Origin of the sequence: Burkholderia lata (genome assembly GCF_902499025.1) — a bacterium.
GTDB lineage: Bacteria > Pseudomonadota > Gammaproteobacteria > Burkholderiales > Burkholderiaceae > Burkholderia > Burkholderia lata_C.
Genome location: NZ_CABVPW010000040.1, coordinates 1 through 82,190, shown reverse-complemented (window position 1 = coordinate 82,190; position 82,190 = coordinate 1). Strand labels below are relative to the sequence as shown.

Annotated in this window: 74 protein-coding genes; 28 read left to right on the top strand and 46 right to left on the bottom strand. The window is 68.3% G+C overall.

The window, feature by feature from the left end; translation table 11 throughout:
- Positions 1-600: SDR family oxidoreductase (locus tag BDI24065_RS32185; protein ID WP_175034606.1), on the bottom strand; the 600-nt coding region annotated here is incomplete at its 3' end.
- Positions 601-613: 13 nt separating this feature from the next.
- On the opposite strand from BDI24065_RS32185, the gene BDI24065_RS32180 reads away from it, so the two are divergent.
- Positions 614-1,807, top strand: coding sequence for a class I SAM-dependent methyltransferase (locus BDI24065_RS32180; protein ID WP_175034605.1), 1,194 nt, complete (start codon positions 614-616; stop codon positions 1,805-1,807).
- 11 nt (positions 1,808-1,818) lie between these two features.
- Positions 1,819-2,013: a DUF2905 domain-containing protein gene (locus BDI24065_RS32175; protein WP_011353425.1), complete on the top strand. Its 195-nt coding sequence runs from the start codon at positions 1,819-1,821 to the stop codon at positions 2,011-2,013.
- Between the two features lie 22 nt (positions 2,014-2,035).
- Here the strand turns inward: BDI24065_RS32175 and BDI24065_RS32170 are convergent, their stop codons facing one another.
- From BDI24065_RS32170 to BDI24065_RS32145, 6 genes are all read right to left on the bottom strand, one after another.
- Positions 2,036-2,257 carry a hypothetical protein gene (locus BDI24065_RS32170; protein ID WP_011353424.1) on the bottom strand — a complete coding sequence of 74 codons (222 nt, stop codon included), beginning with the start codon at positions 2,255-2,257 and terminating at the stop codon, positions 2,036-2,038.
- Between the two features lie 109 nt (positions 2,258-2,366).
- Positions 2,367-3,275 (bottom strand): carbohydrate kinase family protein, encoded by a 909-nt coding sequence (locus BDI24065_RS32165; RefSeq protein ID WP_175034604.1) that lies wholly within the window; start codon positions 3,273-3,275, stop codon positions 2,367-2,369.
- Positions 3,272-4,552 carry an AGE family epimerase/isomerase gene (locus tag BDI24065_RS32160; RefSeq protein ID WP_175034603.1) on the bottom strand — a complete coding sequence of 427 codons (1,281 nt, stop codon included), beginning with the start codon at positions 4,550-4,552 and terminating at the stop codon, positions 3,272-3,274. Before BDI24065_RS32160 ends, BDI24065_RS32165 begins: the two co-directional genes overlap by 4 nt.
- Positions 4,549-5,571, bottom strand: a complete 1,023-nt coding sequence (locus BDI24065_RS32155; protein ID WP_175034602.1) for a LacI family DNA-binding transcriptional regulator — start codon at positions 5,569-5,571, stop codon at positions 4,549-4,551. Before BDI24065_RS32155 ends, BDI24065_RS32160 begins: the two co-directional genes overlap by 4 nt.
- Positions 5,572-5,934: 363 nt before the next feature.
- On the bottom strand, positions 5,935-7,773 hold the full coding sequence (locus BDI24065_RS32150) for an EAL domain-containing protein (RefSeq protein WP_175034601.1): 1,839 nt from the start codon (positions 7,771-7,773) through the stop codon (positions 5,935-5,937).
- A 275-nt stretch (positions 7,774-8,048) separates the two neighbouring features.
- Positions 8,049-9,080, bottom strand: coding sequence for a bile acid:sodium symporter family protein (locus BDI24065_RS32145; protein ID WP_175034600.1), 1,032 nt, complete (start codon positions 9,078-9,080; stop codon positions 8,049-8,051).
- 346 nt (positions 9,081-9,426) lie between these two features.
- Here BDI24065_RS32145 and BDI24065_RS32140 point away from each other — a divergent pair, with 346 nt between their 5' ends.
- The 3 genes from BDI24065_RS32140 to BDI24065_RS32130 all read left to right on the top strand — a co-directional run bounded on the left by BDI24065_RS32140 (position 9,427) and on the right by BDI24065_RS32130 (position 12,475).
- Positions 9,427-9,909 (top strand): peptide-binding protein, encoded by a 483-nt coding sequence (locus tag BDI24065_RS32140; RefSeq protein ID WP_175034599.1) that lies wholly within the window; start codon positions 9,427-9,429, stop codon positions 9,907-9,909.
- A gap of 345 nt (positions 9,910-10,254) precedes the next feature.
- A complete protein-coding gene (locus tag BDI24065_RS32135) occupies positions 10,255-11,331 on the top strand; it encodes a porin (RefSeq protein WP_011353417.1) in 1,077 nt (358 codons plus the stop codon).
- A gap of 181 nt (positions 11,332-11,512) precedes the next feature.
- The gene (locus BDI24065_RS32130; RefSeq protein ID WP_175015726.1) at positions 11,513-12,475 is read left to right on the top strand and encodes a LysR family transcriptional regulator; all 963 of its coding nucleotides are present in this window, start codon (positions 11,513-11,515) and stop codon (positions 12,473-12,475) included.
- Between the two features lie 115 nt (positions 12,476-12,590).
- On the opposite strand, the gene BDI24065_RS32125 is transcribed toward BDI24065_RS32130, so the two are convergent.
- Complete coding sequence (locus tag BDI24065_RS32125) at positions 12,591-13,550, bottom strand: NAD(P)H-dependent flavin oxidoreductase (RefSeq protein ID WP_043187018.1); 960 nt, start codon at positions 13,548-13,550, stop codon at positions 12,591-12,593.
- Between the two features lie 266 nt (positions 13,551-13,816).
- On the opposite strand from BDI24065_RS32125, the gene BDI24065_RS32120 reads away from it, so the two are divergent.
- Positions 13,817-14,713 (top strand): alpha/beta fold hydrolase, encoded by an 897-nt coding sequence (locus tag BDI24065_RS32120; protein WP_175034598.1) that lies wholly within the window; start codon positions 13,817-13,819, stop codon positions 14,711-14,713.
- A gap of 35 nt (positions 14,714-14,748) precedes the next feature.
- On the opposite strand, the gene BDI24065_RS32115 is transcribed toward BDI24065_RS32120, so the two are convergent.
- Complete coding sequence (locus BDI24065_RS32115) at positions 14,749-15,240, bottom strand: Lrp/AsnC family transcriptional regulator (RefSeq protein ID WP_175034597.1); 492 nt, start codon at positions 15,238-15,240, stop codon at positions 14,749-14,751.
- Between the two features lie 112 nt (positions 15,241-15,352).
- Between BDI24065_RS32115 and BDI24065_RS32110 the strand changes: the two genes are divergently transcribed.
- Positions 15,353-16,255 carry a DMT family transporter gene (locus tag BDI24065_RS32110; protein ID WP_175034596.1) on the top strand — a complete coding sequence of 301 codons (903 nt, stop codon included), beginning with the start codon at positions 15,353-15,355 and terminating at the stop codon, positions 16,253-16,255.
- A 264-nt stretch (positions 16,256-16,519) separates the two neighbouring features.
- Here BDI24065_RS32110 and BDI24065_RS32105 read toward each other — a convergent pair whose 3' ends face one another.
- Genes BDI24065_RS32105 through BDI24065_RS32090 form a run of 4 tightly spaced genes read right to left on the bottom strand, consistent with a single transcriptional unit; the run spans position 16,520 to position 19,156 of the window.
- Complete coding sequence (locus BDI24065_RS32105; RefSeq protein ID WP_175034595.1) at positions 16,520-16,726, bottom strand: DUF1289 domain-containing protein; 207 nt, start codon at positions 16,724-16,726, stop codon at positions 16,520-16,522.
- On the bottom strand, positions 16,723-17,229 hold the full coding sequence (locus tag BDI24065_RS32100; RefSeq protein ID WP_174917165.1) for a YbaK/EbsC family protein: 507 nt from the start codon (positions 17,227-17,229) through the stop codon (positions 16,723-16,725). Before BDI24065_RS32100 ends, BDI24065_RS32105 begins: the two co-directional genes overlap by 4 nt.
- A 26-nt stretch (positions 17,230-17,255) precedes the next feature.
- The gene (locus tag BDI24065_RS32095) at positions 17,256-18,188 is read right to left on the bottom strand and encodes a hydroxymethylglutaryl-CoA lyase (protein ID WP_175034594.1); all 933 of its coding nucleotides are present in this window, start codon (positions 18,186-18,188) and stop codon (positions 17,256-17,258) included.
- A 26-nt stretch (positions 18,189-18,214) separates the two neighbouring features.
- Complete coding sequence (locus BDI24065_RS32090) at positions 18,215-19,156, bottom strand: 2-hydroxyacid dehydrogenase (RefSeq protein ID WP_175034593.1); 942 nt, start codon at positions 19,154-19,156, stop codon at positions 18,215-18,217.
- Positions 19,157-19,476: 320 nt separating this feature from the next.
- Here BDI24065_RS32090 and BDI24065_RS32085 point away from each other — a divergent pair, with 320 nt between their 5' ends.
- Positions 19,477-20,100: an RBBP9/YdeN family alpha/beta hydrolase gene (locus BDI24065_RS32085; protein ID WP_175034592.1), complete on the top strand. Its 624-nt coding sequence runs from the start codon at positions 19,477-19,479 to the stop codon at positions 20,098-20,100.
- Between the two features lie 60 nt (positions 20,101-20,160).
- Here the strand turns inward: BDI24065_RS32085 and BDI24065_RS32080 are convergent, their stop codons facing one another.
- From BDI24065_RS32080 to BDI24065_RS32070, 3 genes are all read right to left on the bottom strand, one after another.
- Positions 20,161-22,281: a phosphocholine-specific phospholipase C gene (locus tag BDI24065_RS32080; protein WP_175034591.1), complete on the bottom strand. Its 2,121-nt coding sequence runs from the start codon at positions 22,279-22,281 to the stop codon at positions 20,161-20,163.
- Between the two features lie 47 nt (positions 22,282-22,328).
- The gene (locus BDI24065_RS32075; protein ID WP_175034590.1) at positions 22,329-22,622 is read right to left on the bottom strand and encodes a hypothetical protein; all 294 of its coding nucleotides are present in this window, start codon (positions 22,620-22,622) and stop codon (positions 22,329-22,331) included.
- Positions 22,623-22,871: 249 nt separating this feature from the next.
- A complete protein-coding gene (locus BDI24065_RS32070; protein WP_175034589.1) occupies positions 22,872-23,792 on the bottom strand; it encodes a LysR substrate-binding domain-containing protein in 921 nt (306 codons plus the stop codon).
- Positions 23,793-23,904: 112 nt separating this feature from the next.
- Here BDI24065_RS32070 and BDI24065_RS32065 point away from each other — a divergent pair, with 112 nt between their 5' ends.
- Entirely contained in the window at positions 23,905-24,543 is a 639-nt protein-coding gene (locus tag BDI24065_RS32065) for a glutathione S-transferase family protein (protein ID WP_175034588.1), read from the top strand.
- A 55-nt stretch (positions 24,544-24,598) separates the two neighbouring features.
- On the opposite strand, the gene BDI24065_RS32060 is transcribed toward BDI24065_RS32065, so the two are convergent.
- The gene (locus tag BDI24065_RS32060) at positions 24,599-25,873 is read right to left on the bottom strand and encodes an MFS transporter (RefSeq protein WP_175034587.1); all 1,275 of its coding nucleotides are present in this window, start codon (positions 25,871-25,873) and stop codon (positions 24,599-24,601) included.
- A gap of 107 nt (positions 25,874-25,980) precedes the next feature.
- On the opposite strand from BDI24065_RS32060, the gene BDI24065_RS32055 reads away from it, so the two are divergent.
- The 3 genes from BDI24065_RS32055 to BDI24065_RS32045 all read left to right on the top strand — a co-directional run bounded on the left by BDI24065_RS32055 (position 25,981) and on the right by BDI24065_RS32045 (position 27,738).
- Positions 25,981-27,033 carry a LysR substrate-binding domain-containing protein gene (locus BDI24065_RS32055; protein ID WP_175034586.1) on the top strand — a complete coding sequence of 351 codons (1,053 nt, stop codon included), beginning with the start codon at positions 25,981-25,983 and terminating at the stop codon, positions 27,031-27,033.
- Positions 27,034-27,148: 115 nt separating this feature from the next.
- Positions 27,149-27,358 carry a hypothetical protein gene (locus BDI24065_RS32050; RefSeq protein ID WP_175034585.1) on the top strand — a complete coding sequence of 70 codons (210 nt, stop codon included), beginning with the start codon at positions 27,149-27,151 and terminating at the stop codon, positions 27,356-27,358.
- Positions 27,358-27,738, top strand: a complete 381-nt coding sequence (locus tag BDI24065_RS32045; protein ID WP_175034584.1) for a type II toxin-antitoxin system VapC family toxin — start codon at positions 27,358-27,360, stop codon at positions 27,736-27,738. Before BDI24065_RS32050 ends, BDI24065_RS32045 begins: the two co-directional genes overlap by 1 nt.
- A gap of 56 nt (positions 27,739-27,794) precedes the next feature.
- Here BDI24065_RS32045 and dapA read toward each other — a convergent pair whose 3' ends face one another.
- A complete protein-coding gene (dapA, locus tag BDI24065_RS32040) occupies positions 27,795-28,688 on the bottom strand; it encodes a 4-hydroxy-tetrahydrodipicolinate synthase (protein ID WP_175034583.1) in 894 nt (297 codons plus the stop codon).
- A 452-nt stretch (positions 28,689-29,140) separates the two neighbouring features.
- On the opposite strand from dapA, the gene BDI24065_RS32035 reads away from it, so the two are divergent.
- Positions 29,141-30,160 carry a sulfate ABC transporter substrate-binding protein gene (locus tag BDI24065_RS32035; protein ID WP_175034582.1) on the top strand — a complete coding sequence of 340 codons (1,020 nt, stop codon included), beginning with the start codon at positions 29,141-29,143 and terminating at the stop codon, positions 30,158-30,160.
- 178 nt (positions 30,161-30,338) lie between these two features.
- A complete protein-coding gene (locus BDI24065_RS32030; RefSeq protein WP_175034581.1) occupies positions 30,339-31,301 on the top strand; it encodes an ion channel in 963 nt (320 codons plus the stop codon).
- Between the two features lie 51 nt (positions 31,302-31,352).
- Here BDI24065_RS32030 and BDI24065_RS32025 read toward each other — a convergent pair whose 3' ends face one another.
- On the bottom strand, positions 31,353-31,967 hold the full coding sequence (locus BDI24065_RS32025) for a glutathione S-transferase family protein (RefSeq protein ID WP_175034580.1): 615 nt from the start codon (positions 31,965-31,967) through the stop codon (positions 31,353-31,355).
- Between the two features lie 400 nt (positions 31,968-32,367).
- Between BDI24065_RS32025 and BDI24065_RS32020 the strand changes: the two genes are divergently transcribed.
- The 3 genes from BDI24065_RS32020 (at position 32,368) to BDI24065_RS32010 (ending at position 38,587) form a co-directional block, all read left to right on the top strand.
- Positions 32,368-32,925, top strand: a complete 558-nt coding sequence (locus BDI24065_RS32020; protein WP_175034579.1) for a sugar O-acetyltransferase — start codon at positions 32,368-32,370, stop codon at positions 32,923-32,925.
- Positions 32,926-33,216: 291 nt separating this feature from the next.
- Positions 33,217-33,546: a hypothetical protein gene (locus BDI24065_RS32015; RefSeq protein ID WP_175034578.1), complete on the top strand. Its 330-nt coding sequence runs from the start codon at positions 33,217-33,219 to the stop codon at positions 33,544-33,546.
- 1,468 nt (positions 33,547-35,014) lie between these two features.
- A complete protein-coding gene (locus BDI24065_RS32010; RefSeq protein WP_175034577.1) occupies positions 35,015-38,587 on the top strand; it encodes an indolepyruvate ferredoxin oxidoreductase family protein in 3,573 nt (1,190 codons plus the stop codon).
- 89 nt (positions 38,588-38,676) lie between these two features.
- On the opposite strand, the gene BDI24065_RS32005 is transcribed toward BDI24065_RS32010, so the two are convergent.
- Positions 38,677-40,344, bottom strand: a complete 1,668-nt coding sequence (locus BDI24065_RS32005; protein WP_175034576.1) for a Na+/H+ antiporter — start codon at positions 40,342-40,344, stop codon at positions 38,677-38,679.
- 297 nt (positions 40,345-40,641) lie between these two features.
- Here BDI24065_RS32005 and BDI24065_RS32000 point away from each other — a divergent pair, with 297 nt between their 5' ends.
- The 5 genes from BDI24065_RS32000 (at position 40,642) to BDI24065_RS31980 (ending at position 44,872) form a co-directional block, all read left to right on the top strand.
- A complete protein-coding gene (locus BDI24065_RS32000) occupies positions 40,642-41,928 on the top strand; it encodes a sensor domain-containing phosphodiesterase (RefSeq protein WP_175034575.1) in 1,287 nt (428 codons plus the stop codon).
- A gap of 159 nt (positions 41,929-42,087) precedes the next feature.
- Entirely contained in the window at positions 42,088-42,471 is a 384-nt protein-coding gene (locus BDI24065_RS31995; protein ID WP_175034574.1) for a hypothetical protein, read from the top strand.
- Positions 42,468-42,872, top strand: coding sequence for a hypothetical protein (locus BDI24065_RS31990; RefSeq protein WP_175034573.1), 405 nt, complete (start codon positions 42,468-42,470; stop codon positions 42,870-42,872). The genes BDI24065_RS31995 and BDI24065_RS31990 overlap by 4 nt, the downstream gene beginning before the upstream one ends.
- Before the next feature lie 108 nt (positions 42,873-42,980).
- Positions 42,981-43,706 (top strand): copper homeostasis protein CutC, encoded by a 726-nt coding sequence (locus tag BDI24065_RS31985; RefSeq protein WP_089446531.1) that lies wholly within the window; start codon positions 42,981-42,983, stop codon positions 43,704-43,706.
- Positions 43,707-43,783: 77 nt separating this feature from the next.
- Positions 43,784-44,872 (top strand): suppressor of fused domain protein, encoded by a 1,089-nt coding sequence (locus tag BDI24065_RS31980; protein ID WP_175034572.1) that lies wholly within the window; start codon positions 43,784-43,786, stop codon positions 44,870-44,872.
- Between the two features lie 25 nt (positions 44,873-44,897).
- Here BDI24065_RS31980 and BDI24065_RS31975 read toward each other — a convergent pair whose 3' ends face one another.
- The 6 genes from BDI24065_RS31975 to BDI24065_RS31950 all read right to left on the bottom strand — a co-directional run bounded on the left by BDI24065_RS31975 (position 44,898) and on the right by BDI24065_RS31950 (position 50,842).
- A complete protein-coding gene (locus BDI24065_RS31975) occupies positions 44,898-46,253 on the bottom strand; it encodes a purine-cytosine permease family protein (RefSeq protein ID WP_175034571.1) in 1,356 nt (451 codons plus the stop codon).
- Between the two features lie 222 nt (positions 46,254-46,475).
- Positions 46,476-47,471 (bottom strand): biotin-dependent carboxyltransferase family protein, encoded by a 996-nt coding sequence (locus BDI24065_RS31970; protein ID WP_175034570.1) that lies wholly within the window; start codon positions 47,469-47,471, stop codon positions 46,476-46,478.
- A complete protein-coding gene (locus BDI24065_RS31965) occupies positions 47,461-48,336 on the bottom strand; it encodes a 5-oxoprolinase subunit B family protein (protein ID WP_175034569.1) in 876 nt (291 codons plus the stop codon). Before BDI24065_RS31965 ends, BDI24065_RS31970 begins: the two co-directional genes overlap by 11 nt.
- Positions 48,333-49,796, bottom strand: coding sequence for an acetyl-CoA carboxylase biotin carboxylase subunit (locus tag BDI24065_RS31960; RefSeq protein ID WP_175034568.1), 1,464 nt, complete (start codon positions 49,794-49,796; stop codon positions 48,333-48,335). The genes BDI24065_RS31965 and BDI24065_RS31960 overlap by 4 nt, the downstream gene beginning before the upstream one ends.
- Before the next feature lie 4 nt (positions 49,797-49,800).
- Positions 49,801-50,043 carry an acetyl-CoA carboxylase gene (locus BDI24065_RS31955; protein ID WP_175015696.1) on the bottom strand — a complete coding sequence of 81 codons (243 nt, stop codon included), beginning with the start codon at positions 50,041-50,043 and terminating at the stop codon, positions 49,801-49,803.
- Between the two features lie 16 nt (positions 50,044-50,059).
- Positions 50,060-50,842, bottom strand: a complete 783-nt coding sequence (locus BDI24065_RS31950) for a 5-oxoprolinase subunit PxpA (protein ID WP_175034567.1) — start codon at positions 50,840-50,842, stop codon at positions 50,060-50,062.
- A gap of 259 nt (positions 50,843-51,101) precedes the next feature.
- On the opposite strand from BDI24065_RS31950, the gene BDI24065_RS31945 reads away from it, so the two are divergent.
- Positions 51,102-52,019 carry a LysR family transcriptional regulator gene (locus BDI24065_RS31945; protein ID WP_069249003.1) on the top strand — a complete coding sequence of 306 codons (918 nt, stop codon included), beginning with the start codon at positions 51,102-51,104 and terminating at the stop codon, positions 52,017-52,019.
- An 80-nt stretch (positions 52,020-52,099) separates the two neighbouring features.
- On the opposite strand, the gene bioB is transcribed toward BDI24065_RS31945, so the two are convergent.
- The 9 genes from bioB to aceK all read right to left on the bottom strand — a co-directional run bounded on the left by bioB (position 52,100) and on the right by aceK (position 62,325).
- Positions 52,100-53,122, bottom strand: coding sequence for a biotin synthase BioB (bioB, locus tag BDI24065_RS31940; RefSeq protein WP_175034566.1), 1,023 nt, complete (start codon positions 53,120-53,122; stop codon positions 52,100-52,102).
- Between the two features lie 55 nt (positions 53,123-53,177).
- The gene (bioD, locus tag BDI24065_RS31935; RefSeq protein ID WP_175034565.1) at positions 53,178-53,897 is read right to left on the bottom strand and encodes a dethiobiotin synthase; all 720 of its coding nucleotides are present in this window, start codon (positions 53,895-53,897) and stop codon (positions 53,178-53,180) included.
- Positions 53,894-55,186, bottom strand: coding sequence for an 8-amino-7-oxononanoate synthase (gene bioF / locus BDI24065_RS31930; protein ID WP_254609895.1), 1,293 nt, complete (start codon positions 55,184-55,186; stop codon positions 53,894-53,896). Before bioF ends, bioD begins: the two co-directional genes overlap by 4 nt.
- Positions 55,183-56,529 (bottom strand): adenosylmethionine--8-amino-7-oxononanoate transaminase, encoded by a 1,347-nt coding sequence (bioA, locus tag BDI24065_RS31925; protein WP_175034564.1) that lies wholly within the window; start codon positions 56,527-56,529, stop codon positions 55,183-55,185. The genes bioF and bioA overlap by 4 nt, the downstream gene beginning before the upstream one ends.
- Before the next feature lie 515 nt (positions 56,530-57,044).
- Positions 57,045-58,316 carry a dienelactone hydrolase family protein gene (locus tag BDI24065_RS31920; RefSeq protein WP_175034563.1) on the bottom strand — a complete coding sequence of 424 codons (1,272 nt, stop codon included), beginning with the start codon at positions 58,314-58,316 and terminating at the stop codon, positions 57,045-57,047.
- 106 nt (positions 58,317-58,422) lie between these two features.
- Positions 58,423-58,860, bottom strand: coding sequence for a YchJ family protein (locus tag BDI24065_RS31915; protein WP_043187089.1), 438 nt, complete (start codon positions 58,858-58,860; stop codon positions 58,423-58,425).
- A 37-nt stretch (positions 58,861-58,897) separates the two neighbouring features.
- Positions 58,898-59,575 carry an SDR family oxidoreductase gene (locus BDI24065_RS31910; protein ID WP_122946386.1) on the bottom strand — a complete coding sequence of 226 codons (678 nt, stop codon included), beginning with the start codon at positions 59,573-59,575 and terminating at the stop codon, positions 58,898-58,900.
- Between the two features lie 109 nt (positions 59,576-59,684).
- The gene (gene can / locus BDI24065_RS31905; protein WP_175034562.1) at positions 59,685-60,452 is read right to left on the bottom strand and encodes a carbonate dehydratase; all 768 of its coding nucleotides are present in this window, start codon (positions 60,450-60,452) and stop codon (positions 59,685-59,687) included.
- Between the two features lie 55 nt (positions 60,453-60,507).
- Positions 60,508-62,325 (bottom strand): bifunctional isocitrate dehydrogenase kinase/phosphatase, encoded by a 1,818-nt coding sequence (aceK, locus tag BDI24065_RS31900; protein ID WP_175034561.1) that lies wholly within the window; start codon positions 62,323-62,325, stop codon positions 60,508-60,510.
- Positions 62,326-62,629: 304 nt separating this feature from the next.
- Between aceK and BDI24065_RS31895 the strand changes: the two genes are divergently transcribed.
- The gene (locus tag BDI24065_RS31895) at positions 62,630-63,709 is read left to right on the top strand and encodes an MBL fold metallo-hydrolase (RefSeq protein WP_175034560.1); all 1,080 of its coding nucleotides are present in this window, start codon (positions 62,630-62,632) and stop codon (positions 63,707-63,709) included.
- 16 nt (positions 63,710-63,725) lie between these two features.
- Here BDI24065_RS31895 and BDI24065_RS31890 read toward each other — a convergent pair whose 3' ends face one another.
- From BDI24065_RS31890 to argS, 6 genes are all read right to left on the bottom strand, one after another.
- Positions 63,726-65,372: an ABC-F family ATP-binding cassette domain-containing protein gene (locus tag BDI24065_RS31890; protein WP_175034559.1), complete on the bottom strand. Its 1,647-nt coding sequence runs from the start codon at positions 65,370-65,372 to the stop codon at positions 63,726-63,728.
- A 199-nt stretch (positions 65,373-65,571) separates the two neighbouring features.
- A complete protein-coding gene (locus BDI24065_RS31885) occupies positions 65,572-67,167 on the bottom strand; it encodes an ABC transporter substrate-binding protein (protein ID WP_175034558.1) in 1,596 nt (531 codons plus the stop codon).
- Positions 67,168-67,587: 420 nt separating this feature from the next.
- Positions 67,588-68,361, bottom strand: coding sequence for an SDR family oxidoreductase (locus tag BDI24065_RS31880; protein ID WP_175034557.1), 774 nt, complete (start codon positions 68,359-68,361; stop codon positions 67,588-67,590).
- 19 nt (positions 68,362-68,380) lie between these two features.
- Positions 68,381-69,019, bottom strand: coding sequence for a thiol:disulfide interchange protein DsbA/DsbL (locus BDI24065_RS31875; protein ID WP_011353364.1), 639 nt, complete (start codon positions 69,017-69,019; stop codon positions 68,381-68,383).
- Between the two features lie 69 nt (positions 69,020-69,088).
- Complete coding sequence (locus BDI24065_RS31870) at positions 69,089-70,000, bottom strand: SPOR domain-containing protein (protein ID WP_175034556.1); 912 nt, start codon at positions 69,998-70,000, stop codon at positions 69,089-69,091.
- Positions 70,001-70,105: 105 nt separating this feature from the next.
- Positions 70,106-71,887, bottom strand: a complete 1,782-nt coding sequence (gene argS / locus BDI24065_RS31865) for an arginine--tRNA ligase (RefSeq protein ID WP_175034555.1) — start codon at positions 71,885-71,887, stop codon at positions 70,106-70,108.
- 200 nt (positions 71,888-72,087) lie between these two features.
- Between argS and BDI24065_RS31860 the strand changes: the two genes are divergently transcribed.
- Positions 72,088-72,411, top strand: coding sequence for a DUF1840 domain-containing protein (locus BDI24065_RS31860; protein ID WP_011353361.1), 324 nt, complete (start codon positions 72,088-72,090; stop codon positions 72,409-72,411).
- Between the two features lie 115 nt (positions 72,412-72,526).
- On the opposite strand, the gene metH is transcribed toward BDI24065_RS31860, so the two are convergent.
- The 5 genes from metH to BDI24065_RS31835 all read right to left on the bottom strand — a co-directional run bounded on the left by metH (position 72,527) and on the right by BDI24065_RS31835 (position 79,371).
- Positions 72,527-75,244 carry a methionine synthase gene (gene metH, locus BDI24065_RS31855; RefSeq protein ID WP_175034554.1) on the bottom strand — a complete coding sequence of 906 codons (2,718 nt, stop codon included), beginning with the start codon at positions 75,242-75,244 and terminating at the stop codon, positions 72,527-72,529.
- A gap of 41 nt (positions 75,245-75,285) precedes the next feature.
- The gene (locus BDI24065_RS31850; protein ID WP_089446708.1) at positions 75,286-76,353 is read right to left on the bottom strand and encodes a homocysteine S-methyltransferase family protein; all 1,068 of its coding nucleotides are present in this window, start codon (positions 76,351-76,353) and stop codon (positions 75,286-75,288) included.
- A gap of 202 nt (positions 76,354-76,555) precedes the next feature.
- On the bottom strand, positions 76,556-76,813 hold the full coding sequence (locus BDI24065_RS31845) for a BTH_I0359 family protein (protein ID WP_006477667.1): 258 nt from the start codon (positions 76,811-76,813) through the stop codon (positions 76,556-76,558).
- A 254-nt stretch (positions 76,814-77,067) separates the two neighbouring features.
- Positions 77,068-78,366 carry a DUF3108 domain-containing protein gene (locus BDI24065_RS31840; protein WP_175034553.1) on the bottom strand — a complete coding sequence of 433 codons (1,299 nt, stop codon included), beginning with the start codon at positions 78,364-78,366 and terminating at the stop codon, positions 77,068-77,070.
- A 138-nt stretch (positions 78,367-78,504) separates the two neighbouring features.
- Positions 78,505-79,371, bottom strand: a complete 867-nt coding sequence (locus BDI24065_RS31835) for an IclR family transcriptional regulator (protein WP_164462630.1) — start codon at positions 79,369-79,371, stop codon at positions 78,505-78,507.
- A gap of 141 nt (positions 79,372-79,512) precedes the next feature.
- Between BDI24065_RS31835 and BDI24065_RS31830 the strand changes: the two genes are divergently transcribed.
- The 3 genes from BDI24065_RS31830 to BDI24065_RS31820 all read left to right on the top strand — a co-directional run.
- Complete coding sequence (locus BDI24065_RS31830) at positions 79,513-80,505, top strand: fumarylacetoacetate hydrolase family protein (RefSeq protein ID WP_122946375.1); 993 nt, start codon at positions 79,513-79,515, stop codon at positions 80,503-80,505.
- Positions 80,506-80,642: 137 nt separating this feature from the next.
- Positions 80,643-81,470 (top strand): enoyl-CoA hydratase/isomerase family protein, encoded by an 828-nt coding sequence (locus BDI24065_RS31825; RefSeq protein ID WP_069248977.1) that lies wholly within the window; start codon positions 80,643-80,645, stop codon positions 81,468-81,470.
- Between the two features lie 88 nt (positions 81,471-81,558).
- Positions 81,559-82,190: PhaM family polyhydroxyalkanoate granule multifunctional regulatory protein (locus tag BDI24065_RS31820; RefSeq protein ID WP_175034552.1), on the top strand; the 632-nt coding region annotated here is incomplete at its 3' end.

Here is an 82,190-nt window from a genome sequence, read left to right as displayed (position 1 = left end):
CGCCGCGACCCGCACCTTCGGCGCGAGCGCCAGCGCCAGCGCCGACGTCGCGCGGTTCAGCGCGGCCTGCATCAGCGCGTGCGACATCTGGGCCGGCGCAGGGTGAAACAGCGCCTGGTCGAGCACGTGGATCGCGCAGGCGCGCAGCGCTTCGTGCTCGCGCGCGGCGTCGGGCGTCGCATCGGCCAGCGCGCGCGCCAGCGCGAGCGGTGCCGTCACGTTGCGCGCGAGTGCGCCGGCGAGCGACGCACCGTCTACCGAGTGCGCGTCGTCGGCGCCTGCGCTCGCGCTCACGAACACCGCGCACGCGGGCCGGCCGATTGCCGCGCCGCACGCGGCGACGAGTGCGGCGGCTTCGGTTTCCAGGGTCAGATCGGCGTCGAGCACGACCGCGCGGCGGCCGAGCGCCGCGACTTCGGCGACGAGCGCGTCGGCGGCCGCGTGCGGCGCGCCGTGGCTGCGCTGCAGCGCGACGTCCCAGCCGTGCCGCGCGAATCCGGTCGCGAGCGCACGGCCGATCGATGCGGCGTCGGCCGCGCTGCCCAGGGCACCGGTGACGAGCGCCACGCGCTGGGTCGACGTATCGGCTGAAACGGTCATTTACAATGCCGGGATGAACCCGAAAGCTCACGAACCCGCTAGTTTACCTGCTCCCGGCCCTGACGCGCTCGCGCAGTCCGAAACCCTTGCCGCGCAACTGCGCGACGAGATCGCGGCGGCCGGCGGCTGGCTGCCGTTCGATCGCTTCATGGAGCGCGCGCTGTATGCGCCCGGCCTCGGCTATTACAGCGGCGGTGCACGCAAGTTCGGGCGCCGCGCCGACGACGGCAGCGACTTCGTCACCGCGCCCGAGCTGTCGCCGCTGTTCGCGCAGACGCTCGCGCAACCGGTCGCGGAAGCGCTCGCGGCGAGCGGCACGCGTAGCGTGATGGAATTCGGCGCCGGCACGGGCAAGCTCGCAGCCGGGCTGCTCGCGGCGCTCGACGCGCTGGAGGCCGGGCTCGACGAATACCTGATCGTTGATCTCTCGGGCGAGCTGCGCGAACGGCAGCGCGACACGATTACGGCCGCCGCACCGGCGCTCGCCGCGAAGGTGCGCTGGCTCGATGCGCTGCCCGAGCGGTTCGACGGCGTCGTGGTCGGCAACGAGGTGCTCGATGCGATGCCCGTGCGCCTGTTCGCGAAGGCGGGCGACGCATGGCACGAGCGCGGCGTCGCGCTCGACGCGCAGCGGGCGTTCGTGTTCGAAGACCGTCCGGCTGCGCCGGCCGGCCTGCCGTCGGTACTCGCGGGCCTTGACGATGCGAATGACGGCTACGTGACCGAGACGCACGAGGCCGCGCTGGCGTTCACGCGCACCGTCTGCACGATGCTCGGGCGCGGCGCGGTGCTGCTGGTCGACTACGGCTTTCCCGCGCACGAGTACTACCACCCGCAGCGCGACCGCGGCACGCTGATGTGCCACTACCGCCACCATGCGCACGACGATCCGTTCCTGTATCCGGGGCTGCAGGACATCACCGCGCACGTCGAATTCACCGGCATCTACGACGCGGCCGTCGCGACCGGTGCCGACCTGCTCGGTTACACGTCGCAGGCGCGCTTCCTGTTGAACGCGGGTATCACGGACGCGCTGTCCGCGATCGATCCGTCGGACATCCACGCGTTCCTGCCGGCCGCGAACGCGGTGCAGAAGCTGATTTCCGAAGCCGAGATGGGCGAGCTGTTCAAGGTGATCGCGTTCTCGCGCGGCATCGACGGCACGCTCGACGCGTTCGCGCGCGGCGACCGCTCGCACGCGCTCTGACGGGAGCCGACATGCTGCGCTGGCTGATGACGACGTTCGTCGCGGTGATGATCCTGACGCGCTGCTGGCCGTGGCTCGGCAAGCTCGGCATCGGGCGGATGCCGGGCGACGTCACGCTGACGCTCGGCGGGCGGCGCTACCCGTTCCCGTTCATGTCGACGCTGGTGCTGACGATGCTGCTATCGATGGTGGCGCGGCTGCTCTGAGCCGCGCCTGAATGGCGGCGCGTTACAACTCGATTTCGCCGAGGATCCGGTGCGCGAGCGCCTTCGCCTCGTCGAACGCTTCTTCCTCGCTGGGGCTCGTCGAGTGGACGTCGTAGCGCGTGTTTTCGGTGTCGTCACCGTCGTCGCGCGCGAGGATCACGTAACCCTGGAACTGCCCGTTGCCCGCATGCTGGGTATGCGCCTTGGCCGTGTAGATGCCTTTCGTGAACGTGTTGGTGTCCATGATGCCTCTCCCGCAATAGGACACTTCATCCTAGCACTGCGGCGCAACATGTACAGTGCCGCATATCGGTGACTGATCAGGACCCTGTCACCGTTCATTTACCGCTCCGTCACCGTTCGATCAGTGCGACGACCTCGTCGAGCGTCGGCGCGTGCGCGCCCGTATGCCGGCACGCCGCGGCGCCCGCCGCCAGCGCGAACACGAGATGCTCGCGCCACGCGCGCTGCGGCGCCGCCATCAGGCTGAACAGCATGCCGCCGATCGACGCGTCGCCCGCGCCGACGGTGTCGGCCACCTCGACGCGCGGCGGGCTGGCTTCATGCACGTCGCCGTCCGCGTAGAGCGTTGCCGCCTGCGCACCGCGCGTGACGAGCACGGCCGCACGCGGGTTCAGCGCGCGCACCGCGCCGATCGCGTCGGGGCCGTCGCCGCCGAACAGGTGCCGCAGGTCTTCGTCGGATACCTTGATCAGGTCGGCGAGCGCGGCCATCTTCTCCAGTGTCGGCCGGAACGCAGCCGTCATCAGGTTCCGGACGTTCGGGTCGAAGCTGATCTTCACGCCGCGCGCGTGCAGGTCGGCCGCGAGCGCGGCCAGCGTGCCGGCGAGCGGTTCGCGCACGAGGCTGATGCAGCCGAAATGCGCCCACTTCACGTGGTCGGTCCAGCCGGCCGGCAGCCGCGCCGGATCGAACGCGAGGTCGGCGCTCGCTTCGCCGATGAAGAAGTACGCGGGCGGGCGGGTCTCGTGGACGATCGCGAGCAGCGGCGGCCGCGCGACGCGCTGCAGGAAGCGCAGGTCGAGGCCGGCCGCTTCGCTCGTGCGCCACAGCACGTCGGAGAAGCAGTCCTCGCCGATCGAGCCCGCGAGCGCGCTCGGCACGCCGAGCCGCGCGACCGCGCGCGCGACGTTCCAGCCGGCGCCACCCGGCACCGACGTCCATTGCGTGTCGCCCGCGCGCACCATGTCGGTCAGGATGTCGCCCGCGGACACGAAAGCCGGAAACGTGCCGCCGCTCATTGGGTCGGCTCGCTGCGCTGCGCGCGGGCGAGGGTGGCGAGCACGTCGTAGCACGCGCCCATCGTGTGATAGTCGGTCTTGCCGGCCGGGCTCTTCTCGTCGCTGTACTTGCGGTTGTCGCAGGTGAGGATGCGGTACCACGCGCCGTAGCGGTGATCGACGAAGTGCGTCCAGCTATAGCGCCAGATCTCGTCGTACCAGTCCCAGAAGCGCTCGCTGCCGGTGCGCGCGCCGAGCATCGCGGCGGCCGCGAAGGTTTCCGCTTGCACCCAGAAATACTTGTTGTGGTCGCAGATCGTGAAGTCGGGGCCGAAGCCGTAGTACAGGCCGCCGTGATCGGCGTCCCACGCGTGCGTGAGCGCGGCGTCGAACAGCTCGGCTGCGCGCGGCACGAGCCAGTCGAGCGGGCGGTGCCGCTCGAGGATCAGCAGCAGCTTCGCCCATTCGGTCTGGTGCCCGGGCTGGAAGCCCCACGGCCGGAAGATGTTCGAGCTGTCTTCCTTGTTGTAATCCCAGTCGACCGACCAGTCCGCATGGTAGTGCTCCCACACGAGCCCGCCCGACAGCGCTGCCTGGCGCTGCGTGATGTGGGACGCGAGCTTTTCCGCGCGATCGAGGTACGTGAGGTGGCCGGTCGCCTCGTAGGCCGCGAGCAGTGCCTCCGTCATGTGCATGTTGGCGTTCTGGCCGCGGTACGTCGACACGATCCAGTTCGGCGTCGCGTCGTCCGCATAGAGGCCCGCGGCTGCATCCCAGAAGCGGTGCTCGGCGAGTTCGTAGGTGGCCGCGATCAGCGGGCGTGCCTCGTCGATGCCGGCCATCGTCGCGTGCGCGGCCGCGAGCAGCACGAACGCGAGCCCGTAGCAGTGGCGCGTGCCGTCGAGCGTCGCGCGCTTCGCGCCGTCGCGCCAGTCGAGTTCCCAGTCGTAGCCCTGCAGTTCGTCGTCCCAGTGCGCGTCGCGCAGGAAGCGCAGCCCGTGGCGCGCGTATTCCAGGTGGCGCGGATCGCCGAAATGCCGGTATGCCATCGCGTAGTTGAAGACGAACCGGCAACTGCTGACGAGGTGGCGCGACGTGCGGTTGTAGATGCTGCCGTCATCGCGGAAGTAGTGGTAGAAGCCGCCCGTCGGGTCGAACGCGTTCGTTGCGTAGAAGCGCAGCGTGTCCTCGATGTGCGACAGCAGGAACGACGGGTCGCGGAAACTCGCGACGAACGGCGCGGCTTGCGTGTGGGCGGCCGGCGCGGCCGTGCAGGGTTGGACCGGGGGCATGTTCATGATGATTCGGTGACCGTGGCGGTATCGAGTGCCGGGGAGCCGGCGGGCTGGCTGCTGGCCCGCACGATCAGCTCGACGGGCAGGGAAATCTCGGTGCGCTCGGGCGAGTCGGCGAGCAGCAGCTCGACGCCGCGGCGGCCGAGCGCCTCCTTGTCGACCGCAAGCGTCGTGAGCGGCGGGCTCGCGTGCGCGGCAGCCGGGATGTTGTCGAAGCCGACGACCGCGATGTCGTCGGGAATGCGCAGCCCGCGCGCGGTGCACACGCGCTGCGCGGCGAGCGCGGCCGCGTCGTTGTACGCGAAGACGGCTTCCGGGCGCGGGCCCGGCGCGTCGAGCAGTTGCTCCATCGCACGCGCGGCGCCCGTGTCGGGATCGAGCCCCGCGTCGATCGTCACTTCGTAAGCGGGATCGAACAGCCGTCCGGCCTCGAAGAACGCGCGCCGGTAGCCGATCGCGCGCTGCGCGATGCTGTAGTGCGCGGGCGAGCCGCCGATGAAAGCGATCCGCGTGCGGCCGGTGGCGAGCAGGTGGCGCATCGCGAGCGCCGCGCCCGTCGCGTTGTCGATGTTCACCGAGCGCAGCCCGGGCGCCCACAGGTCGATCAGCACGAGCGGCCGGCCGGTCGCGGCGAGCGCCTCGATCGTCTCCGGCTCGATGAAGCCGGCCACCGCGATCGCGTCGGGCGCGTGCGGGCGCATCTGGCGCAGCACGTCGTCGTTCGGCCCGACCGTGAGCAGCGTCGGCACGATGCCGCGCTCGCGACACGCATCCTCGACGCCGTGCAGCACGTGCGAGAAGAACGGGCTGGCCGGAAAGCGGTTGTGCTGGCGGTGAAGCAGGAAGGTGAGCCGGCGGATGCGCGGTCGCAACTGCGCGGGATCGTAGCCGAGCTGCTGCGCGATCTCGACGATGCGCGCACGCGTGGCTTCGGACAGGCCTGGCTGGTTTTTCAGCGCACGGGAGACGGTGCCGATCGAGACCTCTGCCGCCCGCGCCACATCGCGAATGGTCGTACCCATCGTTCGGGGTCCGGTTTGTTTAGGGTGAAAGCGATTGTATAGTAAAACGTATTGCGGAATTCGGGCCGGATAGCCGGGGAATACCCGCGAATTCCGGGTTTTTAAGCGCTAATCTGCGAAAACGCCGTTACTAAAAATACTAAACAAAACGCGAAAAAGGCAAGGTGGGCGTGCGTGAGTATGGCGAGCAGAAAACGGGCGGCAAGCGGGCCGGCTTCACGCATTCGCACGAGCAGTGCCCGACTGCCTCTACGGGCCGCCGGGAAGGTGGTGTGCAACTAACGGTCTAGTTGATTGACGGACGAATGCGCGCCACCGCCGCGCCGGGCGCCGCCGTGTCCGCACATGACGGCCGCCCACCGTTCAGCGTATCGCGACGGCCGGCGGTTCGCCGCGATGGCGCAGCGCGGCGCGGCCCGCATCGAGGTCGACGACCGCGAGCCCGTCCGGTTGCTGTTTCGCGCGCCGCTTCGCGAGCGCCGCGACCGATGCGATCTCGTCGCTGCCGTAGCGTTTCGCGCCGTGCGCGCCGGCCGGCACGCCGACCGCGCCGATCGCCATCGTCACGAAGCCGAAGAACGCCGGGTTGCCGTGGCGGTCCTCGCCGTGCAGCCCGCCCGCTTGCCGGTCGGCCTGCGTGTAGAAGAGCTGCGCGCCTTCGTTGAAGCGCGCGATCGCGTCGGCGGCGCGTTCGCGCCAGTCGGCGCGCTGGAACAGCACGAGGAAATCGTCGCCGCCGACGTGCCCGAGAAAGTCGCGCTGCGGATCGCACACGCCGGCCAGCACCGTCGCCGCGAACTTCAGCACCTCGTCGCCCTGCCAGTAGCCGTACTGGTCGTTGAACGGCTTGAACTGGTTCAGGTCGACGTAGCACGCATGAAAGCCGGCGTCGCGCTGGAGCAGGCGGTCGATGTGCGCGCTGATCGGGATGTTGCCGGGCAGGAACGTCAGCGGATTCGCGTAGCGCGCGGCCTCGATGCGCATCTCGGTCACCGCGCGCACGAGGCTCTCGCCGGTGCCGAGCCCGACGTAGCGACCGTGTTCGGTGATCACGAAGCCGTCCGCGAGATAGCGCTGGTCGTGGCTCGCGAGCAGCATCGCGAGCTGCTCGAACGTCGTCGCGTTGTCGATCATCAGCGGTGCGTCGTTCGCGAACTGCAGGCACGGCTTCTTCCCGAATACCTCGCGGTGGTACGGCAGCGCGAAGCGGTCGATGAAGCCGCGGCGATTCACGAGCGCGACGGGCCGCCCGCGTTCGACGAGCGCGACCGCGTGCAGGTCGGGCATCCGGTTGAACAGGTCGAGCACGTCGTTGCTGGTTGCGTCGCGTGGCAGCGCCGGCGCCGGCACCAGCATCTTCCCGGCGATCGTACCGGCCGGCCGCACCGAGCGCGTCGCGCCGGGAAACACCGCGATGTGCGGCGCGCGGATCGCGTCGCGCGCGGCCGGCGCGACGACCCGCGACGGCTGCGCGTTCGGCCGGCCGAGCAGGAAGCCCTGCACGCAGCAGATACCCATGTCGCGCACGACGATCAGGTCGCATTCGTTCTCGATGCCTTCCGCGATCAGTTGCGCGCCGCTTGCCTGCGCGAAGTGCTGCATCGCCTTCACGGCCTCGAACTTCAGCGGGTCGCGCGCGATGTCGTGGATGAAGAAGCGGTCGATCTTCACGACGTCCGGATGCAGGCGCAGCCACAGGTTCATGCTCGCGTTCGCGGTGCCGTAGTCGTCGAGCGCGAACTGGATGCCGGCGTCGCGCAGCGACGCGACGGCCGGCCCGATGTGGGCGACATCGGTAATCGCGTTCTGCTCGGTCAGCTCGATCACGATGCGCTCGGCGCCGATCCGCGCGCGGACGAGGAGCTGCCGTATGCGCTCGCGTTCGCTGGCGAGCGTCAGGATCGTCCCGGCGCTGAAATTGACGAACAGCTTGCCGTCGCAGCCGAGCGCCGCGAACGCGTCGAGGCAGGTGAGCGCGGCCGCCTGTTCGAGCGCGATCGTTTCGCCTTCGCGCGCGGCCTGCGCGAACAGCGCGACGGGCGGCTCGAGTTCGGTGCCGCGCGGGCCGCGTATCAGGCCCTCGTATCCGACGACCGTCCCCGACCCGAGATCGACGATCGGCTGGAAGACGGCGGCGAGCGCGCGATCCGCGATCAGGCGCGTGATGCTGGCGGCAGCGGAGTCGGAGTGGGGCGCGGGCATGGGCGAGGGCAGCCGAATCGACAGGACGCCCGACTTAACGGCACCGCGCGCGGAGAATTGAATGAAGATTTCGTGACGCGATGGGCGTTGCTGGTGCATCGCGTCGGGTGTGCAGCTGGAAGGTCGGTGCTGCGGTTCGATGGGAAGGCGGTACGGCGGGAAGGCGGGAAGGCGGGAAGGCGGGAGGGCGGAAAGGCGGAAAGGCGGAAAGGCGGAAAGGCGGAAAGGCGGAAAGGCGGGACAGCCCCCCCGGTGCCGTCCCGCCGCCCTGATCGTCAGCGCTTGCCCGCGCTCAGCGCGCCGGGCGCCGGTGCCGCATCGCCCTCATCGTGCTCGCCGCTCATGTCGCGCGCGCCCCAGCGCTGCGCGAGCGCCGCGCACGCCATCAACTGGATCTGGTGGAACAGCATCAGCGGCAGCACGATCGCGCCGACCGCGTTCGCCGAGAAGATCACCTTGGCCATCGGCACGCCGGCCGCGAGGCTCTTCTTCGACCCGCAGAAGATGATCGTGATCTGGTCGGCGCGGTTGAAGCCGAGCCGCTTGCTGACGAACGCGGTCAGCAACAGCGCGATCGCGAGCAGCACGAGGTTGACGACGAGCAGGCCGCCGAGCGCGCGCGGCGGGATCTGGTGCCACAGGCCCTCGTTGACGGCCTCGCTGAATGCGACGTAGACGACGAGCAGGATCGAGCCCTGGTCGACGAAGCGCAGCACGCCGCGGTTGCGGTCGATCCAGCCGCCGATCACGGGCCGCAGCAGCTGGCCGGCGATGAACGGCACGAGCAGCTGCATCACGATGCTGCCGACGGTGCTCCACGGCGACGCGGCGGCCGCCGATTGCGACGTGATCATCAGCCCGACGAGCGCCGGCGTGACGAAGATCCCGAGCAGGCTCGACGCGGATGCCGCACACACGGCGGCCGGCACGTTGCCCTTCGCGATCGACGTGAACGCGATCGACGACTGGACCGTCGAAGGCAGCGTGCACAGGAACAGCACGCCCGCATACAGCGTCGGCGTGACGAGCGGCTGCAGCACGGGTTTCAGCGCGAGCCCGAGCAGCGGGAACAGCGCGAACGTACTGAGCAGCACGACCGCATGCAGCCGCCAGTGGGTCGCGCCCGCGACGACGGCCTCGCGCGACAGCTTCGCGCCGTGCAGGAAGAACAGCAGGCCGACGGCGATGTTGGTCGCCCAGTTGAACGCGTGGGCAGCCGGGCCGCGGCAGGGCAGGAGGCTCGCAAGCACGACGGTGCCGACGAGCGCGAGCGTGAAGTTGTCGGGAATAAAACGGGGGCGGGCCATCGGGAACTCGATTCGGAAACGACGGAGGGGCGCGTCGCGCGCGCGGATGGCGCCATTGTCCGGGTTGGCGATTCACTACACAAATTCATTGTGCGAATCGATTGATGAATCGATCTCATGCGGCAACGCTCACGGCGCCGGGCCGGGCATGCGCAAAACGGCAGAAGAATGTTCTGTCCCGGTCGCGCCCTGAAGTGAAAAAACCTAGCAGTAACATGGTGTTACACCGATGCCGGCGACATAACACTTTTTGGCTCGACACGCTTTCGGCCCGCTCATAAATTACTGCTGAAAGCCTTGGGTCGGCCGAAAGGAGCCGGCGGCGGGCGTGGACAGGCACTGAACGATGACGGAACGGGTGAAACGGAAGATCGGACGATGGGTGGCAGGCGTGCTTTGCGCGCTGCTGATGCCGCTCGCGCTCGCGCAGCCGCCCCACGGCGGTCATGGGTTCGGCGGCCACGGCTTCGGTGGCGGCGACATGCGCGCGTACGGTCAGCCGGCTGGCGGTGCCCCCGTCTGGCGCCGCGTGGCGCCCCCGGCCGGTGCACGCGCCGGCGGCGTGAGCGGCTACGGTTCCCGCTGGGGGCTGCGGCCGACGCCGTCGTACGGCCATTACGCCGCGCAAAGCCCGTATCGCCCGATCAGCGCCGACGCGCGCCAGATGCCGCGCCCGCCGGGTGGCGGCAACGTGCCGCTGCGCGCCGGTTCGATCCGCGCCGATGTCGCGCGCTACAACGAGGAGCGCGGTGGCCGCCCGATGCCGCCGCCCCGCTCGCAGGAAGAACCTGCACACTCGCCGTTTTTCTCCCCGTTCTACCGAAACTGAGCGCCCGCGCGCTCGTCCCTTCGCCGGCTGATGCGAATTCGCCACAGTCGCGCACAGATTTCCGCTGATTTTCCCGTCGCATTGCGCTATCTTTCGCGCCCGGCTCGCGTGCGCCACGCCGCCGTCCCGCCGCGCGACCGCGTTCATGCGGGGCCGCCGACGGGTGCCGGGCCATGTATCAATTCCGCGAAGTTAATGCTGCCGCTATACCAGCAATAAGTGTGCGCAATTTTGACCGGACGAATGATCCGTAAAGATGGCTGCGCCCCATACGACGCAAGCACTCGGCTCCAAAAAACAACGCTCGCGCCACTTATCGACAATTCGACAAAATCTGGAGATCCAATGAAAGCATTCGCTCGCCGTGCGTCGCGCACGTCCGTCAAGCTGATCGCCGCGGCCGCCTGCGTGGCGGCGACCGCTCCCGTCCATGCACAGTCGAGCGTGTCGCTCTACGGTCAGGTCGACGAATGGGTCGGCGCAACCAAGTTCCCGGGCGGCGACCGCGCATGGAACGTGAGCGGCGGCGGGATGTCGACGTCGTACTGGGGCTTGCACGGCGCCGAGGATCTCGGCAACGGCTACAAGGCGATCTTCACGCTGGAAAGCTTCTTCCGCGCGCAGAACGGCCAGTTCGGCCGCTTCCAGGGTGACACGTTCTTCGCACGCAACGCCTACGTCGGCATCGATTCGCCGTACGGCACGGTGACGGCCGGGCGCCTGACGACGCACCTGTTCCTGTCGACGATCCTGTTCAACCCGTTCTACGACTCGTACACCTTCTCGCCGATGGTGTACCACGTGTTCCTCGGCCTCGGCACGTTCCCGACCTACCCGAGCGACCAGGGTGCCGTCGGCGATTCGGGCTGGAACAACGCGCTGTCGTACACGTCGCCGTCGTTCGGTGGCCTGAATTTCGGCGCGATGTACGCACTCGGCAACCAGGCCGGCGACAACGGCTCGAAGAAGTGGAGCGCGCAGTTCAACTACGCGAACGGCCCGTTCGCGGCGACCGCGGTCTACCAGTACGTGAACTTCAACAACGGCCCGCGTGACCTGAGCGCGCTGGTGGCCGGCATGAAGAGCCAGGGCATCGCGCAAGTCGGCGCGACCTACGACCTGAAGTACGTGAAGCTGTTCGGCCAGTACATGTATACGAAGAATGACCAGGTCGCGGGCAGCTGGCACGTGAATACCGCGCAGGGCGGCGTGTCGGTGCCGCTCGGCGTCGGCAACGCGATGGCGTCGTACGCGTACTCGCGCGACTCGGGCGGCCTCGACCAGACGCGCCAGACCTGGGCCGTCGGCTACGACTATCCGCTGTCCAAGCGCACGGACGTCTACGCTGCGTACATGAACGATCACATCAGCGGCCTGTCGACCGGCAACACGTTCGGCGCCGGCATCCGCGCGAAGTTCTGACGCGTACGCACGACCGGTGCGCCGGACGCGCGCGAAAAGTGCGTCCGAACTGCATGTTTTTTACGCCAGAACGGCGCCGCCACTCGCGGCGCCGTTTTGCCTTTGTTGACCTTTCTGTTTCCTCGCCTTTGTTACCCTATCTCGTAATTGGACCATTCCCCCGTCATTACGAGCTAGTTCGATGGATACCCTCGTCAGCATGAATGTGTTTCGCTACGTCGTCGAAGTGGGCAGCTTCGTCGGCGCGGCTGAGCGCATGCAGATGTCGGCTGCGATGGCGAGCAAGCACGTGATGCATCTCGAGCAGCAGCTCGGTGCGCGGCTGCTGCATCGCACGACACGACGCGTTGCGCCCACCGAGGCAGGACGCGAATACTATGAGCGCCTCGTGCAGGCGCTGTCCGAACTCGACGAAGCCGGGCAGGCCGTCGGCGCCGCGAGCGTGGTGCCGCAAGGCAGGCTGCGCGTCACGTCGCTATCGGCGTTCGGGCTGCGGCACGTGATGCAGGCCGTCACCGATTATGCGGGCCGGTTCCCGGACGTGACCGTCGACATGACGCTGTCCGATCGCGTGGTCGACCTGATCGAGGAAGGCTATGACGTCGCGGTGCGCGCGGCGCCGAACGGATTGAAATCGTCGTCGCTGGTCGCGCGGCAGATCGCGACCGCGCACATCCTGCTGGTCGCGTCGCCCGAGTATCTCGAGAAGCACGGCACGCCTGCGACGATCTCCGACCTGGCGCACCACAACTACCTGCGTCGCGACTCGAATTCGACGATGCTCGACTCGCTGGTGATCGACGCGGCCGCTGCGTCGCGTGTGAACCTCAACGGCAACCTGATCGTGAATCATCTCGAAGGGCTGCGCGCGGCCGTGCTCGCGGGCGCGGGCATCGCGTTGCTCGGCACCGAGGTGGTCGGCGACGACATCGAGTCCGGCCGGCTCGTGCCGGTGCTGCTCGATGCGGTGCCGCCGCACGAGGCACCGATCTACGCGGTCTATGCGAGCCGTCGTCACGTGTCCGCGAAGGTGCGTTCGTTTGTCGACTTCCTCGCGGCGCGCTTCGAAGGGCAGTCGCTGTGCCCGTCGATCGAATCGCGCCTGCGCGTGCTGCCGATGACGCGGATGAAGCGCGCGGTCTGAACCGGCTTTCCCGCTGCGGCGGGGCAATGAAAAAGCGCGAACCGCTGCGGTTCGCGCTTTTTGTTTTGTCCGACGGAATTCGCGCCGGTGGCGGCCGCGATGGCCGCCGCCTCCGTCAGCGCGGAATGCCGAGCCGCGCCTTCGCGTCGTCGTACTCGCGCTTCAGGCGCTCGACGAGCGCGCCCACGCTCGGCAGGTCGTCCATCAGGCCGACACCCTGGCCGGCACCCCAGATGTCCTTCCACGCCTTGGTCTTGTCGCTGCCGAAATTCATCTTGGTCTTGTCGGATTCCGGCAGTGCATCCGGATCGAGGCCGGCCTTCTCGATGCTCTCGCGGATGTAGTTGCCGTGCACGCCCGTGAAGAGGTTCGTGTAGATGATGTCCGACGATTTCGCGTTCACGATCGCGTGCTTGTAGTCGTCGATCGCGTGCGCTTCCTGCGTCGCGATGAAGCGCGTGCCCATGTACGCGAAATCGGCACCCATCGCCTGTGCGGCGAGGATCGAGCCGCCGTTCGCGATCGAGCCGGACAGCACGATCGGGCCGTCGAAGATCTTGCGGACTTCACCGACGAGCGCGAACGGCGACGTCGTGCCCGCGTGGCCGCCTGCGCCGGCCGCGACGAGGATCAGCCCGTCGACGCCGGCTTCGAGCGCCTTCTGCGCGTGACGCAGGTTGATCACGTCGTGCAGCACGATGCCGCCGTAGCTATGCACGGCATCGACGATCTCGCGCGCCGGTGCGCGCAGGCTCGTGATGAAGATCGGCACCTTGTGCTCGACGCACACGCGCACGTCGTGCTCGAGCCGCGCATTCGACTGGTGGACGATCTGGTTGACCGCGATGGGCCCGATCACCGCGTCGGGATTTTTTGCCTGGTGGTCGGCGAGCTCGGACTGGATCTGCGTGAGCCACTCGTCGAGCAGTTCGGCCGGACGGGCGTTGAGCGCGGGGAACGAACCGACGATGCCCGCCTTGCACTGCGCGAGCACGAGTTCGGGGTAGCTGACGATGAACATCGGCGACGCGATGACGGGCAGCGTCAGGTTCTGCAGGACGGTGGGCAATGCCATGTGATGTCTCCAGTCTCTAGGGGCGGCCGCGCGGTCGCGCCGGCGCCATGCTTTGCGGTCGAACGGTAATTCGAGTGTAGCGGCGAAACGATGTCGTCCTTATTAATACGAACGATCGTGCGATTCTACGCGAGCTTAACAAAATGCGCGGTGTGCCGGCAATCGAGTGAGTGTTCTCTTTCTACGGATTCTGGCTGTTGTCCCGCTGTGCAGAGGCGCAAGCGCTCCTAAAATAGCCGCCATAACAAACCAACGAGAAACAAACCATGTCGTTTGAGGCGTTTGCACCGTTTCGCGTGACGGTGCAGGACACCGACATCTTCGGTGTCAAAGGAGGCGCGGGTCCGCCGCTCCTGTTGCTGCACGGACATCCGCAAACCCACATGATCTGGCATCGCGTTGCCGCGACGCTCGCGAATCATTTCACGGTGATCGCGACCGACCTGCGCGGGTACGGCGCATCGGGCAAGCCGCCGAGCGACGCGCAGCACGCGCCGTATTCGAAACGTGCGATGGCGGCCGACCAGGTCGCCGTGATGCGGCATTTCGGCTTCGAGCACTTCCACGTGTGCGCGCACGATCGCGGCGCGCGGGTCGCGCACCGGCTCGCGCTCGATCATCCGGACGCCGTCGAGCGGATGATGCTGCTCGACATCGCACCGACGCTCGCGATGTACGAGAAAACCGATCGCGCGTTCGCGACCGCGTATTTCCACTGGTTCTTCCTGATCCAGCCGGAGCCGCTGCCCGAGATGCTGGTCGGCGCGCATACCGATGCGTACATCGAGCGCGTGATGGGCAACCGGTCCGCCGGGCTCGCGCCGTTCGCGCCCGAGGCACTCGCCGCGTACCGGGCCGCGCTCGCGCAGCCGGGCGCCGTGCATGCGATGTGCGAGGACTACCGCGCATCGGCGACGATCGATCTCGAGCACGACCGTGCGGATCTCGAGCGCGGCAACAAGGTCGCGTGCCCGCTGCGCGTGCTGTGGGGCGAGAACGGGATCGTCGGCCGCTGCTTCGATCCGCTCGACGAGTGGCGCCGCGTCGCGCGCGACGTCAGCGGCCGCGCGCTCGAATGCGGGCACTACATTCCGGAAGAGGCGCCCGTCGCGCTGATCGACGAACTGCTCGCGTTCTTCGAGGCGCGCGACGCGGCCGCCTGACGGCACGCGGGCGGCGCGGCCGCGTACCGGCTCGTTCAGCGGTGCGCGCCGTCGTCCTCGACGAGCGGCGGCAGCCGGCGCGGCACCGGCGTCGATTTCACGATCGCGGTGCTCGTCTCGGCGCGCTCCGTCACTTTCGACAGGATGTCGTCGAGGTGCTCGATCGTGCGCAGGTAGAGCCGGCAGATGAAGCAGTCGTCGCCGGTCACCTTGTCGCACTCCACGAATTCGGGAATCCGCCGCAGCAACTCTTCGACGAGATGCAACTGGCCGGGCAGCGGTTTCACGCGGACGATCGCCTGCAGCGTGTAGCCGAGCGCGCGCGGGTCGAGCTCGACGGTGAATGCGGCGATCACGCCTTGCGCTTCGAGCCGTCGCACACGGTCGGCGGTCGCGGGCGCCGACAGCCCGATCTGCCGGGCGAGTTCGCTGGTTGCGAGGCGCGCGTCGTCGGCCAGCGCCGCGAGGATCGCGCGGTCGGTCGCGTCGAGTGACGCGACGGCGGGCGGGGAAAGGCGTTTCGGCATGATCGCTTTGCTTTCGAAGGTAAATCGGTCGATTCACTTCAGTTTAGCCGTGGCTGCCGCGAAAGCAAGTTTCTAGAATCGAAGTCATCCACTCTTCTGAACGGAGTTCACGATGGCTTCGAATGAAATTCGCCGCGGCGCCGCCGAGATGGTCGTCGCGATGATGATGTCCGGCACGATCGGCTGGCTCGTGATGTCGTCGCAGCAGCCGCTGACGAACGTCGTGTTCTTCCGCTGCCTGTTCGGCGCCGCGACGCTCGCGATCGTCTGCGCGGCGTTCGGCTTCCTTCGCCGCGCGCTGTTCTCGCCGCGGATGCTCGCGTTTGCGACGCTCGGCAGCGTCGCGATCGTCGCGAACTGGCTGCTGCTGTTCGCCGCCTATTCGCGCGCGTCGATCTCGATGGCGACCGCCGTCTACAACACGCAACCGTTCATGCTCGTCGCGCTCGGCGCGATCGTGTTCCGCGAGCGGCTCACCGCGTCGACGGTTGCGTGGCTTTCGCTCGCATTCGTCGGGCTCGTCGCCGTGGTGCGCGTCGAGCCGGCCGTGCTTGCGGTGCCGGGCGAATATCTGGAAGGCGTCGCGCTGTCGCTCGGCGCGGCCTTCCTGTATGCGATCTCGTCGATCGTCACGAAGCATCTGAAGGGCACGCCGCCGCATCTGCTCGCGCTGCTGCAGGCCGGCCTCGGTGTCCTGCTGCTCGCGCCGTTCGCACACTTCGGCACGTTGCCGGCGACCGCCGGGCAGTGGCTCGACCTTGTCGTGCTCGGCGTCGTGAACACTGGTCTGATGTATGTGCTGCTGTACGGCGCGATCCAGAAGTTGCCGACCGCGATGACCGGTGCGCTGTCGTTCGTCTATCCGGTCGTTGCGATCGTTGTCGATCACGTCGCGTTCGGGCAGACGCTCGCGTGGACGCAGGTGTTCGGCGCGCTGCTGATCCTGCTCGCGGCCGCCGGCGTGAACCTCGGCTGGCGCATCGTGCCTGCGCGTCGTGCGGCCGTCGGCAACTGAAACGGTCGTGCGATTCGGCGCCGCGGCGCGGCATTGCAGCGGCTCGTCGAATGCGAGTTTCTGGAACGAGTATTGCGGGTCGATGGCGCGCGGATGGCGAGCGCAAGCGGTGCGCGCGCACGCGCGAAAGACGCTGTAAGAAGTTGTAGGGAAACACCCGATGCGATGCGGCCGCGTCGCTCGTATGATGCGGGCTGTGACGTTGATCACGTTCACAGGATTCCGATCTCATGCCGTTCGCCCGTCAGGCTGAACGGCTTTTTTTTATGCGCCGCTCCCCGCAATCAGCCGCCGCCGCGCATCGAGCCGTGCGAGCAACGCGCGCCTCGCGTCGTCGTCCGACGCACGCCATCCCTTGATCTCTTCACGCGTGCGCAGGCAACCCGCGCACCAGTCGGTGCGCGGATCGATCCGGCATACGTCGGTGCACGGCGATGCGACCGTGCCGACTTGAACCGGCACGTCGCTCATGCGGGCTCCCGCAACGCGACGTCCGCAACCGGCGCGCCCGTCAGCGACACGAGTTCGTTCGGCGACAGGTTGAACACCGCGTGCGGATGGCCGGCGGCCGCCCACAGGCTGTCGAGCTCGAGCAGGTCGGCGTCGATCAGCGTGACGGGGTCGACGAGATGGCCGATCGGGCAGACGCCGCCGATCGCATAGCCGGTGTTGTCGCGCACGAACTTCGCGTCCGCGCGGCCGACCGCGCCGACCTGCGCGGCGACCTTCTTCTCGTCGACGCGATTGACGCCGCTCGCGACCACGAGCACCGGCGCGCCGTCCGACTGGCGGCGAAACAGGATCGACTTCGCGATCTGCGCGACCGAGCAGCCGAGCCCGGCCGCGGCTTCGGCCGACGTCTTGCCGGTTTCGGCGAGCATCACGATGCCTTTCGCATGGCCGCGCTCGCGCAGCAGCAGCGCGACGCGTCGCGCGGAATCGGGGAGGGAATCGAATGAAGCGGGTGTCGTCATGTTGAGGAATCCGTCGAATACCGGGGTCATACGCAGTTCGCAGAGTCGGCCGCGCTCTGCGCCTTCGCGAGCAATGCGCGACCGGCGCGCGACACGTTCGCGCGGCCGATCGCGTTCGAGATGAAGTCGCCGGCGGCGACGACCTGTGCGAGGTCGATGCCGGTGTCGATGCCGAGGCCCTGCATCAGGTACAGCACGTCCTCGGTCGCGACGTTGCCGGTCGCGCCCTTCGCGTACGGGCAGCCGCCGAGGCCCGCGACCGACGCGTGGAAGATCTCGATCCCTTCGAACAGCGCCGCATAGATGTTCGCGAGCGCCTGGCCGTAGGTGTCGTGGAAGTGGCCCGACAGGCGTTCGCGCGGGAACACGCGCGTGACGGCCGAGAGCACTTCGCGCGTGCGCTTCGGCGTGCCGACGCCGATCGTGTCGGCGATGTCGATCTCGTCGCAGCCGAGCGCCGCGAAACGCTCGACGACGTCGACGACCGATGCAACCGGCACTTCGCCCTGGTACGGGCAGCCGAGCGTGCACGACACGCTGCCGCGCAGCCGCAGGCCCGCATCCTTCGCGGCCTTCGCGACGGGCTCGAAGCGCGCGATGCTCTCGGCGATGCTGCAGTTGATGTTCCGCTGCGAGAACGCCTCGCTCGCCGCGCCGAAGATCACGACTTCGTCGGCGCGTGCGGCGACCGCATTCTCGAAGCCCTTCAGGTTCGGCGTGAGCACCGAGTACACGGTGCCCGCGCGGCGCTCGATACCGGCCATCACGTCGGCGCCGTCGGCCATCTGCGGCACCCATTTCGGCGACACGAACGACGCGGCCTCGATGTTGCGGAAGCCGGCATGCGACAGCCGGTCGACGAGCGCGATCTTCACGTCGGTCGGCACGAAGGTCTTCTCGTTCTGCAGCCCGTCGCGCGGGCCGACTTCGACGATCTTGACGGCGGTGGGGAACGTCATGGTTGTCTCCTGGTTTGCTTGTAGGTTCAGTAGCCGCGTGCGTAGTCGACGATGCCGCCGACGCGCTCGCCGCGCTCGAGTGCGCGGATCTTGCCGGCGATCTGGGCGATGGCCTCGTCGCGCAGCGTCTCGGCCGAGCTGTGCGGCGTGATCGTGATGCGCGGCGCGTGCCAGAACGGATGGTCTTCCGGCAGCGGCTCGCGATGGAACACGTCGAGCGTCGCGGCGGCCACCTGGCCGCTCGAGAGCGCGTCGAGCAGGTCGGCCTCGACGAGGTGCGCGCCGCGCGCGACGTTGACGACATACGCGCCGGGCGCAAGCCGCGCGAACGTGCGCGACGACAGGATGCCGTCGGTGTCGGGCGTGCTCGGCAGCAGGTTGACGAGCACCTTCGCACCGTCGATGCACGCATCGAACGCGCCGTCGCCGGCGAAGGTCGTGACGCCGTCGAGCTGCTTCGCGCTGCGGCTGTAGCCGCGCACGGGCAGGCCGAGCGCGGCGAGCGCGCGCGCGACCTGCGCGCCGAGCACGCCGAGGCCGAGCACGGCGACGGTGAAGCGGGCGCGCGCATGCGGTTCGAGCGGCTGCCAGCGGCGCTCGCGCTGCAGCGCTTCGTATTCGTCGAAGCGGCGCAGGTAGCGCAGCACCGCGTGCGTCACGTATTCGACCATCTGTTGCGCCATGCCCGAATCTTCGAGCCGCACGAGCGGCACGTGCTGCGGCAGCGTGCCCGGATGCGCGTGCTCGAGCGCGAGCAGCGCGTCCACGCCGGCGCCGAGGTTGAAGATCGCGCGCAGGCCGTCGCGCGGGGCGAAGAATTCGCGCGGCGCGCGCCAGACGAGCGCGTAATCGGCGGGGGCCGTGTCGCCCGGCTGCCACGCGCGCAGTTGGGCTTCCGGCAGCGCCTGCGCGAACGCGTCGCGCCACGCGCCTGCTTCCTGGTGCGGGGAATGGAACAGGATCTTCATTGGATGAGGGCACGCGCGCCGGCGAGGCGCGTCACGGGAACGGCGAGAGGAGCCGGGCGCAGCGCGCCGGCGGGCGTAGCGGACATCGGGCGTCTCCTGACGACCGGGCGCCCGGCGCGTCGGCGCCTGGCCCCGGTTCCGTGTGAAGCTGACGGGAAGCCCACATTCTACGGTCTCGCGGCGCATCGCGCGCCGGTGCGCGGGGCGGGCGGACGCCCCGGATGGCCTGCCCAAGCAAATGCAAAGCACAAAATATTGGTTCGGCCGCCGGGGACGCCGCGCCACAATCGAATCCCGTCTTCAAGCAAGCGAGGGCAATCATGCGCGCATGCAGCAAATCGGCGTGGCCGCCGCGGCTCGTCACCGTTCCGGGCCTGCACGGCAGCGAAGGCGCTCACTGGCAGACCTGGCTCGAACGGCAGTTCCCGCGCTCGCTGCGCGTCGAGCAGGCCGACTGGGACGCGCCCGATCTCGCACGCTGGGCGCAATCGGTGCGCGCGTTGCTCGACCGGGAACGCGGCCCGTTCGTGCTGGCCGCGCACAGCTTCGGCTGCCTCGCGGCCGCGCATGCGCTCGCGCAATGGCCGCATACGGGCGATGTCGCGGGCGTGCTGCTCGTCGCGCCCGCCAGTCCGAAGAAATTCACGTTTGCCGGGCCGTTCGACGCGCGCCGGCTTGCCGTGCCGTCGATCGTGATCGGCAGCGAGACCGATCCGTGGATGCCGCTCGGCGACGCGCGCACGCTCGCGCAGCACCTGGGCAGCGCGTTCGTGAACCTCGGCGACGCCGGGCACATCAACACCGCGGCCGGCTTCGGGCCGTGGCCGCGCGCGAAGTACTTCATCGACACCCTCGTCCACTGCGCGGCACCGCTGCGCTTTCGCGACGCGGACGACGGCTTCGAAGCCGCGCTAGTCGACCGCGCGCTCGCGCACGCGGTCTGACGAGCCGGGCGGGCGGCGCGCGCGGCACGGCAGGTGCCGTGCCACACTGCGCCGTCGCGCTTACGCCGCGGAGACGGGCTGCACCGCGGCCGGATCCGAATAGCTCGGCCGGCCGTTCTCGACGTGACCCGCGAAACGGCGCGAGAAGGTGCCGGCCGTGCCGTCGCTCACCGTCACGTCATACCATTGGTGGCTCGACGCGAGTGTCCACTGCTCGACGCGCTCGTCACCGCCATGCAGCGTCACCTGCCGCGACGGCGCGCCGTACGCGTTGTCGGTCAGCGTCAGCGTGACGTGGGCCCCGCCATGGTTGCGCAGCTTCAGGTACAGGTTCCCGTTCGCGACGTCGTAGCCGGCCTTCACTTCCGGCTGCGCAGGGTGGCGATGCGGCGCGGCCGGCGCCGATACGTTGCCCGAGAACACGCGCACGAAGCCGTTCGGCCCGTACACCGCGAACGTGTACACCCCGTTCGTCACCGTCAGGTCGAAGTCCGCATGCAGCACGCGGCGCGCACCGACCGTGTAGCGCCACGGGCCGTCGGTGCGGTTCGTCGCATACACGTGGAAGTGCGCGCCCTGGTTGCCGCGGTTCGCGAACTCGATGCGCAGCTTGGTCCCGCCGTAGATGCTCGCGTTCACATGCAGCTCGTACGGCAGCGCGCGTGCCGGCCGCACACCGGGCTCCTGCGGGTCGACCGGCGACGGCGTCGCGGGCACGGTCGGTGCGGGCTGCGACGTGCATTGCTGGTCGGCGATCGTGCGGTACTGGCTCGTGTCGGGCAGCGGCGGGAACGACGCGTCGGACGAGCGGAAGTCGAAGGCGGCGGTGAGGTCGCCGCACACCGTGCGGCGCCACGGCGTGATGTTCGGTTCGTCGATGCCGAAGCGCTCGCCGATGAAGCGGATCACCGACGTGTGGTCGAACACCTGCGAGCACACGAAGCCGCCTTTCGTCCACGGCGACACGACCGTCATCGGCACGCGCGGCCCGAGGCCGTACGGCAGGCCGTCGGCCGTGTAGCTGCCGCCGCGGCCGGGATTCACGACCGTGTGCAGTTCGCCGTCGGTCGTCACGGTCGACGCGCCCTGCGCGGCCGACGTCGGCGGCTGGGGCGGCACGATGTGGTCGAAGAAGCCGTCGTTCTCGTCGTACATGATGAACAGCACGGTCTTGCGCCACACGTCCGGGTTCGACGTGAGCGCGTCGAGGATCTGCGACGTGTAGTTCGCGCCGTACGCGGGCGTGTATTTCGGATGCTCGGAGAACGCGGCGGGCGGACACAGCCACGACACCTGCGGCAGCCGGTCGTTGATCACGTCGTCCTTCAGGTTGTCGAGCGTGCGCACCGTCTGCGCGCGCTGGTACAGCGACGAGCCGGGCTTCGCGTTGATGAAGTTCGCGAAGTTCTGCAGCACGTTCGTGCCGTAGTTGCCGTTGTACGGATCGTTGCCCGTCGTGCCCTGCTGGTAGATCTGCCACGACACGCCGTGCGCTTCGAGCCGCTCGGGAAAGGTCGTCCACGACAGCAGCTGGTACGCGGGCGGCCCGTCGCCGTCGACGTAGTCGCTGTTGTCGAGCAGCGGGCCGCCGAACTTGCCGGTCGGGTCGACGGTGCCCGTCATCAGGTACGAGCGGTTCGGGTGCGTCGGCCCCGGCAGCGAGCAGAAGTAGTTGTCGCACACGGTGAACGCATCGGCGAGCGCGTAGTGGAACGGGATGTCCTCGCGCACGTGATAGCCCATCGTCATGTCGGTCTTGTTCGCGGGCCACTGGTCGTAGCGGCCGCCGTCGATCGCCGCGTGCGTCTTGTACCACGAGTGGTCGAGGTCGCCGACGCACTGCGCGCTCGTCGTCAGCGTGTTCAGCCGGAACGGCAGCACCGGCTTGCCCGGGTCGGCCTTCGACGGCTGGTACCACACCGGCTTGCCGTTCGGCAGCGGGATCGGGAAGCGGTCGTTGTAGCCGCGCACGCCGCGCAGGTGTCCGAAGTAATGATCGAACGAGCGGTTTTCCTGCATGAACACGACGATGTGCTCGACATCGCGGATCGTGCCGGTGCCGCGCGCGGCGGGAATCGCGAGCGCGCGGCGGATCGATTCGGGGAACGTGTTGAGCGCGACGGCGGCGCCCGCGGATTGTGCGACGGTATGCAGGAAACGGCGGCGGCTCGATGACGTCATGTTGTTCACCTCGGTTCTGCTGCGGTCGGGGGACGGAAGCGACGGGATCAGCCGGGTGACGACGCGGCAACACTCGACGCGGCCGCGTTCGCTGCATTCGCCGCGGGCTTCGCGTCGTCGTCGTCATCGGGCGGGTAGTGCACGACGGGCGGCGCGAGCGGCGCGGCATCGGACGCGGCGGCGTTCGCGGCCGCATCGTTGTTGAATGCGCTGGCGGAGCCGGACGATGCGCCGGCCTGCTGCGAGGCGTCGGCCGCGTGTGCGTCGTGCGGCGCGTCGTCACTGCAGGCGGCGACGAAAGCGGCGGCACAAAGAACGACGACGACGGAAACGCGACGCATGACTTCTCTCCTGGCAGGCTGATCGGGAAATGTTTTCGAGTATGCCGACGCGATGCGACGTTTCGGTGAATCGTTTGCGACCGGCGCGTGATCGCGGAATGCTTTCGATATCCTGACCAGTCACTTGCATGGGGTTGCGAGGGTGCAAAATTTCCCGGCGAGCGATGCGGGTCGGGCACTTTTACGTGGGCATGCCGTGCGCGACAGCATCGCCGTTCATGATGAACGCGTACAGCCGATCGCGTGGCGTCAGCGCCGCGGCGTGCGCCGCCGCACCTCGCTGCGCAACCAGTCGAGCCACGTGCGGATCGCCGCTTCGTGCGGATGACCTGGGCGCCATACGACGTAGTGCGCATACACGTCGGTCACGCGCACCGTCGATACGCGCACGAGCCTGCCGTCCGCGAGCTCGGGCTCGATCAGCGAGCGGCGCGCGAGTGCGACGCCGCGCCCTTTCAGCGTCGCGTCGATCAGCGCATTCGCATCGGTGAAGCGCGGTGCGCGCGCGGATTCGGTGAGGTCGAGTTGCGCGGCCTGGAGCCACGGTTCCCACGGCTGCGCGGGATGGCGCAGCAGCGTCGCGTGCACGAGATCGGCCGGCGCGCGCGGCGCGATGCCGTCGCGATTGCGGTACGCGGGGCTCGCGACCGGAAAGATCGTTTCGTTCATCAGCTTCTCGGCGACGACGCCCGGCCACGTGCCGGGCCCGTAGCGCAGCGCGACGTCGATGCGGTCGCGCTTGCGCAGCGGCGCGAGCGCCACGTCCGGGTGCAGCGCGATCGCGATATGCGGATGCGCGGCCGAGAAGCGCGGCAGGCGCGGCGCAAGCCAGCGCTCGGCGACGCTCGGCAGCACGCTGACGTTCAGCGTGACGTCGCAGGTGCGCGGGCGGCTGCGCGTAGCGAGCGCCGGCTCGAATGCACGCTCGAGCACGCTGAGGCCCTGGCGTACCTGCAGCGCGAGCGCATGCGCGGCGTGCGTCGGCGTCGCGCCGTTGCGCTCGCGCGTGAAGAGCGGATAGCCGAGTTGCGCCTCGAGCGCGCGGATGTGCTGGCTGACGGCGCCTTGCGTGAGCGCGAGTGCGTCGGCCGCGCGCGTGAAGCTCTGCAGCCGCACGGCGGTCTCGAACGCGCGCAGCGTCTGCAGCGGAGGAAGGTGGATGCGTCGCATGCGGGTATTAGTAACACTAATGTCCGAGCACGACAATTCATCGTTTGCGGCGGGCGGGCACGCGTTCCTACACTCGGTTCCGTCTTCCACAGCCCCGTCGGGCCACACCACCATGAACGCATATCGTCTCTATCTTTCGCCGGGCGCCTGCTCGCTTGCCGCCCACATCGCACTGGAGGAAACCGGCGCGCCGTTCGACGTCGAGATCGTCTCCGTGCAGAAGCAGCAGAACCTCGAGGCGCGCTATCTCGCGATCAATGCGAAGGCGCGCGTGCCGGCGCTCGCGATTCCGGGCGAGTCGCTCGTGCTGACCGAAACACCGGCGATCCTCACGTATCTCGCGCGCCGTTATCCCGACGCGCAGATGCTGCCGCTCGGCGATCCGCTGCGCGAGGCACGGTGCCACGAATGGCTCGCGTGGCTGGTCGGTTGGGTGCATGGCGTCGGCTACGGCGCGCTGTGGCGGCCGGGCCGTTTCATTGGCGATCCGGCGCTGCACGGCGAGGTCAGTGCGCACGGGCGAAGCACGATCGAAGCCGCGAACGAGACGATCGAAGCCGCGCTCGCCGACGGCCGCACGTGGGCCGAGCCGGGTGCGCATTCGATCGTCGATCCGTTCCTGTTCGTGCTGTATCGCTGGGGCGTCGCGATCGGGCTCGACATGACGCGGTATCCCGCATGGACCGCTCACGCACAGCGCGAGGCCGAACGGCCGGCCGCGCGGCGCGCGCTGGCGCGCGAAGCGGCCTGACGCAGGCGCGGGCGTCGTGGCGGTTGCCGCGATGCACGCAGGCCACGCGCAGCCGCTAGCGCGCGGCGAACAGCGGATAGGTTGCGGCCGCGACCAGCGCGGCCGCGAGCCACACCACGCTCCACGAACTGGCCGCGAGCAACGGCGGAATCGCGAGCGGCGTCGCGAACAGCCCGAGGTAGACGATCGTGTTCGCCATCCCGAGCGCGGTGCCGGCGTGGTTCGCACCAGCGAGGGTCGCGAGCTCCGTGTACGCGACGCCGTGCCACGCCGACACGCAGATGCCGGCGAACACGAGAATCGCGACGATCACGGCAAGCGGCACGTGCGGGCTGCCGGCCGTTGCCGCGGCGAGCAGCGCGAACGACCCGGCCGCGACGAACACGGACCCGCGCAGATACGCGCGTCGGTTGCCGTGCCGGTCGGTATGACGGCCACTCCACACGCGCATCACCATCGCGCCGAGCTGCAGTACGACCATCGCCGCGCTGATGCCGGCAAGGCCAAGCCGGCCGAAGTCGTGCAGGAACACCGTCGCGAACGTGAGCACCGCGAACTGCGGCGCACACAGCAGGCCGATGCCGAGCACGATGCGCCACACGGGGCCGCTTGTCAGCGGGCCGCGGGTGCGCGGCGCAGCCAGATGCGGTTGCCCGGCTGCACGCGTCGCGGCGACGTCCACGGTGGCCGGTGCGGGCGGCGGCTCGTGCAGCCAGCGCCAGGTCAGCGCGGCCGATCCCGCGCACAGCAGCATCAACGCGCCGAATACCGCGGCAAAGCCCAGGTGCGACGCGAGCGACGGCAGCAGCGCCGCGCCGACGCCGCCGCCGAGCGGCACGGCCGTCTGGCGGATGCTCATCGCAAGCCCGCGTTCGCGCTCGCCGAACCAGCGCATCACTGCGCGCCCGCTCGACCCGTTCACGCTGCCGCCGAGCAGGCCGACGCAGCACATCGCCACGACGACCCGCATCAGCGGCGGCACGCCGTGTGCGGTCGGGACGATCGTGCACACCATCAGCGCGAACATCGCGGCCGTCGCGACGAGCCCGGCGAGCAGCACGCGGCGGTCGCCGAAACGGTCGGCGGCCATCCCCCACGGCAGCTCGGACAGCGCGACGCCGAAGCCGAGCGCGCCGAGCACGAGGCCGAGTGCGCCGTTGTCGAGGTGATAGGCCGTGCGCATCCACACGGCCGTGGTCGGAATGCCGGCCGCCGCGGCCGAAAAGCTCATGTTCGCGGCGACGCCGGCCGCCAGCACGCGCCAGCGATGGGCCGCGCCGCGGACGTCGCGGGCGGGCGAGGAGGGGGAAGCGATGCACGAGGTATCCATGGCGGCAGGCCCGGTTGGAAATTTGACATCGACAGTCTGGCAACCTACATTCATCCTGAAAATCGGAAAGTTCTTGATGAATCGTTCGATAACACGGGATGGTTGAGATGTCCGGACAAGACATTCCGCGCGGCGACGGCGAGTCGCTCGCGCTGGCCGATGCCACGCTGGCCCGGCCCAACTTCGATGTGGCGGCGCTGCGCAGCCTCGTCGCGGGGGTGGATCTCGGCAGCTTTGCGAAGGCGGCCGATCGCGTCGCGCGCTCGTCGTCGGCGGTGAGCGCGCAGATCCGCAAGCTCGAGGAGCAGGCCGGCACGCCGCTGTTCGTGAAAGCCGGGCGCGGGCTGGCGCTGACCGATGCCGGCGAAGCGATGCTGCGCTATGCGCGGCGGATGATCGAGCTGAACGACGAGGCGGCTGCGGCCGTGCGCGGCATGAATCTCGACGGCTGGGTGCGGGTCGGGCTGCAGGAGGATTTCGGCGAGGCGATCCTGCCCGACGTGCTCGGGCGGTTCGCGCGTGCGCATCCGAAGGTGAGGATCGAGGCGCGCGTGGCGCGCAATGCCGACTTGCTCGACCGGCTCGACGCGAACCAGCTCGATCTCGCACTGGTGTGGGGCGATCCGGCGTCGGCGGCGCTGGTGGCGCGCGCGGGGATCGATAGCGAAGCGATCGCGCAGGTGCCGATGCAGTGGGTCGGGGCGGCGGGGGCGGGCAGCTTCGGTGTGCCGGGCGGTGGTGCGGACGAAGGCGTGGAAGGTGACGCGGCCGAAACGGGCAGCCGTGCGGTGCGCGCACCGGGCGAGCCGCTGCCGCTCGTCGTGTTCGACCGGCCGTGCCGGTTCTTCGGCGCGGCGACCGGCGCGCTCGACCGCGCGGGCGTGCCGTGGCGCGTCGCGTTCACGACGCCGAGTCTCGCCGGGCTATGGGCCGCGGCGGCGGCCGGACTTGGGCTGACGGTGCGCTCGCAGTACGGGCTGCCCGCGTCGGTGCGTGTGCTCGATGCGGCTTCGTGCGGGTTGCCGGCGCTGCCGAGCTTGCCGCTGATTTTGCTGCGGCGCACGTCGTCGGCGACGCCGACCGTCGATCGGCTTGCGCGGATCGTGACGCAGGCGGTGCGGGATGCGACGGAGGGGGCGGGGGCGGCGCTTGCGGCGTGACAAAACGCTCGATTGCCGCCGCAGCGTGCGGTTCGGCAATCCCTCTGCCGATCGGTCGAATGGATCGATCGGGTGAACCTGACTACAGTGATGATCACTTGAAACGGAGGTCATCATGCAAAACGCGAATACACCCGGCGCCAGTGCGGTCGATCCGGCTCAAAGGGCGGATGCCACGATCCGTGGTGACAGCGCTTCAGGCGATCGACTCGTGCCCGGCAATCCGCCCGTTCGGTTCGGTGTCCTGCAAGGGCAGGCCTGGATCGCGGACGACTTCGATGCGCCGCTGCCCGATTACCTGCTCGATGCTTTCGAAGGGCGCTGATGCGGCTGTTGCTCGATACGCACATCTTCTTGTGGATCGTGACCAATGATCCCAGGCTGAGCGCACGGGCGCGCGGACTGATCTCGGCTGCCGACGAACGTTTCGTCAGCAGCGCGAGGATCTGGGAGGCCGCTATCAAGGCCGGCTTGGGGAAGCTCGATATCGACGTCGGCAAGCTGATCCGTGCGATCGGCTCAAGCGGGATTCGCGAGCTACCGGTCCGGGCCGTGCATGGGGCCGCGGTCCGCGATCTGCCGCACCACCATCGTGATCCATTCGATCGCTTGCTGGCTGCGCAGGCCCGGCTCGAGCCGCTTCAGCTCGTGACGGCCGATACCCATCTTGCACGGTACGGCCTGCCTCTCGTTTTGACAGTTTGAAGCAATCTGTCGGGCCGAAATTCATCGGTCGCCTGCGCATCATGTGGCGTCGCGGTTTATGCCGCCGCCACGTCCGGCTCGATTTCGTCCAGCTCCGCACAAATGGCCGCCAGCCGCTCCCTCAACCCCTCGCTCGCCGGCACGAACGGCAGCCGCAACCCGTCTTCGCACCACCCTTGCGCGGCCAGTACGGCCTTCACCGGCGCCGGGTTCGGCTCCGCGAACAGTTCCGCGACGAGCGGCTGCAGCGCGACCGACAGACGCCGCGCATCGGCGAGCCGCCCGTCGCGCAGCAGCGCATGGATGCGCACGTGCCATTCGGGCAGCAGGTGCGCGCTGCTCGCAATCGCGCCGTGCGCGCCGGCGCACATCGCCGCGAAGTTCTGGTTGTCGTCGCCGGACAGGATCGCGAGCGGCGTGTCGTGCACGAGCCGGCTCATCCGGTCGAGCGTACCGCCGCATTCCTTGATGCCCGCGACACGCGGGTCGCGCGCGAGCGCCTGCAGCGTGTCCAGTTCGACGTTCACGCCGGTGCGGTACGGGATGTTGTAGACGAGCACCGGCAGGTCGGCCGCGTCGACGATCGCCTCGACGTGGCGGCGGATGCCGTCCTGCGTCGGCCGCACGTAGACAGGCGGCGTGACGAGCAGCCCGTCGGGCCGCAGGGCCGCGAGTTCGCGCGCGCGGGCGGCCGCGACATGCGTCGCGCTCGCGGTCAGCCCGACGACGATCGGCAGTCCGGGGGCCGCATTGCGTAGCGTCGCGAACACGGCGTCCTGCTCGTGCGCGTCGAGCAGGACGCCTTCACCGGTCGTCGCGCCCGCGACGAAGCCCGCGATGCCCGCGGCTGCATAACGGCGCGCGAGTCGCGCGAGCGCGGCATGGTCGACTTCGCCGTGGTGGAACGGCGTGATGATCGGCAGCCAGATACCTTCGAAACGTGTGTTCATGCAAAGCCTCATGGTGGAAACGGAGTGGGAAGGAACCGTTCCGCCGGCGGAGTGCCGGAGCGAGGCGTGCGAGCAAGGAGAAAGAAACGACCTGCGGGCATCCCGTCCGGCATTCGCCTGACGGGACGCGACGTCCCCGTCAGTCGAGGAGTCGTTTTTTCAGTTTCAGCCCGGCCGCGCGCGCACCTGCCGCGACGGCGGCGAGGATCGGAAGCGAGCGCAGGGCAGCGGACATGGAGGAACCGGGAATTGGGCTGAGCGCCGATCTTAACACCGGATCCGATCCTCGCGCGAGCGTCCGCCACCGTTTAGCAGGATTCGAGATTTGCTTTCCACGACTGATTGGAAAGCGCGTTGCGCCCCGCCGCTAGAATGCCCGCTTACGTTTCGATGACAGCGCGTACGCGTGCCGTCACGCACATTCACCACCACTGGAAACGGGGCATATCACGATGGCAAGCATGAAGGGGATCGGTCGCTGGCTGCACACGGGCGCGGCGGCGGCGCTGGTCGTGGCGGCAACGGCCGCGCACGCGGATACGTCGATCCTGAACGTGTCGTACGACGTGACGCGCGAGCTGTACAAGGACATCAACGCGGGCTTTGCCGCCGCCTACAAGCAGAAGACCGGCGAGACGGTCGCGATCAAGCAGTCGCACGGCGCGTCGAGCGCGCAGGCGCTGTCGGTGCTGCAAGGGCTGCAGGCCGACGTCGTGACGATGAACCAGCCGAACGACATCGACCTGCTCGCCGAGCGTGGCCAGCTGTTGCCGAAGGACTGGCGCGCGCGTTTCCCGGACAACAGCTCGCCGTACTCGACCACGATGGTGTTCCTCGTGCGCAAGGGCAACCCGAAGGCGATCAAGGACTGGAGCGATCTCGCGAAGCCGGGTGTCCAGGTGATCATCGCGAACCCGAAGACGTCGGGCAATGGCCGCTATGCGTATCTCGCCGCGTGGGGCTTCCAGAAACAGAAGGGCGCGACCGACCAGCAGGCGATCGACTTCGAGAAGGCGATCTTCCGCAACGTGCCGGTGCTCGACTCCGGCGGCCGCGGCGCGACGACGACGTTCACGCAGCGCGGCATCGGCGACGTGCTGGTCACGTTCGAGAACGAAGTCGCGCTGATGGACACCGGCGCATCGGGTGCGCAGTTCGACGCCGTGTATCCGTCGGCGAGCATCCTCGCGGAGCCGCCCGTCGCCGTCGTCGACAAGGTCGTCGACAAGAAGGGCACGCGCAAGGTCGCGCAGGCGTATCTCGACTACCTGTACACGCCGCAAGCGCAGGAGATCATCGCGCAGCATCATCTGCGACCGCGCGACGCGAACGTGCTGAAGAAGCATGCGGCCGAATTCAAGCCGCTGAAGACCTTCAGCGTCGAACAGGTCTTCGGCACCTGGGCGAACGCGCAGAAGACGCACTTCGCGGACGGCGGCACGTTCGACCAGGTGATCGTCGACCGCAAGTGAGCGCCGCGCACACCGCGCGCGTGTCCGCACGCTGACGACGCAGCCGGCCGCTTTCGCGGCCGGTTTTTTTGTGCCGCGCGGCCGGCGGCGGGGCGGATTTCCATTCCGAACCGGCACGCATACCCGGCCGCCGCCGCGCGTGCTACGCTCATCGCCTCCCTGCTTCCGGCACCGCGCGATGAACGTCGATTCGTCCTCCCCAGCCTCCCGCGGCCGTGGCCGCAAGCTCTGGTCGGGTACCCGACCGGTGATCGCGTACGGGATGCCGCCGCTCGGCTGGCGCGACTTCTATCACCGCGCGCTGACGGTGAGCTGGCCCGTATTCTTCCTGTCGCTCGCGGTGCTGTTCCTGCTGCTCAACGGCGGCTTCGCGACGCTCTACCTGCTTGGCCGCGCGCCGATCGCGAACCAGTCGCCGCCCGGATTCGGCGGCGCGTTCTTCTTCAGCGTCGAGACGCTCGCGACCGTCGGCTACGGCGATATGCATCCGCAGACCCTTTATGCGCATCTCGTCGCGACGTTCGAGATCTTCGTCGGGATGTCGAGCATCGCGCTGGCCACGGGGCTCGTGTTCGCGCGTTTTTCGCGGCCGCAGGCGAAGATCCTGTTCGCGCGCTACGCGATCGTGCGGCCGTTGAACGGCCGGATGACGCTGATGGTGCGCGCCGCGAACGCGCGCCAGAACGTGATTGCCGAGGCGCAGGCGAAACTGCGGCTGATGCGTGTCGAAGGCACCCACGAGGGCTACTCCCTGCGCAAGATTCACGACCTGCAGCTCGTGCGCAACGAGCATCCGATCTTCCTGCTCGGCTGGAACCTGATGCACGTGATCGACGAGTCGAGCGCGCTGTTCGGCGAAACGCCCGAATCGCTCGCCGCGCGCGACGCGTCGTTGCTGATCACGATCGAAGGCTCGGACGAGACGACCGCGCAGGTGATGCAGGCGCGTCACTCGTGGGAGCATGGCGAGATCCGCTGGCGTCACCGCTATGTCGACCTGATGCACGATGAAGACGGCATCACGCACATCGACTACACGCATTTTCATGAGGTGGTGCCGGTCGACGCCGATACCGACGAGCGCGGCTCGCCGGGCGCGGTGGTCAATGCCGGCGCCGCGGCGTCGGGCCCGGCCGTGTAGGTGCGCTTGCGGGCGGCTGGCGGCGTCGCCCGCGTGCCGCACGTCTACGTGTCACGCATGCAGCAGGCGCGCGGCTTCGCGCTGTTCGATCGCGACCGCGCGGCGGAACGCGTCGCGATCCTCGGCGCGCGCGACGTAGTCGCCGAGCACGCCTTCGTGCGGCAGCAGATGTGCGTCGAAGGCGATCTTCAGCGTGCTGGCGAGCAGCAGGTCGGCCGCGGTGAAGCGGTCGCCGACGAGCCACGGACTATGGGCGAGCGCTTGCGCGAGTGCGCGCTGCACGCGTGTGATGTTGCCCCAGCCGAATGCGACCGGATTGCCCGACGCGCCGGTGAATTTTTCGGCCATCGCCGGTTCGAGGCAGGTCGGCGTGAAGAACAGCCATTGAAGGAATCGGCCGCGCAGCGGATCGTCGGGCGCGATGCCGAGCCCGGCACCCGGGCAGCGGTCGGCCAGATAGAGCAGCACGGCGCCCGATTCGGCGAACGGCACGCTGCCGTCGTCGAGCGCGGGCAGCTTGGCCATCGGGTTGACCTGCACGAACGCGTCGCTGCCCTGTTCGTGCGAGCGCAGGTCGATCGGCACGAGTTCGTACACCACGCCGAGTTCTTCGAGCATCCACAGCGCCCGGAATGCCCGGGTTTTCGGCCAGTAGTAGAGCTTCATCGTGCCTCCGCGTTTGGGTGCAGCTGTCGGTCCGGTGGATGCTCAAGCGTACCCGAGCGCCGGAGGTTCGGACAGGGGCGGCCGGCCAGGGGCGCCCGGCCAGGGGCGGCCGGCCAGGTGCGCCTAACCCGCAGTGGCTATCTGCGTGTGATGGCCAGATGCGTTGTGTGTCGAGCGTGAATCGGGTCAGAAAGCCGGGCAAAGCCTTATGGCACAAGATGGTGTGGTGATAACTAGTCTTGTTAAGACTAGGTATAAATAAGATGGAAATTCCGGCGTAAGCCGGCATCCCGCGCACGACATCACGCAGCCCGCAGCGCCCGCGCACACGGCAACACTGGCATCCTTCCGTGACGCCGATGCATCGCGAAACAGGGAAATCATGGGAGACAACTCACGCATGGCAAACGACGATCGCATCACGATCATTCCGAGAAGAACGCCGGAATCGGCGGCGATGGTGGCCGAGGTCAAGCGGGCGATGTCGATCGCCGCGCGGATCAATCGCCTGACGTTCGACGATGCCGCCGAGGTTCGCACATTATTCGGAGAACTGATCGGCACCCAGGTGGACGACGGCTTTGTACTGATCCCGCCGTTCCATGCGACGGGCGGCACCGGCATGAAGCTCGGGCGCAACGTGTTCGTCAACCAGAACTGCACGTTCTACGATCTCGGCGGGCTCAAGATCGGCGACGACGTGATGATCGGGCCGAACGTCAGCCTCATCACGTCAGGTCATCCCGTCGAACCTTCGCGGCGGCGCGACTTCGTCGTCGCTAAACCGATCGTGATCGAACGGAACGTCTGGATCGGCGCCGGCGCGACGGTCATCGGCGGTGTGACGGTGGGCGAGAACTCGGTGGTCGCGGCCGGGGCCGTCGTCACGCGGGATGTTCCGCCGAATGTGCTGGTCGGCGGTAATCCGGCAGCGGTCATCCGGTCGATAGCCGAGTAACGCGACGCGAGAGCGCGTGCCGATTCGAAGCAGCCGCGCAGGAGCGATGTGGATAACCCACCCTCATGGCGACTCGAAACACTGTGCATTTGAACGGTGAGGGTGTCGCCGAGGCCGTCTGGACGGGGCTTTCCGGTGACCGCCCGATAGCCGCCGGCGGATGCGCGGGCCGCTCCGGCCGATGGTCCGACGAAGGTCGCGCCGCGCAATCGGTTGTGGATATCCTCAGGCCGAAACGACTCGGCGCCCTGTGCATTTCACAGGTGAGGGTCACCGGATGATACGGAATGCATGAAGCGGGTTGTGGACAACTGGCCTGCGAAACGACGCGAAATGCTGTGGAATTCAACGGTGAGGGGCGGTGCCGGATCGGGCGATGCGCCTGTCCTGGCGCGGCTTTCCGATCGTTGCCGCGATTCGAAGCGCCGCGCATTCTATCCGAACGCGCACATGTGTGGCCGGACCGTGCATGCGCCGCGACGGGGAGATCCGGTTCCGGAAGCTCCTCGAAAGGCCGTGCATTTTAACGGCGAGCGCGGGTGCGTGGTCTGCAACGTGCCGATTTCGCTGCATATCGCGGCGTTCGCGAGCGACTCGAAGCGCAGTGCAACGCGAAGGTGAGCGTGAACACGCGATCGGTAATCGGCGCGGCAAGATGCAATCATTCGGCCAGCGGTGTCGTCTGAAGCGTCGGGCATGTCCGGCTCGGACGTGAGCGTGCGAACGAGGACAACGCGAGCGCCCGTGTGGATATCCGATCGCCGAAACGAATCGCGGCACTGTGTATTTCAACGGTGAGTGTCGGCATCCGATCGACCGATGCGCCGCTCCCGGCCTGGCTTTCCGGCCCGTGGCGCCTTCCGGAACGCGCATCCGCGCTCGCTCGGAAGATTCTCGGCCATGTGGATATCCTTCGTTCCGGATCACTCGAATGGCTGTGGTTTTCAGCGGTGAGGGTACCAGCGTGGCCGGTCGGCAATGCCGGATCGGGCGTGGATAACCGCCGTTGCAGACACTCGAAACCCCGTGTATTTCAACGGTGAGTGCGAGCCCGCGATTGTGCAGTGTGCGCGTTCACGCGCGCTTATCGGGCCGATAAACCCACTAGCGATCCAGTGCATTTCGATGGACAATCCCGGCCCGCGATTATGTCGCCTCCGCGTTCCGGCGTGCCTGCCCGGTCGACAGACCCGCTCGCGACCCCGGCGTATTCGAGAGGTGAGTGTCGGCACGCGGATGCGTAGCCTTCGCGTTCCGGCGTGCCTGCACGGCCGAAAGACCCACTCGCGGCCCCAGCGTATTTGAGAGTGAGTGTCAGCACGCGGATGCGTAGCGTGCGCGTTCCGGCGTGCCTGCCCGGCCGGCCAACCCACTCGCGACCCGGCATGTCTGAAAGGTGAGTGCCGACCTGAGGATAGGCTGCATGTGCGTTCCGGCGTGCCTATCCGGCCGACGAACACACCCGCGGCTTGTGTATTCGGGCGGTGAAGGCGAGCCGCCGATCGACGCAATACACCCTGATCCATGTGGATATCCGCGGTTGAAACTCACTCGCCGCGCTGTGAATTTCAACGGTGAGCATCGAGGCAAGAGCCAAAAGAATGCCGATGACGGTGTGGACATCCCGACCTCCACGCCACTCGAAACCCTGTGCAATCGAACGGTGAGCGCGCGAGCCCGACCGGCCGAGGGGCGCGCCATTGTGGACATCCCGCGCCACCAACGAATCGGAACGCTGTGCATTCCAATGGTGAGCATCACGGCCCCCAGCCGCTGAAACCCTTGTCACACGGGGCGCGAGCGCCGTCCGCCACCTACCCGTGCCGCCGTCCGACAGCCGCGATCTTCCCCGGCAAACAGCCCACCCGCCCCGACACGTCACCCATCCCGCCTGCCCGACATGCGCGAAAACTCTCTCAAATCCCGTCAAAAAGCTGCGCAGTTTTTCTCACTTGGGGCCCGTCCGAGCAAGATGAGAAAAAACATTCTCGGCGCCGCGAGAAAAAATAGAGCCATTCGCTGCCGGTTCCACGCGTCGCCCGACGCCCCGCCGCGCAGCCCAGAACAGCACAATCCGGAGACATCCCCCATGACTGCCCGCCTGCCCGTCGACGGCACGCCTGCCCTGTCCGACTACCGCCTGACCGACAACCTGACCGCGACGCGCGGCCGGATCTTCCTGACCGGCACGCAGGCGCTGGTTCGCCTGCTGCTGATGCAGCGCACGGTCGACACCGAACAGGGACTCAACACGGCCGGCTTCGTCAGCGGCTATCGCGGTTCGCCGCTCGGCATGGTGGACCAGCAGCTGTGGAAGGCGAAGAAACTGCTCGACGCCGGCGGCGTGCGCTTCCTGCCCGCGATCAACGAGGAACTCGGCGGCACGGCCGTGCTCGGCACGCAGCGCGTCGAGGCCGATCCCGAGCGCACGGTCGAAGGCGTGTATGCGATGTGGTACGGCAAGGGCCCGGGCGTCGATCGCGCGGGCGACGCGCTGAAGCACGGCAACGCGTACGGTTCGTCGCCGCATGGCGGCGTGCTCGTCGTCGCGGGCGACGACCACGGCTGCGTGTCGTCGTCGATGCCGCACCAGAGCGACTTCGCGATGATCGCGTGGCACATGCCGGTCGTGAACCCGGCGAACATCGCCGACATGCTCGAATTCGGCCTGTACGGCTGGGCGCTGTCGCGCTACTCGGGTGCGTGGGTCGGTTTCAAGGCGATCTCGGAAACGGTCGAGTCGGGCTCGACCGTCGACCTCGACGCGCTGCAGACGCAGTGGCCCGCCCCGGAGGGCTTCACGCCGCCGGCGGGCGGCCTGCACAACCGCTGGCCCGACCTGCCGAGCCTCACGATCGAGGCGCGCCTCGCCGCGAAGCTCGACGCGGTGCGCCATTTCGCGCGCACCAACAGCATCGACAAGTGGATCGCACCGAGCGCGCAGGCGAACGTCGGCATCGTGACCTGCGGCAAGGCGCACCTCGACCTGATGGAAGCGCTGCGCCGCCTCGACCTGACGGTGGCCGACCTCGACGCGGCCGGCGTGCGGATCTACAAGGTCGGCCTGTCGTATCCGCTCGAAATGACGCGGCTCGACACCTTCGTCGACGGGCTGGCCGAAGTGCTCGTGATCGAGGAGAAGGGCCCCGTCATCGAGCAGCAGATCAAGGACTACCTGTACAACCGCACGGAAGGCGCGCGCCCGCGCGTGCTCGGCAAGCATGACGCCGCCGGCGCCTGCCTGCTGTCCGAGCTCGGCGAGCTGCGCCCGTCGCGCATCCTGCCGGTGTTCGCCGCATGGCTCGCGCGCCACAAGCCGGCACTCGACCGCCGCGAACGCGTGGTCGATCTCGTCGCACCGCAGATCCTGTCGAACGAGGCGGACGCGGTGAAGCGCACGCCGTATTTCTGCTCGGGCTGCCCGCACAACACGTCGACGAAGGTGCCGGAAGGCTCGATTGCGCAGGCCGGCATCGGCTGCCACTTCATGGCGTCGTGGATGGAGCGCGACACGACCGGGCTGATCCAGATGGGCGGCGAGGGCGTCGACTGGGCCGCGCACGCGATGTTCACCAACACGAAGCACGTGTTCCAGAACCTCGGAGACGGCACCTACTTCCACTCGGGCATCCTCGCGATCCGCCAGGCCGTGGCCGCGAAAGCGAACATCACGTACAAGATCCTCTACAACGACGCGGTCGCGATGACGGGCGGCCAGCCGGTCGACGGCAGCATCTCGGTGCCGCAGATCGCGCGGCAGGTCGAGGCGGAAGGTGTGTCGCGCTTCGTCGTCGTGTCCGACGAGCCGGAGAAGTACGACGGCCATCACGGCCAGTTTCCGCCAGGCACGACGTTCCATCACCGCAGCGAGCTCGACACCGTGCAGCGCGAGCTGCGCGAGACGCCGGGCGTGACCGTGCTGATCTACGACCAGACCTGTGCGGCCGAGAAGCGCCGCCGTCGCAAGAAGGGGGAATTCCCCGACCCGGACAAGCGACTGTTCATCAACGACGCGGTGTGCGAAGGCTGCGGCGATTGCGGCGTGCAGTCGAACTGCCTGTCGGTCGAACCGCTGGAGACGCCGCTCGGCCGCAAGCGCCGCATCGACCAGTCGTCGTGCAACAAGGACTATTCGTGCGTGAACGGCTTCTGTCCGAGCTTCGTGACGGTCGAAGGCGCGGCGCTGAAGAAGGCTGCAGGCGCGGCATTCGACGAAGCGGCGCTCGCGGTGCGCGTCGATGCGCTGCCGGTGCCGGCGACGCATCTCGACGCGGCGCCGTTCGACATGCTCGTGACGGGCGTCGGCGGCACGGGCGTCGTGACGGTCGGCGCGCTGATCAGCATGGCCGCGCACCTCGAAGGCAAGAGCGCGTCGGTGCTCGACTTCATGGGCTTCGCGCAGAAGGGCGGCTCGGTGCTGTCGTTCGTGCGGATCGCATCGAGCGACCGGTGGCTGAACCAGGTGCGCATCGACACGCAGCAGGCCGACGTGCTGCTCGCGTGCGACATGGTCGTCGGCGCGAGCGCGGAGGCGCTGCAGACGGTGCGTCACGAGCGTTCGCGGATCGTCGTCAACACGCACCGGATCCCGAACGCGTCGTTCGTGCAGAACCCCGACGCGAACCTGCATGCGGATGCGCTGCTCGAAAAGATGCATCACGCGGCCGGCGACGGCTACCTGTCGAGCTGCGACGCGCAGGCACTCGCCGCGAAGTTCCTCGGCGATTCGATCGGCGCGAACATCCTGATGCTCGGTTACGCGTGGCAGCTCGGCCTCGTGCCGGTGTCGCTCGCTGCGATGATGCGCGCGATCGAGCTGAACAACGTCGCGGTGCCGATGAACAAGCTCGCGTTCTCGATCGGCCGGATGGCGGCCGGCGATGCGGCGGGCCTCGACGCGTTGTGGAACGCGCGCCACACGGTGGCCGCGCATGCCGCGCCGGAGACGCTCGCCGAGCTGATCGCCGATCGCGAAGCGCGTCTCGATGCCTACGGCGGCGCACGCTATGTCGAGCGCTACCGTGCGCTCGTGAGCGCGGCGCACGCGAAGGGCGACGAGGCGCTGACGCGCGCGGTCGCGACGACGTTCTACCGGCTGCTCGCGGTGAAGGACGAATACGAGGTTGCGCGGCTGTACACGGACGACGCGTTCCGCACGGCGCTCGAAGCGCAGTTCGAAGGCGTGCCGGGGCAGGCGTATCGCGTGAAGTTCAACCTGGCGCCGCCGACGGTCGCGAAGGCCGGCAGCGACGGCAGCGCACCGAAGAAGCGTGTGTTCGGCCAGTGGATGTGGCCTGTGTTCGGCATGCTGGCGCGCGTACGCAGCCTGCGCGGCACGTGGCTCGATCCGTTCGGCCGCACCGTCGAGCGGAAGATGGAGCGTGCGCTCGCCGACGACTACGAGACGACGCTTGCGCGCGCGCTCGCCGCGACGACGGTCGGCAATGCGGCGCAGGTCGCGCAACTGGCCGACCTGCACGCCCGCGTGCGCGGCTTCGGCCACGTGAAGGTGCGCAATCTTGCCGGCGTCAAGCGCACGGAGCGCGAGCTTGCACTGCAGCTCGGCATCGAAGCGGCGACGAGCGCGGCCGTGCAGCACGCACTCGACGAGATGAAGGGCGCGGGGATGCTGAAGGGGATTCCGGTCGTCGTCGCGAAGTAACGCGAACGCGGGCGGAAATGAAAACGGCGACGCGGAAGCGTCGCCTTTTTTTCATGGGCGGCCGGTGCGCAAACGCAGCGTCCGGCCCGTCAAAGAATGCCCTTCTTGCGCGTCGACAGCGCGGTTTCCGACAGGTCGATCTCGCGGAGCAGCTTCGTCAGCGTCTCGTCGGAAATCTTGCTTTCGCTGCGCAGCCGGTACAGCGCGGAGCGTTCCGCGCGCACGGCCGCGATCCGCATCTGCAGCTCCATCGTTTCGGCCTGCTTCGCTTCCGCGCGCGGCGTGGGGCCGTCCTCGGCCAGCGTCGCGAGGCGGCGGCGGTACTGGTCCATCACGCGTGCGGAGATGTCCGCGCAGCGTGCGGCGCCCGATTCGTCGAGATCGACCGAGATCGCGTCGTGCGACGAGTCGATCGCGCGGATCGCGGCCTGCGCGGCGGCCGCGCGCGCGGCGCGTTCCTCGTCGCCGAGCGGGCTGCGCGACGAACGCACGCCGCGCAGCAGCAGCGGCAGGCCGATCACCGCGACGACGAGCGAGCCGAGGATCACCGCCGACGCGACGAAGATCGCCGTGTCGCGGCCCGGCAGCGGCACGCCGTCGGACAGCGCGACCGGAATCGACAGCACGCCGGCGAGCGTGACCGCGCCGCGCACGCCGCCGACCGTCATCACCGCGATCGTGCGCACGCCGGCCATCGTGCCCGCGAGGCCCTGGCGCGCGGCGCGACGGCTCGCGAACCAGCGCAGCAGCCAGACCCACAGGAAGCGGATCGCATACAGCGCGAGCATCATCGCGCAGACGTTGAAGATCATCCGGCCGACGAGCGCGTCGCTCGTGTGGTGCGCGTCGACGAGCGTGCGGCCGATGATGTGCGGCAACTGCAGCCCGAGCATGATGAACACCATGCCGTTGAACACGAACTCGATCATCGCCCACGTGCTTTCGGCGCGCACGCGCGACGCGACGGTGCTTTTGCGCGAGAAGCTCGTGTAGTTCATCATCATCCCGGCCGACACGGCCGCCAGCACGCCCGACAGGTCGAGGTGCTCGGCGAACAGGTAGGCCGCGAACGGCACGAGCAGCGTCATCACGATGCCGGGGGCCGGATCGCCTTCCTGCTCGGCGTTCAGGAAGCGCGTCGACAGCGCGCTGAACGCCCACGACACGATCGCGCCCGTCGCGAGCCCGCCGGCCGCGACGATCACGAACGTGACCGACGCGTCGCGCAGCGAGAACATGCCCGTCAGCGCGGCCGCGATCGCGAATTTCAGCGCAACGAGGCCCGACGCATCGTTCATCAGCGCCTCGCCTTCGAGGATGTGCATCAGCTGCGGCGGGATCCGGCCACGGCCGGCGATGCCCGACAGCGCGACCGCGTCGGTCGGCGACAGCACCGCCGCGAGCGCGAACGCGATCGGCAGCGGCAACTCGGGTATCAGCCAGTGCGCGAAGTAGCCCACTGCGAGTACCGTCATGAACACGAGCCCGAATGCGAGCATCAGGATCGCACGGCGCTGCAGGTACAGTTCGCGCTTCGGAATCCGCCAGCCATCCGCGAACAGCAGCGGCGGAATGAACAGCAGCATGAAGATTTCGGGGTCGAACGTGACGTGCAGGTTCAGCTTCGGCCATGCGAGCATCGCGCCGAAGGCGATCTGCATCAGTGGCAACGGCAGTTGGAACGGCAGGATGCGCGTGACGGCGCCGGACAGCGCGACGGTCAGCAGCAGGATCAGGACGGTGAAGACGATTTCCATCGATACGGCGAATACGGGGAATGAAACGATCGTACGGAGTGTAGCGTGCTGGCGTGACGGCTGCGTTCGAGCGGCCGGTGCGTGTGCACGAAAATGGTGCGCGCGACCTGCGCCGAGATGGTGCGGCAGGCCGGTGCGAGCCGCGCGGCGCACGGGTTGTCGGCGCCTTGCACGGAGCTTGCTTGATGTGGGACAGCCGTCCGGCGCTGACCGGGCAACCGAGGGTCCAACCATGACATTGCACGCGCCGCTCGCTTCGCCGGGCGCCGCGTTCGAAGGCAATACCAGGAGGAAGGCATGACGATCGTGCAACAGGAGCGTCCGGCCGCCGCGTCGCCGTACCGGTTCGAGCGGGAGGTGAGTTCCGGCTTCGAACGTCTGGCGACGCAGCACCGCGACCTGACGCTCACGACCGTGTTCCAGCCGATATTCAGCCTGTCGCACCAGCGCGCGGTGGGCTACGAGGCGCTGCTGCGCGCGCACGATGCGCTCGACCGCGCGGTGTCGCCGCTCGACGTGTTCGGCGAAGCCGCGCGCCAGGGCGAGCTGCTGCAGCTCGACCGGCTCGCGCAGGCGCTGCATCTCGAGAACTTCGCGCTGCTCGGCGCCGAGCGCGAGTGGCTGTTCCTCAACGTGCATCCGGGCGTGCTCACCGACCCGTTCCAGGCGGCCGCGCTGCTCGCGAACCTGAAGCGGCTCGGCATGCCGCCGCGCCGCATCGTGCTCGAAGTGCTCGAACAGCGCGCGGAGGACGTCGAGCGGCTTGCCGAGGCCGTGCGCGAATTCCGCACGCACGGCTTCCTGATCGCGCTCGACGATTTCGGCGCGGGCCATTCGAACCTCGAGCGGATCTGGCAACTGAACCCGGACATCGTCAAGCTCGACCGGATCATGCTGTCGCACGCGGCGCACCGCACCGGGCTCACCGCGATCCTGCACGGGCTCGTGACGCTGCTGCACGAGGCCGGCAAGCTGGTGCTCGTCGAGGGCATCGAGACCGAGCACGAGGCGCAGATCGCGCTGTCGTGCGAGGCCGATTTCGTGCAGGGCTACTACTTCGGCCGGCCGGCGCCGGGGCTGCCCGACAGCGCGGCCGCGACGGGCTGCATCGGCGAGCTGACCGAGCGCTTCCGGCAGCAGACCGACGCGCGCGAGCGGCGCGATGCGCAGCGGCTCGCGCCGTACCTGCGCGCGTTCGAACGCGCAGCCGAGCGACTCGCGGCCGGCGAGCCGCTCGACGAGGTGTGCTGGAACTTCCTTGCGCTCGACGCGGCTGCGCGCTGCTTCCTGCTCGATGCGCACGGCCGCCAGTCGGGCCGCAACGTCGTGCTGCGCGCCGACCGTGCGCTCGCCGAGGCGCGCTTCTCGCCGCTGGCGGACGCGCAGGGCGCGAACTGGCTGCGCCGGCCGTATTTCCGCTCGGCGATCGCCGAGCCGGGGCGCGTGCAGGTCACGCGGCCGTACCTGTCGATCAACGAGGCGCAGCCGTGCGTGACGCTGTCGGTGGCCGTGCGCGTCGGCGATACGCAGCGGGTGCTGTGCGGCGATATCGACTGGGGCGACGACGAAGCGGACGCCGGCTAGCGCCGCGCGCACCGCAGGCGGCGGGCGGGGCGGGCCGTCGCGGGGCGGCCCCGTTGCGTTCGCCGTGCGCTTCCCCGACAATGGCCCGACCGCGGCCATCGTGACCGCGAGCGCGCCGTCCCGGGGGCCACCATGGCGGCGAATAACAAGGAAAACACAATGAAAAGACCGATTTCGCTGACCATTCTCGCGTGGATCATCATCGTGACCAACGCGATCACGTGCATCTATACGCCTTTCACGATCGGCATGCCGACCACCCAGGCGCTGCTGTCGCACTACCTGCTGCCCGTCTGGGCGACGCTCGGCATCAGCGTGATCCTCGAAGTCGTGAACGTCGTGGTCGGCATCGCGATCCTCAAGGGCCGCGAATGGTCGCGCAAGACCTACATCGCGGTATCCGTGTTCAGCTTCGCGTTCTCGTTCGTCAACATGCCGGCGTCGATGTACGCGGTGCTGATTCCGGGCGTCCTGCTGTTCGCGCTGTTCGTCTACCTGATGTTCCGGCGCCCCGCGACCGCGTATTTCCTGGCGAACGCATGAGCTTCGCGCGCAACGCGCTCGCGATCGTGCTGTTCACGATCGCGGGGATGTGCGTGATCACCGCGCAGATGATGGCGTTCCTGAAGCTCGGCCATACGGGGGCGATGCTCGTGTTCGTCGCCGTGCTGTGCGTGTTGTCGGCCGTGCTTCTGGCCGTGGGCGCGTTTGCCGGCGCGTTCCGGCCACGCGCGCGCGGCGCGGGCATCGCGCTGCTCATCGCGACCGCGACCACTGCGTTAGGGATGATCGGCTGGGCGACGATGCTGATGGCGCCGGGGATCGTCGACGTGTTGCAGCAGCAGGGCGTGGACATGAACGCGCGGATGTTCCGGGTCGTGCCCGGTGCCGCGGTGACCGGCCTGTCCGCGCTCGTCGGCGTGTGGCTTGCGCGGCGCGGCTGACGGTGTGACTGACTGAGCGCGGCTGACGGCGCGGCGGCCGGCGTGCTGGCGTCCGTCACGCGGCTCGGCTAGGATGCGCGAATTGTCCTGACGATTCGCGGGCCGCCCATGAACCGAAACGCCGCCTCCTCCGTTCTCCTCGAAGTGATCGCCACGACCGTCGGCGATGCGAAGGCCGCTGCCCGCGCGGGCGCCGACCGCCTCGAACTCGTGACCGCGATCACCGAAGGCGGGCTGACGCCGAGCGTCGGCCTGATCGAAGCCGTCGTGGCCGCCGTGCCGATTCCCGTCAACGTGATCGTGCGACCGCACAGCCGGTCGTTCGTGTACGACGCCGACGATCTCCGCGTGATCGAGCGCGACGTGCGTGCAGCCGTCGCGGCCGGTGCGAACGGCGTCGTGTTTGGCGCGCTCGACGCACGCGGCGACGTCGATCTCGACGCCCTGGCCCGCATCGCGGCCGCGGCGGACGGCCGCGCGCTGACTTTCCACCGCGCGTTCGACGTATCGCGCGATCTCAACGCCGCATTCGACGCGCTGCTGCGCGTGCCGGCCGTCACCTCGGTGCTGACGTCGGGCGGCCATCCGTCGGTGCTCGACGCGGTCGCGACGATCACGCGGCTGGTGCGGCAGGCGGCCGGCTCGACCTGCACGGTGCTGGCCGGCTCGGGGCTCACGGTCGACGCGGTCGGCGATTTCGTCCGCGCGACCGGCGTGCGCGCGGTGCATTTCGGTTCGGGTGTACGGCCGCGCGGCGAGGTGCTGGCGCCGGTCGATCAACCACTCGTCGAGCGCGTGCGCGCGGCGATCGACGGCGCGGCGGCGCACGTGTGACGCACACGGCGGCCTGCAGGCCGCCGCCGCACGCACCGACACCATCCACCGGGACACGACCCGGGAGAGAGGGCCACATGACGGACGCATCACACGACCCGCAGGACGGCGCAGCCGACGACAGCGCGCCGGGCTGGGACGCGATCGACGGCGCGCTCGCGCGCGTCTATCCGGGCCAGGAGCCGAAGCATTACGGCACGCTGCTCAAGTGGCGGCTCGGCGGCCACGATCCGCTCGACGGGATCAGCGTGTGGAAGCGCGCGGAACCCGTGCCGCACTGGCACTTCGTCACGTACGGGCTCTCCGAGCTGTATGCGAAGGAGTCGGACGATCCGGCCGTCAGCGGCTTCGGCTTCGAGCTGACGATGCGTGTCGCCTGCGGCGCCGCCGACGAAGCGCCGCCGAACTGGGTGTTCAGCTTCCTGCAGAACCTCGCCCGCTACGTGTTCCAGAGCGGCAACGCGTTCGACGACGGTCACTGGATGACGGCCAACGGCCCGATCGCGCTCGATACCGGTACGCAGCTCTGCTCGATGGGTTTCGCGTTCGATCCGGAGCTGCCGGCGATCGAGACGCCGCACGGCCACCTGGCGTTCCTGCAGATCGTCGGGCTGACGCTCGACGAGGAGCGCGCCGCGAAGCGCTGGCGCACGCGCGCGCTGCTCGACACGCTGCTGCCGCATATGCCGCTGTGGGTGACCGATCTCGGCCGCGCGTCGCTGCTCGAGCGTGCGGACGTGCGCGCGCAGGTCGACGAGGGCACCCGGCGCGACGGCTCGTCGAGCGGCTCGCTGTTCACCGATGTGCTCGGATGGGAAACGCGCAAGCGGCTGCTGCGCGCGCCCGTGATCGAGATCACCGTCGGCGCGCGGCAGGTCGACGAACTCGTCACGCTGCTGCCGCTCCGGTTGCCGTTCGACCGGCCGTTCCGCCTGGTCGGTCACAATGGCGCGGTGCGGTTCGTGCACGGCGACGCGAACGACGTGACCGACGAGGACGGCACGCTGACGCTGCGGCTCACCGACGCGACGGTGCAGGCGCTGGCGCGCACGTTGCAGCCGCGCGCCGGCGAGTATGCGGTCGACGGGCTCGACGGCGTGCGCTGGCGCGTGGAGAAGACCGTGATCCGCGATGCGCAGGGCAACGCGGTGCAGACGATCGGATGATGCGCGGCGGCGCGCGGGCGCCCCGTCACGTATTGCGTACGAACCAGGTCCGCTTGGCCGTGCCCAGCAGCGCGCGATAGACCACCCACGACACGACGAACGTCGCGGGCGCCGACAGCGACGCGGCGAATCCCGTCGCCTGGTTCAGCGCGAGTCCGATGAATGCGCCGGCGAACCAGGCGGTCAGCCCGCCCGGGTTGAACGTCGGCACATGCGCGTCGCGGCATTCGATGTCGTCGCCGACCAGCTGCCCGTAGCGGTCCGACAGGATGTGCGCGAGCGCGACGCCGACCCATGCGACGACGAAGATGCCCTGGTACGCGAGCGCCTGCAGGATCCGCGAGAAGATGTCCGCCATCATCAGCGCATAGACGACCGCGCCGACCACGAGTGCCCACACGAACTTCGGCGCGCGCAGGCCGGCCACCTTCAGGAAGAACGCCTGCATGTTGACGGTCGCAAGGTAATAGTTCGCGGTGTTGATCCGCGATTGCGTGACCCATACGAACAGCAAGCCCCACACCCCCATCAGCTTCAGCAGCGCAAGCACGACCGATACTTCGGAGAGCGTACCGAGCCCCGGAATCGTGCTGACGAGATAGATGCCGGCGGCGCCGTTGACGAGAAACGTGACGAGGTAGAACGGCATCCCGAAGTTGAAGCGGCCGTGATAGCCGGCGTCTTCCTTGCGGCCGAAGCGCGCGTAGTCGAACGTGAACATCATCAGCACCCACACGCCCATGTAGTAGACGAAGCAGTGCCACCAGCCGCCGGCCGGTGCGTTGCCGGCCGGCCCGAAATCGAGCCAGGCCGCGTTATAGCCGTATTCGGCCGTCGCGAGCCCGACCGCCGCGAGCAGCCCGAGCAGGTAGAACGGCAGCAGCACGCCGTTGAACTTGTCGAGCCAGTGCTGCACGCTGCCGAACACGAGCGGCACGCTGTAGCAGACGACGATCAGCGCGGCCCATTTGTAGTCGAGCCCGGGGAACTGGTGATGCGCGGCAACCGCGATCACCGAGCCTTCGAATACTGCGTAGTAGATCGCCGTCGCGAAGAAGATCAGTGTCGCGAGCGCCGCGCCGGCGCTGCCGAACAGCACGCGCGAGAACAGCGCGACCGAGAGCCCCGTGCGGATCGCATAGCGGCTGATGATCGTGTTGACGAGGCCGTACGACACGACCGACAACGCCATCCCGATCAGCGCGTTGCGGGCGCCGTAGGCAAGCGCGAGCGTGGCGCCCACGACGATGTAGAACACCGCGCTGCACACGGCCCACCACGCCATCGTCAGCGAAAAAGGCGGCATGCGCGCGTGGTCGGGAACGGCGAGCGTCGACAGGTCGAGATCCTCGTCGGTGCGGGCCTGAGCCAGGTTGGCCATGATCGTGCTCCTTGATGAGCGGAAACTGCGAACGACGTCTCGGCCGCGGCACATGCGATCCGCAGGGTTGCCCCGACGTCGGGCGGGCAACCGGTTCGGCAGGAACGGAAACAGCGCGCAAGCGTCCCCGCCGCGCGGCGCACGGCCGCGCGGGCGGAAAACGGACAGCGAAAAGAGGGTGGTGACCAATGGCGCCCGGCACGCGAGCCGGGCGCCCGGTGCTCAATCCCGCAGCACGGCGCGCAGCAGCGCGAGACGCCGCTGGTATTCGCGGCGCGCGGCGAGCGCGTCGGCCATCGTCACGCGCACGAAGCGCGCACGGTGGTTCGGCTGCATCTGGCCGATCAGGTCCATGTCGGCGCTGATGACCGTGCCGATCGTCGCGTAGCCGCCGCCCGACACCGCGTCGCGGTGCAGGATGATCGGCTCGAGCCCGGCCGGCACCTGGATCGAGCCGATCGGGTAGCACGCATCGACGATGTTCGACGGATCGGCGCCCGCGCCGAACGGCTGCTCGCGCGGCCGGAACTGCAGCGCGCGGCCGTTCTTGTAGCGGTAGCCGATGCGGTCGGCTTCGGGCGCGACCGTCCATTCGTCGTCGAAGAAGGTGCGGGCGGAATCGTCGGTGAGCCGGTAGTGATACAGGCCCGTCAGCACGCGCAACTCGACCTGGTTTTCGAGCGGCCGGCTCACGGCCGCCGGCAGCTCGCGCCCCTCGCGGTGCGTGCCAACGGGGGCGCCGATCGGCAGACGGTCGCCTTTCTGCAGGCGCCGGCCCGCATGGCCGCCGATCGCGCCGAGCGTGTAGGTCGAGCGGCTGCCGAGCACGACCGGCACGTCGATGCCGCCCGCGACGGCGAGATACGCGCGCGCGCCGGCCTTCACGTAATTGAACGACAGCACGCTGCCCGCGCGGATCCGCAGCGCAACGTTGCAGCGCTGCCCGACACCGTCGATCTTCGGCGTCATCTCGGCACCGGTGACGGCGATCAGCGCATCCGTATGGAACATCAGCTCGGGGCCGAGCAGCGTGCATTCGAGCACGGCCGCTTCCTCGGGATTGCCGACCAGCAGGTTCGCCGCGCGCGATGCGTACTGGTCGAGCGAGCCCGACGGCGGAATCCCCACGTGGTAATAGCCTTGCCGGCCCATGTCCTGGACCGACGTCGCGAGGCCGGGTTTCACGACCTCGATCAGGTTGTGCGCGTCAGTTTGCATGCAGCACCTCGACGAGAGAGCGGTTGACCGCATCGGGATCGCGCAGGAACGCGTCGAGCGAGAATTTCACGGGGCGCACGCGCAGCGAGAAGGTGCCGGCTTCGACGGCCGCCACTGCCGCGTCGTACGCATCGCGATCGATCGGCTGAAATTTCACGATGTCGCCGGGCCGGAAGAACACCATGAACTCGCGCAGGTAGTCGAGCCGCTGCTCGGGATCGAAGATCGGCGCCGGCGTCACGCCGAACATCTGGTAGCCGCCCGCGCCGCGCACCGAGTAGATGCAGCCGAAACAGCCGCCGTGGCCCACGGTGAGCTTCGGCGTGTCGGTGCGTGGCCGCAGGTACTTCGGCACTTCGAGCTGGCGTTCGCGCTCGACCATCTGGTACATGAACGGCAAGCCCGCGACGAAGCCCACCATCGACACGAACCACGGCGAACCCGAGTGCGCGGCGATGAATGCGTCGACGTCGCGCTTGCCGTTGATGCGCGCCGCGTATTCGAGATCGGTCGACGACGGATCCTGGTGGCGTTCGCGAAACCGCATCAGCGTCTCGTGCGTCCACGGATCGTTGTAGAGCACGGGCACCTCGACGATGCGCGTATCGAGTTCGAGCGGCGCGTCACCGACCTCGGCCTCGATCGTCTTCAACAGCGCGACGAGCGCGTCCGGCTCGATCACGTCCGGGTCGTAGCGTACCTGGTAGGACGCATTCGCCGGACAGATCTCGGTGATGCCCGGCACCGCGCGGCGCTGCAGTTCGCGCGTGATCGCCGTGCCCTTGAAGAACGCATCGAGCGACATCGATTCGCTGATTTCGACGAACACGAACTCGTCGCCGCCGAACGTATAACGGGTCGTCACATCGCCTCCCCGACGCGCACGGCGTCTGCGTTTTCGGCTGCGTGTCGTTGCATGGCGGCTGTTGCGGCGTCGCGCCACTGCGGCATCCACGCTTCGAGGAAATTCGTGTGATAGCGCCCGGCGCGCACGTCGTCGTCAGCGAGCAGTGCGACGTGCAACGGTGCGGTCGTCTTCAGGCCGCCGATGTGCAGCTCGCCGAGCGCACGCGCCAGGCGCCGCAGCGCGGCCGCGCGGCTCTCGTCGTGCACGATCAGCTTCGCGAGCAGCGAATCGTAGAACGGCGGCACGACGTAGCCCGGATAGAGCAGTGAATCGACGCGCACGCCCGGGCCGGTCGGCCACACGAGTTCGTCGATCCGGCCGGGGTTCGGGCGGAAATCCTGCAGCGGATCTTCCGCGTTGATCCGGCATTCGAGTGCCGCGCCGCGCATCGCGATGTCCTGCTGCGCGAAGCGCAGCGGCTCGCCGTCGGCGATGCGCAGCGTCTCGCGCACGAGATCGATGCCGGTGATCGCCTCGGTCACCGGATGCTCGACCTGGATGCGCGTATTCATCTCGATGAAGTAGAACTCGCCGCGCGTGTCGTCGAACAGGTATTCGAGCGTGCCCGCGCTGCGATAGCCGACCTCTTGCGCGAGGCGCGTGGCCGACGCGCACAGCGCGTCGCGCTGCGCGGGCGTGAGCGAAGGCGAGGGCGCCTCCTCGAGGATTTTCTGGCGCCGCCGCTGCAGCGAGCATTCGCGCTCGAACAGGTGGACGACGTTGCGGCCGTCGCCGAGCACCTGCACCTCGATGTGGCGCGCCCGTGCGATGAAGCGTTCGAGGTACACGCCGCCGTCGCCGAAGGCCGCCTGGGCCTCGCGCTGCGCGAGCGGCAGCTCGGCGTCGAGCTGGGCGGCGTCGTGCGCGACGCGGATGCCGCGCCCGCCGCCGCCGGCGGCCGCCTTGATCATGATCGGGTAGCCGATGCGCGCGGCGACGTCCCGCGCCTCGTCGAGCGATTGCACGACGCCGTCGCTGCCGGGCACGGTCGGCACGTTGGCGCGCCGCGCGGTTTCGCGAGCGCGGGCCTTGTCGCCCATCGTGGCGATCACCTGCGAGTCCGGGCCGACGAAGATCAGGCCGGCCGCTTCCACCTGCGCGGCGAATGCTGCGTTCTCGGACAGGAAGCCGTAGCCGGGATGGATCGCGTCCGCGCCGCACTGCCGCGCGGCGTCGAGGATCGCGGCGGGATTCAGGTAGCTTTTCGCCGCGTGCGACGAGCCGATGTGAACGGCTTCATCGGCCATGCGTGCGGCGAGACTGTCGCGGTCCGCGTCGCTGACCACGGCGACCGCGCGCATGCCGAGCTCGCGCGCTGCGCGGATCACGCGCACCGCGATCTCGCCGCGGTTCGCGACCAGCACGGTCCGGATTCGCGACGGGCGGTAGAACGTGTCGGAGGAAGTTTCCGGTTTCATCGCGTCATCCCTCGATCCGCATCAGCACCTGGCCCGCGTCGACCGGCTCGCCGTCCTCGACGAGCAGCTCGACCACGCGCCCTCCCGCATCGGCTTCGATCTCGGTGAACTGCTTCATCACCTCGACGAGGCCGACCACCGCGCCGGCGGCGACCGTCGCGTCGAGTGCGACGTAGTAGTCCGCGTCGGGCGACGGACGCCGGTAGAAGGTGCCCGGCAGCGGGCTGACGATTTCGTGCAATGCCATCGTGTGTCTCCTTGAATCAGTGATGGGCGGCGAGCGGTTGCGGCCCGGCGGTCCGGATACCTTCGCGAATCAGCGCGTGGCGCGTTTCGCGCACGAGGTCGAGCGCGCCCGGCGTGTCGCTGTGGATGCAGACCGAATCGAAATCGATATCGATGTCGTCGCCGTCGATCGTCCGCACCTTGCCGTCGATGCACGCGCGCAGCACCTTGTCGGCGACCTGGCGCGGGTCGAGGCGGCCGACGCGGCGCGTGAACACGATCGAGCCGCTGCGGTCGTAGTCGCGATCCGCGTAGAACTCGCGAATGACCGGCTGCCCGTACTCGACGGCGACGCGGTGCGTGATCGACGCTTCCATGCAGTACAGCCACAGGCCCGGATCGACACGTTGCAGCGTTTCGATCAGCAGGCGCGACAACGCCTCGTTGGCTGCGGCGTGCATGTAGAGCGCGCCGTGCGGCTTCACGTGCTGCAGGCTGATGCCGTTCAGGCGTGCGAACTCGCGCAGTGCACCGAGCTGATACAGGATGTCGTTGACGAGCGCCTGCGGCGTTTCGGCGATCGTGCGGCGGCCGAAGCCGACGAGATCGCGAAAGCCCGGGTGCGCGCCGATGCCGACACCGGCGTCGCGCGCCAGTTGCACCGTGCGCGCCATGATGTTCGGGTCGCCGGCGTGAAAGCCGGTGGCGATGTTCGCCGAGCTGATGAGCGGCATGATCTGCTCGTCGACGCCGTCGCCGATCGTCCACGGGCCGAAGCCTTCTCCCATGTCGGAGTTCAGGTCGACGCTGTGCTTCCTCATACGGTGTGCTCCTCCAGGTTCTCCGGTTCGCGTGCGTCGTGGCGCATGCCGAAACCGTGTTGAACGCAGGTTAGCCGCGTGGGTTGCGTCAAAAAAGTTCTATTTTTATATGCAGCCGTATCGATTTTTTCGATACCCAGGAGGACGGCCGCCGAGGGCCGCCGGAGCAGGGATGGCAGGGTTTCCACGAGGTCGGGCTCATGGGCGCGGCACGGTTGTTATGATGTTTATCGCGTGCCCATCTGTTTTCTCATCGACCATGGCCCTGACCCTCAGACAGCTCAAGTATTTCGTCGCGACCGCCGAGCTCGGCCAGATCTCGCAGGCCGCGATCCAGCTCACGATTTCGCAGTCGGCCGTGACGAGCGCGATCAAGGAACTGGAGGACAGCCTCGGCACGCAGCTGTTCCTGCGCACGCCGTCGGGCGTGACGCTCACCGACACGGGGCGGCGCTTCCTGAATCACGCGTACACGATCCTGTCGTCGGTCGACGAGGCGATGCGGATCCCGAACCTCGAAAGCACGCTGACCGGCACGCTCGCGATCGCCGCGAGCTACACGGTGCTCGGCTACTTCCTGCCGCATCACGTGCTGCGCCTGAACACGCTGTACCCGCGGCTGACGATCCACCTGCACGAGCTGAACCGCGAGTCGATCGAGGAGGGGCTGATCGCGGGCCGCTACGACATGGCCGTGCTGCTCACGTCGAACGTGTCGAATCCGGCGCTCGTGCTGGAGCCGGTGATCCACTCGGTGCGGCGGCTGTGGGTCGGTGCGCATCACCCGCTGCTCAGGCACGAGAGCGTCACGTTCGCGGAGGTCGCGCGCGAGCCGTTCGTGATGCTGACGGTCGACGAGGCCGGGCAGACGGCGCTGCGCTACTGGAACGAGACGCCGTATCGGCCGAACGTGATCCTGCGCACGTCGTCGGTCGAGGCGGTGCGCAGCATGGTCGCGAACGGCAGCGGCGTCGCGATCCTGTCCGACATGGTGTACCGCCCGTGGTCGCTCGAAGGGCGGCGCATCGAGACGATCGTGCTGCGCGACCCGGTGCCGCCGATGAGCGTCGGCCTCGCGTGGCGCAAGGACATCGAGTTGAGCCCCGCGATGCACGCGGTGCGCGACTATTTCCGGCACACGTTCATGGAGCCGCGCGCGCTGGGCGGCGCGGGCTGAGTGCGCGTCGCATGCACGAAAAAAAGCCGGGACGTATCCCGGCTTTTTCATGTGGCGAACGAATTCGCCGCGCGTGGCGCTTACGCGTTCGCCGACATCGCGTCCGCGTCGCTCGAGCGGATACCGAGGCGCTCGAACAGCGCACGGTCCTTCTGCGACTGCGGGTTGCTCGTCGTCAGCAACTGGTCGCCGTAGAACATCGAGTTCGCGCCGGCGAGGAAGCACATCGCCTGCAGGCCGTCGTCGAGCTGCTCGCGGCCGGCCGACAGGCGCACGACGGCCTTCGGCATCGTGATCCGCGCAACCGCGATCGTGCGCACGAATTCGAACGGGTCGAGCGGCGCGGTGCCTTCGAGCGGCGTGCCTTCGATCGCGACGAGGTTGTTGATCGGCACCGAATCCGGATACGGGTTCAGGTTCGCGAGCTGCGAGATCAGGCCAGCGCGTTCGCGACGCGATTCGCCCATCCCGATGATGCCGCCGCAGCACACGTTGATGCCCGCGTCACGCACGCGGTCGAGCGTGTCGAGACGATCCTGGTAGGTGCGCGTCGAGATCACCTGGCCGTAGAACTCCGGCGACGTGTCGAGGTTGTGGTTGTAGTAGTCGAGGCCCGCGCTCGCGAGTTCCTGCGCCTGCTCGTCTTCCAGCATGCCGAGCGTCATGCAGGTCTCGAGGCCGAGTTCCTTCACGCCGCGCACCATCTCCGTCAGCGCCGGCATGTGGCGCTCCTTCGGGTTGCGCCACGCGGCGCCCATGCAGAAGCGGCTCGCGCCGCTCGCCTTCGCCGCGCGTGCGGCATCGAGCACCGCGTCGACGTCCATCAGCTTCTCGGCCTTCAGGCCCGTGTCGTGATGCGACGACTGCGAGCAATAGCCGCAATCTTCCTCGCAGCCGCCCGTCTTGATCGACAGCAGCGTCGACAGCTGCACCGCGTTCGCGTCGAAGTGCTCGCGATGCACCTGTTGCGCGCGGAAGAGCAGGTCGTTGAACGGCAGCTCGAACAGCGCGACGACGTCGGCGACGCGCCAGCGCTGCGAGACCGGAGCGGCCACGGGAATCGCGTCGGGTTGCACGGTGGCGGCAGTTTGGGCTTGGGTCATGTCGTTTTCCTGTCCTGGTCGGGGATGAGGGATCGGGGGATCTGTTTCGGTTGGGTCAATGCTGCGCGGTGCGCAGCGTCTCGACGAGCGCGGCGATGTCGAGCATCGCCGCGGCGGATTCGGGAGCGGCCGGGCTCAGGTGCGGAATGCGGCCGAGCAGCGGCGCGCCGTGCTCGCGGGCGAGCCAGTCGCGCATCGTCGCGATGTTCTCGTCGGGAAACGACATCGCCGGGTCGACGTGGTTCGCAACCCAGCCGGCGAGCTTGAGGCCGCGCGCGGCAATCGCGTCGGCGGTCAGCAGCGCATGGTTGATGCAGCCGAGCCGCACGCCGACCACGAGCACGACCGGCACGCCGAGCGCGACCGCGAGATCGGCCATGTCCTGCGTGTCGTTCATCGGCACGCGGAAGCCGCCGGCGCCTTCGACGACGACGATATCCGCGCGCGTCAGCGCTTCGCGATGGCACGCGACGATCGTGTCGATGTCGAGCGTCACGCCTTCCTGCGCAGCGACGATATGCGGCGCGGCCGGTGCTTTCAGCAGGAACGGCGTGCGCAGCTCGGGCGGCAGCACGACGTTCGCGGCCGCGTCGAGCTGGTCGGCGTCCTCGTTGCGCCACACGCCGTCGCGTTCATACGCGCCGGCCGCGACGGGTTTCAGCGCGGCTGCGCGCAGGCCATGCCGCGCGAAGCCGTGCAGCATCGCGGCCGATACGAAGGTCTTGCCGATTTCGGTGTCGGTGCCGGTGACGAACAGCGAGAGCGGGGCGGTCATGCTGCGGCCTCCTGCAGGGCCTGCGCCTCGCTGGCTTCGATCAGCGCGGCTTCGAGCCGTGCGAGATCGTCGAACGAATGCGCGGCCGACAGCGACACGCGCAGCCGCGACGTGCCGACGGGCACCGTCGGCGGCCGGATCGCGGGCACCCACAGGCCATGCGCGTCGAGCGCGCGCATCGCCGCGAGCGTCGCGTCGTTGCTGCCGATCACGAGCGGCTGCACGGCCGTGTGCGAATCGACCGGCTGCCAGCGCGTGTTGCGCAGCAGCGCGCGCGTGCGTTCGATCAGCGCGGCGAGATGCGCGCGTCGCGCGTCGCCTTCGTCGCCCGCGATCAGCTCCAGGCTGGCCGATACCGCATGCGCGACGGCCGGCGGCGCGGCCGTCGTGAAGATGTAGCTGCGTGCGCGCTGGATCATCCATTCGATCACGGTCTCGTGCGCGATCACGAATGCGCCCGCGACGCCGGCGGCCTTGCCGAGCGTGCCGACGTACACGAGATGCGGCGAACGCAGCGCGGCGGCCGCGAGCGCGCCGCGGCCCTGTGGGCCGAGCACGCCGAAGCCGTGCGCATCGTCGACGACGAGCCACGCGCCGTGGCGTTCGGCCAGCGCGACGAGTTCGGCGAGCGGCGCGAGGTCGCCGTCCATGCTGAACACCGTGTCGCTGACGATCAGCTTCGTTTCGGCATCCGACGCGTCGAGCAGTGCGGCGAGCGCGGCTGTGTCCGCATGCGGATAGACCTGCACGTTCGCGCGCGACAGCCGCATGCCGTCGATCAGCGACGCGTGGTTCAGTGCGTCGGAGAAGATCGTCGCGCCCTTGCCGGTGAGCGCCGTCATCGCGGCGAGGTTCGCCATGTAGCCGGTGCTGAAGTACAGCGCGCGCGGCGCGTCGGAGAAGCCGCCCGAGAAGGCCGCGAGTTCTTCTTCGAGCGTCGCGTGCGCACGCGAATGGCCGCCGAGCAGGTGCGAGCCGCCGCTGCCGGAGCCGTAGCGCTGCGCGCCTTCGGCAAACGCGGCGACGAGCGCCGGATGCGCGGCGAGGCCCAGATAGTCGTTGCTTGCGAAGCCGATGATCTCGCGGCCGTCGACGGTCATATGTGCATCGCACGCGGTGTCGGCGGTGCGGCGCACGCGGCGCAGCCCTTGCGCGTCGAGATCGGCGAGGCCGCGTTGCAGGGTGTCGAGCAGCGGGTTCGTCGCTGCCTCCCGCCGGGCCGTCCCAACGGAGGCAGCCGCCCCCTCGGGGAGCAGCGAACGAAGTGAGCGTGGGGGCTGTTGTGTCATCGGCCGATTTCCTCCAGCGTTGCATCGAGCGTGTCGCGCGTGCGTTGCGCGAGCCACGCGATATCGTCGTCGTTCATCACGTACGGCGGCATCAGGTACACGGTCGTGCCGATCGGGCGCAGCAGCAGCTCGCGTTCCAGCGCGCGCTCGAAGAAGCGTCGCGAGAAGCCGCGCGCCGCGTCGCCGTCGAGTGCGACGTCGAACGCGAACAGCGTGCCGCGCTCGCGCAGGTGGCGTACCTGCGGGTGTGCGTCGAGCGGCGCGAGCGCCGCGCGCATCGTGGCCGACTTGCGGGTATTGGCCGCGAGCACGTCGTCGCGCTCGAACAGGTCGAGCGTCGCGACCGCCGCGCGGCACGCGAGCGGGTTGCCGGTGTACGAGTGCGAGTGCAGGAAGCCGCGCGTCGTGTCGTCGTCGTAGAACGCGGCGAACACGTCGTCGCGCGTGAGCACGAGCGACAGCGGCAGGTAGCCGCCGCTGATGCCTTTCGACAGGCACAGGAAATCGGGCCAGACGCCGGCCTGCTCGCACGCGAAGAAGGTGCCGGTGCGGCCGCAGCCGACCGCGATCTCGTCGGCGATCAGGTGCACGCCGAATTCGTCGCACAGCGCGCGCAGCCCGCGTACGTACGACGGATCGTGCATCGCCATGCCGGCCGCGCACTGCACGAGCGGCTCGACGATCAGCGCGGCGATCCGGTCGCCGCGTTCGACGAACAGGCGCCGCACGTCGGCAAGCGCGCGGCCCGCGACGTCGGCGGCCGTTTCGCCCGGCAGCGCACGGCGCGCGTCGGGTGACGCGACAACATGCGCATGGCGGATCAGCGGGTCGTACGCGTCCTTGAACAGCGCGACGTCGGTCACGCCGAGCGCGCCGATCGTCTCGCCGTGATAGCTGTTCGCGACGCAGACGAATTCCTGCTTGTTCGCGCGGCCGCGGTTGCGCCACGCGTGGAAGCTCATCTTCAGCGCGATTTCGACCGCCGACGCACCGTCCGACGCAAAGAACGCATGGCCGAGCGTGCGCGCGGTGAGCACGTGCAGCCGCTCCGCGAGCTCGATCGCGGGCTCGTGCGTGCAGCCGGCGAGCATCGCGTGCTCGAGCGTATCGAGCTGGTCCTTCAGCGCCGCGTTGATGTCCGGGTTCGCATGGCCGAACAGGTTGACCCACCACGAGCTGATCGCATCGAAGTAGCGGCGACCGTCACGGTCATACAGCCACAGGCCCGCGCCGCGCGCGACGGGGATGAGCGGCAGGCGCTCGTGATGCTTCATCTGGGTGCAGGGATGCCAGACCGCGCGCAGGCTGCGCGCGACCCAGTCGTCGGTGGCTGGCGTACTCAAGGCGGCTCCGGGGGATAAAACGGCTGCGCGGCATCGACGGGATGCCGCGCGGCGGGACACGAAACGCGCTGAGATTAGCGTGTTCCGCGACCCGTTGCACTACCGGTTACAAACGCCGCAAAGCCTTGCCGGGCGGGAGTTCGGCGCAGATCGGGGCGGCTCGGGACGGTACGATTCAGATACCCCGAAATGACCGCAGATGACGACGTTCGAGTGAGACCCCCCAACCGAAAAAAATCGCGGGTCGGGCGGCGCGGCGGGGTAAAAAATCGGGGATCGAAGGGGGAATCGGCGGCGCGGGATGATGCGGCCCCCAAGTGATCGGAACGAACTTGACGGCAAGCGCTGACGAGGAGAACGCGAGCGTGGGGTTGTGAGGCGGCGCATTCATGCCGGCCTGCGTGGCGTAGCCACATGTGCGACATCCGCCGCGAATGCTGCACGCAGCGCGGGCGCGAAGCAACGAAATGGAGAAGGGGAGGAAAACGAAAAACGGCGGCGAAGGCCGCCGCTCGTCAGCGCGAAGCCAGTGCGGGCGTGCCGGTGTCGCGTGCGTTGCTGTCGTCGTTGTCGGCCGTCTGCGTCGTGTTCCACACGACCCGGTCGTTGACCGCATACAGCCGGCACGAACCCGCGCCCTGCTTCGCGCAGTTGTCGAGCGCGAGCGCCATCGGATCGTCGCCGCCTTCGGCCCACGACCAGGCGCCTTCCGACGACACCGCGAACGCGCGGCTCGGATGCTGGTTCAGGAAGCGGCGATAGCCTTCACGGCCGGCTTCGTCGACATACGGCACCGCGTTGACCGAGTCGATCGACGCATAGCCGCTCGCCTTCGGCTCGTGCGGATTCGCGACCGCGTAGCGCACCGAGGTCGGCAGGTTCAGCTGCGCGAGGAACGCGTTGACGGCCGGCCACCACACGGGCACGCCGTCGCGGTCGACGATCAGCCGGTGCGCGTCGTCCTTGTAGCGGCCGAAATCGATGAACTGGGCCTGCGTGCCGTGCGAAACGTACGCGTCGTGCATTTGTGCGACGAGCCCGGGCGTCCACACCGAATCGTTGTCGCCATACAGCCACAGCGACCGCACGGCCGTATGCGCGCCGTACTCGTCGAATGCGTCGACGAGGTTTTTCTGCCAGCCGTCGCAGAGATCCTGGCGCAGCCCGCCGGAGAAGTTGATGATGCCGCGCACGCCCGGTGCGGCTTCGGTGCCGTACGCGACCGATACGAGGCCGCCGTGCGACGTGCCGGCGACGACGATGCGCGACGCATCGACATACGACTGGCGCGACATGTAGCGCACCGTCGCGTCGACGTCAGCCGCCTGCGCGAGGCCGTTCTTGCCGACGTTGCAGCCTTCCTGCTGGTACGTGCCGCCCGAACCTGCGAAGCCCTGGCGATTCGGCGCGATCACCGCATAGCCGCGGCGCACGAATTCGCGTGCGAACGCGAGCGGCCGGCTGCGCGGCTGCAGATGGAGATCGCCGGTGTTCTTGCCGTGGTTGAAGACGACGAGCGGGAACGGGCCGGGGCCGTTCGGCTTGAAGAGCGTGGCCTCGAGCGTGACGGAGCCCGAGGCGTCGGCCGGAATGCGGAGGATCTGTTCGTTCAGGTCGGCGGCGACCTGCGGCAGGTTCGAATCGCTGTAGTCGAAGCGTTCGGCGTGGGCGAGCGACCCGCTGGCGCCGGCACCCGACCCCGAATTCGTGCTCGGCAGCGTACCGGCCTGAGCGGCCGACAGCGCACAGGCCGCCATCCATCCCACCAATACCTTGCTGAACGCCATTCGTAAGCCCTGCCATGCAACTTGACCAATTCGAGGTCATCGTAGCCCGACAAATTCGGGTTGTGCAATGCGGGAATTACCCGGCGTCTGACACAGCAACTATTTGTCAACGTTCACTTACTTCGCCGTCGACGTAGCGCCAGAAACCATGCTCGTCGCGCTCGAAACGGCTCGTCTCGTGGAGCCGGTAAGCGCGTCCGCCGACCTTGTAGCGGGCCACGAATTCGACCTCCGCGTGCCGTTCGTCGAGCGGCGCGTGGCGTTTGACCGCGAGCCCGAGCCAGCGCGGCGCGTCGGGTGCTTCGGGGTCGGTGTCGAGATCGGGCGGGCAGGTGCGCGCGGCCCACGTCGCGCGCAGGTAGTCGGTCGCGCCGAGCACGTACGCGCTGTACCGCGAGCGCATCAACTCGAGCGCGGTCGGCGCGGCTTCGCCGCCGTCGATGAAGCGGCCGCAGCAGGCCGCATAGCGGGGCGCCGGCGCTTTGCCGGCGGGAGCGGGGGACGCGCCGCCGCACGGGCACGCGTCAGGTCGGTTCAAAATCATGCCAAACAGGAATTAACGACGCAAGGTTGTCGGCTGCCTACCAGCTCAGCTCGATACCGTCGTACTGGAAGAAGCGGCCGTTTGCCTGCGACACGTCCGCGCCGGATTCGGCGATCACGCGGCGCATGCCGGTCACGCTGGTTTCCGGATCGATCGCGGCCTGCGCGCCGCCCATGTCGGTGCGCACCCAGCCGGGATGGAGCGAGATGCAGGCTGCGTGACGCGTCTGCAGCGACGCGATGCGCAGCGCATCGTTCAGCGCGGCCTTGCTCGCGCGGTACAGCCAGCCGGTCGTGCCGGTCGCCTCGGCGATGCTGCCCATCCGGCTCGACACGACGGCCAGCACGCCGCGCGCGTCCTCGACGAGCGGCAGCACGATCGGCAGCAACTGCATCGGCCCGCGCACGTTCGTATGCATCACCGCGTCGAAATCCTCGGCGGTGATCGTCTCGACCCCCTCGGTGCGCGGCCCGTACACACCCGACACCAGCACGGCCGTATCGAGCCGCTCGCCGTCGAGCTTCCAGCCGAGCGCCGCGATCTGCTCGGGCTGCGTGATGTCGAGCGCATGCGCCTGCGCGCCGAGCGCGCGCAGCGCGTCGAGCGACGCGTCGTCGCGCGCGGTGGCGATCACGTTCCAGCCGTCGCGCCGGTATTGGCGGACGAATTCGCGGCCGAGGCCGCGCGATGCACCGACGATCAATGCGGTTTTCATGCCCGTCGCTCCTTTGCTTGGCGCCGCCGTGGCGGCAGCGCCGGTGTCAGATCCGTTCGATGGGTGGCACGGCTGCGCCTGCGCCGTTACCGCTGCGCAGGCCGTGGCGTCACTTCGCGTCGTCGCACGGCTTCAGCGTGGCGGCGACAGCCTGCGCGACGCCTTCGAGCCGCGCGGCGTCTGCCGCGATCATGTCGTTGGCCGGTGCATGCTCGCCGCCGGCGGTGAGTGCGGCCACGCAGCGCTTGTAGGTCTCGTCGAGCGCTTCGAAGTTCGACACGGCCATCCCGAGATTACGCATCCGGCCGTCGTGCACGCCGTACACGAGCCCGTGCACGGTGAGCGACTGGCCGCGCGCCCACGCGTCGTTGACGATCGTCGTGCGGCACACGTTGACGACCTGCTCGATCGCGTTCAGCTCGATCAGGCGGCGATAGCGCGCTTCGCCCACCGGCCATTCGTCGAGCAGCGCCGCGTGGCGCTCGCGCACGTCCTGCACGTGGTGCAGCCAGTTGTCGGCGAGGCCGACACGGCGGTTGAGCAGCGCGGCGTTCACGCCCGAGCAGCCGTAGTGGCCGACGACCATGATGTGCTTCACGCGCAGGATGTCGACCGCGAACTGGATCACCGACAGGCAGTTCAGGTCGCTGTGCACGACCACGTTCGCGATATTGCGGTGGACGAACACTTCGCCCGGCGGCAGGCCGATGATCTCGTTCGCGGGCACGCGCGAATCCGAGCAGCCGATCCACAGATACTCCGGCGCCTGCTGGTCGGCCAGACGCGCGAAGAACTGCGGGTCGTCTTCGAGCTTGTGCTTGACCCAGGCGTCGTTGTTGTCGAACAGATGTGAAAGCGGATTGTCTTGGGTGTTCATCGGTGTGGATTCCGTTGGCGGAAATCGGGTCGCAATCGGTGCGATGTAGTGGACGTCAGGCGGCGCGCTGCGCGTCGCCCGCACCATCGTTCTGGTCCGTCGCGCCGAAGCGCGCGGGGTAGCGCAGGCAAAAGCGCAGCGCGGTGTCGTACGGATAAAAGTCGGGCAGCTCGCCCTGTATCAGCTTGTCCTTGCTGGCCTGCCACAGCGCGGGATCGAAAAAGTCCGCGTGATGCTTCATGAAGACGTCGCGCACGCGCGGGTCGCCGAGCAGGAACGGCCCGTAGGTCTCCGGAAAGATGTCGTGCGGGCCGACGGTATACCACGGTTCGCCGGACAGCTCGTCCTCCTCGTTGCGCGGCGGCGGCACGCGGCGCACGTTGCAGTCGGTCAGGTACTCGATCTCGTCGTAGTCGTAGAACACCACGCGGCCGTGGCGCGTGACGCCGAAGTTCTTGTACAGCATGTCGCCGGGGAAGATGTTCGCCTTCATCAGCTCCTTCACCGCGTTGCCGTATTCCTTCACGCCGTGCTCGACGTCGGTATCGGAGCCGTTCTGCAGGTACAGGTTGAGCGGCGTCATCCGGCGCTCGATGTACAGGTGCTTGATCACGAGATTGCCGTCCTCGTGTTCGAGCAGCGACGGCACTTCCTTCTCCAGCTCGCGCACGAGCGCGTGGTCGAGCCGCGCGAGCGGCAGCGCGACGCTCGAATACTCGAGCGTGTCGGCCATCCGCCCGAGGCGGTCGTGGCGCTTCACGAGCTGGTACTTCTCCATGATCTGCGCGCGCGTGGTTTCCTTCGGCGGCGGGAAGTGATCCTTGATGATCTTGAACACGTACGGGAACGACGGCAGCGTGAACACGAGCATCACGAGGCCCTTGATCCCCGGCGCGATGATGAAGCGGTCGCTCGAATGCGACAGATGGTGCAGCAGGTCGCGATAGAACAGGTTCTTGCCCTGCTTCTGCAGGCCGACCGACGTGTAGATCTCCGCCTTCGGCTTGCCGGGCATGATCGTGCACAGGAAGTCGACGTACGCGGACGGCACGCCCATGTCGACGAGGAAATACGAGTGCGAGAAGCCGAAGATGATCATCAGCTGGTCGCGGCGCAGCAGCACGGTGTCGAGCGAGAGCACGCCCGGCCGCACGTGGCGGATCGGCACCGCGAACGGCAGCACGCGGTCGGCGTTGATGATGCGGCCGACGATGTACGCGCTCTTGTTGCGGAAGAACAGCGACGACAGCACGTGGATCTGGAAATTCGGCGCTTCGTCGAAGTGGCCGAATTCGTCGTGGATCGCCTGCATCACGCATGCGATGTCGCGCGGGAGATCGTCGAACGCCGGCTCGAGCTGGAAGTTCGTGACGATCCGCTCGAGCGTGGTCGCGAGCCCGTCGGTGCCCGGATAGTACGCGCGGTAGGTCGGCTTCGCGGCCGGCTCGTCGTTCTCGAGATATTCGGTCGAGATCGCCGGGCGCACGAAGATGAAATCGTTGCTGAAGTACGAGCGGTGCAGGATCTTGCAGCACACCGAATTGAAGAAGGTTTCCGCGCACTCGGGCTGGCGGTGCGACGTGAGCAGGCCGATGTAGTGCAGCTTGATCTGCTGCCACACTTCGTCGTCGATGTTCTCCGCGTCGTATTCGTCTTCCAGCACCTCGACGCATTCCTTCACGCGATCGTCGTACGACGTGATCCGCTCGCGCGCGAGCCGCTGCAGCCCGTGCCAGTCGCCGTGCTCGTACAGCGTCTTCGCCTCGACGGCCGCCTCGCGGAAGATCCGGTAGTGGCGGTCGAAGTTTTCGAGCATCGTCTGCGCGACGTCGAAACCGATCTGCGAAGACAGCAGTTTGGGGAAGTGATTCATCGCGTGCAGGCTCGTTCGGGAGGGGCTGTAAGCACTCGCCATTTTAGCGCCCAAGCGGGCGGTTCAAGGGCTTTGCGGCGATGCGCGGACGGCCGGCAGGCGGCGGGTTATCCGCCGTTGGATGCCGTTCGGTGCATCTTCGCGTAAAGATACGGGTACGGAACCGATTCTGGCACGAACTTTTTTTGACGGGCGGCAAGCCGCCGGGCACGCGTTCCGCGCGACGGCGATAGAATCGACGCACCGCCCGCCGCGGCCTGCCGCCGGCGCGCATTCGCACCGATAACGACGAGACGCCCCACCGATGAACGCACTGGAACACCAACTCGACTATCCCTTCGCCGACACGCTGCCCGCCGCGGGCGACACGTTCGAGGTCGCGCCCGGCGTGCGCTGGCTGCGCATGCCGCTGCCGTTCTCGCTCGATCACATCAACCTGTGGCTGCTGCGCGACGAGATCGACGGGCAGGCCGGCTGGACGATCGTCGATTGCGGGATCTCGTCGGACGCGATCCGCACGCACTGGGAGCAGATCTTCGACACGCATCTCGACGGCCTGCCCGTGCTGCGCGTGCTCGTCACGCACTGCCACCCCGATCACTTCGGCCTCGCGAACTGGCTGTGCGAAGGCGGCGACAAGGGCCGCTGGAACGTGCGGCTGTGGATGACGCTCGGCGAGTACATGTTCGGCTGCCTGATGGCGGCCGGCAACGGCTCGAACGCGGGCGGCGCGGCCGCCGCCGATCACTTCGCGCGCCACGGGCTGACCGATCCGGCCGCGCTCGACAAGCTGCGCAACCGCCGCAACTACTACTCGGATCTCGTGCCGGCCGTGCCGCCGCGCTACCGGCGCCTGCGCGAGGGCGACGCGGTGACGATCGGCGCGCGCACGTGGCGCGTCGTGACCGGCTTCGGCCATTCGCCTGAACATTGCGCGCTGCACAGCGAAGCGGACGGCGTGCTGATCTCCGGCGACATGGTGCTGCCGCGCATCTCGACGAACGTGTCCGTGTTCGACCTCGAGCCGGAAGCGAACCCGCTCGCGCTGTACCTGCAGTCGCTCGGCCGCTACGAGACGATGGCGCCCGATACGCTGGTGCTGCCGTCGCACGGCAAGCCGTTCCGCGGCGTGCGCACGCGCATCACGCAGCTGCGCGAACACCACGACGCGCGCCTGGCCGAAGTGCGCGTCGCGTGCGCGGAACAGCCGATGAGCGCGGCCGACATCGTGCCGATCATGTTCCGCCGCCGCGAACTCGACATCCACCAGATGACGTTCGCGCTCGGCGAGGCGCTCGCGCACCTGAACCTGCTGTGGCTCGCCGGCGAGCTCGTGCGCGAGCAGGGCGACGACGGCGTGCTGCGGTTCCGCACCGCCGGCTGACACCGCTTCGTGCGCCTCATGCGACGGGTTCGTAGCGCCACCCGTCGCGATGCCATTGCATCGCGTGCGTCGGGTCGAGCGCCGCGAGAAACGCGGTGTCGTGCGACGCGACCACGATCGCACCGGGAAAGCCGGCCAGTGCGGCTTCGATCGCCCGCACCGATTCGAGATCGAGGTGATTGGTCGGCTCGTCGAGCAGCAGCAGCTGCGCGGGCGTGCCGCGCCACAACGCGCACGCGAGCGCGGCCTTCAGCCGTTCGCCGCCGCTCAGCTGCCGCGCCGGCTGCGTCGCGCGCGCCGCGTCGAGCTGCAGCAGCGCGAGACGGCTGCGCAGGTCGCCTTCGGCGAGCGGCGTATCGAGCAGCCCCAGTTGCTCGACGATCGAACGGTCGGGATCGAGCAGCGCGAGCCGCTGGTCGAGATACGCGGCGCTCACGTGCGTCGTGCATGCGCCTGAACGCGGCGAAAGCTCGCCCGCGAGCATGCGCAGCAATGTCGATTTGCCGCAGCCGTTCGGGCCGGTCAGCGCGATGCGCACGGGGCCGCTCGCCGACCACGTGATCGCGTCGGCAGCGCCGGCGATGCGCCACGGCAGTTGCGCGCGTTCGAGCGTGAACAACTGGCGGCGCGCGCTGACCTCGGTGCCCGGCAGCGACACCAGCACGGGTGCGTCGGCTTCGACGCGCGCGGCTGCGTCCTGCACGCGTTCGTCGAGTGTCGCCTTGAATTCATTCTGGTGGCGCCGCACCGTGCCCATGATGCTGCGCGCCGCGCCCTTGCGGCTCTGTTTTGCCATCGATGACAGGTTGGCCGTCTTCGCGTCGCGCAGCGACGCAGCCGCGTGGCGCTGGATCGTGTCGTGTTCCTGTTCGAGCCTGCGCCTGACACGTCCGCGTTCCGCACGCGCGTTGTCGAGCGCAGACTGCGCGGCATCCTGTTCCGCGTCGCGCTGCGCTCGGTAGAGCGCGTAGTTGCCGCCGTACGAGCGCACGCCTTGTGGCGTCAGCTCGACGATCCGTTGCACGCCGGCGAGCAGCGCACGGTCGTGGCTCACGATGACGAGGCCGCCGCGCCAGCCGTCGAGCGCCGCGCGCAGCCACGCGCGGCCCGGCGTGTCGAGATGGTTGGTCGGTTCGTCGAGCACGAGCAGGCCGGCGCCGGACAGCAGCGCGCCGATCAGCGCGACGCGCGCGAGTTGCCCGCCGCTCAGTGCCTGCGCGGGCGTGTCGGGCTGCACGTCGTGCAGGCCGGCTGCGTCGAGCGCGGTGCGCAGCCGCTCCGCGAGATCCCAGCGATCACCGATCAGGTCGAAGTCGTGCGGTTCCGCGCGGCCGTCGGCGAGACGCGCGAGCGCGCCGAGCGGTGCATCGAGCGCGGCAATCTGCGCGACGGTTCGCGGGCCGGCCGCTGCGTCGTCATTGTCATGCTGCTGCGCGACGTAGACGACGTGCGTGTGCCGGTCGATCGTCCCCGAACTCGGTGCGCAGCGTCCCGCGATCAGTTGCGCGAGCTGGCTCTTGCCGATGCCGTTGCGGCCGACGATGCCGGTCGGCGTGCGGTCGATGGAGAGGTCGAGCGAATCGAACAGCGTGAAGCCGTCGTCGAAGCGGAAGGAAACGTGATGAAGCGCGACGAGCGCGCCGGTAGGCGTGGCAGCAGCCATAAGCACCTCCAAAAATGCGTGAAGACCTTCGCGCGCGGCATGCGTGGCACGGCGGCGAAAACATTTTGGGAAGGCTTAGTTGTTCACTTTGGCTGGCGTCCGGTATGAGGAATGAGCGCGCAGTGTAGCAAGCGCGGCGCGCGGGCCGCAAGCGACGGCCCGACGCACCGTCGCTTGCGCGCCACGCGCGAGGGAGGCGTTACTGCACGGCGACGGCCGTGAAGTTCTGCCGTCCGAACGGGCTCACGTGATAGCCGCTCACGTTCGTGCGCGTGAGCGCGGCCGCGGTCGGATAGCCGAGCGGAATCCACAGCGCCTGGTCGTGGATGATCTTCTGCGCGGCTTCGTACAGCTTCGCGCGCTTGGCCTGGTCTGCGGTCGACTTGCCGTCGGCGATCAGCTTGTCGAGCTGCGCGTCGCAGAAGCGCGCGAAGTTGATGCCCGATTTCACCGCGTTGCAGCTGAACAGCGGCGACAGGTAGTTGTCCGGATCGCCGTTGTCGCCGGCCCAGCCCATGAACAGCATGTCATGCTGGCCGAGCTTCGCCTGCTTGATCAGCTCGCCCCATTCGATCACCTTGACCTCGGCCTTCACGCCGATCTTCGCGAGGTCGGCCTGCAGCAGCTCCGCGCCGACCTTCGGGTTCGGGTTCAGCACGCTGCCGGTCGGGCGCGTCCAGATGGTCGTCGAGAAGCCGTTCGGGAAGCCGGCCTGCGCGAGCAACTGCTTCGCCTTCGCCGGATCGTACGCATACGGCGCGACGTCCTTCGCGTAGCTCCACGTGTTCGGCGGATACGGGTTGTTCGCGGCCGTCGCGGTGTTGTCGAACACGACCTTCAGGTAGGTCGCGCGGTCGAATGCGAGGTTTAGCGCTTCGCGCACCTTGTCGCTGTCGAGCGGCTTCTTCTGCGTGTTCAGCGCAACGAACGCGGTCATGAACGCGGGCGCCTGCACGACCTTCAGCGCGCTTTCGCCCTTCGCGGCGAGCACGTCCTGCGGCTTCGGCGACAGCGCGATCTGGCATTCGCCGGCCTTCACCTTCTGCAGGCGCACCGACGGGTCGGGCGTGATCGCGTAGATCAGCCGGTCGACCTTCGGCTTCGTGCCCCAGTAGGTCGGGTTCACGTCGTAGCGGATCAGCGCGTCCTTCGTGTAGCTCTTCAGCACGAACGGGCCGGTGCCGACCGGCTTCGCGTTCAGGTCGGCCTGCTTGCCGGCCTTCAGCAGCTGGTCCGCGTATTCGGCCGAGTAGATCGACGCGAAGCCCATCGTCAGGATCGGCACGAACGTCGCGTTCGGCTCGTTCAGCACGAACTTCACGGTGTTGTCGTCGACCTTCGTGACCGACTTCACGAGCTTCACGAGGCCCATCGACTGCGCGTGCGGGAAGCCGCTCGCGCCGGCCACCTTGTGCCACGGGTTCGCATCGTCGAGCATCCGCGAGAACGTGAACACGACGTCGTCCGCGTCGAGCGTGCGGGTCGGCTTGAAATAGTCGGTGGTCTGGAACGCGACGTTCGGGCGCAGGTGGAACGTGTACGTGAGGCCGTCGGCGCTCGCGTCCCATTTGTCGGCGAGCGCGGGCACGACTTTCTTCGCGGCTTCGTCGTACGACACGAGCGTGTTGAAGATCACGTCGGCCGATGCGTTGGTCGTGACGAGCGAGTTGTACTGCACGACGTCGAAGCCGTCCGGGCTCGATTCCGTGCACACGGTGAGCGGCTTGGCGGCGGCGAGGCCGGGGGCGGCGAGGGCGGCGGCGAGCGTGGCCGCGGCGAACAGCTTGACCTGCATAGGATCTCCCACGTGGCTTGTGTTTTTTGCTGGGTGACGGGATGCGGGCGCGGCCCGGAAGCGGGCAGGGCCGGCGCGGCTGGCGAATAGCATACCGTCAAAGCGCGCGACGCGTGAAAAAAGGCGCCTGAACGCGGTGAATTGACCGAAAAACGGCTGCGTTCGCGACGGAACAGGTGTTGGGGCGGCGAGCGGGGTGGAGGCGGTGTCGGGCGGAGGAGTGCTCGCACTGGAGAAGCAGGGCAGCGGCGCGTCGGGGGTGTCGCGAATCGATGCGTCGAAGCGGCCAGGCGTCGGTTCGGAGAGGCGGAGAGGCGGAGAGGCGGAGAGGCGGAGAGGCGGAGAGGCGGAGAGGCGGAGAGGCGGAGAGGCGGAGAGGCGGCCCGCGATGCTTCACGCGGGCCGGCGCTCGCCGGAGCGTCAGTGTGCGCCCGCTTTCGGCTTGCGCGGCGCCTTCTCGAACAGGCGGTCGTACAGCCAGCGCGGCAGCACGTGCAGCACCTTCGCGACGACGCCCATCTGCCACGGAATCACGCGGAACGCGTGCTGCCGCGCGATTGCCTGGGCCGCACGCGCCGCGAAGCGGTCGGCGTCCATCAGGAACGGCATCCGGTACGGGTTGTGTGCGGTCATCGGCGTGCGGATGTAGCCGGGCGCGATCGTCACGACGCCCACACCAGCCGGCCGCAGCTCGACACGCAACGATTCGAGGTACTTGATCGCGGCCGATTTCGACGCGCTGTACGCACCGGAGCCCGGCAGGCCGCGCACGCCGGCGACGCTCGCGACACCGACCAGCGTGCCGTGGCGCGTGGCCGTCATCGGGCCGACGAACGGCTCGAACGTCGCGACCATCCCGTAGTAGTTGATGTCCATCACGTCGCGGAACGTCGCGAGATCGCCCTGGCCCGTGACGGCGCCCTGGCTGATGCCTGCGTTCGCGATCACGACGTCGGGGCAGCCGTGCGCCGCGATGAACGACGCGGCCGCTGTTGCGAGCGCGTCGGCGTCGCGCACGTCGGCGGAGTAGACGGAGATGGACAGCTTCGGGAAACGCCGCGCGAACGCATCGAGGGCATCGGTGCGGCGCGCGACGAGTGCGAGCGTGGCGCCCTGGCGGGCGTATTCCTCGGCCATCGCGAGGCCGAGGCCGCTCGATGCGCCGGTGATGAAGACCTTCAGCGGAGTAGTCATGCCGGCGCGCGGACGGGGATCAGAGCTTCTTGTCCTGAACCTGCTTCACGAGGAAGTCGAGCACCTGGGCGGTGCCCGGGATGCTGTTCGCGTAAGCGGGGCCCGTCTTGTACTTGCCCTGGACGACGACCGTCGGCACGCCGTCGATCGCGTAGTCCTTCAGCAGCTTGGCCGACTGGTTCACTTCGCCCTGCACGCTGAACGAGTTGTACGCGTCCATGAACTGCTTCTTGTCGACGCCCTGCGTGGCCAGGAAGTCGGCCTGCGCCTGCGGCGTCAGCAGGTAGTTCTTCTGCTTGTGGATCGCGTTGAAGATCGCCGGCGTGACCTTCTCGGAGATACCGAGCGCGGACACCGCGTAGAACAGCTTCGAGTGCGGGACGAAATCGTCACGGAATGCGACCGGGACGCGCTTGAAGTCGATGTTGTTGCCTTGCTTCTTCACCCACGCTTCGATCGTCGGCTCGAATTCGTAGCAGTGCGGGCAGCCGTACCAGAAGAACTCGATCACCTCGACCTTGCCGGCCGGCGCGGACACCGGCTGCGGCGACTTCATCACCTCGAAGTCCTTGCCGGCGACCGGTGCGGCGGGCGAAGCCTGCGCGAGGCCGGCGGCCAGGCCCAGGGACAGAAGGAGCGTGCTAAGCAGTTTTTTCATGTTGTGAACGTCGAATCAGTTGCTCGGGTTACGGAACGTAACGGGTTCTGAGTGGGCTCGGCCGGTTGCTTACTGCTTCGTGAAACGGATCACCGCCGTGTCGACACCTGCATCGGACAGGCGCTGGCGGGCCGAGTTCATATCCTCGAACTTCGAGAACGGGCCGACACGCACGCGGAAATACGTCACGCCGCTGACATCGCGCTTCGACACCTTCGACTCGAAGCCCTGGAAGCCGAGGCGCGCGCGCTGCTGCTCGGCGTCGCCTTCCGTCTTGTACGCGCCCACCTGCAGGAAGTAGCCGGTATTCGCGTCGTTCGCGGTCGGCGGCTTCGCTGCCGCGGCGGCCGTGGCCGACGAGGTCGGCTTCGGCGTGTTCGCGGCCAGTTGCTGCTGTTGCTGCTTTTGCGCGGCGGCTTGCTGGGCCTGCTTCTGCGCGGCGAAGCGTGCGAGGTCGTCCTCGCCGCCTTGCTGCTGTTGCTGCTGCTGCGCTTGCTGCGTCTTCTTCGGCGGCGGCGGCGTGGTGTCGGCCGGCTTCGGCGCGACGGCGACGCCGTTACCCGACGACGTATTGTTCGACGCGGTCGAGTTGCTCGAGCTGCCGGTGTTGTTCGAGCCGCTCGTCCCGTTGGCCTGCGGCGGCACTTCGACGATCTGCGGTTCGGGCAGCAGGCCGCCCTGGGTCTGGTTCGCGGCCTGGCCGGGCGCGGTGTTCGGCGGCGCGGGCTGCGCGGCCTGCGGCACCGGCTGGCCCGGCGTCTTGCCCTGCAGCGCGCGGTTCGGGTCGAACTGCTGCGGCTGGCTCGCGCCGTTGTCGGCCGGCGGCGGCGCGACCTTCGACACGAACGGCGACGGGGAACGCGTGATGTAGAGCGCCACCACCACGGCGATCGCGAGGCCGACGATCAGGCCCAGCACGATTCCAAGAAATGTTCCTCCGGCTTGTTTCGATTGCTTCGAAGTTCGGCGTGGTTGTGCCATTGCTTGAGTCACCTGCAAAAAGAATCGTGAAAAGGCTGCGGCGGGCACCCGACGGCGGGCGCGCCTGCCGCAGCCATTCGCGCCCGGATCGGGCCGCTTGCTGCGTTACATCTTGGCGGGTGCGGACACGCCGAGCACCGCCAGACCATTCTCGAGCACCTGCCGGGTCGCGGCGAGGAGCGCGGCGCGCGCATTGCGCGGCGCTTCGTCGTCGACCAGCACGCGCTCCGCATTGTAGAACGAGTGGAATTCGCCAGCGAGGTCGCGCAGGTAGAACGCCACCGCGTGCGGTGCCAGTTCGTTGGCCGCGTGCGTCAGCATGTCCGGGTACTCGGCCAGCTTTTGCATCAGCGACGCCGCTTGCGCGCTCGTCAGCTGCGACAGGTCGGCGCCCGGCAGCTGCGCGACGTCGACGTTGTAGCGCGATTTCAGCTCGTTGAGCACCGAGCAGATCCGCGCATGCGCGTACTGGACGTAATAGACCGGGTTTTCGTCGTTCTGTTTCAGCGCGAGGTCGATATCGAATACGAACTCGGTATCGGCCTTGCGCGAGATCAGGAAGAACCGCACCGCGTCGCGGCCGCGCGTGATGGTCGCTTCGTCGATCAGGTCGGGTGCCGCTTCCTGGCCCGCCGCCGCGCCGCCCGACCATTCGATCAGGTCGCGCACCGTCACGTAGCTGCCCGCGCGCTTCGAGATCTTCACTTCCTGGCCGTCGCGCATCACGGTGACCATCTTGTGCAGCACGTAGTCGGGGTAGCCCTTCGGGATCCCGATGTGCAGGCCCTGCAGGCCCGCGCGCACGCGCGCGATCGTGCCGTGGTGGTCCGAACCCTGGATGTTGATCACCTTCGTGAAGCCGCGCTCCCACTTCGTCACGTGGTACGCGACGTCCGGCACGAAGTACGTGTACGTGCCGTCCGACTTGCGCATCACGCGATCCTTGTCGTCGCCTTCGTCGGTCGTGCGCAGCCACAGCGCGCCGTCCTGCTCGTAGGTCATGCCGGCCTTGATCAGCGCGTCGACCGTCTTCTCGACACGGCCTTCGCTGTACAGCGACGACTCGAGGTAGTACTGGTCGAACTTCACGCCGAATGCCTGCAGGTCCATGTCCTGCTCGCGACGCAGGTACGTGACCGCGAACTTGCGGATCGCGTCGAGATCCTCGACGTCGCCCGTGCCCTTGACCGGCTCGCCGTCCGACGCGGCGACCGTTTCGCCGTTCAGGAAGTCGCGTGCGATGTCGGCGATGTATTCGCCGTTGTACGCGGCTTCCGGCCAGCCCGCGTCACCCGGCTTCAGGCCGCGCGCGCGCGCCTGCGTCGAGATCGCGAGGTTGCCGATCTGCACGCCCGCGTCGTTGTAGTAGAACTCGCGGTGCACCGCGTAGCCCTGGCTCGCGATCACGTTCGCGAGCACGTCGCCGAGCGCGGCCTGGCGGCCGTGGCCGACGTGCAGCGGGCCGGTCGGGTTCGCCGACACGAATTCGAGCAGCACCTGCTTGCCTTTCTCGCGATCCGACGTGCCGAACGCGCGGCCCTGGTCGAACACGGCGGCGATCACCGCCTGCTTCGCGGCGGCCGACAGGCGCAGGTTGATGAAGCCGGGGCCGGCGATCTCGGCGGCTTCGACGAGGCCTTGCGCGCCCGACTGGGCGGTGAGGGCGGCGACGATCTGCTCGGCGAGCTGGCGCGGGTTCGTGCCGAGCGGCTTCGCGAGCTGCATCGCGACGTTGCACGCGACGTCGCCGTGCGCGGCGACTTTCGGGCGCTCCAGCGTGATGACGGGGGCGACGGACGTGGCGTCGGCGCCTTTCAGCGCGTGTGCGACCTGCTTGACGCTATCCGCGAGCAGGGCTTCGAGGGTCTGTTTGTGTGCTGGCAGCATGCTGGTAGAAGGCTTCGTTGGTGGCGGCCGGAAACGACGGCCCGCCGGCGCGCTTTTTAAGCGCGCGTTTCAGGGATCGCAGAATTTTAACAGGTGCTAATATGCCGCTCAGGCGGCCCGCGTCCGCGAGGCCGGACGCCGGTCTGCCGGCGTTCCCCAACCGCGCCGCGCAGGCACAACAAGATGAAAAGGGAATTGTCATGATTACGTTCAAGAGCAAGGCGGCACAGGATCTCGACGTGCTGAAGGATTTCGCCGTGTATGTGCTGGGTCTCGTCGGCAAGCAGCTGGGCGAGCGCGGTGTGATCACGCACGATGAGCTGGACCACGCGATCGCCAAGCTGGAAGGTGCAGTTGCGCAGGCGAAGCAGGAGCGCGCCGAGCACGCCGGCCATTTCCACGAGGACGAAGCCGACCACGCGCACCACGAAGTGCCGCCGAGCCTGGCACAGCGCGTCGCACCGTTCCTTACGATGCTGCGCGAAGCGAAAGCCGGTGAAGCCGACGTGCACTGGGGCTTCTGAGCCTTCTTGCCCGGCCGGTCCGAAAGGATCGAAAGGTAGAAAAAAGCCCGCTTCCGAGCGGGCTTTTTCTTTTGTCTGATGATAACGGGCGGCGGCGCGCCTGTCGAAGCGCCGATCAGAGCTGCGGCGCGAGCGCGCGGCGCGCGTCGTCGAGCGACAGCGCCATGCGCTGCGCATAGTCCTCGAGCTGATCCTGGCCGATTTTCCCGACCGAGAAATACGTGCTGTCCGGATGCGCGAGATAGAAGCCCGATACGCTCGCGGCCGGCAGCATCGCCAGCGAGTCGGTCACGCTCATGCCGATCTCGTCCGCGCGCAGCACGTCGAACATGTCGCGTTTCACGAGGTGGTCGGGGCAGGCCGGGTAGCCCGGTGCCGGGCGCACACCCGCGTACTTCTCCGCGATCAGCGCATCGTTGTCGAGCGTTTCGCCGCTCGCATAGCCCCACAGCTCGCGCCGCACGCGCGCGTGCATCGCTTCCGCGAAGGCTTCCGCGAAGCGGTCGGCGAGCGCCTTCAGCATGATCGCGCTGTAGTCGTCGTGGTCGGCTTCGAACTGCTTTTCCTTCACGTCGACGCCGAGGCCGGCCGTCACCGCGAACATCCCGATGTAGTCGGCCACGCCCGATTCCTTCGGTGCGATGAAGTCGGCGAGCGAGCGGTTCGGCCGCATCACGCCGTCGACCACCGGACGCACGCTCTGCTGGCGCAGGTTGCGCCACGTGAGCAGCACTTCCGAGCGCGACTCGTCGCTGTAGATCTCGATGTCGTCGTCGTTGACGGTGTTTGCCGGCAGCAGCGAGATCACGCCGCTCGCGGTCAGCCAGCGGCCCTGGATCAGGCGCGCGAGCATCGATTTCGCGTCGGAGAACACGCGCCGCGCCGATTCGCCGACGATCTCGTCGTTCAGGATCGCCGGGTACGGGCCCGCGAGATCCCAGGTCTGGAAGAACGGGCCCCAGTCGATGTACTGCGCGAGCTCGTTCAGGTCGTAGTTCTTGAACACGCGGCGGCCGATGAACTTCGGCTTCACCGGCTGGTAGCCGGCCCAGTCGACCTTGGTCTTGTTCGCGCGCGCTTCGGCGAGCGTGACCATCGGCTGCGCCTTGCGGTTCGCGTGCTGGTCGCGGATCCGTTCGTAGTCGGACTTCAGCTCGTCGAGGTACTTCGTCGCGCCTTCGTCGGACAGCAGGCTCGACGCGACCGACACCGAGCGCGACGCGTCCGGCACGTAGACCACCGGGCCTTCGTAGTGCGGTGCGATCTTCACGGCCGTGTGCACGCGCGACGTCGTTGCGCCGCCGATCAGGAGCGGGATCTTCTTCACGCGGAAGTAATCATCGCGCTGCATCTCGGATGCAACGTAGGCCATTTCCTCGAGGCTCGGCGTGATGAGGCCCGACAGCCCGATGATGTCCGCACCCTCGACCTTCGCCTTCGCGAGGATCTCGTTGCACGGCACCATCACGCCCATGTTGACGACTTCGAAGTTGTTGCACTGGAGCACGACCGACACGATGTTCTTGCCGATGTCGTGCACGTCGCCCTTCACGGTCGCGATGACGATCTTGCCCTTCGCACGCACGTCGCCGCCCGCTTCCGCGAGCAGGCGCTTTTCTTCCTCGATGAACGGGATCAGGTGCGCGACGGCCTGCTTCATCACGCGCGCCGACTTCACGACCTGCGGGAGGAACATCTTGCCCTGGCCGAACAGGTCGCCGACGATGTTCATCCCGTCCATCAGCGGCCCTTCGATCACGTTGATCGGGCGGCCGCCGGCCGCGTCGATCTTCGCGCGCACTTCCTCGGTATCCTCGACGATGAAGGTCGTGATGCCGTGCACCAGCGCATGCGAGAGCCGCTTCTCGACCGGCTGGTTGCGCCACTCGAGGTTCTCTTCCTTTTTCGCGCCCCCTGCCTTGAACTTGTCGGCGATCTCGAGCAGGCGGTCGGTCGAATCGTCGCGGCGGTTCAGGATCACGTCCTCGACGCGCTCGCGCAGCTCCGGGTCGAGGTCGGCGTACACGCCGAGCTGGCCCGCGTTGACGATGCCCATGTCCATCCCCGCCTGGATCGCGTGGTACAGGAACACGGTGTGGATCGCCTCGCGCACCGGGTCGTTGCCGCGGAACGAGAACGACACGTTCGACACGCCGCCGCTGATTTTCGCGTGCGGCAGGTTCTGCTTGATCCAGCGGGTCGCCTCGATGAAGTCGACCGCGTAGTTGTTGTGTTCCTCGATGCCGGTCGCGACCGCGAAGATGTTCGGGTCGAAGATGATGTCTTCCGGCGGGAAGCCGACTTCGTTCACGAGGAAGTTGTACGAGCGCGTGCAGATCTCGATCTTGCGCTCGTAGGTGTCGGCCTGGCCGGTTTCGTCGAACGCCATCACGACGGCCGCCGCGCCGTAGCGGCGGATCAGGTGCGCGTGGTGGCGGAACGCGTCCTCGCCTTCCTTCAGCGAGATCGAGTTCACGATCGCCTTGCCCTGCACGCACTTCAGGCCCGCCTCGATCACTTCCCACTTCGACGAGTCGATCATGATCGGCACGCGCGCGATGTCCGGCTCCGATGCGATCAGGTTCAGGAAGCGCACCATCGCCGCCTTCGAATCGAGCATCGCCTCGTCCATGTTGATGTCGATCACCTGCGCGCCGTTCTCGACCTGCTGGCGCGCGACGGCGAGCGCCTCGTCGAACTGGCCGTTGAGGATCATGCGTGCGAACGCCTTCGAGCCGGTGACGTTGGTGCGCTCACCGACGTTGATGAAGAGCGTCCCGGGCGTGACGTTGAACGGCTCGAGGCCGGCGAGGCGCATCATGTGATCGGTCATGGCGGTGCGGATTCTGGTGATGAAGGGCGTGGGCGGTCGGGTCAGGCGTTGTCGCTGTACTGGTTCGGCCAGCGGCGCGGCTTCACGTCGGCGAGCGCCTTCGCGATCTCGGCGATGTGTTCGGGCGTCGTGCCGCAGCAGCCGCCCGCGAGGTTCACGAGCCCGGCTTGCGCGAATTCCTTCAGGAGGCCCGACGTGACGTCCGGCGTCTCGTCGAAGCCCGTCTCGGCCATCGGGTTCGGCAGGCCCGCGTTCGGGTAGCACGACACGTAGGTGTCGCACAGCTTCGCGAGCTCGGCGATGTACGGGCGCATCAGCGCCGCGCCGAGCGCGCAGTTCAGGCCGAACGTGAGCGGCTTCGCGTGACGCAGCGAATTCCAGAATGCCTCGACGGTCTGGCCCGACAGGATCCGGCCCGACGCATCGGTGACGGTGCCCGAGATCATGATCGGCAGGCGCTCGCCGGTGTCCTCGAACAGCTCGTCGAGCGCGAACAGCGCGGCCTTCGCGTTCAGCGTGTCGAAGATCGTCTCGACGAGGAACAGGTCGACGCCGCCGTCGAGCAGCGCCTTCGCCTGCTGGTAGTACGACGCGCGCAGCTCGTCGAACGTGACGTTGCGTGCGCCCGGATCGTTGACGTCCGGCGAGATGCTGGCCGTCTTCGGCGTCGGTCCGATCGCGCCCGCGACGAAGCGCGGTTTGTCCGGCGTCGCGTATTTTTCGGCCGCTTCGCGTGCGAGCTTCGCCGATTCGATGTTCATCTCGACGACGAGATCTTCCATCTCGTAGTCGGACTGCGCGACGGTCGTCGCGCCGAACGTGTTGGTCTCGACGATGTCCGCGCCGGCCGCGAAGTACTGGTCGTGGATCTCGCGGATGATCTGCGGCTGCGTGATCGACAGCAGCTCGTTGTTGCCCTTGATGTCGCGCGGGAAATCCTTGAAGCGCTCGCCGCGATACGCGGCTTCGTCGAGCTTGTAACGCTGGATCATCGTGCCCATCGCGCCGTCGAGGATCAGGATGCGCGATTTCAGCAGCGCAGGCAGAGCGGCGCCGCGCGTGTAGGGCGCGTCGAGCGGGACGGAAGCGGCGAGAGGAGTCGCAGACATGGGCGAAAGACCGGCTAAGACGGGAAAGCCGTCATTGTAGCCGGTGCGCATGGGCGCCGCCCGGCCTCGCGCCGCGCCGGCCGGCCCGCCAAATGAAAGCCCCCGCCTGGCGAACCGGGCGGGGGCATGATCGGAGTGCTCGCGGCGCCGCGTCGATGCGCGGCAAATGGCCCGGCCGCACGAGGCGCCGGGCCGCGGGTCGTCAGTGCAGCACGACGGGCATCATCATCAGGCTGTCGAATTGTCCGAGGAATTCGTCGACTTCGTCGAGCGACGGTTCATCCTCGATCAACTGCTTCACGTGCGCGCGGAATCGTTCGGCAAGTTCGCCGTCGATGAAGATTTCGCGCTGCGCGTTCTTGTCGACGATTTCATATCCGCCGGCATTCATCAGGTGGTGGCCGGCCTGCGGCGCGAATTCGACGACGCAGTAGTTGGGGCTGTTGTAGATCATTTGCATGGCGGCACTCCTCTTCGCAGTGGCATCTGGCCTTGTTGTCCCCTAGGTGGGGCAAGCCTTGCCGGTTTCAAGGGGCTTGCGCTGCACACCCCGTTCCCGTTTGCGTGGGGTGTATCGGTTAGAAGCCGATGTCTATGAAACGTTTCCTATTGTCTGCCGGTGGACTGAAATAGTTGTTAAAGAGTGTCATCGGCCATTTCACGGAAATCTGTAGTCGGTCGAAATTGCCGAATCGCGCGCGTTCGCGCGCGAGTTCACTGTGTGACAGGCGATGTGACAGGCGCAGGCACGGGCGGTGCAGCCGGTACTGCAGCGGGTTGTGCCGGCGGTTGCACGGTGTCCGCTGGTGCGGGTTGTGCCGGTTCCGTGGCGGGAGCGGCCGATGCGTCGGGCGTCGGTGCACCGGCGGGCGCATGCGTTGCGCCGCCTGCCGGTTCCGCGTCGGACGTCGCGCCAGGCACCGCGAGCCGGCCATGCCACAACAGCTCGATCTGCGCGCCGTTCGGTTCGGTCTGCACGAGGCGCGCGGGCAGCCAGCCGAGCGACGGTGCAAGCCACATGTCGATCCGGCGCGTGTCGCCGTCGCGTCGCGGCAGGCGCATGAAGTGCCGCGCGCCGATGATGCCGGCCTGCGTTTGCACCTGCTCGTCGCCGATCACGGTGATCGGCCAGGTCTCGCCGCTGTTGTTGTCGATCACGAAGAACTGTTGCGTGACACCCGGCTTGTACGCAGACGGATTGCCGCGCACGAGCCCCGACAGCTGCATCAGCATGCTGAAGCGATCCTGCACGCCGTCGGGCAGCGGCGCGTTGTTCGGTGTGCGCGTGAACACGACCTGCCGGATCTCGCGGTTGAAGATCGCGATGTCTTCCGGCCGCTTGCCGCGCTTCTCGACGTAACGGTCGGGCGCGACGCCGAACGCGTCGATGCGGCCTTCGCTGCGATAGGTGAACGGGCCGACGAACGGCACGGGCATCGACACCGACAGGTCGTAGGTGCGCCCGTCGGTGCGCCAGCGGATCGTGCCGATCATGTTCTGCATGCCGTTGTAGAACGTGTCGTACTGCAGGTCGCCGGACGGCGGCGCGGTGAACTTCACGCCGTTCGTCGCGGGGCCCGGCGTCGCGGCGCTGGCGGCGCCGGCGGCCGACGCGGCATGTGCGTCCGATGCGCCCGGTACGCCACTCGCCGCGGATGCGGCGGCCGGCGGCTCGCCGTGTTCGGCCGTTTGCGTCGACGTGAGGACCGGCTCCGGCGACGGCGCGGGTTTCGGTGCGGCGGCCTTCGGGGCAGCCGGGGCGGGTGCGGCCGGCCGCTCGACCGGCTTCGGCGCAGGCGGCGCGGGCTGGCGCTCGATCGGTTGCGGTTTCAGCAGCTCGATCTGCACGGGGACTTCGGCGGGCGCGGGCGGCGTGAACGCGTCGCGGTTGCGCATCAGCCAGAACGCGGCGAGCGCGTGCAGCACCAATACGACGACGAGCGCAATGCCCACGCGCAGCCAGTGGCGGGGCAAGGCGTGACTCGGGCGGGTGTCGGCAGGCTGCATGGGCATCGGAACAGGATCGGGGCGTTCGCGTGACGTCGGGCGCGCAGCGCGCGCCACAGGAATCGGACTGTCGAATGCGCCGCGCGTTCGCGCTGCGTGACGGGCAAGTGCCGGGCAAGTGCCGGGGGGCAGGTACCGGATGCGTCAGGCGTCGCGCGCGTCGGGACTATAGCCGAGTTCGTAAGACAGTTTCTGCGCGCAGGCGCGCAGCGCCGTGTCGATCTCGCCGCCCCATGCTATGTCGAACGAGCCTTCCTGGCCGAGCGCGACGATCGCGAGCGCGAGTTCGCCGACCGCATCGAACACGGGCATGCAGAACGCGTGGATCGTCGGCAGCAGCATCCCCTCGACGCGCGCGGCCTCGTGCTGGCGCACGTCGGCGAGCACCGTGTCGACCTCGTCGAGCGTGCGCGGGCCGCCGTGGTGCGGCGAGCGGCGCGTATCGGCAAGTTCGCGCTCGAGCATCGCGGCGGTCTTGCTGCGCGGCAGGTACGCGGCGAACAGCAGCCCCGTCGCGGAGCCGAGCAGCGGCATCACGTCGCCGAGCTTCAGCGACGCCTTCGCCGGGTGGCTCGATTCCATCCAGTGCACGATCGTCGGCCCCTGGTTGCCCCATACGGCGATGCCGACCGTCTGGTCGAGGCGGTCGCGGAATTCGGTCAGCGCGATCCGCGCGAGCTTCACGCCGTCGACGCGCGCGAGCCGCGCAAGCCCCATCTGCAGTGCAAAGCCGCCGAGTTCGTAGCGGCCGGAGACGGGATCCTGCGACACCACGCCGAGCCGCGAGAAACTGACCAAGTAGCGGTGCGCCTTCGCAGGACTCATGCCCGCGCGCTGCGCGAGGTCGCGCAGCATCATCGCGCGCGGCTCGCTCGTCAGCACGTCGAGCAGGCGGAAGCCGACCTCGATCGACTGGATGCCGGAACGGACCTTCTCGCCGTGCTCGCCGGAAGCGGCGTCGTCGGTGTCGGAGTCGGCGAGATCGTCGTCGGGAAGCGGGCTGGCGGGCATGGGCGGCAGGTGCGCGAAAAGGCGGCAGGAAGCGGGTTGAAAATCGGGGCGAAAACGGCGCGCACAATCGCGGCGCGCCGCAGGGATTCACCATCGTAAAATAGATTCCCTCCATCGTCACTACAACGGCAGAGTCCCCCTATGAAACTTGCTTCGCTGAAGGACGGCACGCGCGACGGCCAGCTGATCGTCGTGTCGCGCGACCTGCACACCGCGGCGATCGCCGACGCGATCGCGCCGACGCTGCAGCGTGTCCTCGACGACTGGGCGTTCTACGCGCCGCAGCTGCGCGACCTGTACGACGCGCTGAACCATGGCCGCGCGCGCAATTCGTTCGCGTTCGATCCGGCCAACTGCATGGCGCCGCTGCCGCGCGCGTTCCAGTGGGCCGACGGCTCCGCCTACGTGAACCACGTCGAGCTCGTGCGCCGTGCGCGCGGCGCGGAGATGCCGCCCGAATTCTGGACCGACCCGCTGATGTACCAGGGCGGCAGCGACGATTTTCTTGGGGCCCGCGACGACGTCGTGTGCCCGTCCGAGGAGTGGGGCATCGACTTCGAGGCGGAGGTTGCGGTGATCACCGGCGACGTGCGGATGAGCGCGTCGCCCGACGAAGCGCTGAAGGCCGTGCGGCTCGTCACGCTCGTGAACGACGTGTCGCTGCGCAACCTGATTCCGGCCGAGCTCGCGAAGGGCTTCGGCTTCTTCCAGAGCAAGCCGGCCACCGCGTTCGCGCCGGTCGCCGTGACGCCCGACGAGCTCGGCGACGAATGGCGCGAAGGCCGTGTGCACCGGCCGATGATCGTCCACTGGAACGGCAAGAAGGTCGGCCAGCCCGACGCGGGCACCGACATGGTGTTCCACTTCGGCCAGCTGGTTGCGCACGCGGCGAAGACACGCAACCTGCGCGCCGGCTCGATCGTCGGCTCGGGCACGGTGTCGAACAAGGACGCGAAGCGCGGCTACTGCTGCATCGCCGAGAAGCGCTGCCTCGAGACGATCGAGCACGGCGCGCCGCAGACCGAATTCATGCGCTATGGCGATACCGTGCGCATCGAGATGTTCGACGCGGCCGGCAAGTCGATCTTCGGCGCGATCGAGCAGTCGGTCGCCCCGCCCGACGGCGCGGCGTAAGTCGCGCGGAGCACGCAGCGCTCCGCGTCCGCGAAACCCGGCTTCGGCCCGCGCGCCGGGTTTCGCCTGATGTTTGCCCGCGCGGGCTTGGCTACACTCGATTCAGGGGTTCGAGAACCTCGAGCAAGGAGCAGCGCATGGCCAATCTCGCCGCGTACGGCGGTTACGAAGCACTGAAGGTGACGCGCCGCGATCATGGCGTGCTCGACATCGTGATGAGCGGCGAGGGCGCGAACCGCAGCGGCCTCGCGACCGCGAACGCACGCATGCATCGCGAGCTCGCCGACATCTGGCGCGACGTCGACCGCGATCCCGACACGCGCGTCGCGGTGATCCGCGGCGAAGGCAAGGGCTTCTCGGCGGGCGGCGACCTCGCGCTCGTCGAGGACATGGCGAACGACTTCGACGTGCGCGCCCGCGTGTGGCGCGAGGCGCGCGACCTCGTCTACAACGTGATCAACTGCAGCAAGCCGATCGTGTCGGCGATGCATGGCCCGGCCGTCGGCGCGGGGCTCGTCGCCGGGCTGCTCGCCGACATCTCGATCGCCGCGAAGGATGCGCGCATCATCGACGGCCACACGCGGCTCGGCGTCGCGGCCGGCGACCACGCAGCGATCGTGTGGCCGCTGCTGTGCGGGATGGCCAAGGCGAAGTACTACCTGATGCTGTGCGAGCCCGTGAGCGGCGAGGAGGCCGAGCGGATCGGGCTGGTATCGCTCGCGGTCGAGCCGGCCGACCTGCTGCCGAAGGCCTACGAAGTGGCCGAGCGGCTCGCGCACGGTTCGCAGTCCGCGATCCGCTGGACCAAGTACGCATTGAACAACTGGCTGCGCACCGCCGGGCCGACCTTCGATACGTCGCTGGCGCTCGAATTCATGGGGTTCTCCGGGCCCGACGTGCAGGAAGGCATCCGTTCGCTGCGTGAGCGGCGCCCGCCCGAGTTCCCCGGCGACGCGCCGTTCTGACACGCGTCGGCGCTATGATCGATCCAGGCGCGGCTCGCGCGACCCATGGCGGCCGCCTCGCTCTCACCCAGTCAACCAGGACGCCCGTATGACGACCGATGCCTCCGGCTCCAACCCTTTCGCCGGCTTTGCCGGCTTCAAGCCCGCCGACATGATGGACCGCATGTGGGACATGATGCGGATGTCGCCGTTCGGCGGGATGACGTCGTTTCCGGGCGCCACGCAAGGGCTGCCGCCTTCGCTGTCGAGCATGTCCGACATGATGGCGCCGCTCACGAGCGTCGAGGAACTCGACAAGCGGATCACCGATCTGCGCGCGGTCGAGCAATGGCTGAAGCTCAATCTCGGGATGCTGCAGTCCGCGATCCAGGCGCTCGAGGTGCAGCGCGCGACGCTCGCGACGCTGCGAGCGTTCGGCGCGTTCGCGCAGAGCTCGATGTCCGCGGCCGAGGAAGCGGCCGTCGCGGCCGCGCATGCGGCGAAACACGCGTCGCCGGCGCCGGATGCCGACGCTTCGGCGTCTGCCGCGGATGCAACGGCGGGCGACGCCGCGCAGCAGGCCTTCGATCCCTCCGGCTGGTGGAACCTGCTGCAGTCGCAGTTCAACCAGCTCGCGAGCCTCGCGATGGCGCAGCCGGGCATGCAGCCCGCCGCGCCGGGCGATGCGCCGCCGGACGCGGCTGCCCAGCCGGAGCAGGCTGCGCCGCCGACGCGGGCCGC

Coding starts and splice junctions, on each gene's coding strand:
- BDI24065_RS31990 (WP_175034573.1), top strand. CDS start 42,468: ATGAGCTTCGCGCGCAACGCGCTCGCGATCGTGCTGTTCACGATCGCG.
- BDI24065_RS32145 (WP_175034600.1), bottom strand. CDS start 9,080: ATGGCCCGCCCCCGTTTTATTCCCGACAACTTCACGCTCGCGCTCGTC.
- BDI24065_RS31970 (WP_175034570.1), bottom strand. CDS start 47,471: ATGCAAACTGACGCGCACAACCTGATCGAGGTCGTGAAACCCGGCCTC.
- BDI24065_RS32175 (WP_011353425.1), top strand. CDS start 1,819: ATGCTGCGCTGGCTGATGACGACGTTCGTCGCGGTGATGATCCTGACG.
- BDI24065_RS31830 (WP_122946375.1), top strand. CDS start 79,513: ATGAAACTTGCTTCGCTGAAGGACGGCACGCGCGACGGCCAGCTGATC.
- dapA (WP_175034583.1), bottom strand. CDS start 28,688: ATGAACACACGTTTCGAAGGTATCTGGCTGCCGATCATCACGCCGTTC.
- BDI24065_RS32140 (WP_175034599.1), top strand. CDS start 9,427: ATGACGGAACGGGTGAAACGGAAGATCGGACGATGGGTGGCAGGCGTG.
- BDI24065_RS32120 (WP_175034598.1), top strand. CDS start 13,817: ATGTCGTTTGAGGCGTTTGCACCGTTTCGCGTGACGGTGCAGGACACC.
- BDI24065_RS32130 (WP_175015726.1), top strand. CDS start 11,513: ATGGATACCCTCGTCAGCATGAATGTGTTTCGCTACGTCGTCGAAGTG.
- BDI24065_RS32045 (WP_175034584.1), top strand. CDS start 27,358: ATGCGGCTGTTGCTCGATACGCACATCTTCTTGTGGATCGTGACCAAT.
- BDI24065_RS31890 (WP_175034559.1), bottom strand. CDS start 65,372: ATGGCTGCTGCCACGCCTACCGGCGCGCTCGTCGCGCTTCATCACGTT.
- BDI24065_RS32005 (WP_175034576.1), bottom strand. CDS start 40,344: ATGGAAATCGTCTTCACCGTCCTGATCCTGCTGCTGACCGTCGCGCTG.
- BDI24065_RS31915 (WP_043187089.1), bottom strand. CDS start 58,860: ATGATTTTGAACCGACCTGACGCGTGCCCGTGCGGCGGCGCGTCCCCC.
- metH (WP_175034554.1), bottom strand. CDS start 75,244: ATGACCGATCACATGATGCGCCTCGCCGGCCTCGAGCCGTTCAACGTC.
- BDI24065_RS32180 (WP_175034605.1), top strand. CDS start 614: ATGAACCCGAAAGCTCACGAACCCGCTAGTTTACCTGCTCCCGGCCCT.
- can (WP_175034562.1), bottom strand. CDS start 60,452: ATGAACACCCAAGACAATCCGCTTTCACATCTGTTCGACAACAACGAC.
- BDI24065_RS32015 (WP_175034578.1), top strand. CDS start 33,217: ATGAAGCGGGTTGTGGACAACTGGCCTGCGAAACGACGCGAAATGCTG.
- BDI24065_RS32020 (WP_175034579.1), top strand. CDS start 32,368: ATGGCAAACGACGATCGCATCACGATCATTCCGAGAAGAACGCCGGAA.
- aceK (WP_175034561.1), bottom strand. CDS start 62,325: ATGAATCACTTCCCCAAACTGCTGTCTTCGCAGATCGGTTTCGACGTC.
- BDI24065_RS31840 (WP_175034553.1), bottom strand. CDS start 78,366: ATGCCCATGCAGCCTGCCGACACCCGCCCGAGTCACGCCTTGCCCCGC.
- BDI24065_RS32065 (WP_175034588.1), top strand. CDS start 23,905: ATGAACGCATATCGTCTCTATCTTTCGCCGGGCGCCTGCTCGCTTGCC.
- BDI24065_RS31895 (WP_175034560.1), top strand. CDS start 62,630: ATGAACGCACTGGAACACCAACTCGACTATCCCTTCGCCGACACGCTG.
- BDI24065_RS32115 (WP_175034597.1), bottom strand. CDS start 15,240: ATGCCGAAACGCCTTTCCCCGCCCGCCGTCGCGTCACTCGACGCGACC.
- BDI24065_RS31850 (WP_089446708.1), bottom strand. CDS start 76,353: ATGTCTGCGACTCCTCTCGCCGCTTCCGTCCCGCTCGACGCGCCCTAC.
- BDI24065_RS31950 (WP_175034567.1), bottom strand. CDS start 50,842: ATGAGGAAGCACAGCGTCGACCTGAACTCCGACATGGGAGAAGGCTTC.
- BDI24065_RS32100 (WP_174917165.1), bottom strand. CDS start 17,229: ATGACGACACCCGCTTCATTCGATTCCCTCCCCGATTCCGCGCGACGC.
- BDI24065_RS32075 (WP_175034590.1), bottom strand. CDS start 22,622: ATGCGTCGCGTTTCCGTCGTCGTCGTTCTTTGTGCCGCCGCTTTCGTC.
- BDI24065_RS32160 (WP_175034603.1), bottom strand. CDS start 4,552: ATGAACATGCCCCCGGTCCAACCCTGCACGGCCGCGCCGGCCGCCCAC.
- BDI24065_RS31875 (WP_011353364.1), bottom strand. CDS start 69,019: ATGAAAAAACTGCTTAGCACGCTCCTTCTGTCCCTGGGCCTGGCCGCC.
- BDI24065_RS32110 (WP_175034596.1), top strand. CDS start 15,353: ATGGCTTCGAATGAAATTCGCCGCGGCGCCGCCGAGATGGTCGTCGCG.
- BDI24065_RS32165 (WP_175034604.1), bottom strand. CDS start 3,275: ATGAGCGGCGGCACGTTTCCGGCTTTCGTGTCCGCGGGCGACATCCTG.
- bioD (WP_175034565.1), bottom strand. CDS start 53,897: ATGACCGCCCCGCTCTCGCTGTTCGTCACCGGCACCGACACCGAAATC.
- BDI24065_RS31980 (WP_175034572.1), top strand. CDS start 43,784: ATGACGGACGCATCACACGACCCGCAGGACGGCGCAGCCGACGACAGC.
- BDI24065_RS31910 (WP_122946386.1), bottom strand. CDS start 59,575: ATGAAAACCGCATTGATCGTCGGTGCATCGCGCGGCCTCGGCCGCGAA.
- BDI24065_RS32060 (WP_175034587.1), bottom strand. CDS start 25,873: ATGGATACCTCGTGCATCGCTTCCCCCTCCTCGCCCGCCCGCGACGTC.
- BDI24065_RS32035 (WP_175034582.1), top strand. CDS start 29,141: ATGGCAAGCATGAAGGGGATCGGTCGCTGGCTGCACACGGGCGCGGCG.
- BDI24065_RS31975 (WP_175034571.1), bottom strand. CDS start 46,253: ATGGCCAACCTGGCTCAGGCCCGCACCGACGAGGATCTCGACCTGTCG.
- argS (WP_175034555.1), bottom strand. CDS start 71,887: ATGCTGCCAGCACACAAACAGACCCTCGAAGCCCTGCTCGCGGATAGC.
- BDI24065_RS32050 (WP_175034585.1), top strand. CDS start 27,149: ATGCAAAACGCGAATACACCCGGCGCCAGTGCGGTCGATCCGGCTCAA.
- BDI24065_RS31885 (WP_175034558.1), bottom strand. CDS start 67,167: ATGCAGGTCAAGCTGTTCGCCGCGGCCACGCTCGCCGCCGCCCTCGCC.
- bioF (WP_254609895.1), bottom strand. CDS start 55,186: ATGACACAACAGCCCCCACGCTCACTTCGTTCGCTGCTCCCCGAGGGG.
- BDI24065_RS32070 (WP_175034589.1), bottom strand. CDS start 23,792: ATGCGACGCATCCACCTTCCTCCGCTGCAGACGCTGCGCGCGTTCGAG.
- BDI24065_RS31835 (WP_164462630.1), bottom strand. CDS start 79,371: ATGCCCGCCAGCCCGCTTCCCGACGACGATCTCGCCGACTCCGACACC.
- BDI24065_RS32105 (WP_175034595.1), bottom strand. CDS start 16,726: ATGAGCGACGTGCCGGTTCAAGTCGGCACGGTCGCATCGCCGTGCACC.
- BDI24065_RS32000 (WP_175034575.1), top strand. CDS start 40,642: ATGACGATCGTGCAACAGGAGCGTCCGGCCGCCGCGTCGCCGTACCGG.
- BDI24065_RS32010 (WP_175034577.1), top strand. CDS start 35,015: ATGACTGCCCGCCTGCCCGTCGACGGCACGCCTGCCCTGTCCGACTAC.
- BDI24065_RS31945 (WP_069249003.1), top strand. CDS start 51,102: ATGGCCCTGACCCTCAGACAGCTCAAGTATTTCGTCGCGACCGCCGAG.
- BDI24065_RS31860 (WP_011353361.1), top strand. CDS start 72,088: ATGATTACGTTCAAGAGCAAGGCGGCACAGGATCTCGACGTGCTGAAG.
- BDI24065_RS32135 (WP_011353417.1), top strand. CDS start 10,255: ATGAAAGCATTCGCTCGCCGTGCGTCGCGCACGTCCGTCAAGCTGATC.
- bioB (WP_175034566.1), bottom strand. CDS start 53,122: ATGACCCAAGCCCAAACTGCCGCCACCGTGCAACCCGACGCGATTCCC.
- BDI24065_RS31870 (WP_175034556.1), bottom strand. CDS start 70,000: ATGGCACAACCACGCCGAACTTCGAAGCAATCGAAACAAGCCGGAGGA.
- BDI24065_RS31845 (WP_006477667.1), bottom strand. CDS start 76,813: ATGCAAATGATCTACAACAGCCCCAACTACTGCGTCGTCGAATTCGCG.
- BDI24065_RS32170 (WP_011353424.1), bottom strand. CDS start 2,257: ATGGACACCAACACGTTCACGAAAGGCATCTACACGGCCAAGGCGCAT.
- BDI24065_RS31880 (WP_175034557.1), bottom strand. CDS start 68,361: ATGACTACTCCGCTGAAGGTCTTCATCACCGGCGCATCGAGCGGCCTC.
- BDI24065_RS31960 (WP_175034568.1), bottom strand. CDS start 49,796: ATGAAACCGGAAACTTCCTCCGACACGTTCTACCGCCCGTCGCGAATC.
- BDI24065_RS32080 (WP_175034591.1), bottom strand. CDS start 22,281: ATGACGTCATCGAGCCGCCGCCGTTTCCTGCATACCGTCGCACAATCC.
- BDI24065_RS32085 (WP_175034592.1), top strand. CDS start 19,477: ATGCGCGCATGCAGCAAATCGGCGTGGCCGCCGCGGCTCGTCACCGTT.
- BDI24065_RS32090 (WP_175034593.1), bottom strand. CDS start 19,156: ATGAAGATCCTGTTCCATTCCCCGCACCAGGAAGCAGGCGCGTGGCGC.
- BDI24065_RS32055 (WP_175034586.1), top strand. CDS start 25,981: ATGTCCGGACAAGACATTCCGCGCGGCGACGGCGAGTCGCTCGCGCTG.
- BDI24065_RS32025 (WP_175034580.1), bottom strand. CDS start 31,967: ATGAAGCTCTACTACTGGCCGAAAACCCGGGCATTCCGGGCGCTGTGG.
- BDI24065_RS31825 (WP_069248977.1), top strand. CDS start 80,643: ATGGCCAATCTCGCCGCGTACGGCGGTTACGAAGCACTGAAGGTGACG.
- BDI24065_RS32155 (WP_175034602.1), bottom strand. CDS start 5,571: ATGGGTACGACCATTCGCGATGTGGCGCGGGCGGCAGAGGTCTCGATC.
- BDI24065_RS31955 (WP_175015696.1), bottom strand. CDS start 50,043: ATGGCATTGCACGAAATCGTCAGCCCGCTGCCGGGCACCTTCTACCGG.
- BDI24065_RS31920 (WP_175034563.1), bottom strand. CDS start 58,316: ATGGCGTTCAGCAAGGTATTGGTGGGATGGATGGCGGCCTGTGCGCTG.
- BDI24065_RS31995 (WP_175034574.1), top strand. CDS start 42,088: ATGAAAAGACCGATTTCGCTGACCATTCTCGCGTGGATCATCATCGTG.
- BDI24065_RS32150 (WP_175034601.1), bottom strand. CDS start 7,773: ATGCCCGCGCCCCACTCCGACTCCGCTGCCGCCAGCATCACGCGCCTG.
- BDI24065_RS32125 (WP_043187018.1), bottom strand. CDS start 13,550: ATGGCATTGCCCACCGTCCTGCAGAACCTGACGCTGCCCGTCATCGCG.
- BDI24065_RS32030 (WP_175034581.1), top strand. CDS start 30,339: ATGAACGTCGATTCGTCCTCCCCAGCCTCCCGCGGCCGTGGCCGCAAG.
- BDI24065_RS32095 (WP_175034594.1), bottom strand. CDS start 18,188: ATGACGTTCCCCACCGCCGTCAAGATCGTCGAAGTCGGCCCGCGCGAC.
- BDI24065_RS31985 (WP_089446531.1), top strand. CDS start 42,981: ATGAACCGAAACGCCGCCTCCTCCGTTCTCCTCGAAGTGATCGCCACG.